Origin of the sequence: Neobacillus dielmonensis (genome assembly GCF_000612665.1) — a bacterium.
GTDB classification, from domain to species: domain Bacteria; phylum Bacillota; class Bacilli; order Bacillales; family Cytobacillaceae; genus Neobacillus; species Neobacillus dielmonensis.
Genome location: NZ_HG942082.1, coordinates 16953 through 132295 on the forward strand (window position 1 = coordinate 16953; position 115343 = coordinate 132295).

The 115343-nt window shown below is 44.8% G+C and carries 117 protein-coding genes and 1 riboswitch (1 of these 118 only partly in view); of the genes, 19 read left to right on the forward strand and 98 right to left on the reverse strand.

Annotation, left to right across the window (positions count from 1 at the left end; translation table 11 throughout):
• Window positions 1–212: 212 nt before the first annotated feature.
• The 3 genes from BN2425_RS20135 to BN2425_RS20145 all read right to left on the reverse strand — a co-directional run bounded on the left by BN2425_RS20135 (window position 213) and on the right by BN2425_RS20145 (window position 6184).
• The gene (locus BN2425_RS20135) at window positions 213–1967 is read right to left on the reverse strand and encodes a GMC family oxidoreductase (RefSeq protein WP_042463346.1); all 1755 of its coding nucleotides are present in this window, start codon (window positions 1965–1967) and stop codon (window positions 213–215) included.
• Between the two features lie 144 nt (window positions 1968–2111).
• Window positions 2112–4778, reverse strand: a complete 2667-nt coding sequence (locus tag BN2425_RS20140) for a glycosylhydrolase-like jelly roll fold domain-containing protein (RefSeq protein WP_235714704.1) — start codon at window positions 4776–4778, stop codon at window positions 2112–2114.
• A 74-nt stretch (window positions 4779–4852) separates the two neighbouring features.
• Window positions 4853–6184 (reverse strand): PTS transporter subunit EIIC, encoded by a 1332-nt coding sequence (locus BN2425_RS20145; protein WP_216628815.1) that lies wholly within the window; start codon window positions 6182–6184, stop codon window positions 4853–4855.
• Window positions 6185–6363: 179 nt separating this feature from the next.
• Between BN2425_RS20145 and BN2425_RS20150 the strand changes: the two genes are divergently transcribed.
• The 3 genes from BN2425_RS20150 to BN2425_RS20160 all read left to right on the forward strand — a co-directional run bounded on the left by BN2425_RS20150 (window position 6364) and on the right by BN2425_RS20160 (window position 8859).
• The gene (locus BN2425_RS20150; RefSeq protein ID WP_042463349.1) at window positions 6364–7386 is read left to right on the forward strand and encodes an AraC family transcriptional regulator; all 1023 of its coding nucleotides are present in this window, start codon (window positions 6364–6366) and stop codon (window positions 7384–7386) included.
• A 248-nt stretch (window positions 7387–7634) separates the two neighbouring features.
• Entirely contained in the window at window positions 7635–8159 is a 525-nt protein-coding gene (locus BN2425_RS20155) for a P-loop NTPase family protein (RefSeq protein WP_042463352.1), read from the forward strand.
• Between the two features lie 244 nt (window positions 8160–8403).
• Window positions 8404–8859 carry a DUF3592 domain-containing protein gene (locus BN2425_RS20160; RefSeq protein ID WP_042463354.1) on the forward strand — a complete coding sequence of 152 codons (456 nt, stop codon included), beginning with the start codon at window positions 8404–8406 and terminating at the stop codon, window positions 8857–8859.
• A gap of 40 nt (window positions 8860–8899) precedes the next feature.
• Here BN2425_RS20160 and BN2425_RS20165 read toward each other — a convergent pair whose 3' ends face one another.
• The 10 genes from BN2425_RS20165 to BN2425_RS20210 all read right to left on the reverse strand — a co-directional run bounded on the left by BN2425_RS20165 (window position 8900) and on the right by BN2425_RS20210 (window position 18068).
• Complete coding sequence (locus BN2425_RS20165; RefSeq protein ID WP_042463356.1) at window positions 8900–9358, reverse strand: hypothetical protein; 459 nt, start codon at window positions 9356–9358, stop codon at window positions 8900–8902.
• A 423-nt stretch (window positions 9359–9781) separates the two neighbouring features.
• Window positions 9782–10141 (reverse strand): fluoride efflux transporter CrcB, encoded by a 360-nt coding sequence (gene crcB / locus BN2425_RS20170; protein ID WP_042463358.1) that lies wholly within the window; start codon window positions 10139–10141, stop codon window positions 9782–9784.
• Window positions 10135–10524 (reverse strand): fluoride efflux transporter CrcB, encoded by a 390-nt coding sequence (crcB, locus tag BN2425_RS20175; protein ID WP_042463361.1) that lies wholly within the window; start codon window positions 10522–10524, stop codon window positions 10135–10137. The genes crcB (BN2425_RS20170) and crcB (BN2425_RS20175) overlap by 7 nt, the downstream gene beginning before the upstream one ends.
• 55 nt (window positions 10525–10579) lie before the next feature.
• Window positions 10580–10639, reverse strand: a riboswitch (Fluoride riboswitch).
• A 140-nt stretch (window positions 10640–10779) separates the two neighbouring features.
• A complete protein-coding gene (locus tag BN2425_RS20180) occupies window positions 10780–11073 on the reverse strand; it encodes a DUF2653 family protein (RefSeq protein ID WP_042463363.1) in 294 nt (97 codons plus the stop codon).
• 15 nt (window positions 11074–11088) lie between these two features.
• Entirely contained in the window at window positions 11089–11553 is a 465-nt protein-coding gene (locus BN2425_RS20185) for a hypothetical protein (protein WP_042463366.1), read from the reverse strand.
• Between the two features lie 336 nt (window positions 11554–11889).
• Window positions 11890–12165 (reverse strand): DUF3949 domain-containing protein, encoded by a 276-nt coding sequence (locus BN2425_RS20190; RefSeq protein WP_235714705.1) that lies wholly within the window; start codon window positions 12163–12165, stop codon window positions 11890–11892.
• 126 nt (window positions 12166–12291) lie between these two features.
• On the reverse strand, window positions 12292–13047 hold the full coding sequence (locus BN2425_RS20195) for a response regulator transcription factor (protein ID WP_042463372.1): 756 nt from the start codon (window positions 13045–13047) through the stop codon (window positions 12292–12294).
• A 328-nt stretch (window positions 13048–13375) separates the two neighbouring features.
• Window positions 13376–16087 carry a polysaccharide lyase 8 family protein gene (locus tag BN2425_RS20200; RefSeq protein WP_052352979.1) on the reverse strand — a complete coding sequence of 904 codons (2712 nt, stop codon included), beginning with the start codon at window positions 16085–16087 and terminating at the stop codon, window positions 13376–13378.
• A 282-nt stretch (window positions 16088–16369) separates the two neighbouring features.
• A complete protein-coding gene (locus tag BN2425_RS20205) occupies window positions 16370–17446 on the reverse strand; it encodes a 3D domain-containing protein (RefSeq protein ID WP_042463375.1) in 1077 nt (358 codons plus the stop codon).
• 232 nt (window positions 17447–17678) lie between these two features.
• Complete coding sequence (locus tag BN2425_RS20210) at window positions 17679–18068, reverse strand: hypothetical protein (protein WP_042463377.1); 390 nt, start codon at window positions 18066–18068, stop codon at window positions 17679–17681.
• Between the two features lie 201 nt (window positions 18069–18269).
• Here BN2425_RS20210 and BN2425_RS20215 point away from each other — a divergent pair, with 201 nt between their 5' ends.
• Together BN2425_RS20215 and BN2425_RS20220 are read left to right on the forward strand one after the other, a co-directional pair.
• The gene (locus tag BN2425_RS20215) at window positions 18270–18683 is read left to right on the forward strand and encodes a helix-turn-helix domain-containing protein (RefSeq protein ID WP_052352980.1); all 414 of its coding nucleotides are present in this window, start codon (window positions 18270–18272) and stop codon (window positions 18681–18683) included.
• Between the two features lie 149 nt (window positions 18684–18832).
• Window positions 18833–19132, forward strand: a complete 300-nt coding sequence (locus tag BN2425_RS20220) for a hypothetical protein (RefSeq protein ID WP_042463379.1) — start codon at window positions 18833–18835, stop codon at window positions 19130–19132.
• Window positions 19133–19574: 442 nt separating this feature from the next.
• On the opposite strand, the gene BN2425_RS20225 is transcribed toward BN2425_RS20220, so the two are convergent.
• Window positions 19575–19757, reverse strand: a complete 183-nt coding sequence (locus BN2425_RS20225) for a hypothetical protein (protein ID WP_042463382.1) — start codon at window positions 19755–19757, stop codon at window positions 19575–19577.
• Window positions 19747–20127: a single-stranded DNA-binding protein gene (locus tag BN2425_RS20230; protein WP_042463780.1), complete on the reverse strand. Its 381-nt coding sequence runs from the start codon at window positions 20125–20127 to the stop codon at window positions 19747–19749. The genes BN2425_RS20225 and BN2425_RS20230 overlap by 11 nt, the downstream gene beginning before the upstream one ends.
• A gap of 247 nt (window positions 20128–20374) precedes the next feature.
• Between BN2425_RS20230 and BN2425_RS20235 the strand changes: the two genes are divergently transcribed.
• Together BN2425_RS20235 and BN2425_RS20240 are read left to right on the forward strand one after the other, a co-directional pair.
• The gene (locus BN2425_RS20235; protein WP_042463383.1) at window positions 20375–20806 is read left to right on the forward strand and encodes a YwpF-like family protein; all 432 of its coding nucleotides are present in this window, start codon (window positions 20375–20377) and stop codon (window positions 20804–20806) included.
• A 178-nt stretch (window positions 20807–20984) separates the two neighbouring features.
• Window positions 20985–21230 (forward strand): hypothetical protein, encoded by a 246-nt coding sequence (locus BN2425_RS20240; protein WP_042463385.1) that lies wholly within the window; start codon window positions 20985–20987, stop codon window positions 21228–21230.
• Window positions 21231–21265: 35 nt separating this feature from the next.
• Here the strand turns inward: BN2425_RS20240 and BN2425_RS20245 are convergent, their stop codons facing one another.
• The 7 genes from BN2425_RS20245 to BN2425_RS20275 form a co-directional block, all read right to left on the reverse strand.
• Window positions 21266–21628 (reverse strand): hypothetical protein, encoded by a 363-nt coding sequence (locus BN2425_RS20245; RefSeq protein ID WP_042463388.1) that lies wholly within the window; start codon window positions 21626–21628, stop codon window positions 21266–21268.
• A 155-nt stretch (window positions 21629–21783) separates the two neighbouring features.
• Entirely contained in the window at window positions 21784–24174 is a 2391-nt protein-coding gene (locus BN2425_RS20250) for an immune inhibitor A domain-containing protein (RefSeq protein ID WP_042463390.1), read from the reverse strand.
• A 403-nt stretch (window positions 24175–24577) separates the two neighbouring features.
• Window positions 24578–25009: a 3-hydroxyacyl-ACP dehydratase FabZ gene (gene fabZ / locus BN2425_RS20255; RefSeq protein ID WP_042463393.1), complete on the reverse strand. Its 432-nt coding sequence runs from the start codon at window positions 25007–25009 to the stop codon at window positions 24578–24580.
• 90 nt (window positions 25010–25099) lie between these two features.
• On the reverse strand, window positions 25100–25420 hold the full coding sequence (locus BN2425_RS20260) for a DNA-directed RNA polymerase subunit beta (protein ID WP_042463396.1): 321 nt from the start codon (window positions 25418–25420) through the stop codon (window positions 25100–25102).
• 316 nt (window positions 25421–25736) lie between these two features.
• On the reverse strand, window positions 25737–26738 hold the full coding sequence (gene mreB, locus BN2425_RS20265; protein ID WP_042463398.1) for a rod shape-determining protein: 1002 nt from the start codon (window positions 26736–26738) through the stop codon (window positions 25737–25739).
• A 169-nt stretch (window positions 26739–26907) separates the two neighbouring features.
• Entirely contained in the window at window positions 26908–27180 is a 273-nt protein-coding gene (gene spoIIID, locus BN2425_RS20270) for a sporulation transcriptional regulator SpoIIID (RefSeq protein WP_007086083.1), read from the reverse strand.
• A gap of 433 nt (window positions 27181–27613) precedes the next feature.
• Window positions 27614–28213, reverse strand: a complete 600-nt coding sequence (locus BN2425_RS20275; protein WP_042463402.1) for a pyroglutamyl-peptidase I — start codon at window positions 28211–28213, stop codon at window positions 27614–27616.
• A gap of 88 nt (window positions 28214–28301) precedes the next feature.
• Here BN2425_RS20275 and BN2425_RS20280 point away from each other — a divergent pair, with 88 nt between their 5' ends.
• Window positions 28302–28634, forward strand: coding sequence for an MGMT family protein (locus BN2425_RS20280; RefSeq protein ID WP_042463405.1), 333 nt, complete (start codon window positions 28302–28304; stop codon window positions 28632–28634).
• 1380 nt (window positions 28635–30014) lie between these two features.
• Here the strand turns inward: BN2425_RS20280 and BN2425_RS20290 are convergent.
• Together BN2425_RS20290 and BN2425_RS20295 are read right to left on the reverse strand one after the other, a co-directional pair.
• Window positions 30015–31997, reverse strand: a complete 1983-nt coding sequence (locus tag BN2425_RS20290) for a penicillin-binding transpeptidase domain-containing protein (protein WP_042463409.1) — start codon at window positions 31995–31997, stop codon at window positions 30015–30017.
• Window positions 31998–32175: 178 nt separating this feature from the next.
• Window positions 32176–33075, reverse strand: coding sequence for a M23 family metallopeptidase (locus tag BN2425_RS20295; protein WP_042463411.1), 900 nt, complete (start codon window positions 33073–33075; stop codon window positions 32176–32178).
• Between the two features lie 119 nt (window positions 33076–33194).
• Between BN2425_RS20295 and BN2425_RS20300 the strand changes: the two genes are divergently transcribed.
• On the forward strand, window positions 33195–33614 hold the full coding sequence (locus BN2425_RS20300; protein WP_042463413.1) for a VanZ family protein: 420 nt from the start codon (window positions 33195–33197) through the stop codon (window positions 33612–33614).
• On the opposite strand, the gene BN2425_RS20305 is transcribed toward BN2425_RS20300, so the two are convergent.
• From BN2425_RS20305 to BN2425_RS20340, 7 genes are all read right to left on the reverse strand, one after another.
• Entirely contained in the window at window positions 33589–34602 is a 1014-nt protein-coding gene (locus tag BN2425_RS20305) for a nuclease-related domain-containing protein (RefSeq protein WP_052352981.1), read from the reverse strand. The genes BN2425_RS20300 and BN2425_RS20305 overlap by 26 nt on opposite strands.
• 936 nt (window positions 34603–35538) lie before the next feature.
• Complete coding sequence (locus BN2425_RS20310; RefSeq protein ID WP_042463416.1) at window positions 35539–36792, reverse strand: Nramp family divalent metal transporter; 1254 nt, start codon at window positions 36790–36792, stop codon at window positions 35539–35541.
• 139 nt (window positions 36793–36931) lie between these two features.
• Entirely contained in the window at window positions 36932–37960 is a 1029-nt protein-coding gene (gene spoIID, locus BN2425_RS20315; RefSeq protein ID WP_042463418.1) for a stage II sporulation protein D, read from the reverse strand.
• A gap of 257 nt (window positions 37961–38217) precedes the next feature.
• A complete protein-coding gene (gene murA / locus BN2425_RS20320; protein ID WP_042463420.1) occupies window positions 38218–39531 on the reverse strand; it encodes a UDP-N-acetylglucosamine 1-carboxyvinyltransferase in 1314 nt (437 codons plus the stop codon).
• A 32-nt stretch (window positions 39532–39563) separates the two neighbouring features.
• The gene (locus BN2425_RS20325) at window positions 39564–40394 is read right to left on the reverse strand and encodes a YwmB family TATA-box binding protein (protein WP_042463423.1); all 831 of its coding nucleotides are present in this window, start codon (window positions 40392–40394) and stop codon (window positions 39564–39566) included.
• 234 nt (window positions 40395–40628) lie between these two features.
• Window positions 40629–40865, reverse strand: a complete 237-nt coding sequence (locus tag BN2425_RS20330; RefSeq protein WP_042463426.1) for a DUF1146 family protein — start codon at window positions 40863–40865, stop codon at window positions 40629–40631.
• Window positions 40866–41245: 380 nt separating this feature from the next.
• On the reverse strand, window positions 41246–41572 hold the full coding sequence (locus tag BN2425_RS20340; RefSeq protein ID WP_042463432.1) for a general stress protein: 327 nt from the start codon (window positions 41570–41572) through the stop codon (window positions 41246–41248).
• A 149-nt stretch (window positions 41573–41721) separates the two neighbouring features.
• Here BN2425_RS20340 and BN2425_RS20345 point away from each other — a divergent pair, with 149 nt between their 5' ends.
• Entirely contained in the window at window positions 41722–42063 is a 342-nt protein-coding gene (locus BN2425_RS20345; protein ID WP_042463435.1) for an IDEAL domain-containing protein, read from the forward strand.
• A gap of 71 nt (window positions 42064–42134) precedes the next feature.
• Entirely contained in the window at window positions 42135–42389 is a 255-nt protein-coding gene (locus BN2425_RS20350; protein WP_042463437.1) for a GlsB/YeaQ/YmgE family stress response membrane protein, read from the forward strand.
• Window positions 42390–42464: 75 nt separating this feature from the next.
• Here BN2425_RS20350 and BN2425_RS20355 read toward each other — a convergent pair whose 3' ends face one another.
• A complete protein-coding gene (locus tag BN2425_RS20355) occupies window positions 42465–43835 on the reverse strand; it encodes a glycoside hydrolase family 1 protein (RefSeq protein ID WP_042463439.1) in 1371 nt (456 codons plus the stop codon).
• A 212-nt stretch (window positions 43836–44047) separates the two neighbouring features.
• On the opposite strand from BN2425_RS20355, the gene BN2425_RS20360 reads away from it, so the two are divergent.
• On the forward strand, window positions 44048–44962 hold the full coding sequence (locus BN2425_RS20360) for an ROK family protein (protein ID WP_042463442.1): 915 nt from the start codon (window positions 44048–44050) through the stop codon (window positions 44960–44962).
• A 194-nt stretch (window positions 44963–45156) separates the two neighbouring features.
• On the opposite strand, the gene BN2425_RS20365 is transcribed toward BN2425_RS20360, so the two are convergent.
• The 10 genes from BN2425_RS20365 to BN2425_RS20410 form a co-directional block, all read right to left on the reverse strand.
• Window positions 45157–45780 carry an SGNH/GDSL hydrolase family protein gene (locus BN2425_RS20365; protein ID WP_042463444.1) on the reverse strand — a complete coding sequence of 208 codons (624 nt, stop codon included), beginning with the start codon at window positions 45778–45780 and terminating at the stop codon, window positions 45157–45159.
• Window positions 45781–45845: 65 nt separating this feature from the next.
• Window positions 45846–46790, reverse strand: a complete 945-nt coding sequence (gene manA, locus BN2425_RS20370; protein WP_042463447.1) for a mannose-6-phosphate isomerase, class I — start codon at window positions 46788–46790, stop codon at window positions 45846–45848.
• An 18-nt stretch (window positions 46791–46808) separates the two neighbouring features.
• Window positions 46809–47678 (reverse strand): ROK family protein, encoded by an 870-nt coding sequence (locus BN2425_RS20375; RefSeq protein ID WP_042463450.1) that lies wholly within the window; start codon window positions 47676–47678, stop codon window positions 46809–46811.
• A gap of 18 nt (window positions 47679–47696) precedes the next feature.
• Complete coding sequence (locus BN2425_RS20380) at window positions 47697–48413, reverse strand: GntR family transcriptional regulator (protein ID WP_042463452.1); 717 nt, start codon at window positions 48411–48413, stop codon at window positions 47697–47699.
• A gap of 104 nt (window positions 48414–48517) precedes the next feature.
• Complete coding sequence (locus tag BN2425_RS20385; protein ID WP_042463455.1) at window positions 48518–49921, reverse strand: glycoside hydrolase family 1 protein; 1404 nt, start codon at window positions 49919–49921, stop codon at window positions 48518–48520.
• 163 nt (window positions 49922–50084) lie between these two features.
• Window positions 50085–51380, reverse strand: a complete 1296-nt coding sequence (gene celB / locus BN2425_RS20390; RefSeq protein WP_042463458.1) for a PTS cellobiose transporter subunit IIC — start codon at window positions 51378–51380, stop codon at window positions 50085–50087.
• Between the two features lie 16 nt (window positions 51381–51396).
• Window positions 51397–51729, reverse strand: a complete 333-nt coding sequence (locus BN2425_RS20395) for a PTS lactose/cellobiose transporter subunit IIA (protein ID WP_042463460.1) — start codon at window positions 51727–51729, stop codon at window positions 51397–51399.
• A complete protein-coding gene (locus BN2425_RS20400; RefSeq protein WP_042463462.1) occupies window positions 51729–52040 on the reverse strand; it encodes a PTS sugar transporter subunit IIB in 312 nt (103 codons plus the stop codon). Before BN2425_RS20400 ends, BN2425_RS20395 begins: the two co-directional genes overlap by 1 nt.
• A gap of 522 nt (window positions 52041–52562) precedes the next feature.
• Window positions 52563–53435: a CheR family methyltransferase gene (locus BN2425_RS20405; RefSeq protein ID WP_081798154.1), complete on the reverse strand. Its 873-nt coding sequence runs from the start codon at window positions 53433–53435 to the stop codon at window positions 52563–52565.
• Complete coding sequence (locus tag BN2425_RS20410; protein ID WP_052352982.1) at window positions 53432–56200, reverse strand: CHASE3 domain-containing protein; 2769 nt, start codon at window positions 56198–56200, stop codon at window positions 53432–53434. The genes BN2425_RS20405 and BN2425_RS20410 overlap by 4 nt, the downstream gene beginning before the upstream one ends.
• Before the next feature lie 348 nt (window positions 56201–56548).
• On the opposite strand from BN2425_RS20410, the gene BN2425_RS20415 reads away from it, so the two are divergent.
• Window positions 56549–57019: a Dps family protein gene (locus BN2425_RS20415; RefSeq protein ID WP_042463464.1), complete on the forward strand. Its 471-nt coding sequence runs from the start codon at window positions 56549–56551 to the stop codon at window positions 57017–57019.
• A gap of 111 nt (window positions 57020–57130) precedes the next feature.
• Here the strand turns inward: BN2425_RS20415 and BN2425_RS20420 are convergent, their stop codons facing one another.
• The 4 genes from BN2425_RS20420 to BN2425_RS20435 form a co-directional block, all read right to left on the reverse strand.
• Complete coding sequence (locus BN2425_RS20420; RefSeq protein WP_042463466.1) at window positions 57131–58273, reverse strand: PP2C family protein-serine/threonine phosphatase; 1143 nt, start codon at window positions 58271–58273, stop codon at window positions 57131–57133.
• Window positions 58274–58359: 86 nt separating this feature from the next.
• On the reverse strand, window positions 58360–59148 hold the full coding sequence (sigB, locus tag BN2425_RS20425) for an RNA polymerase sigma factor SigB (protein ID WP_042463469.1): 789 nt from the start codon (window positions 59146–59148) through the stop codon (window positions 58360–58362).
• Complete coding sequence (rsbW, locus tag BN2425_RS20430) at window positions 59114–59596, reverse strand: anti-sigma B factor RsbW (RefSeq protein WP_042463472.1); 483 nt, start codon at window positions 59594–59596, stop codon at window positions 59114–59116. The genes sigB and rsbW overlap by 35 nt, the downstream gene beginning before the upstream one ends.
• Before the next feature lie 15 nt (window positions 59597–59611).
• Window positions 59612–59932, reverse strand: coding sequence for an anti-sigma factor antagonist (locus BN2425_RS20435; RefSeq protein ID WP_042463475.1), 321 nt, complete (start codon window positions 59930–59932; stop codon window positions 59612–59614).
• A 337-nt stretch (window positions 59933–60269) separates the two neighbouring features.
• On the opposite strand from BN2425_RS20435, the gene BN2425_RS20440 reads away from it, so the two are divergent.
• On the forward strand, window positions 60270–60455 hold the full coding sequence (locus BN2425_RS20440) for a hypothetical protein (protein ID WP_042463478.1): 186 nt from the start codon (window positions 60270–60272) through the stop codon (window positions 60453–60455).
• 206 nt (window positions 60456–60661) lie between these two features.
• Here the strand turns inward: BN2425_RS20440 and BN2425_RS20445 are convergent, their stop codons facing one another.
• Entirely contained in the window at window positions 60662–61081 is a 420-nt protein-coding gene (locus BN2425_RS20445; RefSeq protein WP_042463480.1) for a hypothetical protein, read from the reverse strand.
• 217 nt (window positions 61082–61298) lie between these two features.
• Entirely contained in the window at window positions 61299–62225 is a 927-nt protein-coding gene (locus tag BN2425_RS20450; protein ID WP_042463483.1) for a magnesium transporter CorA family protein, read from the reverse strand.
• 134 nt (window positions 62226–62359) lie between these two features.
• Here BN2425_RS20450 and BN2425_RS20455 point away from each other — a divergent pair, with 134 nt between their 5' ends.
• Together BN2425_RS20455 and BN2425_RS20460 are read left to right on the forward strand one after the other, a co-directional pair.
• Window positions 62360–62614, forward strand: a complete 255-nt coding sequence (locus BN2425_RS20455; protein ID WP_042463486.1) for a hypothetical protein — start codon at window positions 62360–62362, stop codon at window positions 62612–62614.
• A gap of 133 nt (window positions 62615–62747) precedes the next feature.
• The gene (locus tag BN2425_RS20460; RefSeq protein WP_042463489.1) at window positions 62748–63335 is read left to right on the forward strand and encodes a cysteine hydrolase family protein; all 588 of its coding nucleotides are present in this window, start codon (window positions 62748–62750) and stop codon (window positions 63333–63335) included.
• Between the two features lie 76 nt (window positions 63336–63411).
• Here the strand turns inward: BN2425_RS20460 and BN2425_RS20465 are convergent, their stop codons facing one another.
• Window positions 63412–64920: a mechanosensitive ion channel gene (locus BN2425_RS20465; RefSeq protein WP_042463492.1), complete on the reverse strand. Its 1509-nt coding sequence runs from the start codon at window positions 64918–64920 to the stop codon at window positions 63412–63414.
• Between the two features lie 137 nt (window positions 64921–65057).
• On the opposite strand from BN2425_RS20465, the gene BN2425_RS20470 reads away from it, so the two are divergent.
• Together BN2425_RS20470 and BN2425_RS20475 are read left to right on the forward strand one after the other, a co-directional pair.
• Window positions 65058–65306, forward strand: a complete 249-nt coding sequence (locus BN2425_RS20470) for an outer membrane protein assembly factor BamD (protein WP_042463495.1) — start codon at window positions 65058–65060, stop codon at window positions 65304–65306.
• 25 nt (window positions 65307–65331) lie between these two features.
• Complete coding sequence (locus BN2425_RS20475) at window positions 65332–65499, forward strand: CsbD family protein (protein WP_042463498.1); 168 nt, start codon at window positions 65332–65334, stop codon at window positions 65497–65499.
• An 86-nt stretch (window positions 65500–65585) separates the two neighbouring features.
• On the opposite strand, the gene modB is transcribed toward BN2425_RS20475, so the two are convergent.
• From modB to BN2425_RS20715, 45 genes are all read right to left on the reverse strand, one after another.
• Window positions 65586–66242, reverse strand: a complete 657-nt coding sequence (modB, locus tag BN2425_RS20480) for a molybdate ABC transporter permease subunit (RefSeq protein WP_042463502.1) — start codon at window positions 66240–66242, stop codon at window positions 65586–65588.
• Window positions 66243–66245: 3 nt separating this feature from the next.
• Window positions 66246–67055: a molybdate ABC transporter substrate-binding protein gene (modA, locus tag BN2425_RS20485; RefSeq protein ID WP_042463503.1), complete on the reverse strand. Its 810-nt coding sequence runs from the start codon at window positions 67053–67055 to the stop codon at window positions 66246–66248.
• A gap of 678 nt (window positions 67056–67733) precedes the next feature.
• Complete coding sequence (nuoN, locus tag BN2425_RS20490; RefSeq protein WP_042463505.1) at window positions 67734–69248, reverse strand: NADH-quinone oxidoreductase subunit NuoN; 1515 nt, start codon at window positions 69246–69248, stop codon at window positions 67734–67736.
• A 6-nt stretch (window positions 69249–69254) separates the two neighbouring features.
• On the reverse strand, window positions 69255–70760 hold the full coding sequence (locus BN2425_RS20495; protein ID WP_042463508.1) for an NADH-quinone oxidoreductase subunit M: 1506 nt from the start codon (window positions 70758–70760) through the stop codon (window positions 69255–69257).
• Window positions 70757–72625: an NADH-quinone oxidoreductase subunit L gene (gene nuoL, locus BN2425_RS20500; RefSeq protein WP_042463511.1), complete on the reverse strand. Its 1869-nt coding sequence runs from the start codon at window positions 72623–72625 to the stop codon at window positions 70757–70759. The genes BN2425_RS20495 and nuoL overlap by 4 nt, the downstream gene beginning before the upstream one ends.
• Before the next feature lie 112 nt (window positions 72626–72737).
• Complete coding sequence (gene nuoK / locus BN2425_RS20505) at window positions 72738–73052, reverse strand: NADH-quinone oxidoreductase subunit NuoK (RefSeq protein ID WP_042463515.1); 315 nt, start codon at window positions 73050–73052, stop codon at window positions 72738–72740.
• On the reverse strand, window positions 73049–73567 hold the full coding sequence (locus BN2425_RS20510) for an NADH-quinone oxidoreductase subunit J (RefSeq protein ID WP_042463518.1): 519 nt from the start codon (window positions 73565–73567) through the stop codon (window positions 73049–73051). Before BN2425_RS20510 ends, nuoK begins: the two co-directional genes overlap by 4 nt.
• On the reverse strand, window positions 73564–73983 hold the full coding sequence (gene nuoI / locus BN2425_RS20515) for an NADH-quinone oxidoreductase subunit NuoI (RefSeq protein ID WP_042463522.1): 420 nt from the start codon (window positions 73981–73983) through the stop codon (window positions 73564–73566). Before nuoI ends, BN2425_RS20510 begins: the two co-directional genes overlap by 4 nt.
• Window positions 73984–74032: 49 nt before the next feature.
• Window positions 74033–75037: an NADH-quinone oxidoreductase subunit NuoH gene (nuoH, locus tag BN2425_RS20520; protein WP_042463525.1), complete on the reverse strand. Its 1005-nt coding sequence runs from the start codon at window positions 75035–75037 to the stop codon at window positions 74033–74035.
• Window positions 75037–76137, reverse strand: a complete 1101-nt coding sequence (locus BN2425_RS20525; RefSeq protein WP_042463528.1) for an NADH-quinone oxidoreductase subunit D — start codon at window positions 76135–76137, stop codon at window positions 75037–75039. The genes nuoH and BN2425_RS20525 overlap by 1 nt, the downstream gene beginning before the upstream one ends.
• A 3-nt stretch (window positions 76138–76140) precedes the next feature.
• Window positions 76141–77649, reverse strand: a complete 1509-nt coding sequence (locus BN2425_RS20530; RefSeq protein ID WP_042463531.1) for an NADH-quinone oxidoreductase subunit C — start codon at window positions 77647–77649, stop codon at window positions 76141–76143.
• A 3-nt stretch (window positions 77650–77652) separates the two neighbouring features.
• Entirely contained in the window at window positions 77653–78165 is a 513-nt protein-coding gene (locus BN2425_RS20535) for a NuoB/complex I 20 kDa subunit family protein (protein WP_042463534.1), read from the reverse strand.
• Entirely contained in the window at window positions 78156–78530 is a 375-nt protein-coding gene (locus tag BN2425_RS20540) for an NADH-quinone oxidoreductase subunit A (RefSeq protein WP_042463537.1), read from the reverse strand. The genes BN2425_RS20535 and BN2425_RS20540 overlap by 10 nt, the downstream gene beginning before the upstream one ends.
• Before the next feature lie 544 nt (window positions 78531–79074).
• A complete protein-coding gene (locus BN2425_RS20545; protein WP_154663573.1) occupies window positions 79075–79263 on the reverse strand; it encodes a hypothetical protein in 189 nt (62 codons plus the stop codon).
• A gap of 712 nt (window positions 79264–79975) precedes the next feature.
• Window positions 79976–80380, reverse strand: a complete 405-nt coding sequence (locus BN2425_RS20550; protein ID WP_042463542.1) for a F0F1 ATP synthase subunit epsilon — start codon at window positions 80378–80380, stop codon at window positions 79976–79978.
• Between the two features lie 20 nt (window positions 80381–80400).
• A complete protein-coding gene (gene atpD, locus BN2425_RS20555) occupies window positions 80401–81822 on the reverse strand; it encodes a F0F1 ATP synthase subunit beta (RefSeq protein ID WP_042463545.1) in 1422 nt (473 codons plus the stop codon).
• A 181-nt stretch (window positions 81823–82003) separates the two neighbouring features.
• The gene (gene atpG, locus BN2425_RS20560) at window positions 82004–82861 is read right to left on the reverse strand and encodes an ATP synthase F1 subunit gamma (protein ID WP_042463547.1); all 858 of its coding nucleotides are present in this window, start codon (window positions 82859–82861) and stop codon (window positions 82004–82006) included.
• A 96-nt stretch (window positions 82862–82957) separates the two neighbouring features.
• Window positions 82958–84466: a F0F1 ATP synthase subunit alpha gene (gene atpA, locus BN2425_RS20565; RefSeq protein WP_042463550.1), complete on the reverse strand. Its 1509-nt coding sequence runs from the start codon at window positions 84464–84466 to the stop codon at window positions 82958–82960.
• A gap of 23 nt (window positions 84467–84489) precedes the next feature.
• Window positions 84490–85029: a F0F1 ATP synthase subunit delta gene (locus BN2425_RS20570; protein WP_042463553.1), complete on the reverse strand. Its 540-nt coding sequence runs from the start codon at window positions 85027–85029 to the stop codon at window positions 84490–84492.
• Window positions 85029–85550 (reverse strand): F0F1 ATP synthase subunit B, encoded by a 522-nt coding sequence (atpF, locus tag BN2425_RS20575; RefSeq protein ID WP_042463556.1) that lies wholly within the window; start codon window positions 85548–85550, stop codon window positions 85029–85031. Before atpF ends, BN2425_RS20570 begins: the two co-directional genes overlap by 1 nt.
• A 97-nt stretch (window positions 85551–85647) precedes the next feature.
• Window positions 85648–85860 (reverse strand): F0F1 ATP synthase subunit C, encoded by a 213-nt coding sequence (gene atpE / locus BN2425_RS20580; protein ID WP_042463793.1) that lies wholly within the window; start codon window positions 85858–85860, stop codon window positions 85648–85650.
• A gap of 67 nt (window positions 85861–85927) precedes the next feature.
• Window positions 85928–86641 carry a F0F1 ATP synthase subunit A gene (gene atpB / locus BN2425_RS20585; RefSeq protein WP_042463558.1) on the reverse strand — a complete coding sequence of 238 codons (714 nt, stop codon included), beginning with the start codon at window positions 86639–86641 and terminating at the stop codon, window positions 85928–85930.
• Window positions 86642–86663: 22 nt separating this feature from the next.
• Complete coding sequence (locus BN2425_RS20590; RefSeq protein ID WP_042463561.1) at window positions 86664–87038, reverse strand: ATP synthase subunit I; 375 nt, start codon at window positions 87036–87038, stop codon at window positions 86664–86666.
• A 5-nt stretch (window positions 87039–87043) separates the two neighbouring features.
• Complete coding sequence (locus BN2425_RS20595; protein WP_042463563.1) at window positions 87044–87265, reverse strand: AtpZ/AtpI family protein; 222 nt, start codon at window positions 87263–87265, stop codon at window positions 87044–87046.
• 372 nt (window positions 87266–87637) lie between these two features.
• On the reverse strand, window positions 87638–89917 hold the full coding sequence (locus BN2425_RS20600; protein ID WP_081798155.1) for a S8 family serine peptidase: 2280 nt from the start codon (window positions 89915–89917) through the stop codon (window positions 87638–87640).
• 226 nt (window positions 89918–90143) lie between these two features.
• Entirely contained in the window at window positions 90144–90773 is a 630-nt protein-coding gene (upp, locus tag BN2425_RS20605) for a uracil phosphoribosyltransferase (protein ID WP_042463566.1), read from the reverse strand.
• 147 nt (window positions 90774–90920) lie between these two features.
• A complete protein-coding gene (locus BN2425_RS20610) occupies window positions 90921–92162 on the reverse strand; it encodes a serine hydroxymethyltransferase (protein ID WP_042463569.1) in 1242 nt (413 codons plus the stop codon).
• A 128-nt stretch (window positions 92163–92290) separates the two neighbouring features.
• Window positions 92291–92857, reverse strand: a complete 567-nt coding sequence (locus tag BN2425_RS20615; RefSeq protein WP_042463571.1) for a TIGR01440 family protein — start codon at window positions 92855–92857, stop codon at window positions 92291–92293.
• A 19-nt stretch (window positions 92858–92876) separates the two neighbouring features.
• Window positions 92877–93323 (reverse strand): ribose 5-phosphate isomerase B, encoded by a 447-nt coding sequence (gene rpiB / locus BN2425_RS20620; RefSeq protein ID WP_042463574.1) that lies wholly within the window; start codon window positions 93321–93323, stop codon window positions 92877–92879.
• A 122-nt stretch (window positions 93324–93445) separates the two neighbouring features.
• Complete coding sequence (locus BN2425_RS20625) at window positions 93446–93895, reverse strand: low molecular weight protein arginine phosphatase (RefSeq protein ID WP_042463577.1); 450 nt, start codon at window positions 93893–93895, stop codon at window positions 93446–93448.
• Window positions 93896–94028: 133 nt separating this feature from the next.
• Window positions 94029–94586 (reverse strand): manganese efflux pump MntP, encoded by a 558-nt coding sequence (locus BN2425_RS20630; protein ID WP_042463580.1) that lies wholly within the window; start codon window positions 94584–94586, stop codon window positions 94029–94031.
• A gap of 408 nt (window positions 94587–94994) precedes the next feature.
• A complete protein-coding gene (locus tag BN2425_RS20640) occupies window positions 94995–96038 on the reverse strand; it encodes an L-threonylcarbamoyladenylate synthase (protein WP_042463586.1) in 1044 nt (347 codons plus the stop codon).
• 186 nt (window positions 96039–96224) lie between these two features.
• Window positions 96225–96671 carry a GNAT family N-acetyltransferase gene (locus tag BN2425_RS20645; RefSeq protein ID WP_042463589.1) on the reverse strand — a complete coding sequence of 149 codons (447 nt, stop codon included), beginning with the start codon at window positions 96669–96671 and terminating at the stop codon, window positions 96225–96227.
• A gap of 120 nt (window positions 96672–96791) precedes the next feature.
• Window positions 96792–97637, reverse strand: a complete 846-nt coding sequence (spoIIR, locus tag BN2425_RS20650; protein ID WP_042463592.1) for a stage II sporulation protein R — start codon at window positions 97635–97637, stop codon at window positions 96792–96794.
• A gap of 363 nt (window positions 97638–98000) precedes the next feature.
• Window positions 98001–98864: a peptide chain release factor N(5)-glutamine methyltransferase gene (prmC, locus tag BN2425_RS20660; protein ID WP_042463598.1), complete on the reverse strand. Its 864-nt coding sequence runs from the start codon at window positions 98862–98864 to the stop codon at window positions 98001–98003.
• Window positions 98857–99930 (reverse strand): peptide chain release factor 1, encoded by a 1074-nt coding sequence (gene prfA, locus BN2425_RS20665; RefSeq protein ID WP_042463599.1) that lies wholly within the window; start codon window positions 99928–99930, stop codon window positions 98857–98859. The genes prmC and prfA overlap by 8 nt, the downstream gene beginning before the upstream one ends.
• 416 nt (window positions 99931–100346) lie before the next feature.
• Window positions 100347–100850: a hypothetical protein gene (locus BN2425_RS20675; RefSeq protein WP_042463605.1), complete on the reverse strand. Its 504-nt coding sequence runs from the start codon at window positions 100848–100850 to the stop codon at window positions 100347–100349.
• A 109-nt stretch (window positions 100851–100959) separates the two neighbouring features.
• The gene (locus BN2425_RS20680) at window positions 100960–101571 is read right to left on the reverse strand and encodes a thymidine kinase (RefSeq protein ID WP_042463608.1); all 612 of its coding nucleotides are present in this window, start codon (window positions 101569–101571) and stop codon (window positions 100960–100962) included.
• 265 nt (window positions 101572–101836) lie between these two features.
• Complete coding sequence (gene rpmE / locus BN2425_RS20685; RefSeq protein WP_042463610.1) at window positions 101837–102043, reverse strand: 50S ribosomal protein L31; 207 nt, start codon at window positions 102041–102043, stop codon at window positions 101837–101839.
• 243 nt (window positions 102044–102286) lie between these two features.
• Window positions 102287–103555: a transcription termination factor Rho gene (gene rho / locus BN2425_RS20690; protein WP_042463613.1), complete on the reverse strand. Its 1269-nt coding sequence runs from the start codon at window positions 103553–103555 to the stop codon at window positions 102287–102289.
• A 311-nt stretch (window positions 103556–103866) separates the two neighbouring features.
• A complete protein-coding gene (gene glpX, locus BN2425_RS20695) occupies window positions 103867–104826 on the reverse strand; it encodes a class II fructose-bisphosphatase (RefSeq protein WP_042463616.1) in 960 nt (319 codons plus the stop codon).
• A gap of 119 nt (window positions 104827–104945) precedes the next feature.
• On the reverse strand, window positions 104946–106232 hold the full coding sequence (locus tag BN2425_RS20700) for a UDP-N-acetylglucosamine 1-carboxyvinyltransferase (RefSeq protein ID WP_042463619.1): 1287 nt from the start codon (window positions 106230–106232) through the stop codon (window positions 104946–104948).
• Window positions 106233–106526: 294 nt separating this feature from the next.
• Window positions 106527–107177, reverse strand: a complete 651-nt coding sequence (fsa, locus tag BN2425_RS20705; RefSeq protein WP_042463620.1) for a fructose-6-phosphate aldolase — start codon at window positions 107175–107177, stop codon at window positions 106527–106529.
• 148 nt (window positions 107178–107325) lie between these two features.
• Window positions 107326–108180, reverse strand: a complete 855-nt coding sequence (locus BN2425_RS20710; protein ID WP_042463623.1) for a class II fructose-bisphosphate aldolase — start codon at window positions 108178–108180, stop codon at window positions 107326–107328.
• A 236-nt stretch (window positions 108181–108416) separates the two neighbouring features.
• The gene (locus BN2425_RS20715) at window positions 108417–108788 is read right to left on the reverse strand and encodes a response regulator (protein ID WP_042463626.1); all 372 of its coding nucleotides are present in this window, start codon (window positions 108786–108788) and stop codon (window positions 108417–108419) included.
• A 210-nt stretch (window positions 108789–108998) separates the two neighbouring features.
• On the opposite strand from BN2425_RS20715, the gene BN2425_RS20720 reads away from it, so the two are divergent.
• Complete coding sequence (locus BN2425_RS20720; RefSeq protein WP_042463628.1) at window positions 108999–109523, forward strand: DUF2529 domain-containing protein; 525 nt, start codon at window positions 108999–109001, stop codon at window positions 109521–109523.
• Window positions 109524–109650: 127 nt separating this feature from the next.
• On the opposite strand, the gene BN2425_RS20725 is transcribed toward BN2425_RS20720, so the two are convergent.
• The 4 genes from BN2425_RS20725 to icmF all read right to left on the reverse strand — a co-directional run.
• Window positions 109651–111246, reverse strand: coding sequence for a CTP synthase (locus BN2425_RS20725; RefSeq protein ID WP_042463798.1), 1596 nt, complete (start codon window positions 111244–111246; stop codon window positions 109651–109653).
• Between the two features lie 346 nt (window positions 111247–111592).
• Window positions 111593–112180 carry a DNA-directed RNA polymerase subunit delta gene (gene rpoE / locus BN2425_RS20730; RefSeq protein WP_042463630.1) on the reverse strand — a complete coding sequence of 196 codons (588 nt, stop codon included), beginning with the start codon at window positions 112178–112180 and terminating at the stop codon, window positions 111593–111595.
• 200 nt (window positions 112181–112380) lie between these two features.
• Window positions 112381–112578, reverse strand: coding sequence for a hypothetical protein (locus tag BN2425_RS20735; protein ID WP_042463633.1), 198 nt, complete (start codon window positions 112576–112578; stop codon window positions 112381–112383).
• Window positions 112579–112769: 191 nt separating this feature from the next.
• Window positions 112770–115343 carry the 3' portion of a fused isobutyryl-CoA mutase/GTPase IcmF gene (gene icmF / locus BN2425_RS20740; RefSeq protein WP_042463636.1) on the reverse strand. The gene runs 684 nt beyond the window's last position, so only the last 2574 of its 3258 coding nucleotides appear in the window; the start codon falls outside the window, past its right edge; its stop codon occupies window positions 112770–112772.

Genomic DNA, 115343 nt, shown 5'->3' on the forward strand with positions numbered 1-115343 from the left:
TAGAGGCTGTCTACGTTACCCATATCCAGCTCTTTCAATGTTCTCGGTCACGTAGAGGCTGTCTACGTTACCCTCATCCCATTCTTTCCATGTTCTCGGTCACCTATAAGGGGCTGTCGTCAGGTATTTTCAATCTGCAGTTTTCAGTGTTACGGGAACCGCCCCCATGTTTCAGTTGAGCAAGTAACCACTAGAACCGTCCCCCTGGTACCCTATAGATCCTCAAAGTCATCTTCATCCAGTATATAGGGATGAGGGTTATCTTGTATGAACCGCACGGCGTTTAATCCGATCATACGAGCTGCTACCGATGTGTTGCCATCTGGTAGGATGGGGGCAATCGATAGGTCTGCCACTTTCAGGTTCCTGGTGCCAAAGACATCGAGTTGCCCATTTACCACACCGTCTTCCACGCTTTCTGCCATTTTGCATTGGCCGCCGTAATGGTAGAAATTCGAATAAGAGGATCTAACAAATTGACGGAGCTCGCTTCTTCTTTGTTCGTCCGGCATCATAAAAATGGCTTCATCGGGAAAGACCACTCTATGAATGCCGTTATTCTGTTTCCTAGCTTCTACAATGATATTGTACATATTAATATATTGGTCGACCAAAAACTCTAAATCGTTGGTAGTTGGCTGCAATGGATTGAAGGAGAACGATGGAAGGGCTACAGGGTCATTATGGGATGCCAGGATGGTCCCCTTGCTATCTGGATTAAGGTCAATCAGGCCAAAACTGACAATATTAGTTGCTCTCGTTACATCCAACTCCCACCCTCTTTCAATCACAACAGGATTAGGAAGAAACAGCGGGGCGGGCGCTCCTGAAATTTGCAGACGGCGTCCCTCCTGGCTATTCCGGTGTTCTGCCACAAAAGCACCGTAGAGAAGCGGCTGATTAGGGTCGGCTTCCACTAAGGGGATTAACTGATTTGTATCTACTTCTACCCCAAGTCCGGCATAAGCATGGGTTTGCAGCTGGTGACCGACATTCGGGTTTTCAACCAATGGTTTAATCCCAGCGTTTTGCAAATCCATTGGATGGCCAATCCCCGAGCGTTGAAGGATCACAGCAGAATGAAATCCTGCGGATACAATCACACCTTTACGGGCAAATCTTTTGTGTGTCACACCTTCTTTGACATATTCCACTCCGGCAGCAATCAAGTGACCTTTCTTTTTCTTAAAAATCACCTTGTTCACCGTGGTATTAGCGAAAAGGACTAGCCTTCTTCGTCCGACTCCCACTTCATCGGCATCAAACTCATCTCCCTGAGTGACAATAGTATCGTTTAAATATCCTGTCGCGGTCGACGAGCGGGTCATCGTCCCATCCGCCGCTTCTTTTTGGATCAGTTGCCCTTTGGCAAAAGCACAGTCCCGAACCCCTGTGTTATAGTCCTCCACAACCGGGATGCCTAATACGGTTTGCGTGGCTGCTGCCAGCAATTCGGGAAGTCCACCACCCTGTGGAGTATGTTGCTGCCTAATAAAGACAGGTCCGCTTCTCCCTCTTTCGTTGGGACTTTGGGTTTGCCCTGTATACGTTTCATCTTCCATAAACAGCTGGCGAATCTCGTTATAGCTCCATCGGGGTTCGCCAGTAAGGGCATCCCATTGGTCATAAAGCTCTTTGCTCCCGCGGACGGCCAACATATAATTTACTTCCGAACCTCCCCCAATGACCCGTCCATTCACCGTAGCCAGCTGCCGTTGAAGCGAAGGCTCTAAGCTGGATTGATAGTTAAAGGCAAACTTATTATCACTGGCTGATGCTACCGCATCAAAGATGTACGGACTGCTCTGATGGGCCGTGCTATTGATTCCAGCCTCCAGTACCAGTACGGATGTGCGCGGGTCATCCGTTAATTTCTTGGCAATTACCCCACCTGCCGTACCAGCACCAATCACAATATAATCGAAAACTTTGTTTTTCCACTTTTTCTTTGGTTTTCTTACTCCCATAGACCTTCCTGCCTTTCTTTAAGCATTGTCTTCATAGATAATAAAATATGTAGACAAGCTTATTTTTGTGTAGGCAGGATGGCATCTACTAGAGAATCCCTTTCAAAAAAATAGGGTATCAGGTTTGATCCTGATACCCTTTCCCTATAAACTCTTAAACTTTTCAATCATCACTTTTCCAAGCAAGCCACTTGGCTGCAAGGCTCTAAATTGAGATAAGAAGTCCTGCTGCTGGGTCCCTAATGTATTCGTTACCTCTACCTTAAGCACATTTTCCCCTGCTTTCACAAAGTTGGTCACATCAAATCGATAAGGTTTAGCCATTTTCGTTCCAACGGACGCTCCATTGATAAAGACCTCTGCTACCTCATAAACGTCACCTAAATCTAGTACATAGTGGTGAGATGCTGCCTCATCCAAGTCGAACCCAATTTCATATTGAATCGTCCCGGAAAAATCAGGATGTAGTTTTGGCTTTGCGATATTCTGCAATTTTTCTAGAGTAAAATGGTTCGAAAAAACAGGATACTCTTGTGCCGCAGCTAAAGAAACATTCCAGACTCCCGCTACTTCCTTCTCTTCTACTTTTTCCAAAGCCGGCTTTTCCTCGGCATCTATCATTTGCTTAGAAACAATATAAATCGTTGCTTCTTGTGGGGCTAACTTCAACGAAATCCTATTCTGTTCTTCCTCACCAATCCGATATAACGTGTTCTCCATTGCATCGTATTGATAAATCCATCCTGCTTGTTTCATCGTCACGGTGTTATCAATCTCCACATCCGGCGATTCATTAAAGAACATATAAACTTCATCACCACCATGTCGATATTGGTAATAACGCAAGGAAGGAGATGCCTGTTCGAGTGAGATTTCATAAGCTCCTGCCGAACGCAAGTGTTCCGCCAATTCATTCAAGGCTAAAACTTGCACATGGTTGCTCTCTTCAAACGCCGTGATCGAGGCTTCAATCGTTCCGTTTTCACTGTCACCCATTGGATATCCATCCACAAAGACGATATCCGCCCCCTGTGCGGCCAGTTCCTCTGCCCTTTTAAAAAATACTTTTGGCAGGCGCTCCGCATAAGGAATAATCAGATTTTCAAACACTTCCTGATTGATATAAATCTTGCCTTCCTTGACCAGTGCTTGATCCAACATCTCAATCGGCACAATATCAAAATCGATTTGATGACGAATCAGTTCTTTTGCTGGTTTTTGGAACAGCATCGCCTCTCCTGACCATTCCGCCTCGGCATGATAAAGAATCAAGGAAGATGCCACATGAAGGCCATCACTCAGCAACTCTGAAACCCGGTTCGTATAGTTCATCAAATGATGCAGGTACCGATGCTGCGGGTTATTGCCATGTGCGTAAAAATGCGGCGGGCAATCGGTATTCGGATACGGCGCCATATCAAAGGCATGCGGCACAAAATGGTTGACACCTCTGACCAGCATATGGTCGGTCATCCATTTCATCAGGTTCAAGCCTTCCGACCAGCCGAACGCTCCATAAATTTCACACATCGTGCGGCCCTTCTTTTTTTCATCCAAATGACCAAAAGAAGCACCCAATTTAGCCAAACCATAATGGAAGAATTCCCCGTCCCAGCCGGTTGAGGTAAAGGTTTTAAAATAACCCTCATCCATTCCAGGCAAAAGCTGATGCAATACCACATCGATCCCAGCCATGGATTGGCCGTCAATCGCCCGATGAAAATGGCCTGCCCCATATCCTAATCTCGCGTGAGCATTATTGTCTTCTATTAAGTGACCAATATATTCGACCCCATGCTGCCCGCACCAGTCTGCAAGTTTCCCGGAGAAGTTTTCGGAATAAAGTTGTGATACGATGTCCATATACACATAACGGATCAGACCCTGTTTGTCCGTACCATTGGTCATCAGCAACGGCAATAGTGTTTTCCCTTGCTCCCCCACTCTCTCTTCAATTAAAGAAAGCAAATCGGATCGCCAAGGAAGCACCATCTCCATCTTGCCAATCGCGGCATCCGGCCCTTTTACATTTCCAAACCTTGGTTCATCTGTAAAAAAACCCGCGATGGTTGTTCCGAAATACTCGGAAAATTGGTCAAAGTGCGGTTGGTATACCGCATCGATTAACACCTGCGTAGCCGCTGGATCAATGGGATTCAGGTATCCTTCTGTCGATGCTTCTCCGCCATTAAACGTTTCGACCAATGTAAACACGCGCCAATTTCCTTTAGGGATATCCCAATAAACAACGCCATTGTCCATATACTCCGTGATATCGACTAGCGTTTCCGTATCAATGGTTTCATAGTTTAGGACCTTTGCAGCGATCACGGCAATAATTTTCTCTCCGGATTCCGCTAATGCTTTTTGAATCTGGGCCGGATCGGTTCCTACTGACATAATCGTCCGTCTGTCGCCACCCGCATGCCATTTCACAATGATCCCGGCGTCTCTTTGCGGGCCATGATAATCCACCTGATTAATTTTTAAAAACTTCTTCCTTAGCTCAGGATAATGATTGACAATGGCTCCATTGGCATAACCGGTTGGGAAATGGGCGTCATCAAACAGCCAAACCTTCATATCCTTTTCTTTAGCGGCTTCCAGGACCACCCTTAAGTCCTTCCACCATCTTTCCCCGACAAAATCCGGGTGAGGCCGGGGCTCTACGCACAGAGCCCTTATGCCGCTTTCATAGATGGTATGGACATATTCTTTAATGACTTCCTCGGATTCACCATGCATCCAAAGGAACGGGAATATATAATTATCTTCTTGCTGACTTAATAACTTTGTGATTTTTTCCATCATGATTGCCTACCCTACTTTTCTAAAATTCTTACTCTCCGTGGCTGTTTTTTTTTGCTTGCTTGTTAGGAATGTAATCACCAGAGAGACGGCAAACGCCACAATGGAAGCAATGATATAAGCCATAAAGCTTGAATCAATACCTTTTGATTGATAAACATTGGAGCGGCAAATAAGGCATTTCCTCCAAAACCGAACATTTTTGCCCCCATTGCCGCTGTAATTCCGCCAGCTAGACCGCCACCGATAAAAGCAGCTACAAATGGTTTTTTATGCGGAAGTGCAATCCCATAGATAATCGGTTCGGTAATTCCCATTAGTCCAGTTACTCCTGTGGAAAAACCTAATGAACGTTTTTCCTTATCCTTCTGCCGCAAACCGAAGCCAATCGCTGAACCGGCTAAAGCAAATACCGTTACGTTTAAAATCGCATTGATCGGGTCGGCGCCCATTGTCGTGATATTATTGATAAGAATCGGAATAAACGCATAATGTAAGCCGAAAATAACGACTACCTGCCAGAACGCTCCAAGAATAATACCTGTTAATATTGGGCTAAACTCGTAAATGGCTTGTGAACCAGAGGCTAAAATACTGCTAATATATGTCATAATCGGTCCGATGACTAAAAAGGTTAGCGGAACGGTAATCACTAATACAACTAACGGTGCTCCAAATAGTTTCAATGAGGCTGGTACTCTATCTTGAACTTTCTTTTCTAACCAAGCAGCAAAGGCAACGGCTGCAATGATCGGGAATACCGAGTTTGCATAGCTTGTTAGGACCACTGGAATTTTTAAAAACGAAAGTTCTGCTCCCTTACTATAGACAGTCACAATATTAGGATAAACCAGCGCTGCCCCGATGGTTGCCGCGATATAGGGGTTTGATTTAAATTTATTGGCTGCTGAGATTCCTAGTATAATCGGCATAAAGTAAAAGAAGCCATCAGCAAAGGAGTACAGAATTTGATAGGTGCCGCTCTCTGTGGAGAGAAGGTGAAAGGACGTTAACGCCGCCAAGAGCCCTTTGACAATACCGACTGCGGCCATAACCCCCATGACTGGGAAGATGATTCCCGAAATCAGCTTGAAGAACCGATTAAATACCCCCACCTTGCCTTCTGCTTCAGTGGCTTCATCCGGAACTTCGCCATCTCCTTGAATACCGAGTACATCGGTTACTTTTTCATAGGCCTTTCCCACATTTGGGCCAATGATTACTTGATATTGACCGCCCGAAATCGCTGTGCCTAACACACCCTGTATCTGTTTCATCTTGTTTGTATTCGCTAACTTTTCATCTTTTAAAACAAAACGCAGACGAGTCATGCAATGCGTAACACTTTTGACATTGTCTTTCCCGCCTATTTCCGAAACAACCTGTTTTGCTAAGGTTGTAAAATCCATCACTCTCACTCCTCACCTGTCGTTACTTAACCTTGCTAAAATAAAACCTTGTGTAAAATACTAGGCCATAGTATAGTTGAAATCGCTTATACTTTGTATTGTAAACGTTTTTTTACCATAATGACATTACGAATGATAACTAAAAATTGTACCAAACTTAACCTTACATGAGGTGCAACATGTTAAAAAGTGAGTTAACCAATCTATTGTTTACGATGACGGAAAGTGAAATTAAACATAAAAATCATCCTGAATTACAGAGAGCTTTTTACAAACAGTTTGACACCGCCAAACAGGGTAACCAAGATGTGCTTGTGTTTAAATTTTTGGAACAAAAAAAGGAGAATGATCTTCCGTATTCCTTCAATCCTAACCTGGCCATCGTGAAGCACTCTAGATATTCCGAAATCCCCACCCATATCCATGATTACATTGAAATGAATTACGTTTACTCTGGGTCTTGTACAGCAGTCGTAAGGGACAGGGAAATCGCCTTAAAAAGCGGCGATGTTTGTATTATGGATACCAATGTCCCCCACACGATCAAAGACGCAGAGGAAAAGGATATCGTGATTAATTTTTTGATGAAAAAAAGTTACTTTACTGCCTCCACCTTAAGTCAATTATCAAGCAACAGTATTATTTCTGACTTTATTCGAGAAGCGATGTCGCAGGACCGCGAGCATAATCGTTTTATTCTCTTCCACTGTCAAGAGAGTGATAAACTTGCTTATTTAGTAGAAAACTTGCTTTGTGAATACTATGATCCCAGCTTTTCGGCAAAAGATATTATCCAAGCTTATATGATTATTATTTTTTCAGAGCTGCTCCGCTATTACCAAACCGATCACGGGACAAAGTCAGGCCAGTCGAAAAAAACCTATATTTTAGAAATTCTCCAGCACATTGAAGAAAATCATCAGACCTGTACATTAGAGTCGGTAGCGAAAAGGTTTGCATTCCACCCTAATTACTTGAGCCGGATGATTAAAAATAATACGGGTAAAAGCTTTAAACAACTTCTGCAGGAACAAAAATTGAATCAGGCCAGTTTTTTGCTAGTGAACACGGATAAGAATCTGGAAGAAATCATGAATGAAGTGGGTTATCATAATCACGGGTTCTTTAATCGAATTTTTCAGGAGCGGTTTGGGCATTCACCCAAAGAATATCGGAGGGTGAATCAAGTAGATAAAGAATAGTAGCTAAAAAAGTTAAGCATTTGTTAAGCTTCATGAGTTACGATACAAACATGAAAAAGGCTAACTTTTTCAACCACCCCCCTTTATCTATTTTTTTGGGTCCTCGAAGAACGAGGGCTCTTTTTTTATAAAAAATTAGCACAGAAACCTCCCTCTTAACCCCTGAAACAAGGATTTTGATTGCTTATGTAGAATTAGGATACAGGTTCACGTTGGAGTTTTTTAGGTTAGAGGTGGTGGGACACGGGTTGAAAAGAATTATGGTGGTCGGGGTTTCATCAGGCGTGGGGAAATCAACTTTTGCGAAGAGTTTGGGAAAGGCCCTAAACATCCATGTCTATCATTTAGATGCTCTTTATTGGAAGCCAGGATGGGTAGAGAGCTCATTGGAAGATTTCTCGAAGGCACAGCGCGAAATGGTTATGCAGCCACAATGGATTATTGAAGGAAATTATACTAATACGTTTGACATTCGTGCTGACCACGCCGATACGATTATTTATTTGGAACTTCCCTTATATGTTTGTTTGTATCGTGTGGTTAAAAGATGGTTCATGCATATGGGAAGAACACGGCCAGATATGGGAGAAGGCTGTAAGGAAAAAATCGACTGGAAGTTCATTCAGTTTATTTTCACAACTTACTATCCGCGAAAAAGAAAAATGAATGAACGGTTCCATTCTTTTCAATCGGCGGGTTCTACAAAAGAAATTATTGTTTTACCGAGTAAACGACAGATTCAATTTTTTCTAGAGAACTTAATAAAAAGTTAAGGTTACTCTGTTATTATGACAACATGAAAGTTTTTCTTCTTGACCTCCTAATTTGCCCTTGAACAGCATGCTGCTTCGGGGGTCTTTTTTTGCAAAAATTTGACCCGATGCCCTTGAATAGCGGGTCTTTTTTTCACAAGAACCCGCCTGTGACAAAAGCATCATTTACGGAAAATTTACAAAGGACATAGAATGGACATGATAAAATATAGGTATATAAGTGGGAAAAGAGGAGGTTTCTTAGATGGGGTTCGTAGATACTCTTTTCATTGGTTTTGCCTATGCTTTATTGTTGGCCGGCGTGGTCTTCCTTATTATTGGATTACTCAATATAAAAAAACGAAAAAAGTGGCTGGAACAATGTAATATCGTCAAAGGTAAGATTGTGAATCTGAAAAAAGCTCAATTTGAAATTCTGACGGAAAATGGCTGGGGGATGGAAACCAGAGATATTCCGGTTGTCGAGTTTAGCCCATCAGAAAGCCCCAATGACATGATTACCTTTGAAGGGCAGGACAGAATGGAACGTTATTTGTTAATCGGACAAACTGTCAATGTCAGATACAAAAAAGGCAACGCGCATGAAGCGGATATAGCAGACTTTTCCTCTAATTGGGGTCATGCTGCATGGCATTTTGTATTTAGCTTTCTCGGTCTAGGGTTCGGGGTTTATTCCCTGTTGATGATTATCAATGGATGATAATTGTGATTGCTATCGTTATGTATGGAGACGGCCAGGGTCAACCCTTGGATTTTGACTTGGTTAGGAATAATTGGAATCCATAAATAACAAGGGCAAAACTTGATGCCGTATAAAAGATGTGTTTCGGCTTAAAATTTACTAATTTATATACCTTCAGTTTTTGCATGAGCCCATTAACTGGGTAAGCAAGAAACAAATCCATCAATACATTTGTAATAAGGTAGATCCAAAATTTCCCGAACGTTAACCGAAAAATCCAAATCGTTCCGATAAAAAATGGCCCTAAAATAAAACTTAGATCATTTGTTACTTTGTTTAGGAGTCCGCCTTTTACGGTCCACCATTTAAATGGAATAGATAGCATGCTTTGGATTAACACAAGTAATGTAGCAAATGTTGCAACGGGGATATACTTTTTTAACATATTCTTCGGAATAAAGAAAACAGTGGACCACGAACCGATAACGAGACCCGCTCTAATGAAAGTTGCCAGCATTGTTCAAACTCCTAGATGTTTTTCTTTATTTTGCTTAAAAAGGAAAAGAATATACACTATTTGTGTGATGCTTAGGTTTGGAAAGTCATATCGTTTACTGCGAACGATATTTAGTTGAATCTAGAATTCTTTGATATTGACAATGTAAGCGTTTTCTATTATTATAGTTATAGGCGGATGGCAACCGTGGCCATCATGGTACACAGCGTAGGCGGGGCTGGTACAAAACTCTTTTTCTACAAAACTTAAAATCCTACAAATTAGAAACGGCTGAGGTAACTCCTCAGCCATTTTTTTCATTTAATAAAATCTTAAGGTTCATGAGTTCCTTTCTATATTTTGAAGCCTCGAAAAATGATCAACTTTCGGGGGCTGTTTTTTTGTCCTTGGACTACATTGAAACAGGAGAACCGTCCCCCTGTTTCATAAACCGCCTATCAGAATGCCCAAGAAGGCGAGCAGTATTCCACATGTGTAACTGATGGCTAGGTAGAGACTGGCTGCTTTCGATTTTCGTTTTTTGAATAGCTGGATGTTTTCTAGTTTAAAGGTGGAGAAGGTGGTGAATGCCCCCATGAAGCCTGTGCCCAGGAGCAGTTTCCATGTTGTTTCTAGGTTTGCACCGAAGATGAGGCCCAACAAAAATGATCCAAGCAGATTGACAAATAAAGTGGCAAACGGGAACGTTGACGGATATTTTGCCTTTATCCAATTGCTGATTCCAAACCGGGATATCGCCCCGAAAAATCCCCCCATTGCTACCCATGCAATATTGATCAGCATTCGTTTACACCTCTGCTTTCTTTTAATCCTGCACGATAGCCTATCCAAGAGAACAACAGGCCTCCCCACAGGCTGAGGAGTACATAAAGTAGTGCGGTTCCCCATTTATCGGTACTTATGAGCTGAACAGTTTCGACACTGAAAGTAGAAAAGGTTGTAAACGATCCGATGAGTCCGGTAGTCAAGGCCGTGATGACGTGAGGATGTAGGCGGAATCTTGGCAAAAGGTTGGTGAACCATCCTAACAGAAAGCTCCCCACCATATTGATGATAAAGGTCGCAAGCGGGAAATCATGAAACCACCAGTGGCCAAAATAAATGCCTACTAAATACCGCAACAAAGCCCCGATGATTCCAGCAATTCCTACTAATAAATAGTTCAATCTTACTCACCTCTAATTTAAAGTTCCCAAAAATGAACAAACTCCTACCAGAACAATCCTGGTAGGAGTCATTAGCCTCTCAGCGGTTATGGCGAACTCCATCGCCTGTGTCATTATAATCGTATTGTAACAAACCGTTTTCTGGCTGCCAATACTAAATTTGCGGGGCCTGTCCCCCACCGCTTTAACGTAAGAAAGCAATAGTACTATTGAGGCCGGTCCTTGCCGCCAATGTTGAAACGCAAGAACCGTCCCCTAATTCACTAGGATGGAGGCGGTGATGCCTTCGTCTTCGTCGTAGCCCAGTTCTATCATTAGGCGGTCGGGTTGGAATTGGTGGTAGTCGCGGAGGTAGGTGGCGATGCTATCGATGATGTCCTGCTCATTGCAGCCCCATTCTCCACTGAAGGTGACGACTTTGGCTGCAATGCCGAAATTGACGTTATATTCCAATTGGACCTGGACGGATTGCGGTGCCACGTGATCTCTTTCTGCTGCATACACACTGATGCTGTCGATGATGTCTTGTTCATTGAATAGAATTTCCAATTCGTTACGCCTGCCTTAGTATCTTCTTCTAAATATTCTTTTTATGATTGAAACAATGACAACAATTAACAGGATATCAAGGAGTAATCCCATAAAGGAAAAGCCGCTGTACCCGCCCCCATAATAGCCGCCGAATGGATGGAACATGCTGCCGAACAGACTGCCGGCACCAAACAGGGCTGCTCCACGCCAAAATCCGCCTCCAGACCGAGTCGTGGTATTAGGACTTTGGGGTGTTGTCGGTGTTCTTCTTACGTTTCCCGATGGAGCCCGATATCCAGAACGGTACGATGAACCGGACCTCCTGACCCCTGCTCTGTTGATATGAGTAGAGTTTTCATCAATAGAATTTTCATCTGTGGTTTCCGTTTGTTCTACTGTACTTGGCCCGTTACTGATTCTCTCAGCTTCCGCCGTCACTGGCATCATGATTGAAACAAGTAACATTAGAGACATCATCGATTTAATGGCTTTATTCATCGATTCTTTTTCTCCATTCTATTTTGGATTGGTTATATTACAGAATAGTCTCTAACATGACCCAGCTGTTTATACCAATCGAATGCCAGACCAGACTCCTGCTGGATCATTATGATTAAATCCACAAATCTTTTAAAGTTTATTCATACTTTGTTAAAATTCATGGGTTATGATAAAAACGTGAAGAGGAAGCAAGCCTTTTTCATAACCCCCCTTAATATATAGATTTAGCCCTCGAATTGATCGAGGGCTGTTTTTTTGAAACAGGGGGACGGTTCTCCTGCTTCATTTGACCAAACAAAAAGACGTGCAGCCATTTCCACACGTCTACGATATCTAACTAAGGCCAGGCTTGCCTTTATGTTTCCACTTATATATTAGCGTTGCAAACATGTTAGCCAAGAAGAAGAAGAGACCTTGCGCATTGAAATGCAGCAGCTGTTCTTCAAAGCTCATATCCTCATACATTTCATTCTGAGTTTTTCCCTGTCGCTGCCGCTTTTTATCCATTTCTTTCAGTGATCTAATATAGGAATATTGGAAGGGTGTTAAAATCAACGACAGTAAAATATAGCCACCCAGGACCCATAACGTGACCGATAAACCCATCATCCATTCCCCCATATCTTATAAAGTTCTGGTGAAAAATGAATCATCTTATATGTATATTATACCATATTTTGGCTTTTCAGGATGTGTGCTTGAGTCCATTTCGTGGATACAATCAAAAACGCCCCTTTAACCGCTAATCCTTGGGTCTTGAAAGGCTTTGCGGAATTGCGAAGGTGTTATTCTTTTGATTCTTTTAAATGAGTTACTAAAGTAGGATAAGTCCATATAACCGAGACGGTAGGCGATTTCGGTTATCGAGAGGGTTGTGTGAGTGAGGAGACGTTCCGCTTCGTCCATACGGGATTGCAGCACATAATCCAAAAAGGTTTGATTCATTCGCTGCTTAAACAGTTGGCTTAAGTAACTCGGATTGAGATGCACCACTTCAGCAGCCTCTGTCAAAGTCACTTCCCCTGGCAGCTTGGACTTGATGAACTCTAGCACTTGTTCGACAGGAGACTTTTCCAGAGGATCTGCTATTGGTTTTGGCTTGTCCTGTTTAACGAGACCTGCACATTGATTGAGCCACTTTTCAAGCGTGCCCTTCATTTCCTCCACTTCAACTGGTTTTAACAAATAATCGAAAACGCCTGCTCGCAGCGATGCCTGGATATAGGAAAAGTCATCGTAACCGCTGATCATAATAACGGATGTTTCCTGGCCAGTTGACCGCAATTTTTCCAGAAAGGTTAAGCCATCCAACACAGGCATCTGGATGTCCGCGATTATGAGGTCGGCCTGATTGTTTTTTAGCCAGTTCAGTGCTTCTAAGCCATTGCTGCATTCGTGGCAGACCACTAGCGGCAGTCCTGTCCGTCCAATCGTCTGCCTGATGGCTGCGCGAACCCACCTTTCATCGTCCACCAGTACTATTTTTTTCATAAATCACTCCTCCTTACTGGGACAGGTTACTGCAGTTTGCTATCAAAATTTGTTACACCCTGCAAAGTTCAGCATGCCTTTTTGGATGCGTCTCCATTTTTTCCTTGCTACCGTTTGGTATGCTTGTCTTCCTGTCAGCAAAGCTCAAAAAATCAGTATTGAAATCTACCCTGATCGTATTAAAATTCCGTACTTTCCGTCAATGTGCCGTTCTATCTATTCTAAAATGTTATCCTTCTGTATCCATCGCCCCATCCCACTTTCTGGGAATGACAGAAAAAAAGGCCCCCCTCCGATCCAGATGTCCGGAAAGGGCCTCCTTTAGGTGTTAGGATTGGGACCAATATTCTATCAGTTGCTCGACTTTCGTGCTTATTTCCTGTTTCGCGTCACTCGAGATTTGATCCTTTAACCCTTTATTGTCGCTATGCTTAAGGAAGTCTTGCAAACTCTTAACAGCTTGTGTCAGGTGCTGTTTGTCAAACTGGTCCTGTGCCTGGTTTAGATTGGCTGTTAACTGCACCAGCATGGCTCCTTGAACGTCACCAGACTTCGCATAATCATCCACAAGTTTTTGAATGGACTCGACATTTAACAAGGCCAGTTTCACTTTAAATGTTTTTCCTTGCGCACCGTTCACGTCGATGGACAATTTAATGGCTGGATAGGTTTGGGTGACTGTCACACCGCTATCAGCCGATATCACATACGCGGCAGGGTTATTCACTTCTAGATTGATAGTGCCCTTGTTTGCCTGCGTTGGATCCGATACCGCAATTTCCAACTCGTTTCCGGTTTGCATCACCATCACAGAAGCTTTTTTATCGCTGGTGATAAAATCTTTACCATTGACTTGGACGGATTTGGTCTTGTCATTCCAGAAATTCGCCGCCACGATGTTCAGATTTTTTTCCTGAACAGCCTGTACATCCGCAGAGTTTTCCAAAACAGTAATATCTGGATTAGTGGCATAATCCGTGACCGCGCTGCTTGTTTTGTTAGGAAGCAGGACATATTCATAGGTTCCGTTGACCGGATTCTTTCCATGATCTTCCCATAAAGTGACGTAGTTCTTCGTTATCTCAGTTGAATCGGTGAATTTTGGATATTTATTGCTGGTGCTCCAATTGTCGGTTCTCGCTTCACGTAAGCCATGAACCTCAGCAGCCTGCGGGAAGTAATAACCAATATCCGAACCTGGTGTGCTGCCTTGAAGGTGGATGGTTTTAACATCCTGCATCGTTTCATTCCAGCCTAGAGCAGATGATTTTGCTGCGCCATTAACGGTTAGCGTATTGTCGCCAGCATCGCTGATTTTGCGATTTTCGATGGTGGTTTCAATCGTACGGTTGTCCGTGCTGGTAATGCCAGATCCTAGTGCCACCACTTCATCATCAAACATAAACCAGGATTTCTTAGCCGTTAATGTGCTGTTCCAGGCATCCAATTCCATGCCAGAAACACCGTACAGGCCAGCAATGTTGGTGCCGCCTACCCAATTTTTCGAGCTCATATAGCTTTGTCCGGAGGCATCTGCCCGTTTCTGGGTGTCCACGGTGGTACCAGGCAGCCGGTACATATTGACGGTACCCCAATAATCCTCGCTGTAATGGGATAAATCGCTGTTATATAAATAGGTTGCTCCGTCCCCCATATACCAGCCCTTTAAGTTTTCGTCATTGATCGCTTCATAGTTAAAGATGCGGCTCGAAGACATGCCGATGGCAAAACCAAAGTCTGGACGCAAATGGACGGTACGGTCCATGTTAGGGAATTGGCGGTTCGTGACCAGCTCTCCCCTTGGTTTGATGGTTGGGTCTTGAACGATTTGTTTAGCTAACACCACATGATAGATTGGTTGGGTTTCGTAAAAATTTAAGTAGGTATCCGTTTGGATCCATTCCTTCACCAAACTTTTCAGTCTTGCGGCATATTCCGGAGGCGCAAATTGGGTCAGATGGACAATCGGACGAATCGTTTCATGCCCCATCTTATGGTCCTGTTGATTGAATCTTGACATTTCCCGGCCGCGGATGATGTCCATTAGTCCGCCTTTGTAAATAACGGGTTCGAACGAGTCAAAAATCCACTTATACATGTTATCCAGATTCGGATCGGTTACTTTCCAAGCCGAGCCATCCAATAAGTAGACGAATGAAACTAAATTATCGAGCAGCGCTTTCCCATACCCGCCCGTATACGGATGGGAACCATGCTGCAGGAAGGAGCCATCTGTGTAAAAACCGTCACCCGTGGTCACATACTCAAAAATCGGGGAGATGGCATCGCGTGAAGCCGCTACCTTATTGCCATCCTCGACGATAATCCCCCGAATGCCCACAACAGTGGCCACATACATGAGGTTGGCTCCCGTCGCCTTCTTGCCATTGGCTATGGTTGGATCGGACGTAAACTTTTCAATCGTGTTCATATAGTTGGTGATATCTTCTTTTGATAACTTATCGTATAAAAGTACGATGGTATTATTGAGTGTCAGAGGTGTGCCAATACACCAGTCAAACCAGTTGGTTTTGCCGATTGATCTTTTGGGGTTATATTTTTTTGCATACAGCCAGTTCAACGCATTTTTGATATCGGTTAATAATTGCTCGTTCTGGTACAATGTCACCGTCTCACCGTCACTGTTTTTCACGGCGGCACCTTTTGTCGAGTAGGCAAGCGCCATATCTTCAAGGCGCTGGTATGCTAGTGTCATCGGACTTGATTTGCTCTTTTCCACTGTGATGGTGCTGTCATCTAAGTCTTCCCAAATGTAATTATCCGGGTTGACTTTAACCATAGTTTCCCAATAGTCATTCGCCGTTTGGGCAATTAACTCAATCTTGTTGGCCACATCCGGGTCATTGGGTGAGAAGTCACCGCCGACTAAATAGTCCTTCCATTTTTGTCTCAGCACTTCAAAGTCCGCGGAAGTCCCCGTCTCGGCCGCACTATGATTTACAGCAACAGGTAAAAGGGTTGCAAAAACAACAACTAACGTTAAAAATGTCTTAGCCGTTAACGAAATGATATGCCTCAATTTTCTCCATCCCCTCTTTTAAAAATTGATTTATCTTTGCCATCCTATTAGACCCTTATCACCCCTTATAAAAAATAGTAACCGTTTACAAAATGGTCAAAACGATTCTAACACTAATAAAAAAATGATAGTAGGTAAAATTTTTACAATATTTTGTAAATATTTTAGGGTGAAGCAGGGGTAGGGTTCATTTTTATTACCAGAACAAAAAAATGACGTGCAATAACGCACGTCATTTTTTTGATTGTGGAATGGATGCCAGGAGAACCGTCCCTCCGGCTACTAATTTAGGATGACAACTTTTACGGTTTTTCTGCCCCAAACTCGCGCGGTTGCACTGTTTGGCATTAAGACATCGATTCTGTGGCCTTTGATGGCGCCGCCGGTGTCTCCGGCAATGGCTTCACCGTAGCCTTCTACCCATACTCTTTTTCCAAGTGGAATAACGGCTGGGTCGACTGCGATTAGTTTCATGTTCGGATTCGCTTTAATATTGTAGCCCAATCTTGTAATCGAGCCGGAATCCTCATGGCTATAAGCGGTAGCGCTTACATACAGTTCTGTACCACTAACGTTTGCACTCGCGGCTACGGGGGCTGTTGCTTTTGGCGCTGCTTGCTGCTGCGCAATTTTCGCTTGAATTTCTGCTATTTGTGACTGAATGCCGGACTTTTCTTGCTCGGCTACTTGCATTTGTTGTTCGATCTGAGTGTATTTTTCCTGCATGGCAGTTAAGTTTTGCTGTCTTGCTTGCAGGTTGTTATCTAGTTCTGCCTGCTGCTGCGCTAAAACGGTTTGTTGTTCTTCTAAAACCTGTTCTTGTTTGTCGATCTCTTTTTTATCATTTTCGATTTTCTGAAGATCTTCTTTTTGCGCTATCAAAATGTCTTTATCCGCATCCATCAGCTGCGACGCTGCACTGGCTCTCTGAATAAATTCAGAAATGCTATCGGATTCGAAAAAGAGATTAATCATCATGCTGACATTGTCATCTTCCTGAAGCGCTCGGGCCCGTTTTTCCATAATACCTTTGCGGCCGAGAATTTTGTCCTCAAGGACGACGATTTCTTGTTTTTTGGCTTCAATCCGCTGATTGACCTCGTCAATCTTGCTTTGCGTCTTTGCCATTTCCGCTTGATTAGAATTTATATCATTATATATGGACTGTAGTTCTTGCTGAATGTTTTGAATCTCTTGATTAACAGCTTGCTTTTCTACTTGTTTTTGCTCAACAATTTTCTGTTGCTGCTCTAGCTGTTGTTGTAAGGCGTCGCTATTCGTTTGCGCGTATGTAACAGTACCTGATCCACACAAGATAAGAGTTAATACTGTGAGAGTAATACGTTTTATGTTTTGCAAACTATTCTCCCTCCTTATTACTCTATTTATAACAAATCAATATGCCAGTTATGTTACAAGAATATTAAAAACCGACAACAATGTGTATTAAAACAGCAGAAATCGGCCAATAAATGGCATATCTGTGACATTTACAGGGTTTACTGGCGCAATTTTGGAAAATTCGTTGGCGAATTAAAGGCTATTTTTTACAAAAAATGATTCTATGAAAGTTGGTTTCATAGAGGAAGTCTTAATAGAGGGCTTTCTCTTCAGATACAGTCCTTGTCAGCTTTTGTTTTTGCCGCCTGTTTTTACATTTAGGAAACATTCTCAGGACGGCAATTCGGTTGCCATCTTTGAGGGCAATGCTGGTCAGTAAATCGATGACTTGTTGTTCATCAGGTTCACGGTCCTCGACAAAAACCTGAAGAGACTGATTATCACAGGTCATGTGGATGTTGGTATCGTAAAAATGAATACATGAATTCTCATTATTAAGGGGAATAACTTGATAAGTAGTGTTTCTCTGGGGTGACTGAAATAATAGTAAGGCTAAATCATTCGGGTTGGGCCGCCTGATTATTCGCCATTCTCCGCCTTTCATCTGTTCTCCAATAAAAATCAGCGAGTTCCACTCCATAACATCCCTCCAAAAAACGACACGATTTTTCAATCCCTATTATTATTCGACAATAGCATTTTCTTTCCTGCTAATCGTGTGGGGTCTATCTGGTTGTGCATCATTTTCACAAGACGGTTTGTGCATATCGCGCACATTTAGCCAATGAAGCATTTTTTGCCGCTAAGGTAAAAGCAGAATGTTTGATTGGCGGTGATTGGGATGTCATTATCGGAAAAATTAAGAGAACTCCGCGACCTTCAAAACTGGTCTCAGGAGACGCTGGCCAAATTGATGAATTTGCATCGTTCGACGATTAGTCGCTATGAAACGGGCAGAAGTGTCCCCAATTACCAAACGGTGATTCAATTTGCGGAAATATATAAGGTAGAAAAAGAGTATCTGGTCAATGAGCTCGATAAGCTGCTGCCCAATGTCGAGGCGCCAGGCTTTGTCCTGAAGGAGAATGGGGATGATCCTGATATCGGGATGGTTCTGGATTTGCTAAGGGCAGAGCCGGATTTGAAAAAGGCTTTGGTCGATCTGCATTTGATGTCTCCAAAACGCAAAGCCTTTTACGTGGATTTGATTGCTAGCCAAATCAAAGTGAGTAACCGGCATAAGGACAAGCTCTAACGCTAAAGAAGCCGCTGAAACAAGTTCAGCGGCTTCTTTTTTAAAAAAACAGGGGGGTTTTTACTATTATTGTGCCCTTTACACTGGGGATTATACCTTAATTTGAAAATAATTTTAGGCAGCCAAGGTGATGTGCCGGTAATAGGGTTATGTCGGTTGATAAGAGGCTGGTTCGCGCTGGTATTAACCTGTTTCCTGCCGGTAAATATGTGAACTTTGCCGGTAATCTTCGTCAAAAAGCCGGTAAAATAAAAAACAGCTCGATTTACAGAACACTACGCCCTTCTGATCAAAACAAGATTAATATGACCCTGCCAGGCCACGGCCTGGCATTTTTATTGGCTGCAAAGGGAGATGTGCCGGTAATTGGGCGAAATCGGTTGATAAAAGGTGGAACCGCGCCAGTACTAATCGATTTTGTGCCGGTAAATTTTGAACTTTGCCGGTAAACCTCGTCATTTCGCCGGTAAAATAAAAACAGCTCGATTTACAGAACACTACGCCCTTCTGATATCAAAACAAAATTAATATGACCCTGCCAGGCCACGGCCTGGCATTTTTATTGGCTGCAAAGGGAGATGTGCCGGTAATAGGGCGTAATCGGTTGATAAAAGGTGGATTCTCGCCGGTACTAGTCGCTTTCCTGCTGGTAAATTTGTGAACTTTGCCGGTAAACCTCGTCAAAGAGCTGGTAAAAATAAACCAGCTCAATTGACACTATTCAAAGCATCACGAACAAAAAAAAACTCCGGACCAAGGGGCCGGAATTTTTCAAAATGAGGTCATAAACGGAGACATATTTGATTCTCTTTACAGGACTGGCAGATTTTGCGGGGATTTCAACAAGTTTGGGTTAAATTTTCGTCAGAAGATTGCGGTTTGTGGTCATAATTAGGAGTAGAATCGCATGGGGTTATGGTGTCGTTCCTCTAGATGCTGCTCCTTGATGAGCCATTCCAGCTGACTGACGCGTTTTTGCAGGCTGTCGACGTTTTTGTTGGCATTGCCAACCATTTTGATTAAGCTTTCCAAAAGCATTTCCAAATTAGCGGCATCGTGGTCGTTAAAAGGCAAGTGAGGTTTCCTCCTTCTTCGGCTCCTGCTGCTGCTCGTGGACCACTTCATGCGGCTTGCCGCTGAGGAAACGGACCGTTTCGGCTACAACCTCTGTTACATAGGTTCGTTTTCCTTCTCTGTCGTAATGTCTCGATTGCAGACGGCCGGTGATACCCACAACGGAACCCTTGCGGCAGTACTGGGCCGTGTTTTCAGCCGCCCTTCGCCAGAGTGTGCACTGAACAAAGTCGGTATCAATTTCTCCATTGTGATTGCGGAAGTTCCGGTTTACCGCCAAGGTGATCAACGTGAAACTTGTCCCTTCTGACGTTCGTTTCAGTTCCGGATCCTTCGTTAATCGGCCTACCAACGTCACTTGATTAATCACGATATCCTCTCCTTTTCTGTTTGATGACTCCATCTTAGTCTCGGAAGCCCCCTTTGTAAAACTACGTTATTCGGAAATTCAGGGCTGCTTTTTTGGCGAAAAATAAATTTTTAAGGGGTTTTTTGTCAAATCAGGCGCTTATTTTTTCCAAAAAGACATGTATCTTAGCATCAGCCAATACTTTTCGACATTGCCTTTTTCCAACATATGTTATAATTGAGAAAATGCTTAGAGGAGGTCCGGGTTGATGAAGACGTTTAAGCTGTATTCTTTGGAAGTATTGGAAGGCGACACTTCGGTTGAAGTTCCCTTGGAAGATGGGTTGATCCTCAACAAGGAAGATGAACACTCCACCTGGCTAATTGAGGCATATACAGACTCGTCCTTGTATGACTTCTTTAAACAAATGCAAGCTGAAAACCGCGAAGTGATTGCAGAAGTGGTGATTACCAAAAAAGAAAACGTACCGGCCTATTTCCAAACCCGCATTGTGTCACTACTGAAATTCGACCAGCACATCAGCATCCTGCTCGAAGGCCAAATGCGACGCAACAAAAGCGACTACTCCGAGCTCCTGCTCGAAGATCTCCTCCAGAAAGGACTCCAAGGCCAACCACTGCTCCTGGAATTCAAAGAAAAAATGCAAAGCAAACCCAAACTAAAAGTAACCAAACCATAATGGGGGCCTGTCCCCCAGCAAAGCACCGCATTAAAGCAGTGGGGGACAGGCCCCCACTGCTTTAATGTACTAGAGAATTTTTGCCTCCGCCTCTTTTGCTAATTTCATACAGTTTTTGCAATTTTTATTGATTTTTCGACTTTTTGTCGACATACTTAGGTTATGTAGTAGGGGGAGGTTGTTAGAGATTAGATATTTAGTCAATATTATTATTGCGGTATTTTTGGCGATTGATGCGCCGAAGCATAATAAGCGGCCGTGGTTGTGGGCGATTCTTGGAGTGTTTTTTGGAGCCATCGTTCTGGGTATTTATTTCATTCAAACTGGCAAAAAGGTTCTTGGCTGGGTGATTACGATTTTAGCCCTTATAGTTTATATCTTTATTTTTTTGGGAATGATTTTGGTCACTACATTGGGCGTTTAGCCATAGGAAAAGGGACAAGCAATTTGTCCCTTTTTTTATCGGTCTTTGTTGTCACGGTCGTTTGCGTCTAAGTCATCCTCGATGATTTCTTCACGCGGTGTGTTGTGGTCCTTAGCGGGGTCCTTATCGGTATCTGTATTCATGTCATTATTTTCGTTATTGTTGTCGATTAAACCATCATCGTTCACGTTGTCATTGTTATCCAAGTCCATATGACCATTATTGTTGTTTCTATCTAAGTCATTGTTATTGATCCGATTATTATTAGGTGTATCAACTGTTGGCTGCGGCGGTGTGCGAAGGTTGTTATTTGTATCATTATCGCCATTGTTACAGCCCACAAGCATTATTCCAGATAGAAGAGTCCCCGTCAGCAAGGCAAGCAACTTTTTCTTCATGCTTAAAAACTCCTTTCAAATCTAATTTTCCTAGCAATTATAACTTTCCCTTACTAAAAAAATTATTTCGTGGAAGTTTTTGCAAACATAAAGGTTTTGATTTTGCGCAAAATAAAAGACATCAGGCGCTTAGACCTGATGTCTTTTTTGAAATCTTATTTATGGATCCAAACGGCTCCTGCAGTGTTGTCTTTTGCTTCGCCGATGACTTGGACCTTAATTGGATACTGAGATGGAACTTTAACGCCGGCATCCGGAATCACATTGTTAATGTAAGATTTTGTGGAATCAAATTCGGTTACGCCTGGAAGGCCTTTGTAATCGTAAATTCCACGAGTTGGTGAGTTCACATACCATGCTGGTGTCTTGTCTAACGAGAATGCAGCATCTGCTACTTGGTAGCGAGTGGTTTGAAGTATTGAATCTTTACCATTTAGGTTAAAGACTAATGCATCTGGATGAGAGTCAACGACGCTCAAGAATCCTTCTCCTGGGTGTACACCGCCCCAGTTATCGGTAAATGTATCGTCACCATACCAAACTACTAAACCAGTATTATATACGGCTTCACGAGAATATTTCAGGGCAATATCGGAACCAGCATAGTTTCTCCACTCTAGGTAGTAGTAGTGAGGCTTTTTAATCCAGCCATCAGATACTTCGAATCCATCTAGTGTTACTTGTGGTGTACCTTCTGCATCGTCAGAGAATTTGACTTGTCCATCCACGGTTAATTGAAGGTTGTCTAATGCGAAACCGTATGGAGCAAGGCCTCCGTCGGTTACATAATTAAATACTAGTTTTACTTTTTTGCCTAGAACTGGCGTTAAATCAAGAGATTTGTCTTCCCATTTGCCTAGGGAAGTTTCAAAGCCGCCTGCCGTGTTTTCATCGCCAATTGTATCAAGGGTAACACTCTTGCCATCTTCCGTTACAGCCTTTACATATAGGTAATCGTAATCAGTCTCAACTTCATAGAATTGCTTATAATCGAATTTTGCTGATGTTGCATTTGTTAAATCAAATACTGGAGTTTCCAGTACCGTGTCAAGGTCATCGCCTTTTGTACTGTAATAGTATTTTGCGCCAAACTCTGGTGCAATCCCAGGAACTTTTTTCTCAGGAAGGTTTACTTTTACAATACCAGGGTTTTTAGATTTCGTAACACTCTGATCGATAACTGTTGCTAGACCATTTTTATCGATATCTTCATAGTTTACTTCGGTAATATTAGCCCAGTTTCCGCCAATTGTATTTTGATAGAATTCTTTTACCTGTGGCGAGAAGCTTGGTGGCTGTGTTCCAGCAATATGACCGCTCCAGCTGCCGCCGCTCATGATCGACCATTGAGCAACGGAATCGCCATTGCCAGTGTATTGTGTGTCATACTCATCAGGAGCCCCTAAGTCATGGCCATATTCGTGGGCAAACACGCCAACTGCGCCGTCTTCAGGCTCGATGGTATAGTCAAATGCAGCCATTTTTCCGCCCCAGTAATCGACAGACGCCTCTGTGTTGGCAACTGGGTAAACCCCATTTAGTGTCCAACGGTGTGACCAGATTGCATCATCACCTAGTGCTCCGCCGCCAGCTTCCTGTCCGACACCAGCATGAAGCACCATCAAGTGGTCAACCAATCCGTCCGGCTCATAAATATTTCCATCACCATCAAGGTCATAGATATCTAAATCATCAAAATCGGCCAAGTTAATGCCAGATGCAACTGCTGCATTTAAGGCATCTTTAACAAGACCACGTGGACCTTTGGTTCCAGGTTTGTTGTCATTGCCGCCTGTTGGATTATCGCTGCCGTAATCCACAGCATTTCCTGGCACAGATAACCAATCCGTAACAGTTCCGTCGACGGTATAGCTTCCACCAGACTGTTCTTCATAGTATTGTTTAAAAGTTTTTACTTTATCTCCATTAAATAAGGTGAAATCTTCATCGCCAAACAGCATTTTCTCATAATGCTCTTTGCTGAAATCATCTGACCACATATATCCTGGGTCTTGCTCAATTTGGTTATGCTTGAAGTCAGCATATTCTACTAATAGAACGAGTACTTTGTCCTCGCGAACATCGCCATCATAGCCAGCCTGCTTGGCAGAATCTACTTTCACTGCACCAGTCGGCTTGCCTTTTTTGAAGTTTGTGTGGCCCTTTTCTAGTTGTTTAGCAAGCTTGTCCTTCTGTTTGGTAAGGAAATCTGTTGCTTTTTTATCCATTTCCTTCTGTTCTTTTGTCAAAGTTGGTTTGCCTGCTTGTCCGCCCTGTTTTTTCTTAATATAGTCTTTTGCTGCCTTGGTTACTTCTGCTGCAGTGGCGTTCTTAGAAACAAGACCCCTTTGTTGTAGTGCCTTTCCTAAGCGATCAATATCGACCACGTTTAAATCAATTGGTGCTGATTCTACTGTTGGTGTTGCTGCGGATACAGATTTGGGTGCAGCAGTCGTTCCGGCAACCGTACCTGCAAATAGTGCCGAAGCAACCATTGTGCTAGCCGCAACGCTGGATAAAACTTTTAATGATTTTCTCTTTTTCATTAAGTTTAAACCCCCTCTTACATTTTGTTCTACTAAAAGAACGTAGCATAATGTAGTTTAGAGAAGATTCGAAAAATTGTAAATAATACTTTAGAATTACCATACAACACCGAAAATAGGTCTTTTATCACAAAAATCTAAACAGGTCATTATAAACCTAGTTCTTTTAACCTATTATTCTATGAAATTTAACGATATTTTATACCTTTTCCGATACTTTCAATTTATTTCCCAACAAACACATAGAAATCGCCCCGTTAAATTGAATTTTATAACGACCAAACACCTGCATCCGACAAACTGCAGCATTTTCCTTAAATAGAACAGCAAAAACTTTCCCAACATACAAATAAAAAAGACAGGCCTTCACCACTTTAAAGCGGTGGGGGCCTGTCCCTCACAATTATTTCTTGTCGGTTAGGGCGAAGGTGATTTCGGCTTCGCAGGCGATTTCGCCGTCGACGGTGGCGATGGCTTTGCCTTTGCCGATTGGACCGCGGAGGCGGGTCATTTCAACTTCGAGTCGGAGTTGATCTCCGGGTTTTACTTGGCGTTTAAACCGGCAGCCGTCGATTCCAGCAAATAAACCGATCTTGCCGCGATTTTCCTCTTTCATTAACATTGCGAATGCGCCAACCTGTGCTAGCGCTTCAACGATTAGCACACCGGGCATGACAGGGTACTCTGGAAAATGCCCATTAAAAAATTCCTCGTTGGCCGAGACATTTTTAATCCCTACTGCTCGTTTCCCTTCTTCTACTTCTAAAATGCGATCAACCAGCAAAAATGGGTAGCGGTGGGGAATAATTTCTTTAATCTGTTCAATATCATACATCAGGATTAGTACCTCCTACTAATATCAAGTATTATTCCTAATTGTACTATTTTTCATACACAAAAGGGAAGGGCCAATCCGCCCTTCCCGCTATTTATGTTCCACTAAATCTCGAATATGCGACCACGCTGAACCAGAAAACACATCTGCCGCGTTTCCATCACCCAGTACACTATAGCCGACGATTGCACCAGCGATTAAACTGACCACCGTAAACACCACTAACAGAACTAACCGCAGCCAAATCGGTATCATGCGAATTCGGACCCGTTCTTTTGGCCGCTTTTTTGCAGCAGCCTCGGTTTGCTGCCCTTCTCCTCTTTCCTTCGCAGCCGGTACCTCGGATTCTTTGATTCGTTTATATTCTTCCCGCGTGGCAATCCGCTCTTGATTTATATTATCTATAGACATATTAATTCCCCTTTAACCTGGACTCCGAAGAGATAAGTCGAGGTGAGTTATCCATATTATAACCAATACTCCATAAATTTTTGTCGAGCATTTATTCTATTATAAGAAATTATTCACCATTACACATTATTTTTTTATAGGAAATAGTAAAACAATGTAAAAAATCAGCGCAAAAGGGGGAAATTCCACATAAAAAAGTCCAACGAACAAGGCTTGTCCATGCCTTTATTCATTGGACTTAATACCCAACTCAGTAGTATGACGTCATACCACCTTCAAGGGCGCACGCATGCCACATTATTTTTTTTTTAAAAAATCATCCTAATTTCCGACCCGGAATCCGATCGATATTATCCAGCATAACGCCTGTACCGATGGCAACGCAATCCATTGGGTTTTCAGCAACCAGTACGGGTACTTTCAACTCTTCAGCAAGAAGCATATCAATGCCGTGCAGTAAAGCTCCGCCGCCTGTTAGAATGACGCCACGGTCAATGATGTCGGCAGAAAGTTCTGGTGGTGTGCGCTCAAGAACGCTTTTTGCTGCTTGAACAATCACAGAAACTGATTCGCGCAAGGCTGCCTCTATTTCTTCCGAACGAACCGTAATCGTACGTGGAAGACCGCTCACCATGTCGCGTCCGCGAATTTCCATTTCTTCTGAACGGGACCCAGGGAATACAGTTGCGATGTTGATTTTAATATTTTCCGCAGTACGTTCCCCAATCAACAGCTTGTATTCGCGCTTAATGTGGTTCAGAATTTCCATATCAAACTTGTCGCCGGCCATTTTAATGGAGGAAGAAGTCACGATATCGCCCATAGACAATACGGCCACATCTGTCGTTCCTCCCCCGATGTCTACTACCATATTTCCGCTTGGCTGGAAGATGTCCATCCCAGCGCCGATTGCTGCTACTTTTGGCTCTTCTTCTAGGTAAACTTTTTTCCCGCCGCTTTTCTCAGCAGCTTCCCTGATTGCTTTTTGCTCGACACTTGTGATGTTCGTTGGGCAGCAAATCAAGATGCGCGGCTTGGATAAAAAGCCTTTTACGTTCAGTTTATTAATAAAATGTTTTAACATGGCTTCTGTTACGTCGAAATCAGCAATGACGCCATCCTTCAATGGACGAATTGCCACAATGTTTCCAGGAGTACGTCCCACCATCCGGCGAGCTTCTTCGCCGACGGCCAGTACTCGATTGGTATTTTTATCAATGGCAACCACAGACGGCTCATTCAATACAATGCCACGGCCTTTTACATGGATCAGTACGTTGGCCGTTCCTAAATCAATCCCTATATCCCTTGCAAACATTCTCTATCCTTTCCTCCTCAAGACGGATTCCTATCATTTCCTAATTTTCTATTCTACCATACTCCATCCAATATCCATAACAATATGATGGAATTTTTTGTGGAAATCCGTCGAAAAAAAGGGATTTAGAGAACTAACTTGTTTATTTCGGTTCCAATTGGTTGTGAGCTTACTTCACAGCCTCCCCTTCTTTTTCTTCTTTTTGATATTTCATCTTTGTCGCCTCGCCGCCCCGTAAATGACGAATCGATTTATGGTAGTCTAATATTTCTTTTACCTCGTTTGCAAGCTCAGGATTAATCTCAGGTAGTCTCTCGGTCAAATCCTTATGGACTGTACTTTTGGATACGCCAAACTCTTTCGCAATGACGCGAACTGTTTTCCTCGTCTCCACGATATACTTTCCAATCTTGATAGTCCTCTCTTTGATGTAATCGTGCACACTCTCGCCCTCCCTAAATTGGATGTGAGTAGTGTGAAATGAGACCCGCTTATCACTTCGACGAAATGCTGCTTCCGCAAGGCTGGTTGCTGCAACGCCTCACGGCAGAAAGTGTATCTTTCTGATCATACGATGAATAATCATGTCCCCGGCTGGATCCCCGTTAACTTCAAACGATACCTCACCTCAAACACTCTCTTTGTATAAAGGTTTGGTACATTGTATTAGCTTGGATAAGGGAATATGCACAAATTTCGCAATCGGGACAAGTTATTCTGTTATTTTTTTGAAAAATCAGACACCATTTGATTTTTCGACATTTTCTTGTTTCGCCTTAAGATCGTTGCTGGGATAGGGTTTGGCTTGGAAATAGCTTGGCCGCTTGAGTTATTTCCCGAGAAATTTGTCGGATAAAAAGTCCTATGACCGTTTCTCAATCCAGGACATTTATCATAATTTTCACCGCTTCCAGCAGGTCACGGCTCGACCAGGAAGGGATCCTTTTTTTCTGGTTAACCGCCAATTCATGGGAAGCCGGGATATGGACGAATCCTGCTGGCACGTTTTTGTCCTTTAATGCATGCAAGACCGTATACATCACGTTGTTGCATAGGTAGGTTCCGGCAGTGTTCGAAATTTCAGCAGGATAACCATGTTCCTTCAGGGTTTCGACGAATTTTCTAATTGGCAGTTTGGAAAAATAACCTGCTGGGCCGTCTTCGTAAATGGGAGCATCATTTAGGATGACACCTTTGTTGTCTGGTGCACCGTCACGGCAGTTGATGGCAATGCGTTCCGGTGTAATGTTTTCTCTGCCGCCAGCGAGACCGAGTGAGATGACGGCGTCCGGGTTGATTTGGTTGACTGCGTCTAACACGCGCTGACCAGCTTCATCGTATGTAACCGGTAAGAGCAAGCCTTTGATTTGGTAGTCCCCGATGGTCTGCCCGTCCAGTTCTTTGACGATTTTTTCTGTTGGGTTGATGGGAAAGTCAAGAAATGGTTCAAATCCAGTTAATAGAAGTGTTTTCATAGTTGTTTCTCCTCTGATTTTTTAAAATTATTATATAATTTTGTTATTATGAATGGAAAGAAATTAGTTTTAGAAGGGATTTTGAGCTGTGACACCTTTTACGGAGAAAGTAGTAAAGATTATTCAACATATTCCCGAGGGCAAAGTGATGACCTATGGCCAGATTGCTAAGCTGGCGGGAAGTCCGCGTGCAGCGCGTCAGGTGGTGCGAGTGCTGCATTCGATGAGCTGGAAATACCATCTGCCTTGGCATCGCGTCATTAACGCCAAAGGGCAAATTGCGCTCCAGGAGGATGATTCGTATCAAGAGCAGCGGTTGTCGCTGGAGGCGGAAGGGGTAGAAATCGGGCTCGGCGGGGTCATTGATTTGGGGAAATATCAATGGGAACCGTCCGTGGAACAGTTTGAGGATTTGGTTTAGCTTGGCTTGGGGCTAGGTTTCTTATAGGATTGCTGGGTAGGAGCTCGGCTTGTGCCAGTATTTCGGGTGGAATGGTTGATAAAAGGTTGAATTGTGCCGGTAAACTTGTGGGCTTTGCCGGTATTTTTGTGTACTCCGCCGGTAATCTAGTCCGAAGCGCCGGTAAGTTAAAATTGCTCAATTTAAAGAACAAATAGAGCGTGATATTCCCCTCTTTACAGAACAATCCTATTCCCAAAGCCTGCTGCCACTCCCCAGCCAACCTAGTTATTTGGCACATGCGGCTCGTGTGCCGGTATTTCGGGTGGAATGGTTGATAAAAAGCCGTATTGTGCCGGTAACCCTGTGAACTTTGCCGGTAAACTAGTCCGAAGCGCCGGTAAGTTAAAATAGCTCTATTTAAAGAACAAATAGAGCGTGATTATTCCCTTTTTATGGAACAATCCTATTCCCAAAGCCAGCTGCCACTCCCCAACCAACCCGTTTATATGGCACAAGGGGCTCGTGCGCCGGTATTTCGGATGGAACGGTTGATAAAAGGACGTATTGTGCCGGTAAACTTGTGAACTTTGCCGGTAAACTAGTCCGAAGCGCCGGTAATCTAAAATTGCTCTATTTAAAGAACAAATAGAGCGTGATATTCCCCTCTTTACAGAACAATCCTATTCCCAAAGCCAGTTGGCCTCTCTCCAACCAACCTGGTTATATGACACAGAGAGTTCGTGTGCTGGTATTTCGGGTGGAGTGGTTGGTAAAAGGACCATTTGTGCCGGTAAACTTGTGAACTTTGCCGGTATTTTTGTGAACTCCGCCGATAATCTAGTCCGAAGCGCCGGTAATTTAAAATTGCTCAATTTAAAGGACAAATAGAGCGTGATATTCCCCTCTTTACAGAACAATCCTATTCCCAAAGCCAGCTGCCACTCCCCAACCAACCCGGTTATATGGCACAGGGGGGATCGTGCGCCGGTATTTCGGATGGAATGGTTGATAGAAGGCTGAGTTGTGCCGGTAAACTTGTGAACTTTGCCGGTATTTTTGTGAACTCCGCTGGTAATCTAGTCCGAAGCGCCGGTAATTTAAAATTGCTCAATTTAAAGAACAAATAGAGCGTGATATTCCCCTCTTTACAGAACAATCCTTTTTCCAAAGCCAGCTGCCACTACTCCCCAACCAACCCGGTTATATGGCAAAGGAGGATCGTTTGCCGGTATTTCGGATAGAACGGTTGATAAAAGGACAAATTGTGCCGGTAAACTTGTGAACTTTGCCGGTATTTTTGTGAACTCCGCTGGTAATCTAGTCCGAATCGCCGGTAATTTAAAACAGCTCTTTACCAGGCTTCAAACAGCAAAAAAGCACCACGCCTGGTGCTTTTCCTTACTTCCTATTCATAAATACGTTCTTCACTTTATTCACCGCAACCGATGATCCGTTACCTTCCAACATCATCGCAATCATCAAATCCGGTGAATCCGGGTTAAAGCCGATAAACCAGCCGTTCTCTTTACCCTTTTCCCCTTGTTTTTGCTTAAATTCCGCCGTACCAGTCTTACCAGCTAACGGATATCCTGGGATTTCCGCGGTATGGGCCGTTCCATCGGGGTCCGACACAACCTTCCGCAAATCAGCCGCAATGAGTGCTGCATGGTCTGGTTTCACCACCGCTTCCTTCCACACCTGACTGCGCTTCTCTTCATCCAATAAAATTGGTTTTATCATATTGCCACCATTGACAAATGGCGTATAGGCCGACAACAAATGCACCACACTCATCTGAATTTGCCCCTGACCATAACCAGAATCAGCCAGCGCGATCTCGCTGCCAAGGTCTCCAATCTTTGACTCATCGAGCGGGTACGGATAGTCCATCTTGGTTTCAAAACCGAATTTTTTCAGCCCCTCAGTAAAATTCTGCTTGCCCATTTTTAAAGCCGCCTGAGCAAAATAAATGTTGTCTGAGTAGATAAAGGCTTTTTCCAAATTGATGGGACTGCCCACGTGAACACGCGTCACATAGTAGCCGCCCCACGAACTGTCTTTTTGCCATTGTTTATCTTTAATTTCCACGCCTTCCTCCGGCGTAATCGTACCATTATCGAGTGCCACCGAGGCCGTGATCGCCTTCATCACAGAACCTGGCGCAAATCCCATCTTAAATCGGGTAAGCAACGGCTGGCGTGCATCATCCTGCAGTGCTTTCCACTCTTCCGATGACATGCCTAAGGTAGCCAGATTTGGATCAAACGAAGGACTGCTAACCAGTGCCAAGGTTTCCCCTGTAGTTGGCTGCAGCGCCGCAGCCGTTCCTGCCTCGCCGCCCATCTCGTTGAACATCATGGACTGCAAGCCAGCGTCAATTGTCAGCTTGACGGTTTTTCCATCGACGACCGGCTTCTCAGCCAGCACTTCTTCGCCGCCATCCTTCTTTTTAATGAGAATTTTGACGCCGGTTTGTCCTTTCAGCTGCTCATCCAGCACTTGTTCCAGACCGCGTTTTCCAATGACGTCGGAGCTTGTGTAGCCCTTGTCTTTCAATTTTTCCAGATCGTCCGCTGTAATCGAGCCGACGTAGCCAATTAGCTGGGCCGCAGCCTCTTTATATGGATAAATCCGGGCCTCGACCTTGCGTGTTTGGACCGGCTCAAGAGCAATTAACTGAGCAATCCGCTCCTGGTCGTCCATCGGCACCTTTTTGAGCGGCACAAACATGCCCGGTTTCACCCAGCTGGCGCTGAGCGCTTTATCGATTTGCTCTGGCGTTATTTTTAACAGTGAAGCTAGCTGCTCCTTGATTGGCGCTGCCAGCTCTCCGGCCTTCACCCCGACCTCGTAAGCCTGGCCGTTCACAGCGAGCCCCGTGCCGTTGCGGTCAACAATTTCGCCCCGCTTCGGTGCGACCGTGCTCAAGCCAATTTTATCGCCTTCCTTCAGCTGTGGAAAAATAAATCCGGTATTCCAGTCGACATACCAGTTTTCTTTGTCATCCTTGCCTTCTTTAGTTAAGTTGGCTTTGTGGCTGAATTGAATCGGACCTGCGATACTAGCCATTTTGGCAGAAAAAGAATAGTGGGCCTGTTCCTTTTTGGCCTGATCGTCTTCTTTTGGCTGTTTAAATGAAACTTTTAGATCCGTTATTTCCAGATCATCATAAATTTTTTGATAGCGATTGGTGAAGTCTTCTTTGGAGATTGTCTTTTTGGCATCGTTAGAAAGGTAATCATACATCTTATCGAACTTTTGCTTGTTCCATAGTTCTATGTATTCGGAGAATCGTTCTTGAGGTGTGGTTTCTTTTTTGTTGCAGCCTGTAATGAACAGCCCCAGCACAAGCAAAAGCACGACCCCAACCAGTTTTTTCAATCTAACCCCCTCCTTATCCCTTCCATCATACCACATCCTGCCAAATACAAGCACCGATTTTACTATAGGACGGATGGGCTATTTCGGGAGCGGATGCTTCTCACTATGAACCGTCCCATTGGACCCTGCTGCATAAAAAAAAGAGGAAAGTGATCCCCTTCCCCTTTGCTACTTTTTATTATGAGTTTTTGCTTTTGTTGGTGGATTGTCCATCATTGGATGGTTGGTCGCCGGAATTGCTGTCAGTTGAGTCGTCACCTGTTTTGCTGTCAGTTGAGTCATCGTCTGATTCAGTGTCAGCGGCGGGATCATCTTCTGCGCCTTGGGAGTCGTCAATTTTTTGCTGATCTTCCTTGGCTTTTGGCGTATCCACTGATTCGGATTGCTTATCTTCTTGTAAAGTGTTTAGCGGTTTGTTGAAATAGTCGGATGGATTCACCGCGACGCCATCTTTACGGATTTCAAAATGGACGTGTGTTCCAGCTTTTTCATTGAACAAGCTTTGCCCAGCCTTGGCAAGCACATCACCTTGTTTAACTTCTTCGCCAGCTTTTACTTTTATGTCTTTCACGGATTGATATTGTGTTACAATACCATTGTCGTGTTCGATTTCAATGACGTTTCCAAGAATGGCATCTTCTTCGACACGAGTAACCGTTCCGGATAAAGATGCAGTTACATCAAAAGTTTCTCCGCCCTTCACGGTAATATCAATACCGGTGTTTGGCTGGTAGGTGTTATTGTAAAATACTAGTGCTGCTTCTTGGTCTTCTGCTTTGGCGTTGAAATCATAGAATTTGGTTTTGATTTCAGCATTCTTTGCATTGGCCACTGGCATCTTCACATTTTCTAATGCTGAGTTGACTTCGACTGCCGGCGTTTGATTCTTTTTACCTGTCAGGTCAGAAGACTTATAGCTATATTTGTCTGAGTCTCCCGCACTGCTTTGGTACCAAAGAACACCGGTTAGAATGATTGCTGCACTTGCGATATAAATGGCTGGAAATACCCAACGCTTTTTGAAAAAGCGTTTTACACTGGAACTTTGAGAAGATCGTTTGTTTTCTTCCTCTCTCATTTTCATCACCTCAGCAATCATTCTGAACAGATAAGTAGAATTATATACACTAGTCTGAAAAAATTTTTATTTTTCTACAATGATTAGGTTTTTATTCATAGTTTGGAGGAGTTTTTTTTATGAAGTGGGTTTTGCGCGTCTTGCCATTGGTTTATATGGCGATTGTTTTTATCCAATCGAGCTTTCCCGCCGACAAGTTCGTCGAGCTGCCCGATTCTACCATTGACCATACGATTAAGGAATCCTTGCATTTAATAGAGTTTGCGATTTTGTACGTGCTGCTAGTCTTGGCGATGCTGACGCGCCGCCGCGGGTTTACACCGGCCCTGAATGTGGCCTGCGCCGTGTTTGCCGGCCTCTATGGCATCAGTGACGAAATCCACCAATCGTTCTATCCCTACCGTTCCGCTTCCTGGTTTGATCTGGTGAAGGATTTCACCGGAATCGCGGTTTGCTATTATTTTGTGAGTGGGGCACTTTTTAAAGGAAAATTTAATGGGGTACGAAATTTACTCAGACGTGCGGAAAAATCACTGTAGCTTTTGCTGCAGTGGTTTTATTTTTATAAAAGTACACTCTGTTTTTGAAGGTTCCTGAGTAGGCTAACTCCATCGAGTGAAAAATTCGGTTTGCTGTTCTGGAAGAGTTAATACAGAGCCATTGTCTAAGTTCACCATTTGTGATGGTGGGTTTGATTAAAAGAAAATGGTCATGGATGGTTTTGACGTGTGCTGTTTTAGAAGTAGTTTTGCAATTGAGGCAGTTCCAGATGCCGCGTTCATATCTCATAGGCAAGTGTTCGCATACCGGACATTGGACACCTGGGAGAAGGTCGTTTTCGGTAAGGTTAAATTGTTTTAGCAGGTCGGGGTCATGGGGTGTATGGCTTGTTATGAGTAGGCGCCTAATTTTTTTGAGTTCTTTTACATCTAAGATATCTTCTTTATACTGGCTCTGGATTTGGCTTATTTTTTCCAGTAGACATTCACTGTTACACATGTTGCGCTGCAGTTGTTCCGTGCCAGGGGCAAATTTTATGGTTGCCTTATCGTTGGCATTGACGAACAGGAAAGCAATTGGCAGTTTTGCACAATAGTGTTCCTGGAGCCACCTGGTCAGTTTGGCCGCCTGAAGCCGGGCTTGCGTGACTGGGTTTTTTATTCGTTCCGTGGTTCCGTTATTTGTAATCGTGGTCTGATTGAGGGCTTTTTCAAAAAAATACTCTCCTGATCGGTTTTTGACTTCAAGGACTAGTGCGAAAGAGGAACAAAGGATTAAATAGTCGATTTGGAAAAAGTAATTGCCAAGTTTGAGGCGGAGGTCGTGGAAAATGGTGTATTTGGTTTCGGGGAGCATGCTGAGATAGAAGACTAGTGATTTTTCACCTTTATAGCCAGCAAGCCATTTTTTGTATTCTGCCATTACCTCGGGGAGTACAGGATGATTGGAGGGAATTCTGGGGATTAGGGCTTCGAATTTTTGGAGGCGGAGCGATTTCTGGCATTCCTTTGCAAACAATGATGGCAAAATGGCATCATCCTTTCATTTTTTCTACTATATTCTTCTTGAAGCTCTACTAATCCTATTTGGAATCAGCTAGATTTGTTACACTTTTTTGAACTCTTTCAGGATGCTGAGGATGGCGATGGGGTGCAAACGGTACTCTGGACCCTTTTACCGGCAAAGTTCACATTTTTACCTGCCCTTTCCTATCTATTATCAACCACTCTCACCACTTTACCGGCACTTCATATAAAAAAGGCCAGGCCAGAGCCTGGCTGGGTCATTGTTTTCCATTTTCTTACTAGCAACTGTTCTGTACTACGGTATTTCTCTTCCTAACTTGTTCTTTTAAGCGAGCTTTTTTATTTACCGGCACTTCGAACCCTTTTACCGGCAAAGTTCACATTTTTACTGGCACTTTCCCACCTCTTATCAACCACTCTTACCACTTTACCGGCACTTCATATAAAAAAGGCCAGGCCAGAGCCTGGCTGGGTCATTGTTCTCCATTTTCTTACTTGCAGCCGTTCTGTACAACGTATTTCTCTTCCTAACTTGTTCTTTTAAGCGAGCTTTTTTTATTTACCGGCACTTCGGACCCGTTTACCGGCAAAGTTCACAAGTTTACCGGCACTTTCCCACCTCTTATCAACCACTCTCACCACTTTACCGGCACTTCATATAAAAAGTGCCAGGCCAGAGCCTGGCTGGGTCATTGTTTTCCATTTTCTTACTAGCAACTGTTCTGTACTACGGTATTTCTCTTCCTAACTTGTTCTTTTAAGCGAGCTTTTTTTATTTACCGGCACTTCGAACCCGTTTACCGGCGAAGTTCACATTTTTACCGGCAAATCCCGACCCTTATCAACCAGATCTCCCTATTTACCGGCACACCACAATCCCCCTATAAAAAAATGAGACAGGAGAACCCTCCCCCTGTTTCACCCCTGCTTCACTCCATCAAAACAGCCCCATCAATTCATTCACCGCCAAAACAACAAACAGCAGAATGCTGACCCCGAGCCCGAGATTCGATACCCACTGCCGGCGGTCGACCGTTCCAACGTATTTCTTCTTGTTTAACAGATACAGCAACGTAATCGCCAGAAACGGCATAAAGATGGCTCCTAATGCACCGTAGGCAATAATCAGCGCCACCGGCTTACCAATAATATGCAGCAACATCGGCGGGAACGTCAGCCACAATACATAGAACCGATACGCCTTCGAACGACTCAATTGCTCATTCGGAATATCCTGATGCCGGACCGTCCGGATAAAATCCGCAAACAAATACGGAACCCCATTCCAAACACCCAGCACTGACGTAAACGAAGCCGCCCAAAATCCTACTAAAAACAAATACCGGACCGCGGGATGCAGCTCATTCCCCAAAATACCGGCAAAATCCACTAACCCCTTCTCCCCGCTAATCGTCACATCCGTTCCAAACAACAACCCCGCACCCAAAACCAGCAGCGAGACCGTAAACAGAGCCGTCACAATATAGGCAACCGCTGAATCGTAGCGAACCGCTGAAATAAACGACGGCCCCTTCCACTTATTCTCCTCCAGCCAGTAGCCATAAGACGCCATCGTCAACGAGCCGCCCACACCGCCAATCAACCCGAGTGCATAAATCAATGAGCCTTTTGGCAGCGTCGGCACCGCCGTCCCCACCACGTCCCCCAGCTGTGGCAACACTATGATAGCCGAACCCACCACCGTAATAAACATTATCCCAATCAACACATTCATAACATGTTCAAACCGTTTATATTGCCCAGACCACACCAATACCAGGCCCAATATTCCATGGATAATTGCCCATGCCGTCAACGACAACTGGGGAAATAAGGCCGATGCGGCCAACGCACAAGAAGCTGTTCCCGCTGCGCCATAAACAAATCCCCAAATCACCGAGTACACCCCAAAATAGCCAGTGGCCCATTTCCCCATCAAATGCCAGCCTTCTAATATGGTCTTTCCGCTCGCTAAATGCCAGCGGCCTACCCCTTCATTTAAGGCAAATTTTAAAATCGCCCCAATCACAATCGCCCAAAGAAACACTAACCCATAATTGGTCCCTGCCACTAGGGCGGCCACTAAGTCACCTGCACCTACCCCTGTCGCAGCAACAATCAAGCCCGGTCCAATAATCGAAGTCCTTTTTACTACAACTGGTGGCGTGTGAAGTGGTCTCTCCTCTTTCATCGAATCCCCCTCTTTGTGGTAAACGTTTACAATTATGATAATATTATAATTATTCAACTTTCTCCCAGCCAAATCAATAGGTCAGAAGTACACAAAAGCCAGACCCATACTAGGGCCTGGCTTCTCTCATCCAACCAATCTATTTTTGCGCTGTGATCGTGGCTAGCATACTGTCTGCTACCGTGACCTCCACGCCTTTATAATAGTATTTCACAATATCCTGATAGGATTTGCCTTCCTCAGCCATGCCGTTGGCGCCGTACTGGCTCATGCCCACCCCATGTCCGAAGCCTTTGGTGGTAATCACAATATTGTCGCCCTTGCGCTGCCACGAAAAGTCAGATGACTTCAGATCCAATTTTTCCCGGATATCTCTGCCTGTTAAGACTTTTCCACTAAAATTCACCTTGGCCACCCGTTTGCCTGCCGTCCGTTCCGTAATCTCGCCAATCTTATTGCTTGAGCCAATTTTGACACCCAACCGTGACTCAAACTCCTTCACCGTCAACACTTTTTGGTTATTGAACTTTGGCGAATTTTTATCCCACGGGCTTGCGACACTTTTTAGATAAGGAAAGCTGCCGGACCAATAATCCTCGGAATTCTCGGTAAACCCATTGCTGGTGGAAAAGAACAACGCGTTAATCGGTTTGCCTTCGTAGGTTAAAATTTGTCCGCTTGTCGATCGTACCGCTTCGATAATCTTTTTCTTCTTCCAATCATAATCGGTTCCCCATTTCGCGCGCTGCTCAGCATCGTTCATGTAGACTTGATGGATTTGCGTATCGGTCACCTGAGAGCCTTCCGGGGCGCCCATCGTGTCCTTGTTGATTAACCGGTTCACTATGTAAGTTCTCGCTGTCAGTGCTTGGGCCTTGAGTGCTTCTTCATTGAAGTCTGCCGGCATTTCAGCTGCCACAACGCCAACCAAGTAATTCTCCATATCCACTTTTTCAATTGATTTTTGAGCGGAGCGGAACACAGCCACTTCTACTGCTGCGTCCTTGGAAGGAGTGGTGGAAACATTGGCGGGGGCCTTCGTCAGGTTCTCGCCTAGTTTTCCGCTCGCTTTGTGGTCAGAGAACGGGAGCACCAGGATGGCGGGGATAATCAACGTTAAGGCAAAAAGAAATGCAGCTGCTACGATGAGTGGATTGAATTTTTTCATGAATGTGCCTCCAGTTTGTCATTTTACATCCGAGCCTTCGTCAGGCCGGTTGTACGTCTCTTTAAAACATATGGAGGCGGACAAGCATTTATTACATAAATTTCATAGAGAACTTAAGTCAGATTTAAGTGAAAATCAGCATAATAATAAAGTAAATAGGGAAAAGCGCACATACATGTACGAAAAAACAACAAATAAAAACAGGACCCGTTTACCAGGCCCCGTTGCTTTGGTTGTATTCATATCTATTACTAAAATTAAGCGTTCATGTCTGATACGTATTTTGGCATATCGATGAAATGGTCTTCATCTTGCTCATTCACGCGCTCGATATCAGCACCTAAAGCGGCTAGCTTTTCATGGAAATTCACATAACCGCGGTCTAAGTGTTTGAGCTCAGTAACGCGTGTCACACCTTCAGCAACTAGCCCAGTTAAAATCAAGGCAGCCGCAGCGCGCAGATCCGTAGCTGAAACCTCAGCGCCCTGTAGATTTGAAGGACCATTTAGAATGACCGAACGTCCTTCAATTTTAATCTCGGCATTCATGCGACGGAACTCTTCCACGTGCATGAACCGATTTTCAAATACCGTTTCGGTAATCATCGAGGTGCCTTGTGCCCGAAGCAATAAGGCCATCATCTGCGATTGCATATCGGTTGGGAAGCCTGGATGCGGCATCGTTTTGATATCAACAGCTTTCAAGCGATCCGGTCCAATGACGCGAACGCCATCTTCTTCCTCGATAATCGTGACACCCATCTCCTCCATTTTCGCTATCAATGAAGAAAGATGTTCCGGAACTGCCCCGCGAACAAGGACATTTCCACCGGTAATCGCTGCAGCCACCATGAAGGTACCTGCTTCAATCCGGTCCGGAATAATCGTGTGTTCCACACCAAATAATACATCAACGCCTTCAATGCGAATTGTGCCAGTGCCGGCACCTTTCACTTTGGCGCCCATTTTATTCAAGAAGTTTGCCAAGTCCACAATTTCCGGTTCTTTTGCAGCATTCTCTATGATGGTGGTTCCCTTTGCAAGAGAAGCGGCCATCATAATGTTTTCCGTTGCTCCAACACTTGGGAAGTCCAGATAGATTTTTGCTCCACGCAAGCGGCCATTTACTTCCGCTTCAATAAAGCCATTGCCTACCTTGACCGTTGCACCCATGGCTTCAAAGCCTTTTAAATGTTGGTCGATCGGTCGAGATCCAATGGCACAGCCGCCTGGTAAGGCAACACGGGCACGCCCGTTTCGAGCCAATAATGATCCCATTACAAGTACTGACGCGCGCATTTTTCGAACATATTCGAACGGCGCTTCATCACGTAACACTCTAGATGCATCAACAACAACAGTGTTATGATTAAAAGCTACGTCTGCGTTTAGATAACGTAAGACTTCATTTATTGTGTATACATCGGAGAGTGTAGGTACATCATAAATTACACTTTTTCCATCACTTGCTAATAATGTTGCAGCGATAACAGGCAGGACGGCATTTTTTGCGCCTTCTACTTTAACCGTTCCCGTAAGCCTTTTTCCGCCGCGGACGATGATCTTTTCCAAGAGTATTCCCCTCCGCGTCCATTTTCTCTATATTAATATTCAATCGTAATGATAGGTGTGCCAACTACAACGGTAGTCTTTCCGCCCAATCCTTCGGAGCGTAATCCAATTTGCAGGTTCATGTTTTCGTTCTTCGTATCTATTGAGTCAAAAAACAAAGGGGATGCGGCCGATACTGACATGAACGTCTCCTCTTTTAACGCTTCGATTTCAGTTGCTTTGAACCCAGATAGCAGTTTTTTAGCAGTCTCTGGTAAAGCCCTATCAATCGTATCACTGTAAAGCCCTTTCACACAAGCAAAAACTGTAGGTTTTTCTCGAAATATGTCAGAATGCCTATTTTCAAATTCCGGTGATTTGAAAAAGGCTTCAGAGGCCTCGTTCCACTGTTTTCCACTGACTCGATAAACAGTATACGCAGTAAGTGGTTGTTTTGTGTGGGTTGCCATGATTTGAAGCATTTCAGTGTGGTGGTTCGATGTTGGAGATACTGCTGTCAGTTCCCATGATTCTGCGGTGTTTTTCTCCGTCCACTGCCATTCGGGAAACTTTTTCTTCAGTTGCTCTGCGTATTCTCTTACCTCTTGTTCACTTTTTAAGTCTGTTACTTGTTCTCTTGCATAATATGTCCATTCCTGAAGCAAAATATTTTCGGTTTTAAGTCCTTCGGTTAATTTTGCTAAGTCCTGAATGGGAGCGCCAGTTTCCTTTTGTTTTTGAAAAAAAGAATGGCTGCCGCCGTCGGTTTTTTCTGCAAGAACTGGTTTCAGACCGATGCCTGCCTCCGTTTTCATCCCAATAACAACCAAACAAAAACTAAACATGATCATCAAATATAAATACGTCTCACGATTCTTTTTCATTGTCTCTTCTCCCCCTTACTACCATTGTTTCCAATGGTAGAGGGAGCATACTTGGGAATTGTCGTCACTTTTTGACAACTCCGAAATCGCTAACCTTGTTTACGTTTGAGCAATATAAAAAACTTGTTATGAACAAGCTCATGTTCGTTTGTTAATTTCCACACAAACTTGATTGTACTCAATTTCCTCTAAAATGGGAACATGTACGAGGACCTAAATTTTTTCCAATTCTATTTACTCCAATATTAATGGCAGCTGCCGCGACCATTGTAGATAGTCTAGGAAAAAGTTACTAACAATGGAGCCGATCACAATGGCCAACAATATGTACAGTAATCGAGCCTGCATGATATGGTTTGGTTTTAGCACTTTGTCCAACCGAATGGCTTGCAAAGCCCACCAGGAAATACCAATAAAAATCAAATGTGACAGGATACTAACTAACGCAATTTGGCCAAAATCTTCCATTATAATTCCCTCTCTTTTAGAAACACTGTGAATATTCTATCACACTGTCGGGAATAAATGCTAAAAGTTACCATTTTGTTTTTATTTAGAATTTTTAAAAAATATGAGTTCACAGTTTAACTGCCTAAACCCAGTTACAATCATAGATCCGGGTTTAGGCAGTTCATTCTGTTTATTCTTATATAGCGTTCCATACTCGTGTTAAATTAAGTGGCACATAAACCTTGTCTCCCTGTATCTGTTGATGGATAATTGGATTTTCAAAGTAAGGATCTATTTCAGATTCCCTGCTAAAGTTGTGCCGCACGGTTTTACGATTACCCAATAAACGATCTAGACTTTGATTAGACACTTTCATCCTTTGTCTCCTCCTTGTCTTTCTATTAAGCGGATTTTGCAGCTACGACTACTACTTTTCCACGATCCAGCTGTTCTTCATATAATTCGGCCTCTCCTGAAGGGATACCTAGTGATTGTAACTTCGAGCGAAGTTCCTCCCCGCGTGAGCGGAACACATTAGCGAGGGAGTCCAGAACACCCTGCTCCGCCACCCCGATATTGTTTATCTCAAGAGAATCTGATAAGTCCTCCGAGCGCTTTTCATCATGGGCCAATAAATAAATTTCCTCTTTTGTGTACCCTTGGATGATAAATTGCTCGATTTCCTTTCTTGCAGCCACGCCGTTTTCTACTACTTTTACATAAGCCATTTTCATTCCTCCTCAAGGGTTAGTAGGTCTGCTTGACCTTGTATTTGGTGTATAACCGCTGCTGCACAAAATGAAACCTATTTTTTTATGGTTACAAACAAAGCGAACGCGGGTATATACACAATACCTAAGATTGGGAGGTAGAGATAATGAAGAAACTGAGATGCCGCCAGTGCGGCAACCATGAATTTTATGCGGTCGATGTTGGAGTAAACTTGTGCAAGTGCGGGTTATATTTAAGGAAACCCTCGGATTATCAAAAAGACGAACCGATTATAAGGAGAAAACACATTTATTCGGAGCAAAGAAGCCAGGCTGAGGTGATTACCAAGGTTAGTTTATTAAAGCGAGAAATCGACCTTTGTCTGGATGAGCGGGATCATGAGCGATTTCACAAGCTAACCAACGAATTAAAAATCTGCCAGCATTTTTTAAAGTCAAAAGCCATTGACCCTCAGATTTCCTTTATGCAAAACAAGTATCCAGTTTAATGGTTTAGGTCAAGGAAATACGGGTATATATTCACCATCCACCATTGAAAAATAGAAAGGAGAGATTTTTCATGAGTCTTATTTGGTCATTAATAATCGGAGGCGTGATTGGCTGGCTGGCCGGGCTAATTCTAGGACATGATATACCAGGAGGAATTATTGGAAATATTATTGCCGGATTTATCGGCGCTTGGCTGGGATCTCTCATCCTAGGAAGCTGGGGTCCCGTCGTCGGCGGCTTCTACATCCTGCCAGCCCTCATCGGCGCCATCGTCCTTATATTTATCCTAAGCTTCCTCCTTAAAACTCTGAACCGAACAGCCTAAAAATGTTAAAAAAGCTCCTATTTGTAGAAGAGTGGCCAACTTGTCCCTGATCTTCTACAATAGGAGCTATTTAAATTAGTCTATGATTTCTCCATTTGTACTAATGACTTGTTTATACCAGTCAAAGCTTTTCTTCTTATATCTATTTAAATCCCGTAAATCGGTTTCTCCGCGGTTGACGAAGATGAAGCCGTAACGTTTTTCAAATTGGCCGCCGGAGCTGATTAAATCGGTTGCTCCCCATGTTAAGTAGCCGATGACCTCAACGCCCTCTTCCATTGCCAACTTCATTTGTTTGATATGATCCCTTAAGTAGTCAATCCGATAGTCATCTTCGACGGTGTTGTTTTCATTTAACTCTTCACGGACGCCAATTCCGTTTTCCGTGATAAAAATCGGCAGCTGATAACGGGCATACATGTCTTTTAAACAAACCCGCAGGCCGATAGGGTCAATGGCCCAGCCCCATTCATTTGCCTCCAAGTGCGGATTTTGTACCAAGCCTGAGATGATCTCTTGCTTGTCCACTTTCTCCGCACTAACCGTCTGACTTTGGTAATAGCTGATGCTGATATAATCCACAGTATTATTTTTCAGCAATTCAGCATCGCCGTCTTCCAATACAGGCATAATCCCTTTTCTCTCCAGATCTTTTGCCACATAGACTGGATACTCGCCGCGGGCAAAAACATCGAGATAAAAGTCGACCAACAGTTCTTTTGCTTTCATATTGGCAATCGCATCTTCGGGCTTGCTGGTATTCGGGTAGGTAACCTGATAGGTCACCATACCTGCCATTTTGCCGTCTGGAACCAGTTCATGAAGCGCTTTAACTGCCTTGGCATGGGCAACAAATGCATTGTGTGCTACTTGGTATCTTAGTGCTTCCTCATTTTCAGCCCCATCTAGAGAACAGCCCCAGTGATGTGGATTCGTCAAAATTAAATTCTGCTCATTAAAGGTTAGCCAGTATTTCACTTTATGGCCGAAGCGCTTAAACACGGTTCTCGCATAACGTTCAAATAAATCGACTACTTTTCTAGAGGCAAAGCCATTGTATTTTTCCGCTAATGCAAGCGGCATGTCAAAGTGATAAAGAGTAATGACCGGCTGGATGCCGTTGGCAAGGAACTCATCAAATAAGTCGTCATAAAACTGAAGTCCTTGTTCGTTTACTTCGCCTTCACCGTCAGGGAAGATTCTCGACCAAGAAATACTGGTGCGGTAAGCATTCATGCCCAATTCCTTGAACAGGGCGACATCCTCCTTATACCGGTGATAAAAATCCACCGCTGTTTTCCAGTCAGATTGCCCTTCTTTCACCGGACGCGTGTCAACAATCGATAGCCCCTTGCCATCCTCGTTCCATGCACCCTCCGTTTGAAAAGATGTGACAGCCGAACCCCATAAGAATCCATCAGGAATGATATTAGTATGATTGGTCATGTTCTACTCTCCTCCATTTTTATCTGTAGCTGTGAGCGCAAATCAACAACCTGGTTTTAACACAGCTTCGCATTATAAAAACGCTTACTTTATTAGTATAACATATGTCTATACTCTTTGTTTAAAATGTATAGACATATTTCAATTGATTGTAAAAAAAGCGCTTACTTGATACGATTTATTTATCCAGTTTCTCTAGGAGTTGAATCAAGATGAATAACTATATGGTCTTTGATGTTGGCGGCAGTAAAGTGAAATACGCAGTGATTACGGAGACGGGGGATTTTGTATCTAGAGGGGATTTTCCATCCCCGTTGGACGATTTTGAGAAATTCCAATCAGAGATTGTGGCCGTCACTTTGGAAAATAAACAGCCCTTTTCTATAAAAGGGATCGCGTTTAGCTGTCCCGGAGGCGTCGATAGTGAAACAGGTATTATTGGCGGTGCCAGCGCTTTACCTTATATTCACGGCCCGAACTTTAAAAAAATCTTTTCTGAAGCGACAGGGCTTGCGGTTGAAATTGAGAATGATGCCAATTGCGCGGCGTTAGGAGAAGTGTGGAAAGGAGCGGCCAAGGATAACCAAAATGTCTTATTTGTAGTGATCGGGACAGGGATCGGCGGAGCAATTGTTAAAAACCGGACCATCCATAAAGGGGCCAACCTTCATGGCGGCGAAATCGGCTACATGGTCATGAACGTTCACGAACAAGATGGCCGCCTCACCACTAAGACCTGGAGTGAAGTAGGTTCTACAGGGGCACTAGTAAGAAGGGTGGCGGCACTAAAAGGAATCCATCGCTCCGAATTGGACGGCCAAAAGATTTTTGCATTGGCCGAACAAGGCGATCCTGACTGCATTAAAGTCATTGACGAGTTTTACTTATATCTGGCACAGGGAATTTACAATAGCCAGTATGTCTATGATCCTGAAAAAATCATTCTTGGCGGGGCAATTAGTGTCCGCGAAGATTTAATTGAGCAGATTTATAAAAAACTGGATCGAATCTTAGCCGCGGTCGGGTTGGCCAAAGTCCGGCCGGTCATCGAAGCGTGCCAGTTCCGTAACGACGCCAATCTGCTCGGCGCCTTATTCCACTTTTTACAGGTTCGTAATCTTAAATAACGGCTGTTTTCGTAGATATTGAGTGTTTCTTTTAATAATGGGGATTCTGTAAGATGTATTAGCTGCTGTTCTTGCGCTTTTTCTGAGCGAACGGTCGTTTATCGCTATTACATCTTCTCAGCAGTCTATTAACATAGAAAAATTAGATAAACAAAGCGGGTGTCCCCTATTGTGCCATCCGCTTTGTTACATAATTAGAGCTGTGGCAGACAAGATTCCACCCATGTTTTGGCCAACAGCAGGTTCCCGGCTGAATTCATGTGAACTCCATCCAACGTCAGCTGTTTTGCCGATGGAAGCGACAAATAATCCAGTAATGCCTCATGGACAGGCACCAGAATTGCATCATATTCTTTTGCGAGCCTGTGAACGGCCTCCACATATGGCTTCAACATGATGTTTCCGAGGGAATCAGCCTCTTCGCCATGAATGGTTGGCTCCATAAGAATCACTTTGGCGCTTGTTTTGGCAGTTAAGTCTAGCAGCAGCTCTTGAAGGATTTTTTCATACTGGTCAGGAAACACCAACTCTTTCTTCGGATGGTCAAGCCTCCTCCAGACATCGTTGATTCCTATTAGAATCGAAACATAATTAGGATGTTCCGAAATTACATCCTGGTCCCATCTTGAAACCAGGTCGGTTACATGGTTGCCGCTGATCCCCTTATTCATCACTGTTGGAGCCTGGGCGGGATTTGTGATCAATAAATAATCGCGGATGATGCGGACATATCCAGAACCAAGCCCTTCCGGATCCTCATTCCGCCCACAATCCGTCAGACTGTCCCCCACAAATAATAACACTTCGTTCTTTTTCAACGTATCCTCCCCTTACTATTAAAAAACAGGAAGGCTGTTACACCCTCCTGTTCTTCTATTTGCGATTATCGATGGGAGACAATCAGTTGGCAATCTCCCTGAATCGTAAACTCTTCCACACCAACAGGAATAATCAAGTGAGCCCCTTTAGTCAGCGCATACTCGACGCCGTCTTGGATCAGCGTACCTTCTCCATTAATTACACTTACTAATAGGTAGTGTTCTGGGTCAGAGAAACGGGCTGTTCCCTTGACGTCCCACTTGTAGACAGAGAAAAAGTCAGATTGGACGAAAGTCGTCACGACTGCCTGATCTTTTTGGTCCACTTGTTGATTGGTTTCACTGTCACGATGTGGGACCGTTGTAACCTCAATCGCTTTATCTAAATGCAATTCGCGTAAATTGCCCTGGTCGTCCCTGCGGTCATAATCATAAACTCGGTACGTTGTATCCGAGCTCTGCTGGGTTTCCAAAACAAGTGTCCCTTCACAGAGCGCATGAATCGTGCCGCTTGGCACAAAGTAAAAGTCACCCGGCTTAATTTTCACACGGCGAAGCAACTGGTTCCAATCACCATCTTCCACCAGCTTGACCAATTCTTCTTTGGTTTTCGCATTATGACCAAAAATCATTTCCGCATCTTCTTTACAATCAATGATGTACCAGCATTCCGTTTTTCCCAACTCGCCATTTTCATTGACCTTTGCATAGGCATCATCAGGATGGACTTGGACAGACAAATCCATATTGGCATCTAAAATTTTGGTCAATAAAGGGAACACTTCCTCTTCTGGATTCCCAAACAGCTCCGGATGTTCCTTCCATAGCTTGTCCAAGGTCATCCCCTCGTACGGTCCGTTTGCGATCACGGATGGTCCATTCGGGTGGGCTGAAATGGCCCAGCATTCTCCGGTTTTATCGTTCGGTATATCGTAACCGAATTGGGTTTTTAACGCCGTGCCTCCCCAAATTCTTTCTTTAAAAACAGGCTGTAAAAATAATGGCTGCATCTTGTTGATTCCTCCTGCTTATCTAATTTCCTCTTGCCGTGCTTGATGGGCGAGAAGAAGCGAACCTGTAATCCCCGCCTTGTCCCCTAACCCCGGACTGACAATATAATCGGACAGCTCAGGAAGCGCGATATAGTCGTTCACAAGTTCCGGCAAATACTTGCGGATGGCAGTAAACACTTGCTCTTGGTGCATGACTCCGCCGCCCAAGATAATTTTCTTTGGCGACAGGATCAACATATATTGCATAAGAGCTTGGGCCAGATAATAGCCTTCTAAATCCCAAACCTCTGCACGTTCTGCTAGGTTGACTCCTTTTTCGCCCCAGCGTTCTTCAATGGCTGGTCCGGCTGCAAGTCCTTCTAAGCAATCATGATGGTAGGGGCATTTTCCTTGATACTGGTCATCAGGATGACGCCGTACTAAGATATGCCCCATTTCTGGATGAGAAAGTCCCTGAAGTAATTTCCCTTGAACCACTGCCCCAGCACCAATACCGGTTCCCACCGTAATGTATAAACAGCTGTCCAACCCTTTTGCCGCACCCAATGCTGCCTCTCCTAGAGCTGCCGCATTAACATCGGTATTAAAGCCGACTGGCACGTCAAACGCTTCTTTCAGCGCCTGGACAAACGGGTAGTTTTTCCAAGCGGTTTTAGGAGTTGAGGTAATGTACCCATATGTGAGACTGTCTCTATTCACATCAATGGGACCAAACGATCCAATCCCGATCGCGTCTAGCTGATATTTTTTAAAAAACTCCATCACTTGGGGAATCGTTTCGTTTGGTACGGTTGTGGGAAATTGTGTTTGTTCTACAATATTTCCGGTTTCATCACCAACAGCACAAACGAATTTTGTTCCTCCTGCTTCAATAGCCCCTAACATGTTTTGTCCCTCCGTAGGTTAGTTTCGGATCATGTTGACGGTTGTCACTTCAAATTTATCATATCGATGCCGAGAAAACGAATATTCAAACGGCACCCCATTATTTAAAAATCCAACATGCTCCACTTCCAGAATCGGATCATCAGGCAAACACGCCAAATATTGCTGATCGAGTTCATCCGACTTGCAGGCCCTGATTTTCCGATGAGAGCCAGCAAGTGTCAAACCTAGTTTCTCGGTAATGTACTGATAAATGGATCCATTTAGGACCTCATCATCAATTCCAGGAATTAACAGAGCTGGCATATACGTTTTTTCCATTACATACGGTTCGCCATCCACGATGCGCAACCGGATTAGATAATAAACTGGTGATTTCATATCAATTGCGAGGTGTGCTGCCACTTCTTCGGATGGGAACTGTATGTCAAACGAAATGACTTGACTAGTAATAATATGATTTTTTAACAGCCTGGTTAATCCTAGCGATTCTGTGCCTACCACATTCACCCGATTATTTTGGATCGCAGACTGAACAATAAAGGTGCCATGCCCGCGTTTTCGGTACAGCAGCCCCTCGGTTCCTAATATATCAAGAGCACGTTTCATTGTCATTCGGCTGCAGCCAAATTCCTTCGATAGTGAGATTTCATCCGGGATCGGCTGATCAATCGGATAAACCCCGTCTCGTATTCTGTTTCTGATTTCTGAAGAAATAGCTTCATACTTCGTCATGACTGAACCACCCTATTAAAATCAAGATAATTTGCTAACTTCATTATATTCTAATTTTTCAACGAAATTATTTAAAAAAAGATGGCCAAAACGGCCATCTCTCTTTAAAATCCGTTATTGGCAGACACTGTTTTGAACCATTGTCCACTCTTTTTGATTGTCCGCTCTCCGTCTTTATCCAAGTTGACAGAAACAAATCCATAGCGGTTTTTATAGGCATTTGTCCAAGACCAGTTATCCATAAAAGTCCATAAATGATACCCTTTCACGTTTGAACCCTCTTGAATCGCTCTGTGAACCCATTTTAGGTGTTCCTCGATAAATTCAATCCGGTAATCATCCTGAATGATTCCATTTTCATCACGGAACTTCTCTTCGCCTTCGACACCCATGCCGTTTTCAGAAATATAGCATTCAATATTTCCGTAATTTTCTTTTAAATTGATAAGAATATCATAGATGCCTTTTTCATAGATTTCCCAGCCGCGGTGCGGGTTCATCTTCCGCCCGGCCATCACATAATAGTCAAAATAACGCTCTGGCATAAATGGTGCTTCCGGATTTGGAAGATTTTCTTTAGCCTTCACACGTCTTGGTTGATAGTAGTTCACACCCAAAAGATCAATCGTATTATTTTTAATCACTTCAAGGTCTTCAGCTTCGTATTGCGGCATAAACCCTTCTGCTTTTAAAATTTGAACCAATTCCTCAGGGAACTCCCCTTTTACAGAAGGATCCAGGAATGACCGATTGAAGAAAGCATCACAAATAATAGAAGCTTTTACGTCAGCTGGATTTTTACTTCTTGGGTAAGACGGTGTCAGGTTTAACACGATCCCAATTTTTCCATCCTGGTTTAACTCTCTGTAAGCCTTGATGGCTTTAGCGCTTGATAAAATGGTATTGAAGGCAACTTGTACGGCTTTTCCGAAGTCTACTACATTTGGATAATGGAAGTCGTACAAATATCCGCCTTCGACCGGTACAATTGGTTCATTATGCGTGAACCATTTTTTCACTCTGTCGCCGAACAATTCGAAACAAGTTGTTGCATATGCTTCATAGGCATCAACCACTTCTCTGCTTTCCCAGCCGCCAATTTTCTGCATTTCCATTGGCATATCAAAATGGAACAATCCAACAAATGGTTCGATTCCATTGTCAATCAATTCATTAATAACGTTATTATAAAACTCAACGGCTTTCGGATTGACTTCGCCATTGCCATTTGGTATTAAGCGAGACCATGAAATTGACATCCGGAACGAGTTATGGCCGATTTCCTTCATTAATTTAATATCTTCTTTATACTTGTAGTAAAATTGAGATGTTTTATCAGGACCTACTCCATTGAAGAAACGGTTTGGTTCTACTTCATACCAATAATCCCAAATATTTTGTCCTTTTCCGTCGATGTCTGCTGCCCCTTCGGTTTGTGTCGCTGATGCGGCTGAACCCCACCAGAAGCCTTCCGGAAATTTGTATTGTATGTCATTCGTTGCTGCCATTTGTTGTAGCTCCTTTACCTATTTATATTCATGCGTGAAAAAAAGGGCAGGGACTCCGGTCGCAAATCCCTTTGCAGTACCCGTTAATTCACCTGCCCTTTCTTGTGCTAAGTTCTAAAAAATAACTCTATTGATTCATTCAACAGGTACTCAGAATGAGATCCTAAGCTGCTGCTTCACTTTCGTCTTTCTCTTTCTTGACATTGACGCGGTCAAGAACTTTTAAGAATGGGAACCAGATGGCAAACACGATTGCGATATTCACTAGCTGTAGAATACCACCGGCTAGTGAGTTGGTTGCCATCATACCATTGATAAAGATTGGCACCGTCCATGGTACGGATACACCGGTTGGCGGTGGTACTAGTCCGGAAGACATCGCGAAGTAAGACACTAACGTAACAACCATTGGTGATAGAATCCAAGGAACAATGATTACTGGGTTCATTACGATTGGCAAACCGAAGATGACCGGTTCGTTTACGTTAAATATTCCAGGTCCGATCGCAAGTCTACCCACTTGTTTCATTTGCTTACTCTTCATAAAGAACAGCATGGTTAGAACTACTGCTAACGTCATTCCTGTACCGCCCATACCTACTGTATAGATTTCCATGAATGGTTTAGAAATGATATGCGGTACAGGCTGCCCTGCTGTATACGCATTTAAGTTTTCAATCATTAGCGTGTTCCAAATTGGGTCCATTACGGAGTTGATGATAATTTGTCCATGCAAACCGAAGAACCATAGAATTTGGATAAAGAAGATCGCTATCAAGGTTGGGATAATACCACTGCCCAATCCAGTTAATGGAGCCTGAATGGCTTTGTAAATAACATCATGCAAGTTTGTGTTAAACACTTGAGTAACGAACACATTAATCAGTAAGAATACAGTCAGAGTAATCAATGCCGGAATTAATGCTGCAAACGATTTGGCAACTGCCGGCGGAACGCCTGGAGGCATTTTGATTGTGATATTCTTCTGCACAACTCTCCGGTAGATTTCTGTAGCCAAGAAGGCTGTAATCATTCCAAGGAACATTCCTTTGGCACCAAGGCGATCCAATGGAATAACCCCGGCAATGGCTGCTCCCTTTTCAGGCTGGTAAACAAACGGAGTTAATAAAAGGAAAGAAACAAGTGCTATTGCTCCGCCGAAAACGGCCTCTACATCATAACTTTTGGATAAATAATATCCGATACCAAATACAACAAATACCGACATAATGCCCATGGTCGCAGAGGAGGCAATTCCAAAGCTGCTTTGGAATGTCTTGATGGCTCCTTCACTCATGATTTTGCTTAAAAACGGCAAGTTGGTTAAGACAACAAAGATCGAACCGAAAATGGTCAATGGAAACGATAACATAAATGCGTCCCGTAATACGGATAAATAACGATTGTTATTTAACTTCCCTGCAATTGGGACCATGTATTTACTTAGCGCCTCAAACATAGGATTTCCTCCCGAATTAGATATTTTTTGCTTTAAAGATTTCAAGTAATTCTTTTACAAGTTCTTTCATTGTGATGGTGGACATCAGATGGTCTTCTGCATGCATCAATAAAAGCGCGAATTCCACTTTGTTACCCGATGCTTCTTGCTGAATCATTTTAAAATGAATGTCATGCGCAACTTTTAAGTCTTCTTCCGCTTGGACAATAAGATTTTCAGCTTCTTGCTGGTTGCCTTCACGATATTCGCGAAGGGCCTGGATCACTTTACTTCTAGCATTTCCGCTGTGAAGAATTAGCATAAAGTTGGTTTGTTCTGCGGTAAGTGTATCCAAATCAATGTTTTCCATTATTTATCACCCATTAATTTCAATGCTTGTTCATACGCTTTTTTACCATCAGCTAAACCGTAAGCCATCATGTCGATGACATCGACTTTAATTCCGTATTTATCAGCTTCTTTTTGTAGTTCGCCTTTTAAGAAGCTCATTTGTGGTCCAATCAATACGACATCTGCATTGGCCATTTCTTTTTTAGCTTGATCTTGGCCAACCGCCCAAATTTTTGCTTCCTCATTGATAGATGCAACATGCTGCTCCATTTTTGTCACCAAAAGACTAGTTGACATCCCAGCACTACAAGCTAATAAAATTCGTTTCATTATGATCAAACTCCCTTACAAGTATAATTTAAAGCGCTGTCTTAAGCGTTTTCTAAAAACGTTTACTAAAACCGCTTACAAATATTATTATAATCATTTTGATTTAAATGTCTATACATTTTCGAAAAAAATATAAACATTTATTTTTTATTGTCTAATTATATTTCTTTAGGTGTACTAAATATTCTAACTCAATACGATAGGCTTATTCTGCCTTCCAAAAACTTACACCACCTATACAAGTTGTAACTTTCAGAACAAACACAAAAAGACTTGCACCCAATCGCGCAAGCTTGATTTCCATTATTACAAGACTATGGTGGGGCCTTCTTCACCGCTTTACTTTGGTGGGGGCCTGTCCCCCAGCGCTTCACCGCTTTACTTCAGCGGGGGCCTGTCCCCCGATGCTTCACCGCTTTACTTTGGCGGGGGCCTGTCCCCCAGCACTTCACCGCTTTACTTCAGCGGGGGCCTGTCCCCCGGCGCTTCACCGCTTTACTTCAGCGGGGGCCTGTCCCTATCCTATTTACGGTAAATCCGTTCTTGAGGGTTGAATTCTTGGTATTTGATGTTTTTGGGCATGTAGAGGATGGATTCTTTGCTTCCCAGTCCGATGAATCCTCCGTCTGCCAGGCTGTTGTGGATGAGGGTGTGCACTTGCTGCTGCAGGGTGTTGTCAAAGTAGATCATCACATTTCGGCAGAGGATGACATGGAATTCGTTAAACGATCCATCTGTTACTAGGTTATGCTGCGCGAAGGTGAGATTTTTGTTCAAATTAGGGCGGAAATAGGCATACTGATGGTCTGTGGTATAGTACTCAGAAAAGGACTTTTTTCCGCCTGCTTTTAAATAGTTTTTTGTGTATTGCTGCATTTTCTTTAGTGGAAATGCTCCTTTTTGTGCCGCCAGAAGGGCTTTTTCATTCATATCCGTTGCGTAAATCCTTGTTTTGGCTGCCAGCCCTTCTTCGAGCATCAGAATGGCCATCGAATAGACTTCCTCCCCTGTCGCACAGCCTGCATGCCAGATACGGATTTCCGGAAGGTCGCGCAGCAATGGCACGACCTGTTCCCGAAAAGCAGCAAAAAAGCTGGGGTCTCGGTACATCTCCGTCATCCGGATCGATAAATCATTCAACAACCGTTCTAAATACCCTTGATCGTGCAGCACTTTTTCCAATAGCGCCGTTATCGTCGGCAGCCGCTCTGCCTTCATGCGATATAGAATCCTTCTGGTCAGCGACGACCGCACATAGCCGCGGAAGTCATATCCATACAATTGATATAACCCATCCAGAAGTAAATTGATTTCAATTTGCTGAAGTTCGTTCGGTTCAAAAGCATCATTTTCTTCTATTAAATCAAACGTTTGATTGATGGACTTGATACTCACCTTGGATTCACCTGCTCTGTCAGCCACACACGCATCAACGAGAATAGCTGATCGATATTTAATGGTTTCATAATATAATCAGAAGCTCCTGCCTCCATGCACTTATCGCGTTCTCCCTTCATCGCCTTCGCTGTCAACGCAATAATCGGGAGCTCTTCCATCTGCAGGTCGTTGCGAATGATTTCCATCGCTTCATAACCGCCCATGACCGGCATCATGATGTCCATGAAGATTAAGTCAAAGTCAGCCTGTGCTTGCAGCATCTCAATGGCCCGCTTGCCGTTCTCTGCCACCTGCACCTTTACTCCCTTTTTCTCAAGAGCTGTCACAAGTGCATAGACATTTCGGCTGTCGTCCTCGACTAATAGTACTTTTTTTCCTTTAAAAAATTGATCATCAGGGCATTCCGTGATTGCAGCAGATTCATCCTCCTGAGCCTCCGGTGCATCATCAAGCTTTTCCACTGGCTCTGTTATCGCACCAGCTGCCACTTCACTCATAGCAAGGTCCAGTGCATGATACTCCCGCTCTACCATATTCGGAACATATAGGGTAAACGTGCTTCCCTTACCAGGCTCACTTTGTACCTCAATCGTGCCCCCAAGCAAACGAGTAAATTCGCGGCATATGGACAAACCGAGTCCGGTTCCGCCGTATTGCCGGTTGGTCGTGCCATCGACCTGCTGGAAGGCTTCAAAAATAATTTGCTGCTTTTCGGCTGGAATTCCTATTCCGGTATCGGTTATTGATATCGCAAGCACGGTCTCTCCAGCATGATGTTCAAGCAATCCTTGAAGTTTGCTCGGCTCGGCAAGTCCAATTTCTACTGTAACCGATCCTTGTTCCGTAAATTTAAAGGCGTTTGATAATAGATTTTTCCAGATTTGCTGCAACCGTTGTCCGTCCGTCGATATGATCGGCGGCACATCCGGACCGACGATCACTTCAAAACACAGCCCCTTTTTAGCAGCTACCGGATCAAACATGCTTTTCATCATCTGCGGTAATTCTGTCACATTGACTTCATCTGATAATATCTCAATTTTTCCCGCTTCAATTTTTGATAAATCAAGGATATCGTCAATCAACCGTAATAAATCAGTTCCGGCCGTGTACACCACTCGTGCTGATTCTCTTACCTCGTCCCCGTCCATTTCCTCCGTGTTCTCCATCATCATCTGTGACAAAATAATGATGCTGTTTAACGGTGTGCGAAGCTCATGTGACATGTTCGCTAGAAAATCGGACTTATACTGGGAACTCATCTGCAGTTTCCGTGAATAATCTTCCAGTTCGTCTTTCGCTATTTTTAGATCATGTGCGCGCTGCTCGGCATATTGCTTCTGTTCCTCCAAAAATTCATTGGTAATCCGCAGCTGCTCCTGCTGCATTTGCAATTCTTCCGATTGGGCTTGGAGCTCTTCGGATTGCGCCTGAAGTTCTTCGGTTAAAACTTGCGATTCAGCCAGCAGCCTTTCCACTTCCATCCGGCCGGCGACATTGGTAATCGCTGAACCAAATTTATCTTGAAGCATGTCCAATAGAGTTAAGTGCTGGGAGAGAAATGGCTGCAGTGCCGCAAACTCAACGACCGCCTCTACCTTGTCCTCCACAACAATCGGAGCAATCAATAAGTTCCTTGGTGAAGACACACCTAATCCAGAGGTCACCTTGATATGCTGTTCGGGCAGCTGATCAATCAGAAACAAGCGTTTATCCAACGCCGCTTGGCCGATTAGCCCTTCTCCCAGCCGGAAGCTTGCACTAGCTGGCTCTTCCTTTGTCAGGGCATACCCGGCTGCTTTCACATAAACGGTCTCCTTCCCATTACTTTTGCGGAGATAGACGACCCCGTAAACCGCCTCAAGTAAGGGAGCCAATTTTGTCACAAAGGCCTGTGCCAATTCGTCAATGTCTGTGATTCCTTGATACATCGTGGAAATGTCAGCCACACTTTTTTGTACCCAGCTTTGTTTTTCCAGACTACTGAGAAGGTTGTTCATCGCGTCTGCCAGCTCGCGGGTCTCGTCACGTGTATTGACTTTTATCCGTGCCGTAAGGTCGACCTCAGAAGTGGAATCGGTAATGCTTTTAATGGTCCTAACCACCTGTTTAATGGTTTTGGCGATGGAATTGGACAGAAATAACGCTGTCGCAATGGTAATGATCGACACCAAAATGATGATTGCGTACAGGGCAATCCTTAATTTGGTGTTGTTCTGATAGAGGTGGTCGATTCGCCCGCTTGTCAGTTTCTTTTCAGTCGACAGAAATGAATCGAACTGTTTGCGCAGCTGATCCGTTACATTTTTACTTGTATTATTTTTAAAATTCTCGACCACTGCCGCTCCGTTACCGGCGCGTTTTTGATTGATGAGGTATTCCCCAGAATCGTTTACCCACTTGGTGATCAAGGGTTTTATCTCTTCCAGCATTCGCTGTTGTGCTCCGTTTTCTTCTAACAGAGCATGCAGTTTATTGTAATTATCCTGCCAGCTCCGGCTTCCCTGATTGTAGGGCTCAAGATAGTCTTCATTGCCCGTTATCACATAACCCCTCATGCCGGTTTCCATATCCAACACATTCTTTTGAATCTGGTTTGCTAAATCATGCACTTCCATATCATGTTCGGCTACATAATCCACCTCGTTCTGCAGCGCCGTCATCCTGCTAATCACAATCAGCAGAGACAGCACCAAACAAAACAAGACAAACAAATAACCCGACAAAATCTTGGCACGAATATTATAAACAAAACCTTTCAACTCAACCGCCCCCTTGCTTCATTACTGTACAGTGGCGGGGGCCTGTCCCCCACTACTTTAACGCATTACTTTGCTGGGGGCCTGTCCCCCGCTGTTTTAACGCATTACTCCGCCGGGGGCCTGTCCCCCGCTGTTTTAACGCATTACTCCGCTGGGGGCCTGTCCCCCGCTGTTTTAACGCATTACTCCGCCGGGGGCCTGTCCCCCGCTGCATTACCGCATCACTCTGCTGCCAAGGGGCTGGTGCCCCGGTCATTTCTAAGATATATCTTTTTTAGGTTTTGAGTGTTTGGTTTAAGGGTATTTAATGAGTATCACCACTTATTAATTAAAATGGAGGTAGTTATTATGGTAAAAACGATGACAAAGGGTAAGGCTAAGGCCGGTCAGGTGGCTGAATTGCTAGATACGCAGGTTGCTAATTTTTCGGTGCTTTATATGAAGCTGCACCATTTTCATTGGTATGTAAAAGGTGAGAACTTTTTTACACTGCACGTTAAATTTGAAGAACTCTATAATGAAGCCGCGCTCCATCTCGATACCATCGCCGAAAGAATGCTGTCTATCGGCGCACAACCTACCGCCACATTGAAAGACCAATTACAGCTCGCTTCTCTAACTGAAGCGAACGGCGAGGAAACTGCTCAAGACATGGTGCAAGCACTAACAGACGACCTTGACGCCATTTGCAGTGAGCTCACCGAGGGAATCACTGTCGCTGAAAACCACGAAGACCAGCCGACTGCCGACCTGATGACCAATATACGCACTTCACTGGAAAAACACAGATGGATGCTCCAAGCCTACTTGTCAGAGTAGGAGCATCCTCCCTCCCCATCTCTATACCATTCTGGGTGTCAGCACTAGATGCTGACACCCTCTCTTTGTTGTTGCCAGATTCATAACCAACCCCAGCCTACATCACCCTCACTAACCTCTTGTCGATAGCATCACCAAACACATATCATCCATTGGAGCAGAATCCTGCTCGGAGCTTGGCTGCAACTGCTGCAGCAAAGCAGCTGGATCATCCATATCCGGCATAAGCAGGCAGTTGGTAATCTTCCTTAAGGCTTGCTCATAATCTTCCTCAAGCGATTCTGATACCCCATCCGTAAACAACAAAATCCGTACCCCATCTCGGTACGAAATCACACCTTTCGAGACATCGATCTCCTCAAACAAGCCCAGCGGGCAGCAGCCCTCCATCATCATCTCTTCTTTGCCATCCACCACCGCAATTCCCGCCGGATGCCCTGCATTCACATATTCAACCGTCTGTTTTTCAGTATCAAGTACCAAATAAATGGCCGTAAAATAATAATTTAATAGACTATCTGGCATATGAAGCTGATTCATGCGCCGATTCAATTCTTTCATCACCCTTTCCGGATCGCACATACCTGTGATGCTATCTTTTAAGACCGAATAAATATACATGCACACGAGCGATGATGAAATACCATGCCCCATCATATCAAGCAAAATAACCCCATAACGGTTCGGACTAATCTTGTACCAGGCATACAAATCACCTGCAAGTTCAAATGATGGTTTATACACTGCCGAAATGCTGACGCGTTCATCCTGAAGCGGACTGCTCAGCACACTGCGCTGCACCTGCTTGGCCAAGTCCAATTCATACTGAATCCGCTTTTCCCGTTCTTTCCGCAAATCCTTCTCATGCTTCAAACGGAGCACTGACCGGATCCTGGCTAACAACTCGACTTTATTGATTGGCTTCATCACGTAATCAAGCGCCCCTGCATCCATTGCTTCCGCCATCTTATAGGAATCCCCCATGGCCGTGACAAAAATAATCGGCAAGTCGTGATACCGCTCGTTGCTAAGAATCGTCCGACATGCCTCCATCCCATCAATTTCCGGCATCATTAAATCCAGCAAAATCAAGTCCACCCCAACTTCTCCTGGATCCTTTGCCTCCAGCTGCAAATAATCATATAGCTCCCTAGCAGAACCCAGCAAAACCAACTGATCATACCCAGCCTTCCGCAGCACCTTCTCGACAATCATTAAATTGGTCACATTATCATCAACAATCACAATATTCATCGATACTCATCCCCTTTGTAAGCCCCCAGAAAGGTGCCTGTCCCCCAGTGTATTAACGCATTAACGCAGCGGGGGTCAGGCACCTTTTAGTTGATTGAGTGGTAGGCGTCGCTTGAGAGTGCTCGCCGCAGTTTCTCAAGAGCCTTTTTTTGCAGGCGGGATACGTGCATTTGCGAGATTCCCAGTTGCTCGCCTGTTTCTTTTTGGCTTTTGTTGGCGACGAATGTGTAGTGAAGAATATGCTTTTCTCGCTCGGATAGAACGCTTAGTGCGCTTTCAATCGACAGCATCCTCTCGACTTTCTCGAAGTTTTCATCGGGAGTTCCCATGATATCCAAGGTGGTAACCGTACTGCCATCCGAACCCATTTCAAGGGTTTGGTCCACCGAGGCGGTTTGGTAGCTTTTCCCCATTTCCATCGCTTCCAACACATCCTCTTCTGAAATCGCTAAATACTCGGCAATTTCTTGGATTTTCGGCGACCGTTTATATTGAGTGGTCAGCTCGTCCACCGCTTTATTCACCTTCGGCCATACTTCCTTGATTCTTCTCGGAACATGAACGCTCCACGTTTTATCTCTTAAAAACCGTTTGATTTCTCCAATCACCGTAGGAATCAAGAACGATTCAAACGGTTTTCCTGCTTGCGGGTCATACCGTCTGATGGCAGCCAATAAACCAACCATTCCGACTTGCATCATATCCTCATGAAGATTTTTTCCTTTCGAATACTTTCGCGCCAGACTCCCGACCAGCGCCGTATAATGCTCCACTAAGATCGTCTGGGCCAGTTCGTTGTCATGTTGCTGAAATTCTAAAATCAGGGCATCGATTTCTTCCTTAGTTCGCTTCCTGGGCTGTGCTAGTTGTCCCATGAGTTTCACGCTCCCCGCTCAGATACTTCACCATGAAGACCGTTACACCGGAATGATTCAGCACACGGACCTCATCCATGAGCGTTTCAATCAAATATAGCCCTAACCCTCCCTCGGAAAGCTGCTCCACTGTGCTAGAATCTGAGTAAGGTCCCAGTTCGTCTCTAGTCTGTAAAAAACTAAAGCTCTTGCCGCTGTCTGCCACCATTAACTCCAGCTTGTCGGGATAAATGCCAAAGCCGACAATCACTTCGCCGCCTTCATCCGTTGGGTAGGCATGCTGCACAGCGTTGGTACAGGCTTCACTGACCGCAATTTTGATATCCTCAATTTCCTCGTAGGTATAGCCCATGCGGCTGGCAATCCCCGATAACGTTAACCTGATCACACCGACATAGTCCGGTTTTGCCGGAACTTTCATTTCAATATAATCCATCACTTGTTCCATCGTCGTCCCCCACCTCTAAACATTCGCAGAAATATTCATAATGTGACTTAACCCGGTAATTTCAAAGAGCCGCTGTACTCGATTCGATAGATTTACCAATCTTAACTCTCCATCTTTTTGCTTCAACTGTTTAAATAAGCCAACAAAGACACCAAGCCCGGTGCTGTCCAAATAAGATACATTCTTCAGGTCAATGACAATAACAGATGCCATATCGCCTTCCGCATAGGGCGATAATTCCTCTCTTAATTTTGGTGCGGTAAACGCATCAATCTCCCCTGCTACCTGTACCCATATCTCTTGATTCTTCTGTTGAACATCAATTGCTAGATTCATACATCCTCACCTCTGATAGCTTTAGTTTCTTAGTACCCGCTTCCAACCCTGGTTAAACCACTTTTTTTAAAAATTTCTTTTTTGCATTATATCAAAATATTCCAACTCATCGAATAGACGGAACAGCCTAGTCCTTTTGTACTTTTTAGAAAAAGGCTCTGTTAAATTCGGCTGTTGATTTCCGCTCCAGCCCCGTACTCCCGCAGGAGTCGAGCGCCTTCCGCTCCAATCAACAGAGTTAAAAAATCAAACATTTTCGTTTAATAGAGCATAAAGAAAAGGGGGTTTTGTGATAGTGAGAGTTGGGTAAATACACATAAAAAAGGAGATGAGCTACATGGAGAAACTGGCCAAACAATCAATCAAAAGAGGCTGTTCTGACAGCGAGCAGAATGGCAGCATGGCGAGAAATTTTGAGGAAGTCAAAAAGCTTGGCAAAGAAATGGACCAAGCTAAAACAGGAACTGAGCTGGAGGAAGACGACCATAAAACACCTGATCCCCTGCAAAACCAGCGGCCCTGATCATAGGGTCGCTGGTTTTTTTTAGGCTTTTTCTTCAGACTGTTGGGAAGATAAACGACCGTTCGCCCGGAAAAAGCGCCAGAACCGTCGCTTATACATCTTACAGAATCCCAATTATTATCTTTTATAAAGAAAACAACGATATCTATGAAAACAGCTTTATTAAAACAAAGAGCTTGCACCCATGGGTGCAAGCTCCTTGTATGTTATTCCTTTTGCCGGTACTCTTTCGACGCATTTTTAGACATCGTATCGCCATATCTCAATCCGCTAGTATCCTTCGGTTCTCTATCACCATAAAGCACTGTCGGGTCGCCATCCATCAGTTCGTCCCTGTTGAAATTGGGAATACCTTTTCCATCACGCCCAGGGTCACTATCAGCTCTTCCCCCTCTAAGGTGAAGCTCCGAATCTTGTCCCAGTGGCAGTTCACCGTTTGTGGATGGGTCCCTGATTTCTTGTAACCCCTGTTCCCTGTCAATGATAGAATCCCGCTGTTCTCGTAATCCTCTATCGTTATCATCGGACTTACGCATGTCTCGATTGTTTTTACCGTCCATCTGTCGTCCATTCCGTTGAGAAAGTGTTTCGTCCATTTCCATTCGATCGATTTCATTCTTTGCCATTTCCGATTCCTCCTCTACTTTTTTCTGTCTGCTGCCATTACTTTAGATACGGTAAATTCCACGCAGCCCACATATTTCAACCACCCTCTTTCTTCCTTTAAGCTAGATACTTAGTTCAGGTTACTTTGTTTGTAACCTTGATAGTGTTATACCACCCGGTAGTCATGCCAAAACCCACTTTGGCTCATTTAATCTTTTTGAAATACTTGTAACTTGTTTATTTAAAAAAGGAACCTCGCTTTTTCCCCTTAAGCAAGTCACCAGTCCAGCCTTTCATTTTTAAATAAACATAAAGCAGTATAGTAGAAATAAGAATTATAATGATGGAGAGACTATAGCCATAGCGCCAGTCGAGCTCCGGCATATGCTTAAAATTCATTCCCCATAAGGCGCCAAACGCCATAATCGGCGTAAAAATGGTTGTCATCACGGTCAATGTTTTCATAATCTCGTTGCCGCGATGCGATGAAATGACTTCTTCCAGGTTAATCATTGAATCTAGCTGATGTTCGTATTCATTCAGCAAAACCATGATTCGCTCCGTCCGTTTGCTAATCGTTTGAAAAATTTTGCTGCCGCGAATCCCCTGATAGCCCATCTCATCAATCGCCATTTTGACTTCATTAATCGGAATCAAGAGATTTTTACAAACCAACAGCTCATGCCTGCGATGGTACACCTTCTCTAAAATTCCTGTTTCATTTCGCTTTCTGACACTCCAGACCAAGGTTTTCAGTTCCTCTTCAAATTTGTCAATCCCTACTAACAATTCATTGATGACCTCACCTAGAAACAGCAAAAATCCCTCAACGGCATTTTTCGTAGCTCGGATTTGCCTAACAAACCTATCAGGCGTGATTTGTTTAAGCTCCGACCAATCCAGATTCACGGTAACCAACAGCTTTTCTGTGAGGTAAAAATGAATAATTTTATAGTCTTGCTCATCGGATATATTCTGTTTATAGATTAAGGAACCATTGACGACTGGTTCTTCATCAGCAAAACAGTTTACTCTTAGATAGTTGGTTTTATTTTTGCGAACATCGTCAAGCCAGGCAATGATCTGTTCGTCACTTATCCTGCCCTGTTCATTTTCGTTGAGCTGAATCCATTGCCATTGGCCTGTACCGAAAACGTTCTCCATTATCTTTCCTCCCATATCGTGGTGTTTTTTATCTGCATCCCCTCATTATTGCCCAATTAAACTTTAAAAAAATGTTTGATATCAAAATTAGGCGGGTATTCATAGTAAAAATAGTACTTAAGGAGTGATTGGGAATGAAACGAGGATCATTATTAGCGGTAGGAATGGGCGCCTCCGCTGCGTTATGGTTAGCGAATAAACCAAACCGCATCAAGGCAGAGACCTTTTTACGTGAGATGAAACGGAAAGTCAAACCGACCGTTTTCCAGAAGACGGAGCTGCCGGTCAAAAAGGGCGGCCACCCACATCCACATGATGTAGAAGATAACAATATGGTCAGCGAGGGTGCGATGTATTCGGTGCAATTTTACAATGAAAAAATGCAGTAACTTTAAGGGATGTATAAAAGCAAAGCCATTCGCTTTGCTTTTTTATTGCGCGCATTCTTTTTCTCTCTAGGCAGTTTAAACCACTTCATTTGGCAAAAAATAATGAGAAACCAATAACACGGAGGACTTTCACATGAACCCATTTCTAGAACTGCCTGCCCTGCTCATTCTCGACGTTCAAAACGGTTTTGATGATCCTTTTTGGGGAGAACGGAACAATCCCAAGGCTGAGCAGAACATTGCGAGATTGCAAAAAGAATGGAGAAAGAGAAAAGGGCATATCCTTTACACCAAACATTTATCGTTGCTGCCAGACTCTCCACTAAATTATAAAAACGATCATGGTACAGAATTTAAAGATCTCATCAAGCCGTTGTCCACTGAAATGGTGTATACCAAAAATGTCAACAGTGGTTTCATAGGCACGGAATTGGAAACCTATCTCAAAAAAAATCAAATCCAGACGGTCGTGATCACAGGCTTGTCTACTCAGCATTGTGTGTCAACTACAACCCGGATGAGTGCCAACCTTGGCTATCAAACATTTTTAGTCGAAGATGCCATTGCCGCATTCGCCATTACAGACCATAAAGGGATTTATCACGACGCGGCATCGATTCAGGAGCATGAGTTAGCCATGCTGCAAAAAGAATTTGCCACGATCGTAACCACTGATGATATTCTCAACGAACTCAGCCGATTAAAAGTCATCTCATCTTGAATGGAGGACCTTTTTTTCAGATGAAATCCTTCAAAAAAACAACCGAAATCATGAAGGATTTCGGTTTGTTTTTGTTTTATAAACCGCTGTTTTCTCGGTCCAATTTATGGTCCAACTTTCTTAAATATTTACCAGCAAAATCTGTTCCACCAAGTCCGAATGCCAGTCCAAACGCGAGGGCCACACCACCTAACACCAGGATAAACGCCGCATTCACAATTGAGTGCGCCACACCCAGCTGGTCTAATGCCATAAACGCAGTAATCACAATAACGGCATACTTACTAACCTTAGAAAGGATTCGGGAGTAGCTCTGTTTCACCACACTTTGCAGTACACATTCAACCAATTGGCCCAGGTACAGTCCAATTCCGAGGATCATCACCGCAGCGAACAGCATCGGAAGGTAGGCAATCACCCCTGTTAGCAAGGTGACTAAAAAGTCTAGATGGACAATTTGTAACGCTTCGGACGTAAATAATAAGACCACCACGACTTTCGCCAGCACGCCGACTAACTGCGATAAGGTGTACTTTGATTTTTCAGGCGTTAACGTTCCAAGCCCCATTCCGGTAAATACATAGTCGAAACGCAAGCGCCACAGCATTTGTGAGACCCATTTTTCCACCCATTTTCCTAACCAGATGCCGGCTAAAACCAGGATGACGGCCACCAGGATATTGGGAATTAGACCAAGTACTTGCTCCAGCATCGATACCGCAGGGTCCGAGATTCCCTTCAGGTCTAGTTTTTCCAAAGCTGCAATCACAGTCGGAACGAGAATCAAGATGAACACGATGTTACCAATTAAGGATGAAACGCTAGATTTCTCACCAGTCCTGAATAATTCCAAGCGTTGGCCGAGCTTATCTGTTCCGATGCTCTTTAAAAAGTTGACTACAATGTCGCGGACGAGTTTTGCTACCAGCCAGCCAATCAACAAAATCAGGGCTGCTGCAAAAAACTTAGGTATAAAAGCAAGGATGGCCGTGAGAACATTGGCAAATGGTTCGGAAATTCCTCTTAGCTCGAGCGCCCCCAGGACTGCTGGCAAAAAGAATAATAGGACCAAATAGAAGAATGCTTTGGCGATGCTGCTCACTTTGTTGGCTGCTTCAATATCATTGTCGGCCAGCTTCCATTTAACCAGCTGTTGTTCCAAATGAACCATCGAGGCTCCTTTTTTAATCAACTGACGGATCACATAAGCAATTCCCCATGATAATAGAAGAATCAGCACCGCTTTTAATAGATGAGGAATCGCTGCCGTCATCGTTGAGACCATCGTGACAAGCGGTTCTGCAATTAAATGCAGGTTCAGCATATTGAAAAAGATAATCCACACGACAACCAGTAAGGCATAGTAAACTACTCTTCCGATAATCGATTCTGTTGAATATTTTCTGTTTCCAAAGTTTGAAAATAATTTATTGTCCAAATGGGTTTTGGTCAATGCCGTTGCTGCCGCTTTGCCCATTCCTTTTGCCAGCAGCCAGCCGATTAATAAGACTAGCAGAGCCAGGATCAGGTGCGGAATCTGGTCTGTGTACAGGTACCAGCCTCTCGTGATCTCCCTAAACGTCATTGAACATCTCTCCTTTTCTCTCATTGTTGGTTAATGTCATACCCTGCCCACATTGTTTTAAACATGATAGAAAAAAGGTTTCAATTTCAACTTTTTCGGGAATATACTGACCAACTCGTAAACAAGGAGGAGATGAAATGAATAAGAAAACCTTTTTAATAAGTGGTATGGCGGCACTGCTTACGTTTGGCGGGTTAGCCGGCTGCGGCGATGGCGTCGACCAGGATAATGGTATGAGTGACGGCGCTCAGAAGGATGCAATTGATAGCGACACAAAGAAGGAAGCCAGTGAACTTTATTCGGAAGCTAAGCAAAATTTGCAAGATATCAAACAGAATGTCGAAGAGGCCATTAAGGACGAGGCCGCCAAGAAAAATGAAAACTAATCAATCATATGAGGAGGAGTTCTACATGAATAAAGACCGAGTGAAAGGAAGTTTTGATCAAGTGAAAGGCGAGGCCAAAGAACAATGGGGTAAATTAACAGATGACCCCAAAACGGAAAAGGAAGGAAAACTGGATCAAGCGAAAGGGAAAGTCAAAGAAGGTATCGGAAAAGTGAAGGAGAAATTTTCATAACCTTAAGAGGGTTTTCGGAATGAATCACCCGAAACGGACAGCATTTGTGCTGTCCGTTTTTGGGTAAACACAATAATTTTATATCACTAATATTTAATAAAATGTACGCCTATTAACATTAAAAAGGAAATCACGATTATCGTTGCTACCCACAACCAAGCTAATTCCATATTACCCGAATCAAGCGCTACATAAATAGCTGTTGGAATCGTTTGCGTTCTTCCTGGGATGTTCCCTGCGAACATGAAAGTAGCACCGAATTCCCCTAATGCTCTCGCGAAACTCAATATAGCACCGGCAATGATTGATTTTAGTGCAAGCGGAATCGAAATATGTATCAATAAACGGAATTCATTCGCTCCATCCACACGGGCTGCATCCTCAATATCGTGATCGACCCCTTCAAATCCTGTCCTAGCAGATTGATACATCAGAGGAAAAGCGACGACCGTTGAAGCCATCACAGCAGCCCACCACGTAAACATGACCGGCTGGTGGAACATCCACTCGATCCATTGCCCCGCCGGACTATTACGTCCAAAACAGATAATTAACAAGAATCCAACCACTGTGGGAGGTAAGACTAATGGTAAAAGAAAGATCGTATCAATGACTATTTTTCCTTTAAAGTTTCTATGAGCCATTAGTTTTCCAAAAAACAGTCCTAAAATGATGACAGATAGGGCTGCTACAGATGCAATCTCAATTGATAATCTAACAGGTGTCCAAAAGCTGTTTGTCATTTCTTATAAACCCCTAAATCCATACTTCTCTAAAATTTTCATTGATTGTTCATTTTGTAGATAATCATAGAATAATTGAGCTTCATCAAGATGTGGACTCTCCTTGATGACCCCAAGCGGATAAATGATTGGGTCATGTGTATCATCCTTCGCGGCAGCAACCATTTCCACTTTTTTTGATGTCTTGGCATCTGTCCTATAAACGATACCTGCATCCACATTATTTGTCTCCACATATGTCAGCACTTGGCGAACATCCTTGGCATAGACCACTTTTCCTTCAATCGCTTTCCAGACGTTTACCTGTTCTAGTGTTTGCTTGCCATATTGTCCTGCTGGGACGGACTCAGGCGTGCCCAGGGCTACCTTATCAGCCTTTGTCAGGTCCTCGAATGTCTTGATCTCTTTATTTGAGTCTTTTGGTACTACCAGCACAAGATCATTTCCTACCAAATTCATACTCTTTTTCTTTTCAATCAGTCCGTCCTGTACTAATTTTTGAAATTTGTCCTCTGCTGCTGAGAAAAAAAGGTCCACCGGTGCTCCCTGGGAAATTTGTTGTTGCAGTGCCCCTGAAGCTCCAAAGTTAAAACTTATGGTGATATTTGGATGTTTTTTTTCAAAATTCGCTTTAATATCCGTCAAAGCATTCTGCAAGCTAGCTGCAGCCGAAACGGTCAGCTCCACCTTGGTTTGCGTAGATTCTTGTTTTTGCTGACCCTCTGTTTCCGTATTCTGTGCATTATTGGAGCATCCAGAAGTAACCAGCAACAGAACCAGGATGGAGAAAAATAAAAAGGATAATTTTTTCATGAATCTAGCTCCTCAATTACCATTTATAATTGGTTATCATCCATTATAACTAATTATTATAAGTTGGACTATAAATGTATGACGGGATACTGGGGAATACATTGTTCCTTACATAAAGAGGAAAGTAGCGGATGTAGGTCTGGGAATTGAAAAGCGGCGGAAATATTGCTATATAGGTCATCAACACTATTTTTCCAACACAGAATCTTGTGTAAATGAATGCGGTATACCCGTTTACCCTTGCTGCCCGCCGCGACCATTTGGATTCTAATTTATTTCCCGCATACCAATCTAAAGATTATTTTTACATTCCTAGATCATCAAACGTAGTGTTAGCAGATTGGTCTATTATTAGCGACCGATCTCTCGAGAAAGACGCGATATCAGTAGCTAATAGCCTTTATTAACGACCGAACTCTCGGAAATATCACTAGATCAGTAGCTAATAGCCTTTGCGCGAAAAACTCAAGGCCGGCCGATACCGTGACAAACGAAAAAGAAGAGGTCCCCCAACCTCTTCTTTTTTCTATAAAACCCCTTATGTTTAACCGTACCCGGTGCCATGGTCCGTTCGTAAAATCAAGGCACTGGGTTATTATTCATTATGGGCTGGCTGCTTTCCCCCCTGAAAACAGCCAGCATTTCCCCTTAATACGTGCTTTCCCCCAAAAGTTCGTATTATTGTCCAAAGAAATCGTTCAGGATGTCGAGATGGTTGTTCATAAAGTCGAGCGCCAGGTTTGGCATGAGGCCAAACAGGATCGACCCTGCGACCGCCACAATCAAGACAATGATGATTCCAAATGGAAGGTTGAACTTGCTTTCATCCTCCGCCGGACGGAAGAACATTTGCGTCATTACGCCGAAATAGTAGAAATACGACACGACCGTTGTCGCAATCATTACGGACGCTAGCACATAATGCGGATCCCCGGCAAAGGCGCCGGCAAAAATGTTTAATTTCCCAATAAAACCGGCTGTTCCCGGGAAGCCTGCTAACGAGATTAGCAAAATCCCCATTGCCACGGCCAAAACCGGCGAGCGGCGGTACAGCCCGGCAAAATCAGCAATCTTGGTTGAACCTGATTTTTCCGATACCACCTGGATGACGGCAAACGCGCCAAGGTTCATCAACAGGTAAGCAAGCAGGTAAAACCAGATAGAATAAAACATATTAGCTGATAGTGATGTAACAGCCACTAACAGGTATCCGGCGTGCGCGATACTAGAATAAGCGAACATCCGCTTGATGTCGGATTGCTTCAACGCAACGACGTTACCGATAATCATCGTTGCCCCAGCAATTACCGCAATATAATCCTGCATATTCATGATAATTGGCATCGAGTTCGGGCCATTGGAAGCCGCTGCGCCAAATACCGTTAACAATACCCGGATGACAATCACGAAACCAGCTGTTTTTGAAACGACACTCAAAAATGCCGTAACCGGTGTCGGTGCGCCTTGGTAGACGTCCGGTGCCCACATATGGAATGGAGCCGCTGAAATTTTAAACGCTAACCCTACAAAAATCATTAAAAATGCCAAACCAAGCAAATAGGCCTGCTGACCGTCAGCTAACATCGACAGCTTAGAAGCAATCTCAATCAAGTCGGTGGAACCAGCAATACCGTACACATAACTCATACCAAACAGAGCAATGGCTGAAGAAATTCCACCACTGATGACGTACTTCATCGCGGCTTCATTTGACTTCGAGTCGAACTTGCGCATGCCCGCTAGAATATAAGATGGAATCGACAACAATTCGAGGCCGACATAAAGCGTAATTAGGTCGCCGCTCGATGTCATCACCATCGCACCGAGTAAGGCGGATAGGAAGATATAATAAAATTCTGCTTCATATCTTTCCAGTCCGGCCTTTGTTTCATAGCTGGTAGCTAAAAACATCACCAGTGCAGCGCCGACAAGCAGCAGTGATTTAAACGCGATTGCAAAGCTATCGACGCGGAACGTATTGTCCAAAATCGTCCGGACTGGACCGCCTGCCATATTGAGCGTGAAAATCAACGCCGCAAGGATGGCCGCAATGCCGATCCAGCCGAGAATTTTTCGGCTTAACGTTTTTGGCATGAATAAGTCTAGTAAAATCAGAATGGCAATGACACCCAGGATGATGAACTCCGGCGTTAAAATGCTCCAGTTGATTGATTGAAATGTATCAGCACTCATCCTTCATCACCCTCCTAACCCAAGCATGATAGTCTCAAGTGTGGCTTGAAGCGGCGCGCTTAGGACACTTGGGTAAACACCAATTAATACAATCAAGAACGTTAACACTACAACCGGGATGAACTCTACCCCTCGTAAGTCCATGATCCCGGCAAACTCGCGGTGTGCCTGGCCAAAAGTCATGCCCAGCACGGCGCGCAACAGGTAAGCAGCCGTCAAGATAATGCCCAGCGTTCCGACCGCGGCAACCCATGGCAGTTCATTGAACAAGCCGAGGAAGGCCATAAATTCGCTGACGAATCCGGACATGCCCGGAAGGCCAAGTGAGGCCATCGCTGCGGCCAACAAAAATCCTGCTGCAATCGGCATGCCTTTCGCGAGGCCGCCGAGGTTTTCGATGAGCGACGTGTCGGTCCGCTCGTACAGCACGCCCACCAAGAAGAACAGCAGCGCTGAAATCAAACCGTGAGAGATGACTTGGAAAATCGCCCCTTGGACACCGGCTTCATTCATGGCAGCCAAACCGATTAATACAATTCCCATGTGGGAAATCGATGAATACGCCAAGACCATTTTGAAGTCGGTTTGAATAAAGGCTAAAAACGCACCGTAAAGGAGATTGATAACTCCAAGAATCGCCAGGAGCGTAGCCAATTTTTCAAACTGCTCTGGAAAAATTCCTAAGCCGAAGCGAATTAATCCATAGGCGCCAATTTTTAAAAGAATACCAGAGTGAATCATGACCACTGCCGGTGGTGCCTGAACGTGCACTTTCAACATCCAGCTGTGCAGCGGGAAGATCGGCAGCTTGACCCCAAAGGCGATTAATAAAGCAATGAACAAGCCGAGCTTGAGGTCGCCTGATAATGGTGCGCTTGGGTCGGCCATGATACTTTTTAAGATTTCAATATTGGTAGTGCCTGTTTTGGCAAACAAAATCATAATTACAATCAGCAGGACAGCTGAACCTAGTCCGTTGTAGATTAAGAAGCTGTAGGCTGCTTTTTCTTTTTCAAAATAACCCCACTTCCCAATCAGGAAGAACGTTGGAATCAAGGTAATCTCGAAGAATAAGAAAAATAGAATTAAGTTTTCAGCTGTAAACACGCCGAGCATGCCGGTTTCGAGCAGCAGGAACAGCATGTAGTAGCCTTTCCATTCCTTTTTTACATACTTGGAAGCAATCGCCGCCAGTGTGGCAACCACAGCAGTCAGAACCACGAGTATCAACTGAAAACCGCTCAAACCAAGCTCAAAGTTGACGGAAAAATACGGTTCGTCTGCGTTCATACCGCGGAATTGAATCCAGTCATGTGTTACGGCGAAATCCGCTAAATCCTTGCCCCACTTAAAGTGCAGGTAGGCCGCGAGTGCCAGCAATAACGATGGCAGGGTGGCCAGGAAGCCGACCAGCTTAATCGACTTTTCAGCAGTTTTTGGCATAAATGCCAGTACCACGATGCCTAACAGCGGGAATAATACAAGCAGCGTAAGCGCCCATCCTAAATTCATTGTAAATACCCCCCTGTTAACGCAAAGATGACAGTTAAGATGGCCAGACCGACAAAGGCAACGGCCGCATAGGTTTGCACCTGTCCGTTTTGCAGTTTGGAGCCTGTGGCACCAAGGCCTTGAACAAAGCCAACCACGCCTTTGACAATTCCTCCAACAAGGAAGACGTCAATGAATCTGAGAAAATAGCTGATGCCTTTGGTCACGGCGACCACGGTCATCTGATAAAATTCGTCCACATAATATTTGTTGTACAAAATCGTGTGCAAGGTGTCGCCTGAGCCGCTGAGCCAGTTGCGCGACACGCTTCTTTTGCCGTAAATCAACCATGCCAAGTAGATGCCGGCTAGAGAAACAACAGTGGCTGCAATCATAATCCAGATTGGCCCTTCCATATGACCATGGCCTAATTTCTCGTTGCCATCCACTAACCAATCACCCAGGAACGATCCGAACCATGGTGTGTTCACATAACCTGAGATGATGGCCAATACGCCAAGAACAAGCATTGGCAAGGTCATGCTTCCAGGCGATTCATGAACGTGGTTTTGGTTGCCGCGAGCCTCACCGGTAAAGACCATGAAGAACAGGCGGAACATGTAAAAGGCTGTCATAAACGCTGCAATCAGAGCGAGCACGAACAAAATCGGATGTCCGCCTTCCCATGCCGCAACTAAAATTTCGTCTTTACTGAAGAAACCTGATAATAATGGAACCCCGCTAATTGCCAGTGTACCGATTAGGAACAGCGGCGCGGTCCATTTTAATTTTTTCCAAAGGCCGCCCATTTCCTCGATGTTCTGCGTATGCACCGCATGAATCACGGAACCGGCTGCCAAGAATAGCAACGCCTTGAAAAACGCATGGGTCATCAGGTGGAACACACCAGCGACATAGCCAGCCGAGCCGAGCGCCAGCATCATGTAACCTAACTGGCTGACCGTTGAATAGGCCAGTACCCGTTTAATATCGGTTTGCACCAAGCCGATGCTCGCCGCAAAAATCGCGGTAAACGCGCCAATCGTGGCCACCGTCAACAGTGCGGTCTTGCTAGCCGCAAACAATGGAAACATAGTGGCAACCAAGTATACACCGGCAGCAACCATGGTAGCCGCGTGGATTAACGCCGACACTGGGGTCGGGCCTTCCATCGCATCCGGAAGCCAGGTGTGCAGCGGGAACTGACCAGATTTACCAACCGCCCCGATAAAGATCAGGATCGCTGTTAACGTAATCATTGTCTGGGAAATACCGCCGGCTTCAACAGCTGAAAAAATTTCACTATATTCAAATGATCCTGTTTTCCAGAATAGCAGAATCATACCAATGAACAGGCCGACGTCGCCGATTCGGGTCATGATAAACGCCTTTTTCGCCGCAGCCTTGGCCTCTTCTTTGTAAAAATAAAATCCGATTAACAGGAAGGAACCGAGACCAACCAGCTCCCAGAACATATAGGTTTGCAAAAGGTTTGGTGAAATGACCAATCCAAGCATGGCAAACGTAAATAACCCTAAATACGCGTAGAATACCGGAAACCGCCCGTCTCCATGCATATAGCCTTTGGAGTAGGTATGTACTAAAAAGCTCACGAGCGATACGATAAATAGCATTAATGCATTCAACTGATTGACTTCAAAGCCCGCAGTCAGCGACACATCTCCTATCTTGAGCCACTCAAACTTTTGAATGTAGGATGGCTCTGAAAAGCGCTCGAATAAAACTAAAATCGAGAAAACCAGCGATGCGAGCGTCATGAGGATTCCCACGTAGGCGCCCGCCTCCTTTAATCGCTTGCCAAATAGAAGAAGGATCACAAAAGAAACAAGCGGGAAAAGCGGTATGAGCCATGCATTTTCCATCATCTTTCCCCCTCCGTGCCAGACACAAGCCCGACTATCACGGGACATCTTTGGTGTTGGCACCATGGTTATGTTTCAATTTACTCGCTTAATATTTGTGCCGATACCGACAACTTTACTGTTTCATTTCGTCCATTTCGTCAATGTGGACGGTTTTCTTTCTTTGATAAAGTGCCATCAGAATGGCCAGTCCTACAGCCGCCTCGGCTGCGGCAACCGCCATGGCAAACAATGCAAACACTTGGCCATCAATCGAAGGCGCTGCCCCATACTTACTGAAGGTTACCAGATTAATATTGACGGCATTCAGCATCAATTCGATTGAAATCAACACGATGACCGTGTTACGCTTTGTCAGCGCACCGTACAGTCCGATGCAAAATAAAATCAATGCTAGTGCCAGAAAGGCTGAAGCAGGAATTGAACTCATTCTTCCTCCGCCCCCTTCTCTTCACGTTTGGCCATAATAATGGCGCCGATTAGAGCGACCAATAACAGCACCGATATAAATTCAAACGGAATCAGATATTTGCTGTAAATAGCTTTCCCGATTTGCATCGGATTGTTTTCATGCAGGGTCGTTGGCACCTGGTCGATTGGGAAGTTGTAAATGCCGATGTAAACGGCAAAACCGAAGCCAACCACGCCAAGGAATAAAAATGCCTTCCGCCACCTGCTTCCTTTTTCCTCACTCTCGTCGTACGGCCGTGTCAGCATGATGCCAAACAGCATGATGATCGTGATCGCCCCTGAGTAGATCAGAATTTGTACGGCGGCGACAAATTCAGCCGAGAGCAGCACGTATATTCCGGCAATGCTGATGAAAGTAAAGATCAGCGCGACGACCATATGAACAACCTTGTTCAGGTTGAGGAGCAGGACGCCGCCGATGATGGCCACCAGCGCCAAAATCATAAATGCGAGAAACTCGCCGGTAAAGGTCATGGTTTGTTCACCTGCCGTATGTTTTCGTCATTTTCATCTAAATATTCCAGGTTTTTAAATAACATATCACGGCTGTACTCTGCCAGTTCAAAGTTATTCGTCATCACAATCGCCTCGGTTGGGCAAACCTCGGTACATAAATCACAAAGGATACAAATCTCAAAGTTGATGTCGTAGGTATCGATGACTTTCCCTTTTTTCGTTGGGTCCGGATGTTTTTTCCCTGTTAACTGAATGCAATCCGTCGGGCAAATATTGGCACATTGATTGCAAACAATACATTTTTCCGGATAAAACTTCTGGATGCCGCGGAACCGGTCCGGCAGCGGCAGCGGTTCGTTCGGATAATCGTACGTAACCGGCTCCCGAGTCAGCTGCTTCAGGGTATACTTCAAACCTTTCGTTAATCCAAGCACGTCATTCACCCCTTTTAAAATAAATCTTCTAGATGGATAACACTCATTTTTAGAAAAATAACGATTTAATTAACGCTGTTAACATAATATTGGCAATCGCAATTGGCATCAGAATTTTCCAGGCAAATTCCATCAGTTTGTCGGCACGCATCCGCGGGAACGTGCTGCGGAACCAAAGATAGATAAACAGCACAACACAAAATTTGAGTGCGAACCAGACGGAACCTGGGATAAATCCTAAAAAGCCAAACAGTGGCAGCCAGCCGCCAAAGAACAGGACTGTGATTAATCCCGTCATGGCAAACAGATATACATACTCCGCAAGCATGAAAAATGCCCAGCGGAAACCAGTATATTCGGTATGATAACCAGCAACGAGTTCGGACTCTGATTCTGGCAAGTCAAACGGTGTCCGGCTTAACTCTGCAGTAGACGCAATCAGAAAAATGATAAATCCAATCGGCTGCAGCAGGATGAACCAGGCCTTTTCTTGCGCATGAACAATGTCATTTAAGTTCAAGCTTCCGGTTAACAGGATGACCCCTAGCACCGACATAACGAGCGGAATTTCATAGGATATCATCTGTGCGGTCGCCCTTGCTCCCCCGAGCAAGGAGTACTTGTTGTTAGACGCCCAGCCGCCCAGCAGGATCCCGAACACAGTCAATCCGGAAATCGCTACATAATAGAGCAGACCGACATTCAGGTCAGCAAATTGAAACTTGTCGGTAAACGGAATAACGGCCAGCACCATAAACGATGGCGCAAAGGCAATCACTGGTGCCAATATGAATAAGGGCTTATCCGCCACTTTCGGGATAATATCTTCTTTTAATAAAAGCTTTAATACGTCAGCAACGGTCTGTAGTAAGCCCCAGCGGCCGCCGACTTGGTTCGGGCCGATCCGGTTTTGCATGAAGCCCATAACCTTCCGCTCGGCCAGGATGGAGAATGTAACAAAGCCCAATACGACTAATAACAGAACGAGGCCGGTAATAAAGAAAAAGATAAATTGTCCCCAGCCTGGATTCGATTGCAGCAAATCTTGTACCATCAGCCATCCACCTCTCCAAGAACAATATCAATGGCTCCCAAAATAGTAACCATGTTGGCGATATTTTCACCTTTCAACAGCTTGGGAAGGATTTGCAGGTTGTAAAAAGATGGCCTTCTAAATTTCAACCGGTATGGCTCTTTTTTTCCATCGCTGTTGATATAACAGCCGATTTCGCCGCGCGGTGCTTCGATTCTGACAAAGGCTTCCCCTTTTGGTGCTTTAATGATTTTTGGCACCTTAGCTAAAATGGGCCCATCCTGCGGGAACTGCTCACAGGCCTGCTCGACAATTTTTAATGATTCGCCGATTTCGGCAAGCCGGACTTGGTAGCGTGCCCAGGCATCCCCAGTGTCGCGGGTCGGCACATCAAAGTCGAACCGGTCGTAAATCGAATACGGCTCATCTTTGCGCAAATCCCATTTGACACCAGTACAGCGCAGGTTCGTTCCGCTCAGCGAGTAGTTGAGGGCGTCTTCTTTTGTATATTTTCCAATCCCTTTTACCCGGTTCAGGAAGATTTCATTTCCGGTGACGAGGCTGTGATAGCCTTCGAGCTGCTTGCGCATATATGGGACGAATTCTTTTACTTTTTCAATCCAGCCTTCCGGCGCATCCCATTTGACGCCGCCAACGCGCATGTAGTTGTAGGTCAGCCGGCCGCCGGATAGTTCGTTCAATAGATTGATGATCATTTCCCGTTCACGGAACGCATAAATGAACGGTGAGGTCGCGCCAAGGTCAAGCAGATATGTACCCCACCATACCAGGTGGCTGGCAATCCGGTTTAGTTCCATGGCGAGGACGCGCAGGTATTCAGCACGTTCTGGGATCTGAATGTTCATCATCGTTTCGACTGCATGGCAGATCACATAGTTGTTGGTCATCGCCGACAGGTAATCCATCCGGTCCGTGTAAGGAATGATTTGCGTGTATTGCAGGTTTTCAGCAATTTTTTCCGTTCCGCGGTGCAAATATCCGATGACCGGTGTAGCTTCGGTAATGATTTCTCCGTCTAGTTTGACAACGAGCCGGAACACTCCGTGTGTACTAGGGTGCTGCGGGCCAACGTTGAGGACCATTTCTTCTGTTCTGATCACACTCTACACCTCCACATCATACGGCTCATAGTCTTTGCGCAGCGGATAACCGACCCACTCTTCGCCAAGGAAGATTCGGTGCAGGTTCGGGTGCCCGGTGAACCGGATGCCCAGCAAGTCGTAAGCCTCGCATTCCGGCCAATCGGCTCCTGCCCATAATGGCTGCAAGGATTCGATGACTGGATTGTCCCGGTCAATTTTCACTTTCACCGCAACGGACTGCCGATTTTTGTATGAGTATAAGTGAACATAGATTTCCATATGTGTTTCAAAGTCTGTTCCATGCAGCTCTGATAAATAGTCAAATCCCAGCAGCTCATTGTATTTTAAAAATTGAGCCAACTTAAAGTAGGATTCGCGCTTCACGACCAGTGTCGGAACATCCTTCGATAGTTTATTAATATAAGAGTCTTCCAAAACATCGGAACCCATGTTTTCTTCAATGACTTTCAGATACTTATCTAAATATGGCTGGTTTGGTGATGGTTTCGCCGGTTCAGCTGGTTCAGCTGCCGCACCTTTTGCGGCTCCGCCTGCCTTGGCCCGTGCTGCTGCTGCTGCGGCTGCTTTTGCTTTGGCTGCGGCGATGGCCTTGGCCTTTTCATCACCAGCGTCAGCTGTGTCTCCGCCTTCACGTGCGGCTTTCGCTGCGGCGGCTGCTTTGGCCTTGGCAGCTGCTGCGGCCTTGGCTTTGGCTGCTGCTGCGGCTTTCGCTTTAGCATCGTCGCCGGCTTCGGCTGTTGCGTCTGCTCCGCCATTTAGCTCCATGGCTTTCCGTTTTGCGGCTGCCGCGGCTTTCGCTTTGGCTACTGCGGCCGCTTTTTTCTTGGCAAGGTCATCCGCATCATCGGAAGCTGGTTCCTCTTCCACGATACCTTCGCGCTGCTTTTTCGCTAATGCGGCTGCTTTCGCTTTTGCTGCTGCGGCTGCTTTTTTCTTCGCCAGATCATCTGAATCGTCGGAAGCTGCTGGTTCACTCGCTGGTTCTTCATCCACGATGCCTTCACGCTGCTTCTTTGCTAACGCCGCCGCTTTTGCTTTCGCCGCTGCGGCTGCCTTTTTCTTCGCTAAATCATCTGAGTCGTTGGAGGCCGCCGGTTCACTCGCTGGCTCCTCGTCCACGATGCCTTCACGCTGTTTTTTTGCTAATGCGGCCGCTTTTGCTTTCGCTGCTGCCGCTGCCTTTTTCTTCGCTAGATCATCTGAATCGTCGGAGGCCGCCGGTTCGCTCGCTGGCTCCTCGTCCACGATGCCTTCACGCTGCTTTTTCGCTAATGCGGCCGCTTTTGCTTTCGCTGCTGCCGCTGCTTTTTTCTTCGCTAAGTCATCAGCATCAGAGGCCGATGCAGTTGATGCTGGGGGCTGCTCTTGCGGTTGGGCCGCTGGTGGCGCTGGCTCTTCCTGCTTTGGCGCTTCTCCCGCCTGCATGGCCTGCCGTTTTGCCTGCGCTGCTGCCTTTGCTTTGGCCGCCGCCTCCCGCTTTAGTTGTTCGAGATCTTTTTCCCCGCTCATGGACTAGATCACCTTCTTCCCCGTCTTCGCTTCGTATCGAATTTTTTCCTTAAGTTTGTTAATTCCATAGATTAAAGCGGCCGGGTTTGGAGGGCAGCCCGGGATATACACATCAACCGGTACAATTTGGTCGACCCCTTTAACAACAGAATAGGATTTAATGTACGGTCCGCCTGCTGTTGCACATGAACCCATGGCAATAACCCATTTCGGCTCTGGCATTTGGTCATAGATTCTTCGTAGCAGCGGTGCCATTTTCTTGGTCACGGTACCGGACACAATCATGCAGTCTGATTGCCGTGGTGACGGCCTGAAAAACGAGCCCATCCGGTCCAAGTCATAGTGGGCCGCACCGACGCCCATCATTTCAATTGCACAACAAGCCAGACCAAATGTGACGGGATAGATGGAACTGCTTCGCGCCCAACCCTTCACTTGCTCCAGCGTGGTTAGAAATACATTTCTCTTTAAGTCTTCGGCTTCCTGATTTGTGATTCCATCCAGATTTAAATCCATCGTAGCACCTTCTTTTTCCAGGCATAGACTAGGCCAATTAACAGTAAAATCACGAATATTACCATTTCTACTAGTGCAAAGATACCTAGTTTGTCATAGGCAACGGCCCATGGATATAAAAACACTGTTTCTACATCAAAAATTACAAACATTAGGGCAAAAATATAATAGCGGACATTGAACTGGACACGTGAATCGTGAAATGGCTCAACACCGCTCTCATATGTGGTATACTTCGCCTCACTAGGTTTAAAAGGACGCAGAAGCTTACCCAAAAATAGCGCCACCACCGGCAGCAAAATACCGAGACATAGGAACACAAAAACTATCAGATAATTATTCTGATATATATTTAAAAGTTCCATGTCTATCCCCTCCAATGTTGAATATTTTCATATTTCATACTAGTGAATATTGTAACCGAATTCATTATAGCATTGTTACAAACTTGTGTCGACAAACGTGCGGCATTAAAAATGGAAAAATATTTGGGGTTAGAAATTGGACTACAATACTTTTAAAAATTTAGTCGAATTGACCTAGATTTTGGTTTTTAATATTATTTTTCATCGAATCGGCCTCCCGTGCTAGGCTTGTTAGCAGGACTGCCTACAACTATCCTATTCTAGGGACTGGTTTTCATGCGGATTTTAGAAAAATCACAGATTGCATAGGCAGATGCGGTCTGATTTTCTATTTTAATGCGCTGTTCGGTCATGCCGGTGCCTGTGTTGGTTCTTAAGTGAAGTTCTATAAATAAGGGGGCCTGGCTGGCTCATTGTTTCTGTTACTGTGTTCTGTATTGAGGCTTTTTCCCTTTCCATTTTGTTCTTTTAAGAGATCTTTTTTGATATACCCGCACTTCTGATCCTTTTACCGGCATAGTTCACAATTTTACCGGCACCTTTTTCAGTTTACCGGCGTTTTGCCATCTCCTATCAACCATACTTCCCAGTTTACCGGCACTTCCCCTTTGTACCCAATAAAAATGCCAGGCTGGGGCCTGGCTAGCTCATTGTTTCTGATAAAGTGTTCTGTATCGAGGCTTTTTCCCTTTCCATTTTGTTCTTTTAAGAGAGCTTTTTTGATGTACGGCACTTCTGATCCTTTTACCGGCATAGTTCACAATTTTACCGGCACCTTTTTCAGTTTACCGGCGTTTTGCCATCTCCTATCAACCATACTTCCCAGTTTACCGGCACTTCCCCTTTGTACCCAATAAAAATGCCAGGCTGGGGCCTGGCTAGCTCATTGTTTCTGTTGTAGTGTTCTGTATCGAGGCTATTCCCCTTACCATTTTGTTCTTTTAAGAGAGCTTTTTTGATATACCGGCACTTCTGATCTGTTTACCGGCATAGTTCACAATTTTACCGGCACTTTTTCCAGTTTATCGGCGTTTTGCCATCTCCTATCAACCATACTTCCCAGTTTACCGGCACTTCCCCTTTGTACCCAATAAAAATGCCAGGCTGGGGCCTGGCTAGCTCATTGTTTCTGTTGTAGTGTTCTGTATCGAGGCTATTTCCCTTCCCATTTTGTTCTTTTAAGAGAGCTTTTTTGATATACCGGCACCTCTGATCTGTTTACCGGCATAGTTCACAATTTTACCGGCACCCTTTCCAGTTTACCGGCGGCATACCCTCCCCTATCAACCGTTCTCACTACATTACCGGCAGGCACCTAATCCCCTAAGAAGAGCATTGAAACAGGAGAACCGACCCCCTGTTTCAATGCGAGAACCATTAAAAAACCCCTCCAAGCCGCTAAACAAGAGCAGCCCAAAGGGGTTTGATTCATATTCTGTATCAAATTATCTTCTTTCCGCAACGGAAAGGCGGTTGATGGCGCGGCGTAGCGCTGACTCGGCACGGCGGAAATCATAGTGCTCAGCCTTCTGATCACGCAGACGCTGCTCGGCACGTTCCTTCGCTCTCATCGCGCGCTCAATATCGATATCCTCTGATTTCTCAGCGGCTTGAGCCAAGATCGTCACCTGTTCCGGACGAACCTCTAGAAAACCACCGCTAACAGCGATAATCTCATTCTTCCCGTCCTTCTTCAGGCGCACTGCCCCAATCTCCAGCGGAGCCACCAACGGGATATGGCCTGGCAAAATGCCCAGCTCCCCTGACTTCGCCTTGGTACTCACCATTTCCACTTCGTCATCGTACACCGGGCCATCGGGAGTAACAACACTGACTTTAATCGTCTTCATATTTTACCCTCCTGGCGGTATTAGACCTCTACACCCATACGTTTTGCAGCCTCAACCACATCTTCAATTGGGCCAACAAGACGGAAGGCATCCTCTGGAAGGTGGTCATATTTTCCTTCAAGGATTTCCTTAAAGCCGCGAACGGTTTCTTTAACCGGTACATACGAACCTGGCTGGCCAGTGAACTGCTCAGCCACGTGGAAGTTTTGCGATAAGAAGTTTTGAATCCGGCGCGCACGCGCAACGACTAACTTATCATCATCAGATAACTCGTCCATACCAAGGATGGCGATGATATCCTGTAACTCACGGTAACGCTGCAACGTTTCCTGCACTTGACGAGCCACATTGTAGTGCTCTTCGCCAACGATATCAGGGGACAACGCACGTGAAGTCGAAGCAAGTGGGTCCACCGCAGGGTAGATACCCATCTCAGAAAGCTTACGCTCAAGGTTTGTGGTAGCATCTAAGTGAGCGAAAGTCGTAGCCGGAGCCGGGTCAGTATAGTCATCGGCTGGTACGTAAATCGCTTGGATCGATGTAACAGAACCTTTATTAGTAGAAGTAATCCGCTCTTCCAATTTACCCATTTCAGTAGCAAGCGTTGGCTGATAACCTACGGCAGATGGCATACGGCCTAACAGCGCAGAAACCTCTGAACCAGCCTGAGTGAAACGGAAAATGTTGTCGATGAACAATAACACGTCCTGTCCTTGCTCATCACGGAAATATTCAGCCATGGTCAAACCAGTTAAGGCAACCCGCATCCGGGCACCTGGCGGCTCGTTCATCTGACCGAACACCATCGCGGTTTTCTTGATAACGCCTGAATCCGTCATCTCATGGTAAAGGTCGTTTCCTTCACGAGTACGCTCACCAACACCGGCGAATACCGAAATACCGCCGTGCTCTTGAGCGATGTTATTGATCAATTCCTGGATTAATACAGTTTTACCTACACCGGCACCACCAAATAGTCCGATCTTACCACCCTTGATGTAAGGAGCAAGCAAGTCTACTACTTTAATACCAGTTTCCAAAATTTCTACTTCAGTAGAAAGGTTTTCGAATGTTGGTGCTTCGCGGTGAATCGAATCACGGCGTGCACTTGCTGGAACATCCTCTTTCAAGTCAATGGCATCGCCAAGTACGTTAAATACACGGCCAAGCGTTGGCTCCCCAACTGGCACCGAAATTGGTGCACCTGTATCTTCTACTTCCACCCCGCGGGTTAAACCATCAGTGGAAGACATCGCGATGGTACGAACCGTATCATCACCTAAATGAAGGGCTACTTCAAGCGTTAAGTTGGTTGCAACTTCCCCTTGACTACGCGCTTCTGTTTTAATTCTCAATGCATTATAAATCTCAGGCAGCTGACCGTTTTCAAACTTAACGTCAACAACCGGACCCATAACCTGAACAACGCGTCCTTTGTTCATCGTTTTCCCTCCTAACAATGTTGCAAATCGTTTAACCGAACCAGTTTCTTTTTGAAAAACGAACCTTGTGTCGTGTTCGCCACCCGTTTTGGCGGCTTCTATCCAGAGTTTGCAGACGAAAAACAGGATACTAGGCGCTAAACTGGTCTCGAACACTGAACAAGGCAAGCTTTTTAAAAAATTATTCTAACGCCGCTGCACCGCCGACGATCTCCGTGATTTCCTGGGTAATCGCTGCCTGACGGGCGCGGTTGTAACTTAATGTGTAGTTACGGATTAATTCATGGGCATTATCGGTCGCGTTTCTCATCGCGGTCATCCTTGCAGCATGCTCACTAGCTTTGCTGTCGAGGAGTGCACCGTAGATTAAGCTTTCCGCGTATTGTGGCAGAAGCACATCGAGAATCTCTTCTGCTGACGGTTCAAACTCATAAGACATGAGCTTGTGGGACGTCGATAGTTCTGTCAGCGGGAGAAGCTTTTTCTCGGTCACAGCTTGAGAAATCGCACTTATATAATGGCTATAGTAAATATAGAGTTCATCAAAAGTTTCATCGGAAAACATTCCAACGGTAGCGCTGGTAATGTCTTTAATGTCCTGGAAGTTTGGCTGGTCGGAAACCCCGACGATGTCAAGGACGACATTGTAGCCGCGCTTCACAAAGAAGTCACGCCCTACCCGGCCGATGGCAATAATCGCAAATTCATCATTGGATTTATGATTTTTTTGGATTGCTTGGTGGACTCTGCGGATGACGTTACTGTTAAACGCACCGGCTAGTCCGCGGTCAGAGGTAATGACGACGTAGCCTGTCTTCTTGATCGGACGATGTTTCAGCATCGGATGGTTCACGCCGCCTGCGCCAATCGCGATCGACGCGGTGACTTCCTGGATTTTTTCCATGTACGGTACGAATGCTTTTGCATTCAACACGCCGCGGTTCCATTTAGCTGCGGAGGTCATCTCCATTGCCTTGGTAATTTGACTAGTTTTTTTCGTCGAAGTGATCCGATTTTTAATATCGCGTAAAGAAGCCATAGGTTCTCACCACCCTCATTCAAAGAATGTATGGCCTAAAGGTCACCATGCGGTCGGCCGCGCGGTGACCTGTGCCATCAAATTGTTGGACCAATATTACTCGCTAATGGCGAAAGTCTTCTTGAACGCATTGATGGCTTCTGCCATATCCTCGTCAGCAGGAAGAACCTTTGTCTTCGTGATATGATCTAACAAGTCTTTGCGGTTGTGGTCTAACCAATTATAGAAATCATTTTCAAAGCGGCGGATATCTTCAACAGGGATATCATCTAAGAAGCCGCGAGTTAGTGAATAGAGAATCATAACTTGCTTTTCTACTGGAATTGGCTTGTTCAGGTCTTGTTTTAGAACCTCAACAGTACGGGCACCACGATTCAATTTCGCTTGAGTGGCTTTATCCAAGTCAGAACCGAATTGCGAGAATGCCTCTAATTCACGGTAAGAAGCAAGGTCAAGACGCAATGTACCGGCAACACTCTTCATTGCCTTGATTTGCGCAGAACCCCCTACCCGAGATACGGACAAACCTGCGTTAATCGCTGGACGTACGCCAGAGAAGAACAAGTCAGATTGCAAGAAGATCTGTCCATCAGTGATGGAGATAACGTTTGTTGGGATATAAGCAGAAACGTCACCTGCTTGTGTTTCAATAAATGGCAATGCTGTGATTGAACCTGCGCCAAGTGCGTCACTCAATTTTGCAGCACGCTCTAGCAGGCGGCTGTGCAGGTAGAATACATCCCCTGGATAAGCTTCACGACCTGGAGGACGACGAAGTAATAGGGAAAGCTCACGGTATGCCGCAGCTTGTTTCGATAAGTCATCATATACAATCAAGACATGCTTACCGTTGTACATGAACTCTTCTGCCATTGATACACCTGCATACGGTGCTAAGTATAATAGCGGTGCTGGCTGTGATGCAGAAGCTGTTACAACGATAGAGTATTCAAGGGCACCAAACTTACGAAGCGTTTCAACTGCGTTACGTACAGTTGACTCTTTTTGTCCGATGGCCACATAGATACAAATCATGTTTTGACCTTTTTGGTTTAAGATGGTGTCGATTGCAACAGATGTTTTACCTGTTTGACGGTCACCAATGATTAATTCCCGCTGGCCGCGGCCGATTGGCACAAGTGCGTCGATCGCTTTGATACCAGTTTGCAATGGCTCATGAACCGATTTACGGCTCATAACACCTGGTGCTACTGCTTCAACCGGGCGAGTTTTCGTTGTATTGATTGGACCCATGCCATCAACTGGCTGTCCTAGTGGGTTTACAACACGTCCAATAAGTTCCTCACCAACCGGAACCTCCATGATGCGTCCAGTACGGCGAACCTCGTCACCTTCGCGAATCTCGGTGAAAGGTCCTAGGATGATGATACCGACGTTATTTTCTTCTAGGTTTTGAGCCATACCCATAACGCCGTTTGAGAATTCAACAAGTTCTCCGGCCATACAGTTGTCAAGGCCGTGGACACGTGCGATACCGTCACCAACGGAGATAACTGTACCGACATCTGTCACATGTATTTCTGCCTGATAGTTTTCAATTTGCTTTTTTATCAGGGAACTGATTTCTTCAGCTTTGATGCTCATGGTTTCACCCCTATCTACAAATCTTAGCTTAACAACAATTTACGTTCTAAGCGGTCAAGCTTACCGCGTAACGAACCATCATAAATTCGATTGCCAATCCGCAACTTCACGCCGCCCAATAGATTGGTATCAACAATATTTTCAATGTTTAGGGCTTTTTTGCCAATTTTCGCGGCAAAAACAGCGGATAACGCATCACGCTCAGCATCGCTTAAGGCACGTGTGCTATACACAACAGCTTCAGCGATTCCCATTTCTTCATTGGCCAAATCTAAAAACTCATTGGCAAAATCGGTAATGATTCCTTCGCGATGGCGTTCAATTAAAATTAATAGTGTATTGAGTACATACACGTTAACAGAAGCAAACGATGTGGTGATCAACTGCTTTTTTTGTTCCAAAGACAGTTTGGAAGACTTCAAAGCGGCTGATAATTCAGGTGTATATTGAATAACCTCTTTCACCACACGAATTTCTTCTTTGATTGTTTCAAGAAGCTGCTGTTCTTTTGCAATTTGTAATAGCGCTAACGCGTAACGCTTCGCTGCTAGTGAGTTACTCATCACAAATCTCCTGCCTCTTGAATATATTCATTAATAAGCTTGTCTTGATCTTGAGCACTAAGTTCTTTTTCAATCACTTTAGAGGCAATTAAGACAGACAAGGATGCGACTTGTTCGCGAATCGCGGCAACGGCTTTTTCTTTCTGCTGCTCAATTTCAAGCTTGGCAGATTCTTTAATGCGCTCTGCTTCCGAACGGGCAGTCGTAATAATTTCTTCCCGTTGGATATCGCCTTGTTTTTTTGCACTCTCAATTAAGCTTGCTGCTTCATTGCGTGCTTCTTTAATAAGGTTTCGTTGTTCCTGCAGAATTTTTTCAGCTTCTTTCCGGCTGTTTTCTGCGGCTTGGATCTCACTGCCGATATGTTCTTCACGCTGTTTCATAATGCCCATTAATGGACCCCACGCGAACTTTTTCAGCAAGGCCAGCAATATGATAAACATAAGCAACTGAAACACGATATCTCCAGTATTGATACTGGCATGTTCTGCTGCACCTAGTACAAGACTGCTTGTTAACACCTCGGGTTCACTCCTTTCAAGAGTTGCTGTACGTTAGAAAAATGCATAAAGTAATGGCGAAGATTTGCCGTCATCGCCATCTGGAATTTTCCTGATTCTATCGGTTTAATACCATGAACGCGATAACTACACCGATAATCGGTAATGCTTCAACTAACGCTACCCCGATAAACATGGTTGTTTGAAGTAAACCACGAGCCTCTGGCTGGCGGGCAATACCTTCAACTGTACGTCCTACGATAAGACCGTTACCAATACCTGCACCGATTGCTGCTAAACCAATTGCGATTGCTGCTGCTAAAATACCAATTGAACCTGTCATTACTTTTTTCCTCCTTAATGTATAAATACATATAATTATTTTTTATAAATTTTTATTAATGGTCATGGCTCACTTTATGAGACATATAAACCATTGTTAACATAGTGAATATGTAGGCTTGGATAGTACCTACGAAAACAGAGAATCCTTGCCATGCCAGTGTTAGCGGGATGGCTGCGATTGTTCCAATAATTCCTTGGTGCGCTAATCCTCCTGCAAGAAGAGACAGAAGAAGTTCACCAGCGTAGATGTTACCATAAAGACGCAAACCAAGAGTCAGCGGATTGGCAAATTCCTCAATGATTTTCAGTGGGAATAGGAACTTCATTGGACTGAAGAAACCTGCTGTATACTCTTTTATGCCTTTAAGTTTAATCCCGTAATAATGGGTCAATCCTAAAATCATAACAGCTAAAGTTAGAGTTATGGTAGGATCGGCTGTTGGTGATTTCCACCAAAGGTTGCCACCTAAAACAATGGCAAATGGAAGACCTAACATATTGGATACAAAAATATACATTATCAATGTCAGACCAAGAATGTGGAATCTCCCACCTTCTTTCCAATCCATTGTGCTGTTGATGACTCCTTTAACAAAGTCCATCACCCATTCCATGAAGTTTTGGATCCCTGTAGGTTTCATTGCAAGTTTGCGGGTGGATAGCACTGCAATTAGAAAAACGATGGCGCTGGCCACTGTGATCATTAATACGTTGGCCATGTTAAAATATAACCCCATAAATTCCACCACAGGAGCTTCGTGATTCATGTATACTCACCTCTCTTCCTAATCACTTATGTTCATTCACTGCGTGATAAAAATAATCTATCATAATGACAATATAGGATGTCATTAGTCCTATCACTAAGCTAATCATATTAAACTGTTCAGGATACCTTAGGGCAATTACTGCTGCAATACCTGCCATCGCCATTCGTGAGAGCGACCCAAGAGACCGGGGTTTTTTCCCCTGCGAAACTTTTTTATCAAAACTCTCAGTCTTTCTTACAAGCATCCATAGATTCAGGTAGCCGAAGCATGTCCCAAGAATTAGCCCTAGAAAAATGGGTTGATATGTAGTGAATCCCCAGCCAAGGACATAAATGGACAGTAGATAAAACATCCATTTGCGCTGTCTGTTGAACATTGTTCTGAAATCTGGCATTATTACTATTCTCCTGAATAAAAATGGCGGATTGTACGAAGCATAGAATATGTCCCCGCAGCAAGGCCTGCTAACAGTCCGATTATTAAGAAAATTGGTTCTGTGCCCCAATGCCGGTCAAGCCATCTCCCAGAGAAAATGCCTATTAAAATAGAGCCTACTAGTTGGGAGGTTATGGCAGACATCAGTGCCATTGCTCGGAAAGGGTTGCGGTTATTTTGTTGCATTTTACACACATCCTCACCACTAGAGAATGTAAAAAAGGTAATTTTCTAGAGCATATAAAACTATCTTCAGATAAGGATTTATACGATTGAAAACCTTATCATTGATACCCTATGTAAGCATACAATAGCCCACTTCCCATGTCAATGAATTTAGGGGAATTAAACTGCATTCTTTTCCAAATATCCATCTATTTTACACTTTTATTGTATTGTAATCTGTGGATATATTTTGTTGATTTTGTGTCTATTTTGTGAACATTTTGATTATACAACCAGTACAATTTTATGAACTTTTATTATAGAAAGAAAATGTAAAAAACTATGCACATAAGACGGGCATAGTTTTTTACGTTTTTCGACTGGATTCCTATTCTATTTTTCGATTGAAATCATTCCTTCAACAAAGTCTTCCTTCCCTGCCTTTTTGGCAAAGACCTTTATCAGGTAGGTTTGGGGTGCGGGCAGCTTGTCAGGCGGGATATCTACGCGCAGTAATCCTTGGTTGACATTTGTCCGTCCATCGAGAAATCCCAGAAATCGATAATCGCCAGGATCAAACAAAGCGATACCAAATTCATCTGCCCCGCCAGGCAGGTACACCTCGTAATGATAATGCCCCGGCTGGTCGCCTTGCGCAAAATCAAATCCCATCACCCTTGGATAGCCTGGTTCCTCTAAGACATATAAATAAGGAATTTGAATCGTGGAATTACCAGCCTTTAATGTTAAATATCCATCGTGGATTTTCCGCTTAAATAGCTTGGCATCCACCATTAATTCCAGGGTAATTTCCTTGGATTCGTGCGGTTTTAGGGTAAATGACAACGGCAGTTTCCATGTCAGTCCGTCCTCATTTAACGGAATCGAAAAGGCATAATGCTGCACCTTATCCCCGATATTTTCCACCTTTAATTTGGCTTGATGGACATTTTCCTGATTTGAAAATTTGCCAAAGCGAAGGCTGCTGGGCGTGACGAGTGACGTGGTTTGAACGGCTCGGTCCACCTGTACCCGGCCAGCTCCTTGCTCGTAGGTATGGTACAAGGGGCCTTGTAAACGATGATTTTTTTCCTGGTATGTCCCGGCTTGAGCTAAGCTGCTCTTGGTCAATGGTTTTGCAGTGTTCATGAGCGCTGCCTTGATTTGTTCTGGTGTCCAGTCCGGGTGGGCCTGCTTGATTAACGCGCAGGCTCCCGCTATATGCGGCGCCGCCATACTTGTGCCTTGTAATGACAAATAGCCGCCCGGGATGGTCGAATTAATCGCCACACCTGGAGCTAAAATATCGGGCTTGATATCCCAACTCCCGGTGACCGGACCCCGAGAGCTAAATTCCGCCAGTACATCCTGTTCTTCCATCACTTTTATACTCGCTACTGCAGCTTGCTTTGTTAGTAACTGATGCAGAAGTTCACCATCACGCTTGGAAATGGCTCCAACTGGAATCTTCACTGATGATTCTAGGTTGCCTATGAAGCTGCCTTTTATATTATTGTAGATAATTACAGCTTTCGCTCCGGCTGCACGGGCATTTTCCGCTTTTTCAGAGAAAGTTATTTTTCCCCGTTGTATCAGGACAATCTTTCCCATGGCATTCTTGATATCCTCTTTTCGGCCAATGCCCCCATCCACGAGTTCCAACGAGCGGTCGAGTGACCAAGTGTTGGAGCCCTCCAATGGCTGGATCCGGAATTTTCCCCGTAACCCCGCTACAGTCAGAAACGGGATTTTCTGCACTGGAGTGGAGGCGCCAACTGATATGGCTTTGGAGGCTGTCCCTGGAGAACCGACGGTCCACACGTTCGGACCTGTATTTCCCGAGGCCGCAACAGCAATAATTCCTTTTTCAACCGCCCGATTCAAGGCCAGACTGATGGGCATGTCAGGACCGTTGACGCTATTGCCAAGCGACAGGTTCATGATATCGACTTTGTCTTTGATGGCTTGTTCGATGGCCGCTAGTACTTGCTCAGTGGTTCCGCCGCCTCCCGGTCCGAGCGCCCGGTAAGCGATGATTTTGGCATCGGGTGCTACGCCTTTTATTTTGCCATTTGCGGCAATAATACCGGCGACGTGGGTGCCATGGAGGGTGGCCCTGCCGGGTGTGAGGGTTTCCATTGGGTCTCTGTCGTTATCGACCAGGTCATGACCGCCTGCATAGTTCCGCTTTAGGTCGGGATGGGTGTAGTCAACACCTGTATCGATGACGCCGACGGTTACCCCTTTTCCCGTCAGCCGCTGGTTGTTTTGGTCAAAAAAGCCGCGCACAGTTTCACCGCCAATGATTTTGACACTCTCTTCGGTTTCAGCTTTGTATTCTGAGACGGGTGAGACCTGGAGAGTCGGCGTTTTGGCGGCAAGCTGCGCAATGGCATCAGGAGGGCCCTGGACCGAAAAACCGTCGATGGCCTCCCGAAAGATGCGGCGCAGTTTGATGTTTTTATAGGGTTGGATGAGCTGGCGGATTGCCTGCTCAGATTGGGGCTTGTCGAGCATGACGATCGCAACGGTTTCTTTTGTTGATTTGGGGATGGGCGGGTGAATTAATGGTTTTTTAATGGAGATAGTTGGCAGCATGGCTGATGCGCGGTTAATCTGGCTGGCAGGTCCACATATTTGAAAAATAAGCAGAATGGCAAGAAGTCGTTTCATGTACATAATTCCCCTTTTATTGATTAGCGTTTTCCATGGATAGGGAAAATATGCGGGAATTGCTGAGATAGGGGGTTACTTTCCAAATCATTAACTTTACTTTCCAAATGGAGCGGTTTACTTTCCAAACTGAGGGTTTATCTTTCCAAAATGGGCCGTTTACTTTCCAATTTGCTATTTAGCCGCAAAAACAAAAGCCAGGCATCACGCCTGGCGTCAGCAAATCTTATTTTGTTCCAAACAACCGGTCGCCGGCATCGCCCAAGCCTGGGACAATATAGCCGTGGTCATTTAGTTTTTCATCCAATGCCGCAATATAGATATCAACATCTGGGTGAGCTGTTTTAACTGCTTCCACACCCTCTGGCGCCGCAATCAAACACATAAATTTGATGTTTTTCGCGCCGCGCTTCTTCAAGCCGTGAATCGCTTCAATCGCAGAACCGCCGGTTGCTAGCATTGGGTCCACCACGATGAAATCACGCTCTTCGATATCGCTAGGAAGCTTCACATAATATTCCACTGGTTTTAAAGTCTCAGGATCGCGATACAAGCCGATATGCCCGACTTTGGCCGCCGGGATTAATTTTAAAATTCCGTCCACCATGCCAATTCCGGCGCGCAAAATCGGCACAATGCCAATCTTTTTCCCAGACAAAACCTTCGATTTAGTTAAACTAACAGGTGTTTCAATTTCCGTATCCTCAAGAGGCATGTCCCTTGTGATTTCGAACGCCATCAAGGTTGCCACTTCATCGACCAACTCACGGAATTCCTTTGTTCCCGTATGTTTATCACGTATGTAAGTCAATTTATGCTGGATCAGCGGATGGTCAAAGACATATACCTTTGCCAAAACGATCGCCCCTTTTTTTAAAAAATTTTACCTTCATTAACACACTTCGTCTCATTTTACAGAAAAACCACACAATGAGCAACTAATGTCCACTCTGAAAAAAAACCGGCCCTACAACTAGTAAGGCCGATTCTGCGATGGAATATTCTAATATTCAGGGTATAGTTTGAATTTACCGGTTAAGGCATCCACACGAGCCCGTGCTTGATCAAGCGCCGTTTCATCTTCGTGGTTTTTCAAAGTGAATGAAATGATGGATGCAATTTCATCCATTTCCTCTAATCCGAAACCGCGAGTCGTAACCGCCGCTGTTCCAATCCGAATGCCGCTGGTGATGAACGGACTTTGCGGATCGTAAGGGATCGTATTTTTGTTTACGGTGATGCCGATATCATCAAGCACTTTTTCAGCGACTTTTCCTGTTAAACCAAGGGATTGCAAGTCGATTAACAGCAAGTGGTTGTCCGTACCGCCAGAAACAAGTTGGATGCCTTCTTTTTGCAGGGACTCTGCCAAGCGTTTTGCGTTTGCAATAATTTTTCCAGCATAGTCTTTGAATTCATCTGTTAGTGCTTCGCCAAAAGCAACAGCCTTGGCTGCGATTACGTGCATCAAAGGACCACCTTGGATACCTGGGAAAATGGATTTATCCAGTTTCTTGGCAAACTCTTCTTTGCACAAAATCATCCCGCCGCGCGGTCCGCGTAAGGTTTTATGAGTTGTAGTCGTAACAAAGTCAGCGTAAGGCACTGGGCTTTGATGCAGGCCTGCCGCAACCAATCCAGCAATGTGAGCCATATCGACCATCAGGTAGGCACCGACTTCATCAGCGATTTCGCGGAACTTAGCGAAATCAATTTCACGAGGATAGGCGCTGGCACCTGCTACAATTAGTTTTGGCTTGTGTTCAAGCGCTTTGGCACGTACATCTTCATAATCAATCCGATGTGTTTCTTTGTCGACACCATATTCAACGAAGTTATATTGAACACCGCTGAAGTTGACTGGGCTGCCGTGGGTCAAGTGGCCGCCATGGGATAAATTCATGCCGAGCACCGTGTCTCCCTGTTCAAGGATCGTGAAATAAACGGCCATATTGGCTTGAGCGCCGGAATGCGGCTGCACATTGACATGCTCTGCGCCAAAAATTTGCTTTGCACGGTCGCGGGCCAAATCCTCGACAACGTCCACGTACTCGCAGCCGCCATAATAACGGCGACCTGGATAGCCTTCTGCATATTTGTTTGTTAAAACGGAGCCCTGGGCTTCCATCACCGCTTCACTGACAAAGTTTTCTGAGGCAATAAGTTCGATTTTAGCACGTTGACGGCCAAGTTCTTTTTGAATCGCTTGAAAAACCTGTTCGTCTGACTGAGACAAATGCTTCATGATAATCCCCCTTTTATGTAATGTAAATACAAACAATTTGAAAATTTCTTTTTTTATTGTAGCATGTTTTTTTTAAAAATGGTGATGACAGAAAATTCAGATTAACACCAATACACGAACATTTCAAACTAGGTGCAACTAGAATTTTCGTCATTACGCTGATAAATAGCTCGTGGGCCCCCAATAAGTTTCGGTCTTGACTTAGCTAAGGTCACATATGCCGAACCAACTGTCTTCTGCTTGACACGGATTGGCACCGCCACTGATTTTAAGTGCATGCCAATTAGCGTGCTGCCAATATCGATACCGGCTTCGGCTTTAATTGTTTCCACTACAACAGGGTCAGTCATGTGGTTAAACGCATAAGTGGCCATGGCGCCGCCCGCTTTTCGAACAGGAACCACCGTCACCTCGTCAAGCCCGCGCTTTTCTGCAAATGATCGTTCAACGACAAGCGCCCGGTTCAAATGCTCGCAGCATTGGAAGGCAAGCTGGATGCCTGTTTGTTCCTGCAGTTTTTTTAAGCCGGTAAAAATCATTTCGGCCACTTCCATGGTTCCGGCCGTTCCGATCCTGGCTCCGGCTACTTCGCTTGTGCTGCAGCCCACTACGAGCAGTTGGCCTGGCTTCAGGGTCGCCTGTTCGTTAAATTCAGTTAACACCTCTTGCAGTTGTTTTTCCCATTCTTGGATCATCTATTGTTCACCTGTCTTCCTATAGGTGCTTTTCCTCGTATTCCGTAATTTTGCCGATGCGATTGGCATGACGGCCGCCTTCAAATTCGCCAGTCAGCCAAATTTGAGCAATTTCCCGAGCAAGTCCCGGACCGATAACGCGTTCGCCCATGGCGAGTACGTTCGTGTCATTGTGGGCGCGGGTCATTTTTGCGCTAAATGTATCGTGGCAAAGGGCACAGCGAATGCCTTTTACTTTGTTCGCTGCAATCGACATGCCAATTCCCGTGCCGCATATCAAGATGCCACGGTCAAATTCGCCGCTCGCCACCTTTTCCGCAACTGGCAGGGCATAGTCAGGATAATCAACAGAGGTAGTACAGTCACAGCCAAAATCGACGTATTCAATGTTTAATTCCTCCAGCAGACTGGCGATTTCCTTACGGATCGTCACGCCGCCATGATCGGAAGCTAATGCCACTTTCATAAAATGAACCCTCCTCAGCAAGTACAATCTGCCTATAATTTTGACATACCCGCTGGAAAATATAAAGTCAAAAGCTAATAAAAAAAGCCCTCTTAGAATAGAGAGCTTGCTCCCGACTGGGATTACTCTTGTTGATGCGCCAATTTTTCCAGCGCTTTGTCAATCAATTGGTTTAGCTCTTGAAAGGTTTCCTCGTATACTTGTACGGGGCCGCCAAACGGGTCACTCACATCATGTTCGTAGTTTTCACCCGTGAATTCCTTTAATGTGTAGACTTTGTTGATTGCTCCGGGGTAGTGCTGTTGGATCGCATATTTATGGGATGACGTCATCGTCAAAATCAAATCGGCCCAGTCGACTTCCGTTCTGGACAGCAGCGTTGAAAAATGATCATGTTCAATATGGTTTTTTTTCAAAACCTGTTTGGCGTTTGGGGAGGCATCACTTCCATTGGCTGCATAAATGCCGGCGGACTTTACCTCAATGCCGTTTATCTTCTTATTTTTCAAAATTGCTTCTGCCATCGGACTTCTGCATGTGTTTCCTGTACATACAAACAAAATGCGTTGCATCGTTTCTTCCCCCTTTTCTTTATTTTATAACAACTATCTGCGATATTAATCATCCAGTGCATCCATTTTTTTGATAATTAGGGTGAATCGGTTTGGGGTACAGGAAACAACTTCCATGATCGATATGTATTTTTCACCATAAAGCAGCCATCAGCTTGATGCCAAAAGCAAGCAAAATCGCTCCTCCCAGCGCTTCGCTGTAGGACCCCATCCAGCCGCGAACTTTTTTTCCGAGCAGCAGGCCCGCCCAGGTCAGCGTGGTGGCAGCAAGTCCAAAGCATAGCAATACTAAAACCGTTTTGGCACCATATATCCCTAATGTCAGGCCGACAGAAAAGCTGTCGAGGCTGACGCTTAATGCGAATAGCAGCAGGCCAAAGCCTACGGGGGTAATGACTTTTTCGTCGTCGCTCTTAAGGCTCGACCAAATCATTTGCAGACCTAATAAAATGAGCAGCAGGCCGCCTATGAGCGAGGCAAAGGAACCAAATTTTTCGGAAAGAAATTTGCCGGCAGTAATTCCAGCCAGCGGCATCATCACATGAAATAGCCCAATCGTGAGGCCAATCTCAAAAATCCTCCTCAGGCGGAGTTTGTACATCCCCATCCCAAGCCCCACCGAGAACGCATCCATCCCCAGTGCCGCTGCCATAATCATCAACGTAAACACTTCCCCTATCACATCAGACATGCAAACCTCGCCCCCTTGGACTAACTATTCCAACATATGCACGTCCAACAAAAAATAGAATCAAGAATTGGGGACAGTCCCCCAGTGCGTTAACGCTTTACTTCGGCGGGGGCCTGTCCCTCAGTGCGTTACTGCTTTACTTGGACGGGGGCCTGTCCCTTAGCGCGTTACTGCTTTACTTGGGTGGGGGCCTGTCCCTCAGCGCGTTACTACTTTACTTGGGTGGGGGCCTGTCCCCCAGTGCGTTATTGCTTGACTTGGGTGGGGGCCTGTCCCCCAGTGCGTTATTGCTTGACTTCAGCGGGGGCCTGTCCCCCACCACGTTACTGCGTTACTTTGGCGGGGGACAGGCCCCCATTGTGCATAGCCAAAAAAAAGCACCAGTCCCTGTGTGTACAGGGATGATGCTTATTGATTGATGATTTTGTGTCCCGCTGCCTTTTGGAGGCGGTTCATGATGGCGTGTCCGACGCCTTCGGTTGGGAACATTTCGCTGTAGATGACGTCAACTTCCAGCTGGTTGAACCGGCGTAGCGTGTCATAAAGGGCTGCCGCCACTGTTTCAAGCTCCGCTCGTTTCCCACAGGCCAGGACAAAATCAGCTGCAAACTCAGCCTGATGCTCCTCCGTCGTCAGCACTCCAACCTTCAAGCCCTCTTGTCGCTTTTCATCCACAAGCTGCTGGATAAAAGCTCTAGTACCCGAAACCAAGTATAGCGGTGCATTCGGAGCATAGTGCTTGTATTTCATTCCTGGCGCCTTTGGCTTCTCATGCTCATCAGTCAACGCCCGGTCGACCAACACCTCGCCCACCACCGCTTCTAACTGCTCCTTAGTCACTCCGCCCGGCCGTAAAATCACCGGAATTGATTCTGTGCAATCAACCACTGTGGACTCCACACCAACACCTGTCGCTCCGCCATCGAGCACACCGGCAATTTTCCCTTGCAGATCATCTAAAACATGCTGTGCCGTAGTGGGGCTCGGTTTCCCAGAACTGTTAGCACTTGGAGCACCAATCGGCAATCCACACGATTTCAAGAGAGCCAAAGCCACCGGGTGGTTCGGCATCCGGACACCCACCGTATCAAGTCCAGCCGTTGCCTTTTCCGACAAAGCCCCCGGCTTCTTTTTGAAAATAATCGTCAATGGTCCTGGCCAAAACTCTCCCATTAACATTTCGGCTTTTTCAGGAACCTCCGCAACAAATTGTTCAAGCTGCTGCTTTTCGGCTATATGAATAATTAATGGGTTATCTCCAGGACGCCCTTTTGCTTCATATATTTTGCTTACGGCGGCGTCACTTTCGGCATTACCCGCCAAACCGTAAACGGTCTCTGTCGGCATCGCGACCACTTCATTATCCCGTAACAACTGAGCAGCATCCACAATCTGTGGATTAGTCTCTAGTTTATCCACATAGTTATCCACTTTCCAGACTTTTGTGTTCATAGTTATCCACCTTACTAATTCCAAAATCAATAAGTCGAAAAATGACGAAATTACGCTTATTGACTCTATTTTTTCAGATTGTACGTTTGAAAGTATAAAAGATGACGTGGATAAAAACAAGTTTTATCCACAAATTGTGTATAAATCGAATAAAAAAGTGGATAACTTTGATGATCTATCCACAACTTAGAGCTCAAACTTGAAAAATAAGGAGTTATCCACACTGAGTAAGTGTCGAATATGCTCAGAGCGGGATAACTCGAGCGGCAACTTTTCCCGCTCCATTTGAGCAAAACCAATCCATTCAAAAAATGCAACTGCGCCATTTTTATTGGTGGCTAAAAATAAGTTTTTCAATCCTTTCTCTTTTGCCAGCTTCACCATTTGTTCCATTAATATAAAGATATCCTGTTCAGCTTGTCCCGGTGAGACCACCAACGACCGCAGCAGCCCAGCCTCTTCAAACACTTCCATCCCTAGTGTTCCCTTTAAACCGCCATTCTCATCCTCCATCAACAAGAAACAATCGACCGTATCCTCATTTAACCCATCCGTCCCAAGATTGGCTCTTCCAAGAAACTCTCGTAATCCAACCACATCATTTCGACCACCCCGACGAATCAACACCTGCATAACTCCTCCCCCATTTCAAATCTACTTACTCTATGAATATGATAGAAATGAAAGAATAGAACCTAGATTTGATTTAACACATTAAAGCGCTGGGGGACAGGCCCCCAGCGCTTTAATGTGTTAAAAGATTTTCTTCCACATGTCGACGATGAAGAATTTTACTTTTACGGGTTGTTCGTCTTCAGCGACATATACGGGATCTTGTTTGTCTTTGCTAGATTTGTCTGGTTTGTCTTCTTTAGAGGTGTCTTTCTTGTTTGAGGTTTCCGCTTTTTTATCTTCTTCTGTTTCTTCTTTGTCAGCGTCTTTTTCTTTTGGTGCTTTGGTTAGTTTCTCTACTTGTTTCGTTTTCTCGTCTTCCTGTTGCTCTTGTTTTTCTACTAGCTTAGCCAGCGCTTCAGATCCGTCTTGCTTCTTTTTTGCCTTGGCAGTTTGTTTTTTTTCTTCAAAGCCATCGCTGACAGCTACGCCATTTGAAAAATCAAGGAAGCATAACGGCGGATACAGTACGCACCACCAGTTGGCGCCTTCGCCTTTACCCAAAGTGATGAGGATCGCTTGGTATTCGCCTGCTGGGTATAAAAATTGTCCATATAACTTCGTTGGAAATTGCACTTTGCCAAACTCTACTTTTACTGATTGATCGGACCCTTGCTCACGGACTACATTCTCGGCAATACCTTGGATTTCAGGCAGTTTGGATTGTAAAACTGTTTTTGCTTTTTCCATTGAAGATAAGTCCTGAACCCATAACGAGATTTGTGCGTTTACGGCGTCCCGAACCTTCCGTTTAATCCGCTGGTCCTCGTCAAAATCACTATTGGCCAGTATCCTTAGCCGGATAGCCTCTCCTGGAATGACAATCGATTCTTTTGCTGCCGCTTCTGTTTTCGGCATATATAAATTTACCATTGTGGCAAAAGATAAAACTACTAAATAAGCCCAAACAATTATTTTACTATTCATTTCTAGCACCGTCCCTTCCCTATCCTCATTGTGGACAGAACGCCAGAATCTTAAACTATTAAATTTTACTATTTTTAAAAATAGGGTTTTAAAATTGAAAGTTAATTACCGCTCAAGACGCTTCGCTATCCGCTCCAATCAACGGTTGGCAAAAGGCAAAGGATGCGAAAAATTGCGGGAGTTGGTTTTACCAACGGACTTTACTGATTTATCAACCATCAGAAACAATTTACCGGCACTATCTTTCCATCTACCGGCGAATGGCGCCAACTTACCGGCACTTCCTCCCCTATTACCGGCAGTTCACCTATTTCCCACCAACCATAAAAAAAACGAATGGACCCCAAACCGTCCATTCGTCCCTTAAAACCCTATCTCCGCAAACACCATCCGGTCTTTACCGTTAATGTCATTGACCACATCCACTTTAGCTTTCGAAAAAGTTCCGCGTAACAACGCAGCAACCGCTTCGCCTTGCCCGGCACCAATCTCAAAACCGACGAGCGCCTGAGGAGCCAGAACCTGCGGCAATTCAGTCATAAACCGACGGTAAAAATCCAGCCCATCCTCGCCGGCAAACAGGGCCTGATGCGGTTCATGTTCTGTTACCACTTCCGACATCCAAGACTGATCCCTCAGTGGAATATAAGGAGGATTAGACATCACCACATCCAGCTTCTCGCCACCAGTGATAAACGGCTGCAGCAAATCCCCCTGTATCCACCGGACTTCCGCCTCGAGCTGTTCCGCATTCTCACGTGCCACCGCCAATGACTCCTCGGCAATATCCGTCCCCGAAACCTCCAAGAATGCTGCTTCCAGTTTCATTGAAATCGCAATCGCACCACTGCCTGTGCCAATGTCCACCAACTTCAATCCCTGCTTTTGTCCAAAAAGCTGCTGAATCCGTTGCAGCGCCCCATAAACAAGCTCTTCCGTCTCCGGCCTAGGAATCAAGACAGCCGGATTTACCACGAACGTCCGGCCATAGAACTCTTCCGTACCGATCAGATACTGAACCGGAACACCGCGGACATGTTCAAATACCGCCGCCTCAAAAGATGTCCACACCGAATCCGGCAGGTCTTCCCTGACATTGGCAAACAACTGGGCCCGGGACATACCGGTTAAGTGCCGCAGCAGCAATTCCCCTGCATTTTCATCCCGGCCGTTTTCCGTTAAAAAAGAAGAAGCCCATTTCAGAGCTTCGAAAACTTTTTTACTCATTTGAGGCATTTTCCAATCGTTTTGCTTGGTCATCAAGGATCAGCGCCTCAATCACTTCATCCAGCTTGCCCTCGATGATTTGGTCGAGCTTTTGGATGGTCAATCCGATGCGGTGGTCGGTTACCCGGTTTTGCGGATAGTTGTAAGTACGGATCCGCTCTGAACGGTCACCTGTACCAACAGCTGATTTACGAACTTCATCGTATTCTGCCTGGGCTTCCTGCTGGAACTTATCGTAAACCCGCGCCCGCAAAATTTTCATCGCCTTATCCTTGTTTTTATGCTGAGACCGTTCGTCCTGACTGGTTGCGACAATACCGGTCGGGATGTGGGTTAACCGTACCGCAGACATGGTAGTGTTAACGCTCTGTCCGCCGGCGCCGCTTGATGCGAACGTATCAAAACGGATATCTTTATCATTAATTTCAATATCAAATTCCTCAACTTCCGGCAAAGCTGCCACTGTTGCTGTCGACGTGTGAATCCGGCCGCCTGATTCGGTTTCCGGCACACGTTGAACCCGGTGCGCGCCATTTTCATACTTCAACTTGGAAAATGCGCCTTGGCCGGTAATCATGAAGATGATTTCCTTGTAGCCGCCAAGACCTGTTTCGTTGGCATCAATCACTTCGGTTTTCCAGCCTTGTGTTTCGGCATAGCGGCTGTACATCCGGTAAAGGGTGCCTGCAAACAGTGCAGCCTCTTCTCCGCCTGCTGCGCCGCGGATTTCCATGATAACGTTTTTGTCATCGTTCGGGTCTTTTGGAACCAAAAGGATTTTTAGCTTTTCTTCTAAATCAACAATTTGCGCTTCTAGGTCGTGCATTTCTTCCTTGACCATCTCGCGCATCTCTGCATCCAGTTTTTCCTCCAACATTGCTTTGGCATCCTGCAGCTGAGATTTCGCGTCTTTATACTGACGATAAACAGCTACGGTTTCTTGCAAGTCTGCCTGCTCTTTGGAGTATTCACGCAGTTTTTTGGTATCATTAATAATCTCTGGATCGCTCAAAAGCTCATTCAATCTTTCATAGCGGTCCTCAACTGATTGCAAACGATCGAACACAGTTCTTCACCTCATATTTTTACTTATCTATATAAAAAACGTTCTTTTTATTAGTCCATAACATTCTAATTATAGTATAGGAGCATAACAAGGTCAAAACCAATTGATAGAAAATTTTTCACCCACGAGGCCTGTCGTCCATCAAAGTAACACTTTAACACAGCGGGGGCCTGTCCCCCATCACAGTAACGCTTTATCACGGCGGGGGCCTGTCCCCCATCACAGTAACGCTTTATCACAGCGGGGGCCTGTCCCCCATCACAGTAACGCTTTATCACAGCGGGGGCCTGTCCCCCATCATAGTATCGCTTTATCACGGCGGGGGCTGTCCCCCACCATAGCACAGCTTTAATGCAGTGATGACAGCTCCCCCCAGCCCAGTTACGACAAAAAACATGCCCTGTAAACAGAGCATGTTATCTTCGGTCTTCTTTTACTTTTACTTCGATATTGTAGCGTGGCAGTGCTTGGACGAGTTTGCGGTGCAGACGGGCTTCGGCGTCGTTTTTGTCACGGTCGCTGAGCATGCCTTTTTTATAAACGGTTACCCACATTCTGTCCCCGTTGATCCAGATAGAGTCCGGAACAAATTCATTTGTATCGGCAATGGCCCGTTTGGCCTGATTGATGTCGTTGCCTTCGTTTGTTCCACCGGCTTCACTGCCGCTTCCCGTTCGATTCAAATCAAGGAAGTTAGGATTTTGATTCGTGATATCATCTTCTACCTGGTGCTGATCATTTTTTCCGCGATCATTGGTAAAGTCACGGACCCCCGCATTGTCTTCGCGATTCATAACCTTCGGTGCACTCTCTTTCCCTTTGCGTGCATCGTAAACGGTATTATCGGCTGTATGGTCACCCTGACAGCCAGCTAGAGCCATCAATAACAAGATTAATGAGAAAAAGGTCCACTTTTTCAATATAGACACCTCCCATTACTATCTTGCCCCCGGTCTCTGACCACTCCTCAAGTGAAATACTTCCAAAGCAAAAGAGGTACCAGGATAACTCCTGATACCTCCAAAACTTTTATACGTTTTCCTCAACCGCTTGCCGATAGGTTGTGGACTGAGGCACTTCATGATGATGGCGGCAGCGTGGTTCGTACGCCTCTGATGCACCGACTAGAATGACTGGATCATGATACGATGCCGGTCTTCCATTAATCAGGCGCTGAGTGCGGCTAGCTGGAGAACCACATACCGTGCACACAGCCTGAAGCTTAGTCACTGATTCCGCAATTGCCATCAAGGCAGGCATCTGGCCAAACGGCTCGCCGCGGAAATCCTGGTCGAGCCCCGCCAAAATCACCCGATGACCACTGTTGGCCAACTGCTGCACGACCCTGACAATACCTTCATCAAAAAACTGTGCTTCATCTATTGCGATAATATCTGTTTCCGCTTCTACATGGTGAAGAATCTCGATGGAATGGGAAATAGGTCTCGCATGAAAGGAAGATCCATTATGGGATACAACAGACTGATCGCTATAGCGATTATCAATTTTCGGCTTAAACACGGCAATCTTCTGCTTTGCAAATTGCGCACGTTTCACACGGCGAATCAATTCCTCCGACTTGCCAGAAAACATACTACCGCATATCACTTCGACCCATCCAGTTTGCTTCATTAAATACATAAACGGCGTCTCCTTCCTCATTACGAACCCTTTACAAATTTCTTTAAGTATTCAAATTCTATGCTAAGCATATAAGTATATCATCTTCGATTAAGCCCCAAAGCATGTATGGCACTGGGGGCCTGTCCCCCATCACAGTAACGCATTAACACGGCGGGGGCCTGTCCCCCACCGGAGTAATGCTTTAGTGCGGCAGGGGACTGCTGCCCCCCGCGCCAAATAAAAAACAGGCAAGTAGGTTTCTGCTTGCCTGTTTCTGTCGCAATTATTGTTGCTTAAGGCCGTATTTTTTGTTGAATCGGTCAACACGTCCGCCAGCTTCAGCGAATTTTTGACGACCAGTATAGAATGGATGGCATTCAGAGCAAGTTTCTACACGGATTTCGTTTTTAACGGAACCAGTTTCGAAAGTGTTGCCGCATGCGCAAGTCACCTTTACTGTTTTATAATTTGGATGAATTCCTGCTTTCATTCTTTTCATCTCCTTCCGCCCTGAATCATGTTCGAAACAGAGTTATCGTAAAGTGCTTGTCTGGATAGAACAAACACTTGGTATCAAAAAAACTAAAAACACACTGACCCCATTATAACAGGGTAACCTGTCATTTTCAAGTTGGGATTTTTAGGAATCCCTCAATTTTTTATATCCATTCGCAATTCAATCCACGTGGAAATAGGTGAATCTAAACAAAAAGCAGACCCTGACGGCGAACGCCTATGACCGGCGCATCATCTTTAATTCTTCGCCAATTTGGTCAAAGAAATCCTGGTTGGATTTGGTTTGCCTTAATTTTTTCAAGAAACGTTCGGCAAAGTCTGGTGAGTCTGACATTGATTTGCGCATGGACCATAATTTGTCGAGATGATCTTTTGGAATCAACAGCTCTTCTTTCCGTGTACCAGAACGGCGAATATCCAATGCAGGGAAAATCCGGCGCTCAGCCAGCTGGCGATCCAAATGAAGCTCCATATTACCGGTCCCTTTGAATTCTTCGTAAATTACATCGTCCATTCGGGAACCCGTATCAACCAGCGCTGTCGCTAAAATCGTCAAGCTGCCGCCCTCTTCAATGTTTCGGGCTGCTCCAAAGAACCGCTTTGGACGGTGGAACGCGGCCGGATCAATACCACCCGATAATGTACGTCCGCTTGGCGGGATGACAAGGTTATAAGCCCGTGCCAAACGCGTGATACTATCCATCAAAATCACAACATCCCGCTTGTGCTCAACCAAACGCATCGCCCGGTCTAACACGAGCTCAGCAACTTTGATATGGTTCTCCGGCACCTCATCAAACGTCGAGCTGACAACATCGCCAGCAACAGAACGTTCGATATCGGTAACCTCTTCCGGACGCTCATCGATCAACAGCATAATCAATTCAACCTCAGGATGGTTGGTAGTAATGCTATTGGCAATCTCTTTTAATAACATCGTTTTACCAGCCTTTGGCGGTGCCACGATCAAACCACGCTGGCCAAAGCCAACCGGCGCCACCAAATCCATAATCCTGGTGGACAGCTTTTCCCGGGTCGTCTCCAATTTCATCATTCGATTTGGATAGAGCGGTGTTAAAGCTGGGAAATATACCCGCTCTTTCGCCGATTCCGGGTCCTCCCCGTTTACTGCCTCAACATGAAGCAATCCAAAATACCGTTCATTTTCTTTTGGAGGCCGCACCTTGCCGGATACCTTGTCCCCATTGCGCAGGTCAAAACGGCGGATTTGCGATGCGGAAATATAAATATCTTCAGAACTTGGAGAATAGTTAATTGGCCGCAGGAAGCCGAAGCCCTCCGACTGAATAATTTCCAAAACGCCTTCCATGAAAAAATAGCCCTGCTGTTCTGCCCGCGATTTTAAAATCGCAAAAATAAGTTCTTTTTTCGTCAACTTGCTGTAATAGGTCACTTTATACTCGCGCGCAAGCTCATAAAGCTCCTTCAGCTTCATATTTTCTAATATCGATATGGTTAATTCCATGTGTACACCACGCCTTAATATTTTTCCGTCATATCCGCTTGTTAAATTGAGCCGGAGATGATGTAGGTTGTTTAATAGAGGAGGAAATAGAAGTTAAAAAAGAAATGAATAAAACAGCAGAAAAAATACATAATAAAAACAATTTCTATTTTACCCTCTTAATAAAAAAATAATCAACAAATTTTTTTCCGATTCGGTACATAGGAAAAGATTTCCGAAGGGGTCCTGTTGGAGATGTTGGAGTGAGCTGTTCATCATTGAAATGGTCAAGGGCTCAGGGACATCGCTGCATCCCTGACACCCTATCCAATCTATAATACTAAATTTGGCTTTTTATTCAAGCTATGACGGCCTTCCACAAACCGGACCGTACCGGATTTTGCCCGCATAACAAGAGAATGGGTTGTTCCGTATGTGCCTTTAAATTGGACACCGCGCAACAACTCGCCATCAGTAACGCCAGTCGCTGCAAAAATCGCATCGTCGCCTTTCACCAAGTCTTCCATTCGAAGGATCTGATTGACATCCAAGCCCATCTTCTTACAGCGTTCTAATTCTGCATCGCTTTGCGGTAAAAGTTTGCCGAGAATTTCTCCGCCAAGGCATTTGAGAGCAACAGCTGAAAGCACTCCCTCTGGGGCACCACCGGAACCAAACAGAATGTCGACACCCGTGTTATCGAAGGCCGTATTGATCGCACCAGCGACATCACCATCGTTAATCAATTTAATCCGGGCACCCGCTTCACGGAGCTGATGAATAATCTGTTCGTGGCGTGGACGATTCAAGACGATGGCCACCACGTCTTCAATGTCCTTATTTTTCGCTTTAGCCACGGCTTTCAAATTATCAATTACAGACGCATTGATATCCACTTGGCCAACTGCTTCCGGACCGACTGCAATTTTTTCCATATACATATCAGGTGCATGAAGCAGGTTTCCATGGTCAGCAACCGCCACAACGGCTAAGGCATTCCAGCCGCCAGAAGCTAAAATATTGGTCCCTTCAAGCGGGTCAACAGCGACATCCACTCGTGGGCCATAGCCGTTTCCGAGCTTTTCTCCAATATAAAGCATTGGGGCCTCATCCATTTCCCCTTCGCCAATGACAACTGTTCCTTTCATCGGAATTGTATCAAACACATTCCGCATGGCTGATGTAGCGGCACCGTCCGCTTCGTCTTTTTTTCCGCGACCCATCCACCGGGCTGAAGCAAGGGCAGCACCCTCAGTTACCCTGACAAGTTCCATTGATAAACTACGTTCCATTTCGTGTCATCTCCCGTTTCTCTTTTGCAAACAGCTCTCCCACTAGTCATTCTCTATGATCTGCTTGTCCTATCAACTGCAATTGCAAAATACACAGTGGAATCAGTTCCGCTGTTATTCTAGGTGTTTTTTAAATGTTCAACTTCTTCCTTGGTCATTTCTTCCCGCCATGCGGTAGCGCCAAGGCCGTTTAATTTTTCAACCAGATTGCTATAACCGCGGTCGATATGCTCAAGTCCCGTCACTTCGGTGATTCCTTCTGCCATCAAACCAGCGATAACCAAAGCCGCTCCTGCCCGCAGGTCGCTTGCTTTGACTTTAGCCCCCTGCAGCTGCACAGGACCGTTAATGATAGCCGAACGGCCTTCGACTTTAATATTGGCATTCATGCGCCGTAATTCATCAATATGCTTAAATCTGGCCCCATAAATTGTATCGGTCACAACACTAGAGCCCGTTGACCTCGTTAGCAGCGTCGTAAACGGCTGCTGCAGGTCGGTTGGAAACCCAGGATACACCAGCGTTTTAATATCAACTGCCTTTAGCTTGGTCGCACCGCCTACAAACACCTGGTCATCGCCCGTTTCCACCGGAACGCCCATTTCCCGGAGCTTGGCAATCAGCGACTCTAAATGCTGCGGGATTACGTTATCCACCAGCACCCCTTCGCCCATAGCCGCTCCAATAATCATATAGGTGCCGGCTTCAATCCGGTCCGGTATAATCGTGTGCTGACAGCCATGGAGGCTTTCAACGCCATCGATTCGGATAATATCGGTTCCGGCGCCTTTGATTTTGGCTCCCATATTGGTCAACAGGGTGGCCACATCAATAATCTCTGGTTCTTTTGCGGCATTTTCAATAATCGTCCGGCCTTTAGCCTTCACAGCAGCCAGCATGATATTGATGGTTGCCCCGACGCTTACCACATCAAGATAAATTCTAGCACCACGCAGCTCATCGGCCCTTAAGTAAATGGCGCCTTGCTCGTTGGTGATTTGGGCACCAAGCGCTTCAAAACCCTTTATATGTTGGTCGATCGGTCTTGGCCCTAAATGGCAGCCGCCTGGCAGACCAATGACCGCCTTTTTAAACCGTCCGAGCATCGCCCCCATCAAGTAATAGGAGGCGCGCAATTTTTTCACCTTACCGTTAGGCAGCGGCATGGAAATCATAGTGGACGGGTCAACCGTCATTTCTTCCTCTGTAATCTGCACTTTTCCGCCAATCTCTTCGAGAAGATCCTTTAAAATCTCCACATCCGATATATGCGGCAATCCTTCAATTGTAACAGGTGATTCTGCAAGTATGGTGGCGGGAATCAAGGCAACCGCACTATTCTTTGCCCCACTGATTCGAACTGTTCCCTTTAACGGATATCCGCCCGCTATTTTAAGTTTTTCCATTTTCGACTCCCTTCTATGGTCTGTGTTCATCGTGAATGATTGGAATGGGTCGTCTTACATTTTCGTAAGCGCTGTATTTATTTCCATCATAGGCTACTTGAACACGAACTATACGTATTCCAAACTAGGGCCTTTGGTTTTTATATAAAAAATGCAGAAAAACTTTGTTGTAAATTTTTCCAACATTAACAGCCAAATTCCGACAGAATGTCTACCTAATAGTTTACACGAAAACGTTCTATTCATGTAACCCTATAACAAAAATTTACACGAAAATGGAAAAACCGTAAATACTTACGCTTCTTTGCGGGACTTCCAGTCGTTTAAAAAGCCTTCAATTCCTTTATCGGTAAGCGGGTGCTTCATCAAGCCCATCAATACTTTGTAAGGAATGGTCGCAATATGGGCACCGCGCAGGGCTGCTTCTGTCACGTGCATTGGGTGGCGAATCGATGCCGCAATGATTTCGGTTTCAAGACCATGCACATTAAAAATTTCAGCGATGGTGGAGATTAAATCTAAGCCATTTTGCCCGATATCATCCAATCTGCCTAGGAATGGGGATACATAGGTAGCACCTGCTCTTGCAGCCAGCAAGGCTTGGTTGGCGTTAAAAATAAGTGTCACGTTTGTTTGGATTCCTTCTTGTGATAAGGCATGGACTGCTTTCAATCCATCTGGGGTCATGGGGATTTTAACTGTGATGTTAGGTGCAATCGCTGCCAGTTCTTTTCCCTCTTTAATCATTCCTTCTGCATCGAGTGCAATAACTTCCGCACTGACAGAACCAGGAACAATGCTGGCAATTTCTTTGATGCGGTCGTGGAAGGATACTCCTTCTTCTTTTGCCACTAGTGATGGGTTCGTGGTGACACCTGCTAATAAACCAAGGTCATACGCTTCTTTGATTTCTTCCAAATTTGCTGTATCAATAAAAAATTTCATGAAAACCCCTCCCATTAATTCGACTAAATATTCAGTCATATAATATCATATTGAAACCGCCCTGGATAGGGCGGTTCAAGTTAACGATGTGTTTTGAAAACCAACAAGAGGCTGTTGTCTCTTTTTGCCGGTTTTTGTTTAAGGTAGATTATGCTCTGCCGTTAGAACCGAATTCACGGATTTTGCCAACCACTGTTGCTTTGATGGCATCGCGAGCTGGTCCAAGATATTTACGAGGATCGTATTCGTTTGGTTTTGCAGCCAATACTTCACGAACTGTTTTTGCAGAAGCAATTTGGTTCTCCGTATTAACGTTGATTTTAGCTGTTCCAAGAGAAATAGACTTTTGGATATCCTTTGTTGGGATTCCAGTACCACCATGAAGTACTAAAGGCATGCCTGTTAGGTTGCCGATTTCTTCCATTTCTTTGAAACCAAGATTTGGTTCACCTTTGTAAGGACCGTGTACAGAACCTAGTGCAGGTGCAAGGGCATCAATGCCAGTGCGTTTTACTAGTTCTAAACATTCTTGTGCGTCAGCATAAATGATGCTGCCGGAAACGTCGTCTTCTTGTCCGCCGACAGTTCCTAGTTCTGCTTCAACAGACACACCTTTTGAATGAGCGTATTCCACTACTTTAGAAGTAATTTCTACGTTTTCTTCGAATGGGTGGTGAGAAGCATCGATCATTACAGAAGTAAATCCAGCATCTACTGCTTCTTTACATTTTTCAAAACTTGAACCGTGGTCCAAGTGAATCGCAACTGGAACAGTCACTTTCAAATCTTCCATTAAGCCTTCAACCATTTTTACAACGGTTTTAAAGCCGGACATATAACGCCCAGCCCCTTCAGATACACCAAGAATAACTGGTGAATTCTCTTCTTGGGCTGCTTGTAAAATAGCTTGGGTAAACTCCAAGTTATTAATATTAAATTGCCCAACAGCGTAGCCTTCTGCTTTCGCTTTTTTCAACATTTCTGTCATTGAAACTAAAGGCATTTCAATTCCTCCTTAAATTCAGTTACAGTCTTTTTCACAACAGGGATTTTCATATCCATTTTTCCCTCTGTAATCGTGATTATGTATCATGTGAAAAAAGATGCAACTAGTAAAAAGTACATATGTATCATATCAAAACATAGACAGAAATGCTAATAAAGACGCAGTGTTTTGGAAACTGTCACAATGAAAGCGAAACCAACGCTGCTGGTAAAATGTTTGTTAATTTTTACTAATTAATTTGCCTTTTGCGGCATATTTTTGCGGACTGCTGCCCGAATATCATCGATATCGAATGGCTTAGCAAAATGAGTAATGGCCCCCAGGTTTTTTGCTTCTTGAATCATGTCAAGTTCGCCATATGCGGTCATAATAATCACACGGATATCCGGATCGATGACCTTCATCCGTTTTAATATTTCAATGCCATCCATCCCCGGAATCTTCATGTCCAAAAGTACCAGGTCTGGCGCATGTTTATTTACAATATCGAGGGCCTGAATCCCATTGGCCGCCTGAAAGGTTTGATATCCTTCTTTGCTGAATACTTCGTTAAGTAAAATTCGAATGCCGAACTGGTCATCCACGATCAAAATCTTCTCTTTCATACTTCCACCCCTACCCTCTAATTTTTATCTACCCGATTACATACGTGTATTACTTCTACTTTAGTAAAAAAAAATCCTGCTGTATATGTGTAATTTTGTGGAAATCACTGGTTTTTTTATTTTTGTAAAAAAGTTTATAATGAAAACTGCGAAACAAAACCAAGGCTTAAGCGGATTTTAGCAGCTTATATTCTTGTAAGGAGGCTGTTTATGTTAAAAATGTTCTCTACCCAATTAACGGGTGTTTTTAAAAAAATTGCGGAAAATGAGGAGTTTTCCTTCGAAGACGGAGCACGATTGCTGGCGCAAGCTACAGCCGGCGATGGATATATCTATATTTTTGGCGCAAAAGAAATGAGAGCTGTTCCTGCAGAAGCCATAGACGGAGCAGAGCCATTGCGCTCAGCAAAAGAGCTGACGGCTGAGAATCTTTCCGAAGTGACGGATGCCGATAGGGTGTTGTTGTTCACGCGGACTTCAAATGATAACGATACTGTTCAGCTGGCAGAAAGGTTAGCGGAGCGTCGGATCCCGTTCGTCGCTGTTTCTACGGTCCTTGATGAAGGAAAATTAACGGAGCTGGCCGATGTTCATATCGATTTGCGGCTAACTAGAGGGCTGCTTCCTGATGAAACCGGCGGCCGGTTTGGCATCCCCGCCTCGATGGCTGCACTGTTTGTTTATTATGGGTTAAAGTTTACAATTGATGAGATTTTGGCGGAGTATGAAGAGTAGGCTTCGGCAAAGCTGGATGGCTCAGGTCCGTCATTGTTGATTTTTCCATCTACTGCTTGGCTTCCATATATGCCTTAAAAGCAATAAAGACCAGCTCCTGAGAACAAGGACTGGTCTTTTTTCAAACTTAATTTTCAATTGTCGCTTTAATAAACTCACGGAATAATGGTTGTGGACGTGTTGGTCTTGATACAAATTCCGGATGGAACTGTGATGCCACGAACCATGGATGGTCTTTTAGTTCAATAATTTCCACTAACCGGCCGTCAGGGCTTGTTCCAGAGAACACAAAGCCGGCTTCTTCCATCTGCTGGCGATATTGATTATTGAATTCATAGCGGTGACGGTGACGCTCATAAATCACTTCTTCAGCATAGGCCTCAAACGCCTTCGTGCCTTCCACAAGCCGGCAAGGGTACAAGCCTAAACGCAGCGTACCGCCCAAGTTTTCTACATCTTTCTGCTCTGGAAGCAAGTCAATAATCGGATGTTTCGTATCCGGAACAAATTCTGATGAATGTGCATCATCAAAGCCCAGTACGTTGCGGGCATACTCAATCGTCGCCAGCTGCATGCCTAAACAAATGCCCAAGAATGGCTTCTTCGTTTCACGGGCATAGCGAGTCGCTTCAATTTTTCCTTCAATACCGCGGTCACCGAAGCCGCCAGGAACAAGCACGCCATCGACGTCGTCCAACAATTCAGCTACATTTTCACGCGTAACATCCTCAGAATTAATCCACTTCACTTCTACGTCCGCATCAAACTTATAACCGGCATGCTTCATTGCTTCTACCACGGAAATATAAGCATCCTGAAGCTCCACGTATTTTCCAACAAGCCCAATTTTTGTCTTCTTCGACAGGTTGAGGACAATGTCAACCAACTGCTGCCACTCGGTCATGTCAGCCTCTGGAGTGGCTAATTTCAAATGGTCGCAAACGATTTGGTCCATATTTTGCTCTTGCAAGGCAAGCGGAATGGAATATAACGTATCCGCATCGCGGCATTCGATGACCGCTTTGGCGTCAATATCACAGAATAAGGCAATTTTGTCCTTCATATCCTGAGTAACTGGCATTTCGGTACGTAGCACGATGATGTTAGGCTGAATTCCCAGGCCGCGCAATTCTTTTACGCTGTGCTGGGTCGGCTTGGTCTTCATTTCACCGGCCGCTTTAATATAAGGAATCAAGGTACAGTGAATGTACATCACATTTTCACTGCCGATATCACTTTTAATTTGGCGAATGGCTTCTAAAAATGGCAGCGATTCGATGTCGCCCACCGTACCGCCGATTTCCGTAATGACTACATCCGCATTCGTTTCTTTCCCAGCACGGAAAACTCGGTCTTTGATTTCATTGGTAATATGCGGGATTACCTGAACAGTTCCACCCAAATAGTCACCGCGGCGTTCTTTTCTTAGTACAGTAGAATAGATTTTCCCGGTTGTGACGTTACTGTACTTGGTTAAATTAATATCTATAAAACGCTCATAGTGGCCTAGGTCCAAGTCGGTTTCGGCGCCGTCATCCGTTACGAATACTTCACCGTGTTGATATGGACTCATTGTCCCTGGGTCGACGTTAATATACGGATCAAATTTTTGGATCGTTACACTTAAGCCCCGATTTTTTAATAATCTTCCTAAGGATGCAGCGGTGATTCCTTTTCCTAGCGATGAAACCACACCGCCAGTGACAAATATATACTTCGTCATCAATAATTCCCCCTCAAATACAGTTTGTGCATTATTTAGATTGTTAATGGATTTTTTAAAAATTTCTTTTGGCAACTATCCACCCATTCGCATTAGGGGGTCAGCGCAATTGCTTTCTTCCTAAAAAAGAAAAAACCCCACCACATGGTGGTTTTCTAGCCTGCTAGTGTAAACATCCGCACAGGCATTTTTGCTTGGACAAAAAAACAAAAAGCGCTCCTCTTACGCTGTGTAAGGGGAGCGCATTGCATTAACTATTGTATCGTCCTTTTTAAGGAGCCCAAACAAGATAATACAAGTTACCGCCATAAATGTCAAGCGGTTTTTGGGACATGGTTAGGTACGATTAGAGGTCTTCCTCTTCGTCATCGATCTCTAAATCTTCGTCTTCTTCCAATTCCGTCTCGAGGTCTTCTTCTAATTCCTCGTCCTCATCGAGGTCAAATTCTTCGTCATCTTCTAAGACTTCATCATCTTCTTCGAACTCGTCGTCAATATCATCAATTTCATCATCAATGTCATCAAGCTCGTCGTCAAGGACATCGTCTTCCTCGTCAAAGTCATCAAGTTCATCATAATCTTCTTCGATTTCATCAAAATCGTCGAGATCTTCATCCACGACTTTCTTGGCCTTTTTCTTCTTAGGTTTCACAGGGGTAATGACATCCTCTTCCGCTGTATCAACAGGGTACCAGGTGCGAAGTCCCCAGCGGTTTTCACCAAGTGACAAGAACCGGCCATCGATATTGATGTCTGTATAAAATTGTGCCAAGCGGGAGCGCATTTCTTGCTCGGACAATCCCAAAGCAGTTGCAATTTCATTGACTAATTCATTGAATCCAACTGGCTGCTTGCTATTATTCAAATATTCAAAGGCTATTTCGATGAGGGCTAGGTCTTGTAACTCCTCTTTTGAGTATTGTGCTAAACTCAATATTGGCACTTCCTTTCTCTATTGACACCCTATAAAGAGTGGTTAACGGACATTTTTCTGCAAGTATGGTTATGTATTAAAATTATATAAGAACGAAGGAGGATAAAACCGCGCAAAAGCGCAGCTGTACCCACCCGCTTTAAAACCATATTCTTCATTATAAACAAATTCTTCCCGTTTATGCTAGTTCTAGCAACGGTTTACTTGATTTTTTCCTGATTTTTGTTCTCTTCATCATTTTTTTCCTGTGACTTGAGCTTTTGGACCTCTTTAAAAGAAATCCACCCAAAAATAATCGCCAGCGCGAGAAATGAAACCGCCCCAAGCTGCTTCTCATAAAGGTAATACAACGGCCACGCCAAAACAACCAACAACAAAACAATGTAACTACCCCTCATCGCTGACCACCTGCCCAAACACAGAAGTTAAACACACACATAAATTATATAAGAAAAACACCAATTTGGGACAAACTTCCCAAAAAAAATTTTCAGGGACAAGCCCCCGCCGCTTTACCGCGTTAATCAGCTGGGGGACAGGCCCCCAGCACGTTAAAGCGTTACCATGGCGGGGGACTGTCCCCACTTTGTTACATGTTGCGGCGGTATTGGCCGCCGACTTCGTATAGTGCTTTGGTGATTTGGCCGAGGCTGGCGACTTTGACGGTTTCCATGAGTTCGGCAAAGATGTTGCCGCCGCTTGTGGCTGTTTGTTTTAACCGGGTTAATGCGGCTGACGCTTCTTCGGCATGGGCCGTTTGGAATGCACGCAGGTTGCTGATCTGCAGTTCTTTTTCTTCTTGCGTCGCCCGGGCCAACTCCATATTATTGACCTCTTCCTCGGATGGAGGGTTCGGGTTCAAGTAAGTATTAACGCCAATAATTGGCAGTTCCCCTGTATGCTTCTTCATTTCATAGTACATCGATTCATCCTGGATTTTACCGCGCTGATATTGTGTTTCCATTGCTCCGAGCACGCCGCCGCGGTCATTCAGCCGGTCAAATTCCTGCAACACTGCTTCCTCCACCAAGTCCGTTAATTCTTCCACTATAAATGAACCTTGGAGTGGATTTTCATTTTTCGTCAAGCCATGCTCCTTGGTGATAATCATCTGAATCGCCATCGCCCGGCGTACCGATTCTTCCGTTGGCGTGGTGATCGCCTCATCATATGCATTCGTATGCAAAGAATTACAATTATCGTGCAAAGCCATTAATGCCTGTAGAGTGGTGCGGATATCGTTAAAGTCAATTTCCTGGGCGTGCAGCGAGCGACCGGAAGTCTGCACATGATATTTCAACTTTTGGCTGCGCTCGTTAGCGCCGTACTTTTCGCGCATCACGGCTGCCCAAATTCGGCGTGCCACACGGCCAATCACGGTGTACTCTGGGTCGAGACCGTTGGAGAAAAAGAATGACAAGTTCGGCGCAAAGTCATCAATATGCATGCCCCGGCTCAAATAATACTCCACGTAGGTAAACCCATTGGACAACGTAAACGCCAGCTGTGAAATCGGGTTAGCGCCCGCTTCAGCAATATGGTACCCCGAAATCGACACAGAATAATAATTGCGAACTTTATGGTCAATAAAATATTGCTGGATATCGCCCATCATCCGTAACGCAAACTCCGTAGAAAAAATACACGTATTCTGGCCCTGGTCTTCTTTTAAAATATCGGCCTGAACCGTGCCGCGGACAGTTTGGAGCGTGTACGCCTTCACTAACGCAAACTCTTCCACCGTCAAGCTGCGCCCCAGCTCGGCTTCCTTCTTCTTCACCTGCTGGTCAATAGCTGTATTCATGAACATCGCGAGAATAATCGGCGCTGGACCATTGATGGTCATCGACACAGAAGTGGACGGATGGCATAAATCAAAGCCGGCATACAGCTTTTTCATGTCATCAAGCGTACAAACACTAACTCCGCTCTCGCCAACTTTACCGTAAATGTCCGGACGGTAATCCGGGTCTTCCCCGTAGAGGGTAACCGAGTCGAACGCGGTGCTCAAGCGCTTGGCCGGATCATCCTTGGACAGGTAATGGAAGCGGCGGTTCGTCCGTTCCGGCGTGCCCTCTCCTGCAAACTGCCGCTTCGGGTCCTCGCCCTGGCGTTTGAATGGGAACACTCCTGCCGTATATGGGAACGACCCCGGTACGTTTTCACGGTATACCCAGCGGAGAATCTCGCCGTAATCCTTATATTTGGGCAATACGACTTTAGGAATCTTTAAGCCCGACAAACTGGTTGTCGTTAAAGCAGTAATGATTTCTTTGTCGCGAATTCTTGTCACAAACTGCTCGCCGCTGTAGGACGCCTTTGTGTTTTCCCAGTTATCGAGAATTCGCTTTGACTCCGGTGATAGCTTGGCTTCGGTTTCCTGCTTAATCCTTTCCAACGTCGCCAGCACATCACTTCCGCCGTCTTGCTCTTTGACAGCAGCCAGCGCGCCTTCCAGCTGGAACAGTTTCCTAGCGATTTCCGCCTGCTGTTCGGCCTTTTTATGATAATTCCTCACCGTTTCGGTGATTTCCCGTAAATAATACCGGCGATCGGTTGGAATGATCACATTTTGCTTTTCCACCACAACGTTTTTTGAAAAAGAAGTCTGCCATTCCGTGCCCATCTTCTCGTTTATTTTTTCAATCAGGGCTGCAAACAATGCATTGGTGCCCGCATCATGGAACTGACTGGCGATTGTCCCGTACACTGGCATATCATCCAAGTCTTTTTCAAACAGCATATGGCTGCGCTGATACTGTTTCTGTACCTGGCGCTTGGCATCCTCGGAGCCCTTGCGCTCGAATTTATTGATGACAATCAGGTCGGCATAATCAATCATGTCGATTTTTTCCAGCTGGGACGGCGCTCCGAACTCGCTGGTCATCACATACATCGCGACATCACAAATTTCTGTGATTTCCGCATCCCCTTGGCCGATGCCGCTCGTTTCCACGATAATTAAATCAAACCCGGCTGCCTTCGTGACCGCCAAAGCATCCTTGATGGCGAGTGACAGCTCGGATTTTGAGGACCTGGTTGCGAGTGAGCGCATATACACATTTGGTGAAAAAATCGCATTCATTCGGATTCGGTCGCCCAAAAGCGCCCCGCCGGTCTTCTGCTTGGTCGGGTCAACGGACAGCACAGCCACTCTTTTATC

Bases quoted from the DNA above. Each gene is read 5' to 3' on its own strand.
- prmC (WP_042463598.1), bottom strand. From the start codon at position 98,864: ATGAGTAAAAAAGTTTTCGAAGCTCTGAAATGGGCTTCTTCTTTTTTA.
- BN2425_RS20210 (WP_042463377.1), bottom strand. From the start codon at position 18,068: ATGGAGTGGAACTCGCTGATTTTTATTGGAGAACAGATGAAAGGCGGA.
- BN2425_RS20190 (WP_235714705.1), bottom strand. From the start codon at position 12,165: ATGATGGGTTTATCGGTCACGTTATGGGTCCTGGGTGGCTATATTTTA.
- BN2425_RS20195 (WP_042463372.1), bottom strand. From the start codon at position 13,047: ATGAAAAAAATAGTACTGGTGGACGATGAAAGGTGGGTTCGCGCAGCC.
- BN2425_RS20735 (WP_042463633.1), bottom strand. From the start codon at position 112,578: ATGAGGGGTAGTTACATTGTTTTGTTGTTGGTTGTTTTGGCGTGGCCG.
- glpX (WP_042463616.1), bottom strand. From the start codon at position 104,826: ATGGAACGTAGTTTATCAATGGAACTTGTCAGGGTAACTGAGGGTGCT.
- rsbW (WP_042463472.1), bottom strand. From the start codon at position 59,596: ATGGAACAAGTGATGGATTATATTGAAATGAAAGTTCCGGCAAAACCG.
- BN2425_RS20235 (WP_042463383.1), top strand. From the start codon at position 20,375: ATGAAGACGTTTAAGCTGTATTCTTTGGAAGTATTGGAAGGCGACACT.
- BN2425_RS20470 (WP_042463495.1), top strand. From the start codon at position 65,058: ATGAATAAGAAAACCTTTTTAATAAGTGGTATGGCGGCACTGCTTACG.
- BN2425_RS20715 (WP_042463626.1), bottom strand. From the start codon at position 108,788: ATGAAAGAGAAGATTTTGATCGTGGATGACCAGTTCGGCATTCGAATT.
- BN2425_RS20495 (WP_042463508.1), bottom strand. From the start codon at position 70,760: ATGAATTTAGGATGGGCGCTTACGCTGCTTGTATTATTCCCGCTGTTA.
- rpiB (WP_042463574.1), bottom strand. From the start codon at position 93,323: ATGAAAGTGGCATTAGCTTCCGATCATGGCGGCGTGACGATCCGTAAG.
- mreB (WP_042463398.1), bottom strand. From the start codon at position 26,738: ATGTTTGCAAGGGATATAGGGATTGATTTAGGAACGGCCAACGTACTG.
- BN2425_RS20710 (WP_042463623.1), bottom strand. From the start codon at position 108,180: ATGCCTTTAGTTTCAATGACAGAAATGTTGAAAAAAGCGAAAGCAGAA.
- BN2425_RS20615 (WP_042463571.1), bottom strand. From the start codon at position 92,857: ATGATCCAAGAATGGGAAAAACAACTGCAAGAGGTGTTAACTGAATTT.
- BN2425_RS20295 (WP_042463411.1), bottom strand. From the start codon at position 33,075: ATGAGAGAGGAAGAAAACAAACGATCTTCTCAAAGTTCCAGTGTAAAA.
- BN2425_RS20250 (WP_042463390.1), bottom strand. From the start codon at position 24,174: ATGAAAAAGAGAAAATCATTAAAAGTTTTATCCAGCGTTGCGGCTAGC.
- BN2425_RS20645 (WP_042463589.1), bottom strand. From the start codon at position 96,671: ATGCAGGTGTTGATTCGTCGGGGTGGTCGAAATGATGTGGTTGGATTA.
- nuoH (WP_042463525.1), bottom strand. From the start codon at position 75,037: ATGGTACAAGATTTGCTGCAATCGAATCCAGGCTGGGGACAATTTATC.
- BN2425_RS20385 (WP_042463455.1), bottom strand. From the start codon at position 49,921: ATGGCAGCAACGAATGACATACAATACAAATTTCCGGAAGGCTTCTGG.
- modB (WP_042463502.1), bottom strand. From the start codon at position 66,242: ATGACAAACAGCTTTTGGACACCTGTTAGATTATCAATTGAGATTGCA.
- atpD (WP_042463545.1), bottom strand. From the start codon at position 81,822: ATGAACAAAGGACGCGTTGTTCAGGTTATGGGTCCGGTTGTTGACGTT.
- BN2425_RS20590 (WP_042463561.1), bottom strand. From the start codon at position 87,038: ATGCCAGATTTCAGAACAATGTTCAACAGACAGCGCAAATGGATGTTT.
- BN2425_RS20465 (WP_042463492.1), bottom strand. From the start codon at position 64,920: ATGACGTTTAGGGAGATCACGAGAGGCTGGTACCTGTACACAGACCAG.
- spoIID (WP_042463418.1), bottom strand. From the start codon at position 37,960: ATGAAAAAATTCAATCCACTCATCGTAGCAGCTGCATTTCTTTTTGCC.
- BN2425_RS20445 (WP_042463480.1), bottom strand. From the start codon at position 61,081: ATGGCAAAGAATGAAATCGATCGAATGGAAATGGACGAAACACTTTCT.
- BN2425_RS20550 (WP_042463542.1), bottom strand. From the start codon at position 80,380: ATGAAGACGATTAAAGTCAGTGTTGTTACTCCCGATGGCCCGGTGTAC.
- BN2425_RS20150 (WP_042463349.1), top strand. From the start codon at position 6,364: ATGTTAAAAAGTGAGTTAACCAATCTATTGTTTACGATGACGGAAAGT.
- BN2425_RS20245 (WP_042463388.1), bottom strand. From the start codon at position 21,628: ATGAAGAAAAAGTTGCTTGCCTTGCTGACGGGGACTCTTCTATCTGGA.
- BN2425_RS20260 (WP_042463396.1), bottom strand. From the start codon at position 25,420: ATGTCTATAGATAATATAAATCAAGAGCGGATTGCCACGCGGGAAGAA.
- nuoN (WP_042463505.1), bottom strand. From the start codon at position 69,248: ATGAGTGCTGATACATTTCAATCAATCAACTGGAGCATTTTAACGCCG.
- BN2425_RS20680 (WP_042463608.1), bottom strand. From the start codon at position 101,571: ATGTATTTAATGAAGCAAACTGGATGGGTCGAAGTGATATGCGGTAGT.
- BN2425_RS20355 (WP_042463439.1), bottom strand. From the start codon at position 43,835: ATGACCAATCATACTAATATCATTCCTGATGGATTCTTATGGGGTTCG.
- fsa (WP_042463620.1), bottom strand. From the start codon at position 107,177: ATGAAATTTTTTATTGATACAGCAAATTTGGAAGAAATCAAAGAAGCG.
- BN2425_RS20160 (WP_042463354.1), top strand. From the start codon at position 8,404: ATGGGGTTCGTAGATACTCTTTTCATTGGTTTTGCCTATGCTTTATTG.
- BN2425_RS20415 (WP_042463464.1), top strand. From the start codon at position 56,549: ATGGTAAAAACGATGACAAAGGGTAAGGCTAAGGCCGGTCAGGTGGCT.
- BN2425_RS20570 (WP_042463553.1), bottom strand. From the start codon at position 85,029: ATGAGTAACTCACTAGCAGCGAAGCGTTACGCGTTAGCGCTATTACAA.
- sigB (WP_042463469.1), bottom strand. From the start codon at position 59,148: ATGGGACAACTAGCACAGCCCAGGAAGCGAACTAAGGAAGAAATCGAT.
- BN2425_RS20630 (WP_042463580.1), bottom strand. From the start codon at position 94,586: ATGTCTGATGTGATAGGGGAAGTGTTTACGTTGATGATTATGGCAGCG.
- BN2425_RS20185 (WP_042463366.1), bottom strand. From the start codon at position 11,553: ATGAATAAAGCCATTAAATCGATGATGTCTCTAATGTTACTTGTTTCA.
- BN2425_RS20350 (WP_042463437.1), top strand. From the start codon at position 42,135: ATGAGTCTTATTTGGTCATTAATAATCGGAGGCGTGATTGGCTGGCTG.
- BN2425_RS20275 (WP_042463402.1), bottom strand. From the start codon at position 28,213: ATGAAAACACTTCTATTAACTGGATTTGAACCATTTCTTGACTTTCCC.
- atpG (WP_042463547.1), bottom strand. From the start codon at position 82,861: ATGGCTTCTTTACGCGATATTAAAAATCGGATCACTTCGACGAAAAAA.
- BN2425_RS20640 (WP_042463586.1), bottom strand. From the start codon at position 96,038: ATGAACACAAAAGTCTGGAAAGTGGATAACTATGTGGATAAACTAGAG.
- BN2425_RS20700 (WP_042463619.1), bottom strand. From the start codon at position 106,232: ATGGAAAAACTTAAAATAGCGGGCGGATATCCGTTAAAGGGAACAGTT.
- BN2425_RS20340 (WP_042463432.1), bottom strand. From the start codon at position 41,572: ATGGCTTATGTAAAAGTAGTAGAAAACGGCGTGGCTGCAAGAAAGGAA.
- BN2425_RS20145 (WP_216628815.1), bottom strand. From the start codon at position 6,184: ATGGATTTTACAACCTTAGCAAAACAGGTTGTTTCGGAAATAGGCGGG.
- BN2425_RS20345 (WP_042463435.1), top strand. From the start codon at position 41,722: ATGAAGAAACTGAGATGCCGCCAGTGCGGCAACCATGAATTTTATGCG.
- BN2425_RS20140 (WP_235714704.1), bottom strand. From the start codon at position 4,778: ATGATGGAAAAAATCACAAAGTTATTAAGTCAGCAAGAAGATAATTAT.
- celB (WP_042463458.1), bottom strand. From the start codon at position 51,380: ATGTTTGAGGCGCTAAGTAAATACATGGTCCCAATTGCAGGGAAGTTA.
- rho (WP_042463613.1), bottom strand. From the start codon at position 103,555: ATGGAATTAACCATATCGATATTAGAAAATATGAAGCTGAAGGAGCTT.
- rpmE (WP_042463610.1), bottom strand. From the start codon at position 102,043: ATGAAAGCAGGAATTCATCCAAATTATAAAACAGTAAAGGTGACTTGC.
- BN2425_RS20460 (WP_042463489.1), top strand. From the start codon at position 62,748: ATGAACCCATTTCTAGAACTGCCTGCCCTGCTCATTCTCGACGTTCAA.
- modA (WP_042463503.1), bottom strand. From the start codon at position 67,055: ATGAAAAAATTATCCTTTTTATTTTTCTCCATCCTGGTTCTGTTGCTG.
- BN2425_RS20400 (WP_042463462.1), bottom strand. From the start codon at position 52,040: ATGAAACGAATTTTATTAGCTTGTAGTGCTGGGATGTCAACTAGTCTT.
- BN2425_RS20475 (WP_042463498.1), top strand. From the start codon at position 65,332: ATGAATAAAGACCGAGTGAAAGGAAGTTTTGATCAAGTGAAAGGCGAG.
- atpA (WP_042463550.1), bottom strand. From the start codon at position 84,466: ATGAGCATCAAAGCTGAAGAAATCAGTTCCCTGATAAAAAAGCAAATT.
- BN2425_RS20215 (WP_052352980.1), top strand. From the start codon at position 18,270: ATGTCATTATCGGAAAAATTAAGAGAACTCCGCGACCTTCAAAACTGG.
- BN2425_RS20530 (WP_042463531.1), bottom strand. From the start codon at position 77,649: ATGAGCGGGGAAAAAGATCTCGAACAACTAAAGCGGGAGGCGGCGGCC.
- BN2425_RS20360 (WP_042463442.1), top strand. From the start codon at position 44,048: ATGAATAACTATATGGTCTTTGATGTTGGCGGCAGTAAAGTGAAATAC.
- fabZ (WP_042463393.1), bottom strand. From the start codon at position 25,009: ATGTATGATATTGAACAGATTAAAGAAATTATTCCCCACCGCTACCCA.
- BN2425_RS20540 (WP_042463537.1), bottom strand. From the start codon at position 78,530: ATGGAACTTTTAAATATATATCAGAATAATTATCTGATAGTTTTTGTG.
- BN2425_RS20625 (WP_042463577.1), bottom strand. From the start codon at position 93,895: ATGCAACGCATTTTGTTTGTATGTACAGGAAACACATGCAGAAGTCCG.
- BN2425_RS20220 (WP_042463379.1), top strand. From the start codon at position 18,833: ATGTCGGTTGATAAGAGGCTGGTTCGCGCTGGTATTAACCTGTTTCCT.
- BN2425_RS20595 (WP_042463563.1), bottom strand. From the start codon at position 87,265: ATGCAACAAAATAACCGCAACCCTTTCCGAGCAATGGCACTGATGTCT.
- nuoK (WP_042463515.1), bottom strand. From the start codon at position 73,052: ATGAGTTCAATTCCTGCTTCAGCCTTTCTGGCACTAGCATTGATTTTA.
- BN2425_RS20450 (WP_042463483.1), bottom strand. From the start codon at position 62,225: ATGGAGAACGTTTTCGGTACAGGCCAATGGCAATGGATTCAGCTCAAC.
- BN2425_RS20455 (WP_042463486.1), top strand. From the start codon at position 62,360: ATGAAACGAGGATCATTATTAGCGGTAGGAATGGGCGCCTCCGCTGCG.
- nuoL (WP_042463511.1), bottom strand. From the start codon at position 72,625: ATGATGGAAAATGCATGGCTCATACCGCTTTTCCCGCTTGTTTCTTTT.
- BN2425_RS20720 (WP_042463628.1), top strand. From the start codon at position 108,999: ATGTTAAAAATGTTCTCTACCCAATTAACGGGTGTTTTTAAAAAAATT.
- BN2425_RS20440 (WP_042463478.1), top strand. From the start codon at position 60,270: ATGGAGAAACTGGCCAAACAATCAATCAAAAGAGGCTGTTCTGACAGC.
- crcB (WP_042463358.1), bottom strand. From the start codon at position 10,141: ATGCTGATCAATATTGCATGGGTAGCAATGGGGGGATTTTTCGGGGCG.
- BN2425_RS20600 (WP_081798155.1), bottom strand. From the start codon at position 89,917: ATGAAACGACTTCTTGCCATTCTGCTTATTTTTCAAATATGTGGACCT.
- BN2425_RS20435 (WP_042463475.1), bottom strand. From the start codon at position 59,932: ATGAATCTAGCAATTGATGTTCAACAGAAGAATCAAGAGATATGGGTA.
- BN2425_RS20165 (WP_042463356.1), bottom strand. From the start codon at position 9,358: ATGCTGGCAACTTTCATTAGAGCGGGTCTCGTTATCGGTTCGTGGTCC.
- atpB (WP_042463558.1), bottom strand. From the start codon at position 86,641: ATGAATCACGAAGCTCCTGTGGTGGAATTTATGGGGTTATATTTTAAC.
- BN2425_RS20535 (WP_042463534.1), bottom strand. From the start codon at position 78,165: ATGGATTTAAATCTGGATGGAATCACAAATCAGGAAGCCGAAGACTTA.
- BN2425_RS20725 (WP_042463798.1), bottom strand. From the start codon at position 111,246: ATGACGAAGTATATATTTGTCACTGGCGGTGTGGTTTCATCGCTAGGA.
- BN2425_RS20395 (WP_042463460.1), bottom strand. From the start codon at position 51,729: ATGGAAAACATTGATTTGGATACACTTACCGCAGAACAAACCAACTTT.
- BN2425_RS20510 (WP_042463518.1), bottom strand. From the start codon at position 73,567: ATGACCTTTACCGGCGAGTTTCTCGCATTTATGATTTTGGCGCTGGTG.
- BN2425_RS20610 (WP_042463569.1), bottom strand. From the start codon at position 92,162: ATGAAGCATTTGTCTCAGTCAGACGAACAGGTTTTTCAAGCGATTCAA.
- BN2425_RS20300 (WP_042463413.1), top strand. From the start codon at position 33,195: ATGAAGTGGGTTTTGCGCGTCTTGCCATTGGTTTATATGGCGATTGTT.
- BN2425_RS20375 (WP_042463450.1), bottom strand. From the start codon at position 47,678: ATGTTAGGGGCTATTGAAGCAGGAGGAACAAAATTCGTTTGTGCTGTT.
- BN2425_RS20310 (WP_042463416.1), bottom strand. From the start codon at position 36,792: ATGAAAGAGGAGAGACCACTTCACACGCCACCAGTTGTAGTAAAAAGG.
- manA (WP_042463447.1), bottom strand. From the start codon at position 46,790: ATGCAGCCATTATTTTTACAGCCTGTTTTTAAAGAAAGAATTTGGGGA.
- BN2425_RS20325 (WP_042463423.1), bottom strand. From the start codon at position 40,394: ATGAAAAAGAATCGTGAGACGTATTTATATTTGATGATCATGTTTAGT.
- spoIIR (WP_042463592.1), bottom strand. From the start codon at position 97,637: ATGAATAGTAAAATAATTGTTTGGGCTTATTTAGTAGTTTTATCTTTT.
- BN2425_RS20135 (WP_042463346.1), bottom strand. From the start codon at position 1,967: ATGGGAGTAAGAAAACCAAAGAAAAAGTGGAAAAACAAAGTTTTCGAT.
- BN2425_RS20420 (WP_042463466.1), bottom strand. From the start codon at position 58,273: ATGAATATTGTGATTGTTGATGATAATGTGACCAATTTAATGATTGTC.
- BN2425_RS20380 (WP_042463452.1), bottom strand. From the start codon at position 48,413: ATGACGAAGTATGAAGCTATTTCTTCAGAAATCAGAAACAGAATACGA.